Origin of the sequence: Nocardioides alpinus, assembly GCF_900112035.1 — a bacterium.
Taxonomy (GTDB): Bacteria; Actinomycetota; Actinomycetes; order Propionibacteriales; family Nocardioidaceae; genus Nocardioides; species Nocardioides alpinus.
Genome location: NZ_FOKC01000007.1, coordinates 110493 through 196999, shown reverse-complemented (window position 1 = coordinate 196999; position 86507 = coordinate 110493). Strand labels below are relative to the sequence as shown.

Below are 86507 nucleotides of genomic sequence, written 5' to 3'. Positions count from 1 at the left end.
ACCAAGGCCACCCGAGGCACCTCGGTTTCGACACGCTCGCTGCACTCGCTGCTCAACCAGCAGCGTCTGCACTTTGCTGCTCGACCAGCGGCGGTCCGATCGGTCGGTCAGAGGTGCTGGGGCTGCGCGGCCAGCAGGTCGGCGTACCAGTGGAAGGAGTTCTTCCGGGTCCGCTCCAGCGTCTCGTAGTCGACGTGGACCAGGCCGTAGCGCTGGGTGTAGCCCTCGGCCCACTCGAAGTTGTCCATCAGCGACCAGCAATAGTAGCCGCGTACGTCGACGCCGCGGGTGATCGCCTCCGAGACCGCACCGACGTGGGCGCGCAGGTAGTCGATGCGCACCTGGTCGTCGACCACGCCGTGCTCGTCGGGGGCGACGTCGTAGCTGCAGCCGGACTCGGTGATGTAGATCGGCGGCAGGGCCGCGCGGAAGCGGGCACGGAAGGTGACCAGCCACTCGCGCAGCGCGTCCGGCACGACCGGCCAGCCGGACTCGGTGGTGGGATAGCCGACGACCTCGCGGAAGTCGAAGGGGATGTCGGAGTCCTCGTCGGCCGCAGCGACACGCAGGGGGCTGTAGTAGTTGACCCCGTAGAAGTCGAGCGGCTGGCGGATGGTCGCGAGGTCGCCGTCGCGCATGACGTCCTCGAACAGCGGCATCAGGTCGGCGGGATAGCGCCCGAGCAGCATCGGCTCGAGGAACGTGCCGTTCCACAGGGCGTCGAAGATCTTGCTCATCCCGACGTCGGCGTCGTCGTCACTGGCGGGCCAGATCGGCGAGTGGTTGTTGGCGCACCCGATGGAGGTCGCCCCGGCGCGGCGCAGCTCGATCGCGGCGCGGCCGTGGCCCAAGAGCAGGTGGTGGGCCGCAGGCAGGCAGTCGAAGAGCAGCTTCTTGCCGGGGGCGTGCGTGCCCAGGCCATAGCCCAGGATCGAGGCGACATTGGGCTCGTTGACCGGCACCCAGTGCTCGACGCGGTCGGCGAACTTCTCGCCCACGATCTCGGCGTAGTCGGCGAACCGCTCGACGGTGTCGCGGTTGAGCCAACCGCCGTCGTCCTCGAGCGCCTGCGGGAGGTCCCAGTGGTAGAGCGTGACCATCGGCTGCTGGCCGTGGGCGAGCAGGGTGTCGATGAGCCGGTCGTAGAACGCCAGCCCCTTCTCGTTGGCGGGCCCGCGCCCGGTGGGCTGGATCCGCGGCCAGGCGATCGAGAAGCGGTAGCCCCCCGTGCCGAGCTCCTGCATCAGCGCGACGTCCTCCTCCACCCGGTGGTAGTGGTCGCACGCGACCTCACCGGTGCTGCCGTCGACGATCCGGCCGGGCTCGGCACTGAAGGTGTCCCAGATGCTCGGACCCCTGCCGTCCTCGGCCGCCGCGCCCTCGATCTGATAGCTCGCCGTGCTGGTTCCGAAGCGGAAACCGGGCGGAAGCATGGGGAAGTCATGCGGGAAGGACACATCCGCGAAGATATCGCCATGACGAGGGCCCTGTACGCCGGTTCAGACAGGTCGTCGTCGACTGCGGAGGGCCGGGTGACCAGGCACTCCTTCTCCTTCGGGCCGCACTACGACCCGGCCAACCTCGGTTTCGGCCCTCTGGTCTGCCACAACGACGACGAGCTGGCGCAGGGGGCGGGTTATGCCGAGCATCCGCACTCCGAGCTGGAGATCGTCACCTGGGTGCTCGAGGGCGCACTGGTCCACACCGACTCCACCGGCGCCCGCCACGTCGTGGAGGCCGGTCGGGCGCAGGTCCTGTCCGCGGGTTCGGGCATCCGGCACAGCGAGGTCGCCGATCCCGGATCGGGGCGCTGCCGCTTCATCCAGGCGTGGATCACACCCAGCGCGCCCGGCACGCAACCGTCGTACGTCCTGGGCGAGGCGCCACCGGCCGCCGCCGGTCTGGTCGAGGTGGTCGGCGGCTATGGGCTGCCGATCGACGCTGCGGGCACCCGTCTGCTGGTGGCTCGGCTGGCGCCGGGTGAGTCCGTCGCGCTGCCCGAGGATCCCCGACAGCACGTCTTCGCAGCCACGGGGGCTGCATCGCTGGACGGCGTCCCGCTGGCCGCCGGCGACGCCGTACGCCTCACCGACGAGCCGGGGCGGGTGGTGCGCGCGAGCGAGGCGACCGAGCTCCTGGTCTGGACCTTCGCCTGACCCCGCTGCCGTCGGTTGAGCCGGGCGAGGAACGAGCCCGAGTCGAAACCACGGCCGACTGACCCCGCCGTCGGTTGAGCCGGGCGAGGAACGAGCCCGAGTCGAAACCACGGCCGACTGACCCTTGGTTTCGACACGCTCGCTTCGCTCGCTGCTCAACCAGCGGGCCCACGATCGCTGCTCGACCAGCGGCGGCCTACGGGATCAGCACCCCCGGGTTGAGGATCCCCACCGGGTCGAGCTCGGCCTTGACCGCCCGGAGCACCCGCACCCCGACCTCACCGATCTCCTGGGCGAACCACGGCTTGTGGTCCGTGCCGATGGCGTGGTGGTGGGTGATCGTGGCGCCGGCCGCGATGATCGCGTCGCTGGCTGCTGCCTTGGCGGTCTGCCACTGGGCGAGCGGGTCGTCGGCCTGGCTCGCGGCGACGGTGAAGTAGAGCGAGCACCCGGTCTCGTAGACGTGCGAGACGTGGCACAGGACCAGCGACCCCTCGCCGAGCGCGGCCTGCAACGCCTCCTTCACGTCGTCGTGCAGCCGCGCACGGTTGGACCAGAAGGTGGCGGTCTCGAGGGTCTCGACGAGCACGCCGTGGTCCAGCAGGGAGTCGCGGAGATAGGGGGCGTCGAAGCGTCCCTGCACCCACTTCCGGCCGGGCTCCTCGCCGAGGGCCGTGCCGCCGAGGCCGGTCAGCACGGCCGACACCGCCTCACGCCGCGCGTCCACCTGCTCGGCGGTGCCCTCGTAGCCGGTGATCATCAGGCACCCGGGGTCGTCGGTCCCGCCGATCGACGTCGGGTCGGCGAGGTTGATCGCGGTCTCGGTCTCGTCCGAGAGCCGGATGACCGTGGGCAGCAGGCCCGCCTGCGCAAGGGTGCGCATCGCGTCGGAGCCCGCGTCGAACGACGGCCAGCGCCACCCGTCGTACGTCGTGACCGCGGGCGCGCGGCGCACGCGGACCGTCACCGACGTGATCACCCCGAAGGCGCCCTCCGAGCCGAGGAGGAGCTGACGCAGGTCAGGCCCGGCGGCGTTGGCCGGCGACGAGCCGAGGTCGAGCGACCCCGTGGGTGTCGCCGCCGTCAGCCCCACGACCATCGCGTCGAAGCGGCCGTAGCCGGCGCTGGACTGGCCGCTGGAGCGGGTGGCCGCGAAGCCGCCGATCGAGGCGTGATCGAAGGACTGCGGGTAGTGGCCGAGGGTCAGGCCGTGCCCGGCGAGCAGCGCCTCGGCCTCGGGACCGCGCAGGCCGGGTTGGAGGGTCACGGACATCGAGACGTCGTCGACGGCGAGCAGCCGCTTCATCCGGACCAGGTCGAGGCTGACCAGGCCGGCGAAGCCGTCGCGCCGGGCGGCCAGCCCCCCGGTCACACAGGTGCCACCACCGAACGGCACGACCGCGACCCGGTGCTCGGCCGCCCACGCCAGGACGGCGACGACCTCGACGTGACCGTCAGGACGCACGACGGCATCGGGGGCGTCGGAGAGGTCGCCGGACCGTGCGCGGAGGAGGTCGGGGGTGGACTTGCCGCGGGTGCGGAGCGTGCGGGTCTCGTCGTCGACGAGGACGTGCTCGGCGCCGACGAGCGCGCGCAGCCCCTCGAGGAGCGCGTCGTCCAGTGCGACCGCCGGCGGCGTCGCCCCTGTCACCGCCGGTCGGTCCCGGAGGCCGAAGGCGAGCTCGACCAGCCCGCGGGCGGACTCGGGCAGGTCTGAGGCAGCGGCCGGGTCGCCCCAGCGCTGCGGGTGCATCTCGACGGTGGGCGTCTCCAGGGTCATGCGTTACAGTGTGACACATGTCGTCACTTCGTCACATCCCGGAACCTCGGCTCGACGCCTACCTCGACGCCGCTCGGGACTGCATCCTCGACGTCGGCTGGCGGCGCACGACGCTCACCGAGGTCGCGAAGCGCGCCGGAGTCTCACGGATGACGATCTACCGCACCTGGTCCGACATGGGCTCGCTGCTGGGCGACCTGATGACCCGCGAGTGGGTGACCGTCGCGGCAGCGACGCGGGTCGCCGCGCTCGACACCACCACCCCGTCCGGCATCGCGGCCGCGGCCCTCTCCACCGTCCGGGCGCTCCGCGACAACGAGCTCTTCGTCCGCATCGTCGAGCTCGACCCCGACCTGATGCTTCCCTACCTCCTCTCCCGGCGCGGCCGCTCGCAGGAGGCGCTGATCGAGATCCTCGCCGCCGAGATCGAGAGCGGCCAGGCCTCGGGCGCGATCCGCGCCGGCGACGCCGTACTGATGGCGCGCTCGCTCACCCTCGCGGGCCACGGCTTCGTGTTCTCCGCGCTGACGATGGTCGACGGCGAGATCGGCCTGGAGGACCTCGACACGGAGTACGCCCGCCTGGTCATCGGGTCGCTGACGCCGTGAGCCGGCGGATCACCCCCGGCCTGGCGGGGATCCCGACCGAGGTCGACGTGGTGGTCGTCGGGCTCGGCATCACCGGCGCCGGCGTCGCCCTCGACGCCGTCACCCGGGGCCTGAGCGTCCTCGCGGTCGACGCCCACGACCTCGCCTTCGGCACCTCGCGCTGGTCGTCCAAGCTCGTGCACGGCGGCCTGCGCTACCTCGCCCAGGGCCAGCTCGCGATCGCCCACGAGAGCGCCGTCGAGCGCGGCATCCTGATGGAGGTCACCGCCCCGCACCTCACCCGGCCGCTGCCGATGCTGACCCCCGTCAACGACGCCATGTCGCGCGGCCGCACGGCGATGACGTGGGCCGGCCTGCACGCCGGCGACGTGCTGCGCCGCACCGCGCACACCACCACCCGCACCCTCCCCCGACCCCGCCGCCTCAACGCCACCGAGACCCTCAACCTCGCCCCCGCCCTGCGCGCCGACACCCTGCGCGGAGGGCTGCTCGCCTGGGACGGGCAGCTCGAGGACGACGCCCGGCTGGTGGTCACCGTGGCCCGCACCGCGGCGTCGTACGGCGCCGACGTGCGCACCCGCGCCCGGGTCACGGGCGCGACCGGCAACCGCGTGGAGCTGCGCGACGAGCTCAGCGGAGCGACGTACGCCGTCCGCGCCGGCGCCGTCGTCAACGCGACCGGGGTCTGGGCCGGGGACCTCGACGACCAGGTCCGGCTGCGGCCGAGCCGCGGCACGCACCTCGTCCTCCGGGGCGCCGTCCTGCCGCACACGCGGGTCGCGGTGATGGTGCCGATCCCGGGCACCACGGCGCGCTTCGCGATGGTGCTGCCGCAGCCCGACGGCACGATCTACGTCGGCCTCACCGACGAACCCGTCACTGGTCCCGTGCCCGACGTCCCGGTGCCGAGCGAGGTCGAGATCGACTTCCTGCTGGGCGTGGTCGCCTCCGCGTTCACCACCCCGCCGACCCGTGCCGATGTGGTCGGCGCCTTCGCCGGGCTGCGTCCCCTGCTCGAGGTCACCGGCGCAGACGCCACCGCCGACCTCTCGCGCCGGCACGCGATCCTGACCTCGACGACCGGCGTGACGACGGTCGTCGGCGGCAAGCTCACGACCTACCGGCGGATGGCCGAGGACACCCTCGACGTCGTGCTCGCACAGGGTCGGCTCGCGGCGGGTCCGTGCCGTACGGCCTCCCTCCCGCTGCTGGGCGCCGCCTCGGCGGAGGAGCTGCGCCGCTGCGCCGCCCCCGCCCGGCTCGTACGCCGCTTCGGCACCGAGGCCGAGCTGGTGCTCGCCACTGCCCGCGAGGTCACCGGGCTGGCCGACGACGACCTGCTCACCCCCGCCTCGGACGACGTACCGGTCACCCTGGCCGAGCTCGTCTTCGCCCTCACCCACGAGGGCGCGCACGACCTCGACGACCTGCTCGACCGGCGTACGCGGGTCGGGCTGGTGGCCGCCGACCGGGTCGTCGCCGAGCCCCTCGGTCGCCGGGCGCTCGAGCTCGTCGCCACCGGATCACAACCGATCACCCTCGGATAGCGTCTCCCCGTCGGGCGCACGGTGCGCCGACCTGATCGGGGGATCACATGCTTCGTCGTCTCGGAGGCTGCGCGATCGCGCTGGCCCTGCTCCTGCCCACGCAGGCCATGGCCTCGCCGCCGTCCTCACCGGACGCACGCGTCGGCTCGGCCGTCACGAAGTCGCGCACCGTGAAGCTCGGCCACAAGCCCGTGCGCGCCACCACCGCCACCAAGGTCCGGCTCACGTTCAAGGGTCGCAAGGGCCAGCTGGTCCACCTTGCCCGCGTCGACGCCGCCGACGAGTGCGGCGGCCGGACGCTGCGTAGTGGCGGGAAGACCGTCAAGCCGTGGGCGCAGGGATACTGGCGGCTGCCGCGCACCGCGACGTACACCGCGATCAACAAGCCCTGCCGCACCGGGGAGAAGACCTCCGTGAAGCTCCAGGTGCGCAGGGTCGTGCGTGAGGACCGCCTCCTCGAGGACGCCCCGATCGATGTCGGCGCCAACCAGCGGGTGACCCACCTCGTGCCGTTCCGGGTGTTGGACGGCGAGCGGGCCGGACTCAGCGGCACGGACCGGATCGCCCTGATCCGCCCGGACCGCTCAATCACCCGCGACGTCGCGCCCGACCAGACAGGCTTCACCGTGGGCTCCGGCACGGGCGCAGTCGGCCATGACGTGCCGAGCCCGGCCGGGCGCTACTTCCTCGAGGTCGCGCCGCGCGCCCAGGTGTCGCTCTTCGTCACCATGCTGCGCACGGTGAGCGTCGACGGGGCACCGGTCGTCGTCCCCGCCGGGCGCTACGCCCGCCTCGCGTTCACCGGTCAGGCCGGGCAGTGGATCTATCCCGAGCTGACCGTCGCGACCACCGGCGCGTCGGCGACCAGCCACCGGCTCACCAACGTCGTGACCCCGTCCGACGAGTTCCTGCCTGCCGTGAGCGTCCCCTGCCCCGGGGCCACCTGTGCCGCCACCGGCGTCACCCAGCTGCCGGTCAGCGGCACGTACGTCGTGTCGGTGCCGATCAGCCCCGGTGACGATGTCGCCGTCTCGGTGCGGGTCCGCAGCGCTCTGCGCGCCGCGCCCGCCACGGTCGACGGACCGCCCGTGAGCCTCACGGCGACCTCGCCCGGCCAGTGGGTCGTCAGCGACCTCCCCGAGCTGCCGCGCGACGCGTCCGGCGGGTCCGGCGTCACCATGACGGCCAGCAACGCATCGCCCTCCCTGACGGACTGGCGCGTCCGGGCCGTCAGCGGGTACGGCCCCTGCAACCCGGGACTCTTCAACGACTGCTTCGACATCCACGGAGCGCCGAACGCCTTCACGTTGAGCCCCACGACGCTCTCGTCTCCGGTGCCGTGGGACACCTTCGCCCACCAGGCCGTCGCCGTCCTCGCGGTTCCGCCCGGCGTCACCGGGAGCCTCGACCTGGCTCTCACCCGGCCGCCGAGCGGGTCCTGAGCCACCTCGATCGACGCTTCGGGCCACAGGCGATCAAGCACACAGCAAAATTCGCCGGCACTTCCGGTGAACCTCGGACACGCGGTGGGCGAGGTGGGATTCTTCTCCACGGCGCGCCCCTTGCCGACCCCATGCGGCAAGGGGCGCCCAGTCCATTTCATGGGGCTCGCTCCGCTTCGCCCGTGTCCGCGCGCTCGTGACCCGTTCGTTCGTCGTCGCGCGGGCCACCCTCACTCCACGGTGACGGACTTCGCGAGGTTGCGGGGCTTGTCGATGTCGTGACCCAGGTGCTGCGCCGCGTGGTAGGCCAGCAGCTGCAGCGGGATGGTCAGCAGGATCGGGTCCAGCTCGGGCTCGTTGCGCGGCACGTCGATGCGCCGGGCGCCGATCTCCCCGAGATCGACCTCGGCGTGCGTGATCACCACCAGCGGTCCCTGACGGGCGTCGATCTCGTGGAGCGCGCCGATGTTGCGCTCGGTCAGCTCGTCGCGCGGCACGAGGGCCACCGTCGGCACCTCGGGGTCGATCAGCGCGAGCGGGCCGTGCTTGAGCTCGGAGGTCTGGTAGGCCTCGGCGTGGCGATAGCTGATCTCCTTGAACTTCTGCGCGCCCTCGCGGGCGACCGGGAAGCCGCGCACCCGCCCGATGAAGAACAGGCTGCGCGCCTCGGCCAGCGACTTGGCGACGGCGACCAGGTCGTCCTCGCCGGCGAGGATCTCCTCGATCTGGCCGGGCAGCTTCTCGAGCCCGGCGACCAGCCGCTTGCCGTCGGCGATCGAGAGGTCGCGCACCCGGCCGAGCTGGAGCGCAAGCAGCGCGAAGCCTAGGAACATGTTGGTCAGCGCCTTGGTGCTCGCGACCGCCACCTCCGGACCGGCGTGGAGGTAGATGCCGCCGTCGCACTCCCGTGCGATCGCGGACCCGACGACGTTGACAAGACCGACGCAGCGCCCGCCCTTGCGGCGTACCTCCTGGACCGCGAGCAGGGTGTCGATGGTCTCGCCGGACTGGCTCACCGCGACGTAGAGCGTGTCGGGCTCGATCACCGGGTCGCGGTAGCGGAACTCGCTGGCCGCCTCGGCGTCGGCGGGGATCCGGGCGAGCTCCTCGATGAGCGCCGCACCCATCTGGCCGACGTAGTAGGCCGAGCCGCAGCCCAGGATCTTCACCCGGCGCACGGCGCGCAGGTCGCGGGCATCCATGTCGAGGCCACCGAGGTGGGCCGTGCCGAACCGCTCGTCGAGGCGGCCGCGCAGCACGGCCTGGGCGGTCACGGGCTGCTCGAGCATCTCCTTGTGCATGTAGGACTCGTGGTCACCGGCGTCGTACGCCGACGCGTCGATGTCCATCTCGGTCGCGGTCTTGCCGGTCGAGGAGAGGTCGGTGTGGCGCATCGTGGTGAAGCCGGCCGCCGTGACGGTGGCCATCTCGCCGTCGTCGAGCATCGCGACGGTCGTGGTGTGCCGCACGATCGCGGCGAGGTCGGAGGCGACGTACATCTCCTTGTCGCCGACACCGACCACCAGCGGGCTGCCGTTGCGCGCCACGACGATGCGGTCGGGGAAGTCGGCGTGCAGCACGGCCAGCCCGTAGGTGCCGACCACCGCCCGGAGCGCGTCGCGGACCTTGCCTTCGAGGGTGTCGGCGTCGCTGCGCGCGACGAGGTGGGCGAGCACCTCGGTGTCGGTGTCGCTCGCCAGGGTGACCCCGGCGTCGGTGAGCTCGGCGCGCAGCGCGGCCGAGTTGTCGATGATGCCGTTGTGCACCACCGCGACCCGACCGGACTCGTCCGCGTGCGGGTGGGCGTTGGCGTCGGTCGCGGGGCCGTGGGTGGCCCACCGGGTGTGCCCGATGCCGGTGGTGCCGGCGAACCGCTTGGGCAGCACGTCGCTGAGCTCGCGCACGCGGCCCGCCTGCTTGACCACCCGGATCCCGCGGCTGCCGAGGACGGCCACGCCCGCGGAGTCGTAGCCCCGGTGCTCGAGGCGGGTGAGTCCTTCGAGGACGACGGGAGCCGCGTCCTGACGGCCGATGTAGCCGACGATTCCGCACATGTTCTGGGTCCTTGTCTCTTAGGAGTAGACGATCCGGCGCAGCTGTCGCTCGGAGAGCTCCGGCGCGGCGGCGACGCGCTGCGGCAGCTCCCGGGCGATCTGAGCGAAGATCTCGGGGTTCTTGGCCCCGTACGTCTTGAGGTGGGCGTGCCGCTCGCGGACCCAGACCTCCACGGGTTGGGCGTGGAAGGCGATCACGTCCTCGATCACGCGAGCCGCCTCGCCCGGTGTCAGCGACGTGGTGGCGACGACGTGGGAGACGAGATCGGGGTCCGGCACCCGAGAAGCCTGCTCCTTCGGCGCCCTTGTGACAACTTCTTGCCCGAATTCGGGCAGACCGGGCCAACTCGAGGCGCGAGCCGTTCCCCTGAGCTCGTCACTCGAGCCCCAAGTGGAGCACCGTGAGCCCTTTCCCCCGGCCATAGTGCTCACCAATGGGGAAACTTCGCCAGATTTCAGCGAAGTGATGGTGCGCAGGTGGGCCGTGCTACCTTAGGTGAACAGCAAGTGAACGGGAGGTGTCATATGAGCAAGCACACGATGACCGGGGCACCGGTCTGCAGCTGGGTCGCCGTCAAGGACGCGTCGGGTCGCACCCACATGGAGGCCCGCTGGTCGGTCGCCACGGTGGCCCACACCGCCGCCGCCTGACCGCTGCCCCTGGCCTGAGCCACGTCCCCCTCGGGGACGTGGCTCGCCGCATTTCAGGACCGGACGGAAATTGCTGGCACCTCCGGGGAATGAAAGACGTGATCGGTCCGTTATGGTGATTGAAAGTTCTACCAACTACTTCCAGGAGCCAGCATGTCCACCGCCTTCGACGCCCCCACCACCGCCATCGACGACATCACCGGTGACTACACCCTCGACGTGAGCCACAGCCGCCTCGGCTTCGTCGCCCGCCACGCCATGGTGACCAAGGTGCGCGGCCAGTTCGGCGCGTTCACCGGCACCGCCACGATCAACGAGGCCACCCCGGCCGACTCGAAGGTCGACCTGTCGATCGACGTCACCTCCGTCGAGACCGGCAGCGCGGACCGCGACGGCCACCTCAAGTCGGGCGACTTCTTCGACACCGAGACCTACCCCTCCATCACCTTCGTCTCCACCGACGTCAAGCGCGACGGCAGCGACTGGTCCGTCACCGGCGACCTGACGATCAAGGACGTGACCAAGCCCGTCACGATCGAGTTCGAGCAGACCGGCTCCGCCCAGGACCCCTTCGGCAACGTCCGCGTCGGCTTCGAGGGCGAGACCACCATCAACCGCAAGGACTGGGGCCTCACCTGGAACGCCGCGCTCGAGACCGGCGGCGTCCTCGTCTCCGAGAAGATCAAGCTCGAGTTCGACATCTCGGCGATCAAGAGCGCCTGAGCCTCCCGAGTCCTTCCGGACTCACCGTCGAGAGACCCCGTCAGCCCCACGGCCGGCGGGGTTTCTTGCCGACCTGACGCTTGTGCGCACCACCGACCCGCCCAGCTGACGCTTGTACGCACTGCGGACCCGCCCAGCTGACGCTTGTACGCACTGCGGACCCGCCCAGCTGACGCTTGTACGCACGAGGCGCGTACACAAGCGTCAACTCGGCACCGCTCGCGTGTACACAAGCGTCAGGTCGGCACGCCGCCCGCGTACACAAGCGTCAGCTCGGCACCCCGCCCGCGTACACAAGCGTCAGGTCGGCACCCCGCCCGCGTACACAAGCGTCAGGTCAGCGGGGGTTCTTGCCCTTGTAGCCGCCGCCGGACGAGCCGCTCTTGCGGTGGCCGCCGGCGTGCGAGCCGCGCTGGGGACCGTTGTCGGGCTTGAGCGCGATGAGCACGCCGGAGATCCGGGTGGCGGCGAGGCGGTCCAGCGTGCCCGCGGGCAGCGTCGCCGGGAGCTCGACGAGGGAGAAGTCCGGCTTGATCGAGATGTAGCCGAAGTCCTGGCGCGAGAGCCCACCCTCGTTGGCGAGGGCACCGACGATCTGGCGCGGCTCGACCTTGTGCCGCTTGCCGACCTCGAGGCGGTAGGTCGACATGGGCACGCCGCTGCGCGAGTCGCGTGCCGGCTGCCGCTCGGCCTTGCCGCCGTGGGTGGGTCGCTCGTCGAAGCTGCGGGTGGTGCGCTCCGGCTCGGGCTCCAGCAGCAGCGGGTTGTCACCGTGCATGACCGCGGCCAGCGCGGCGGCCACGTCGACCTCGGGCACGTCGTGCTCACTGACGTAGTGCGACACCACGTCGCGGAAGAAGTCGATGCGCTCCGGCTGGGCCAGCGCCTGGGTGATCTGCTCGTCGAAGCGCGACAGACGGGTCGCGTTGACGTCGTCGACCGTCGGCAGCTGCATCTGCGTCAGCGGCTGGCGGGTGGCCTTCTCGATGGCGCGCAGCAGGTGGCGCTCGCGCGGCGTCACGAAGGCGATCGAGTCACCCGAGCGTCCGGCGCGACCGGTGCGACCGATGCGGTGGACGTAGGACTCGGTGTCGGTCGGGATGTCGTAGTTGACGACGTGGCTGATCCGCTCGACGTCGAGGCCGCGCGCGGCGACGTCGGTGGCGACGAGGATGTCGAGCTTGCCGGCCTTGAGCTGGTTGATGGTGCGCTCGCGCTGCACCTGGGCGACGTCACCGTTGATCGCCATCGCGGAGTAGCCGCGGGCGCGGAGCTTCTCGGCCAGAGTCTCGGTCTCGTTCTTGGTGCGGACGAAGACGATCATGCCCTCGAAGTTCTCGACCTCGAGGATGCGCGTGAGGGCGTCCACCTTCTGCGGGTAGGACACGATCAGGTAGCGCTGGGTGATGGAGGAGACCGTCGACGTCTTGTTCTTGACGGTGATCTCGACCGGGTCGTGCAGGTACTTCTTGGAGATGCGGCGGATCTGCGCCGGCATCGTCGCCGAGAACAGCGCGACGTGCTTGCTGTCGGGGGTGTCGGCGAGGATCGTCTCGACGTCCTCCGCGAAGCCCATCTTGAGCATCTCGTCGGCCTCGTCGAGGACGAGGAAGCGCAGCTCCGACAGGTCGAGGGTGCCCTTCTCGAGGTGGTCCATGATCCGGCCGGGGGTGCCGACGACGACGTGGACGCCGCGACGCAGCGCGGAGAGCTGGACGCCGTAGCCCTGGCCGCCGTAGATCGGCAGGACGCGTACGCCCTTGAGGTGGGCGGCGTACTTCTCGAAGGCCTCCGACACCTGGAGGGCGAGCTCACGGGTCGGCGCGAGGACGAGCGCCTGCGGGGTCTTCTGCGACAGGTCGAGCTGCGACAGGATCGGCAGCGCGAAGGCGGCGGTCTTGCCGGTGCCGGTCTGCGCGAGGCCGACCACGTGGCGTCCCTCGAGCAGCGGCGGGATGGTGGCCGCCTGGATCTGCGAGGGGGTCTCGTAGCCGACGTCCGACAGCGCCTTGAGGACCTCGGGCGCGAGGCCGAGGTCGGCGAAGGTCTGCTGGGGGGCTTCGGTCTGGTCGTCACTCACCCGAACAAAGGTAGGGCCTCACGGGGGAATCGGACATTCCCCAGCGGGCAGCGGGGGCGCGGATAAGCGCGCGACAGGCCCACACGTGAGGCAGCACACTTCTTTCATGCCCGAAGAGCCCCGTCCGGACCCGGCGTCCGCCGACAGCCTGCCTCCCCTTCCCGAGGGGCTGACCACCCGCCCCCTGCGGAAGACCGACGCCCGCGCGGTCTTCGAGCTGATGGCCGAGCAGGAGCGCCTCGACATCGGCGTGGTCTCCATCGAGGAGTCCGACATCGTCAGCGACTGGGCGCGCCCCAGCCACGACCTCGCCGCCCGCTCGGTCGGCGTCTTCGACGGCGAGACCCTCGTGGCGTACGCCGAGCTGATGGGCGCCGACCGCGCGGACACCTCCGTCCTGCCGTCGCACCGCGGTCGCGGGATCGGCACCTGGCTGGCGCACTGGCTCCAGGACCTCGGCCGGCGGGTCGGCTCGACGGTCGTCGGGATGCCGGTGCCGCAGGGGTCGCCGGGTGACCGGCTCCTGGAGGAGCTCGGGTTCCACGTGCGGTGGACCAGCTGGGTGCTCAAGCTCCCCGAGGGCGCGAGCATCCCGGACCGCGCGCTGCCGGAGGGGTACGTCGTACGGACGGCGCAGCCCGGCGAGCTGCGGGCTGCGCACGACGTGCTGGAGGACGCCTTTCTCGAGTGGTCGGTGCGCGACCGGGAGGCCTTCGACGACTTCGAGGCCGCCACCACCGGCCGGCCGGGCTTCGAGCCGTGGAACCTCCGGGTCGCCCTCGACGGCGACGGCGCGGTCGTCGGCGTGTCCCTCGTCCTGGTCTCCGACAACGGCACGACCGGGTACGTCGACCGGCTCGCGGTGCGCCGCGACCAGCGCAACCGGGGCCTGGCCCAAGCGCTGCTGGTCGATTCCTTCGCCCAGGCACGCGCCCACGGCACCTCGACCTCGGAGCTCAGCACCGATTCGCGGACCGGGGCTCTCGGTCTCTACGAGCGCGTCGGCATGGTGGCCGATCAAATCTGGGTCAATCGTGGGATCGACCTGCCCCCCACCCGGGAAAACGCAGACTGACTCCGCCCTAGCAAAAGATTCCGTCTAAACCCCACTGGTCTAGACCTGCTGTCCACAGGAGAAACAAGTGCTCCTCATGACGCTCTCCAGCCCTTACGATCGATCGACGTCGTTTCGGGCGGCGCCGCGTGGGGACGTGGGGTCCCTACTTCGGCATTTCTGTGGGGGTTATTCGTGCAAGATCTACATGCATTGGTCGTCGAAGACGATCCGGACATTTCCTCGGCGCTGGTGGAAACACTGGAGGGGGCCGGTTTCCGGGTCACCTCGGCGCGCGACGGACGGGCAGCGGTGGATGTGGCGGCAGCCGATCCACCCGACCTGGTCACGCTCGACCTGACGCTGCCGCACATGGACGGCATCGAGGTGTGCCGCCGCATCCGGGAGACCAGCGACTGCTACATCGTCATCGTGTCCGCACGGTCCGACGAGGTGGACAAGCTGATCGGCCTGGAGGTCGGCGCGGACGACTTCGTCCTCAAGCCGTTCTCACCGCGTGAGCTGCGTGCTCGGGTGGCTGCCCTGTTCCGGCGACCGCGTACGGCCGTGGTGGCCGACGAGGCGCCGTCGCGGGCTCCGCACGTGCCGAGCCCGTCGCAGCCTGCGGACGAGCCCAGCACCATCTCGTGCGGCGCGGGGCTGGTCATCAACTCCGCACGGCGCGAGGTGCAGGTCGACGGCGCGATCGTCGACCTGACCCGCATCGAGTACGACGTGCTCGAGTACCTCGCCACCCACCTCTCGCGGGTCTGCACCCGCGAGGAGATGGTGCTGGCGATCTGGAGCAGCGCGCTCACGCACGACCACCACCTGGTGGACGTGCACGTGGCCAACCTGCGCGGCAAGCTGCGCCGGCACTCCGACGCCACCTGGATCCACACGATCCGCGGCATCGGCTACCGGATGGACCGCGAGGGCCAGCAGCAGGATCGGCGAGCCGGTGGCGGGCCCTACCTCGTGGCGCGCATCGACTCGGAGGACTGGGCCCGAGGCCTGGACTTCTGATCCTGCTCATCCCCATCACGCACGCTTCCTAGCCTCTTCCGCCTACCATCGGGAGGGGCTGGGGAGCTCGCGTCCTGCGTGCGGCTCCGGTCGGCGTCACGACCGCACCAGCCACTTCACTGTCTCGGGAGCTCGCGCATGATCGATCAACGCACGGCTGTGGTGGTCGAGGACGACCACGACGTGGGCGACCTGATCTCCGGGCTCCTCGACAAGGCGGGCTTCGACGTGGCCGTCGCGCGCACCGGTGCCGACGCGCTCACGATCATCCGTGAGCAGCGCCCCGACCTGGTGACGCTCGACCTCACCCTGCCCGACATCGACGGCGTCGAGGTCTGCCGCCAGATCCGTCTGGTGAGCGACTGCTACGTGATCGTGGTCAGCGCCCGCACCGGCGAGGTCGACCGGCTCATCGGTCTCGAGGTCGGCGCGGACGACTACCTCGTCAAGCCGTTCTCGATGCGCGAGCTCCAGGCGCGGGTCGCGGCGCTGTTCCGCCGACCCCGCAACCAAGACTCCGCCCGTGCCGAGGTGGCACGCACCGAGACGGTGCGCGACGAGGCCGTACGCAGCGCGGAGCCGACCGCGGCCGGCGAGGCGACGCGCCCGAGCGTTGACACGGATCCGCTGGGCTGCAGCGACCTGACCCTCAACACCGGTGCCCGGGAGGTCCTGGTCTCCGGCGAGGAGATCGACCTGACCCGCACCGAGTTCGACCTGCTCGCCCACCTCGTCAGCAACCCCGGCGTGGTCGTCCCCCGCGAGGCGCTGCTGCGCGCGGTGTGGGACACCGAGTTCGTCCCGGACAGCACGCACGTGGTCGACGTGCACCTGGCCAACCTGCGCCGCAAGCTGCGTGGCGCCGCGTCGGACAACCAGTGGATCCGCACCATCCGCGGTGTCGGGTTCCGGTTCGACCCCTGCTGCAACTGACCCCGACCGGTCAGCGGGCCGACTCGCGCAGGGTCGCGCCCCGCGCGCCTCGTACGGTCATCATCGCGCTGGCTAGCGCGACCGCACCGAAGACCGCGGCGGCGAGCAGCGCCAGCACCACGAGTCGTACGGGCGAGATCGCGGCCACCAGCGCCGGTGCCGTCGGGTCGTCGGCGTAGCCCAGCGTGATCGTGCGCAGCACCACCCACTGCGCGAGCGAGCCGGCGAGGATGCCGGCCAGCGCCGCGCTGCCCAGCACGACCGCCAGCTCACGCATCACCGCCACCATGACCGACGCCTTGGGCACGCCCACCACGCGCAGCGCCGCCGCGTCCCGGCGCCGGGCCGGGAGCTGCACGGCCGCGCTGACGAAGAGCCCGGCCAGCGCCATCAGCAGCACGAGCACGGCGACCACGCCGTAGAGCCGCAGCGCCAGGGCGTACGCACTCTGGTCGAGCACGGCGCGCTCCTGGGCAAGCGTCGTGCCGACGGTGAGTCCGGCCTCGGACAACGCGTCGGTGACGGACGTGGGCGTGCCCTCGCGGGCCAGCACGTGGACCGTCACCAGGTTGTCGTAGACCGGCCGGTCGGTGAGGAACGAGGAGTAGTCGACGAGCAGGCCGGACGGACCGGTGAAGGGCATGCCCTCGATCTCGCCGACGCGGTCGACCGGGATCAGGCCGTAGCCCTCGTCCAGCTTGGTGAGCGCGCGCTCCTGCACGCCGGGCCCGGCCAGCGCGGGTCGGTCGCGGGTGATGCCACCGGCGGTGAGGCGGGCCATGCCCACGGAGTCGCCGGTCTCGACGGTCATGTCGAGCTGGCCGTCGGTCTCCACCAGGTCGGTGATCGAGGTGCGTACGGCCGGGTCGGGCGTCGGCGCCCAGCCGGCACCCTCGATGGCGTCGACCGGTGCGCCGTCCATCTCGATGCCGACCAGGCGCAGCGTCCCGGACATCCGCGTGTTGGTGCCGGCGCCACCGCCGAGCGTCATCCCCTCCAGGGGGCAGCCCTCGCGGCAGAACGGCACCCGGGCCGACTTCGTCGACTCGCCCGGACCGAAGGGACCGACGTAGGTCTTGAGCGGCAGGCCGTTGCGGCTGCCGAAGCGCACCTCGACGGACAGGTCGCGGTCCATGTCGGCCTGGTTGTCGATGGTGATCGAGATCCGCCGGCCGGTGACAGTGGGGACGACGCCGCCGGGCGCGATGTCGTCGACCACCTGGGTGACGTCACGCCCCGGGCTCCACGTGGGCGGCCACGTCGACACACGAGCGAGGCGGCTGCTGTCGACGACCGAGAAGTTGGCGCCGGGGTTGGTGACGCTGGCGGCGGCCATGATCCATTCGCCCTCGGGGTCCACCCTCCGGGTGAGGTCGACGGCCTCGGCCAGGGTGAGCGAGGTCGACCAGGTGGTGTCGGCGGGCGAGGCCGTCGCGGCCACGCTGGTGCGCCAGGTCGCCGCGGAGTCGTAGACACCGGCACCGAAGACCGCCACCGCGATGGCGGCGGTGATGGGCAGGATGACGAGCGTGCCCTCCTGCCGGCGCGAGATCGCCCGCCACGACACGAAGCCACTGAGGGAGCGACCCCGCGAGCGGCCGGTCCACCACGTCGCCACCACCGCGGTGAGCCTGGTGGCGGCGAGGCCGGCGACGACGGCCAGCAGCACCGGCAGCACGAGGTCGGTGGCGTCCGGCTCGCCGGGACCGCTGGCCGACAGCTTGCTGGCCAGGGTCGCTACGGCGAGCGCGACGAGGGTGAGCTGGGCGATGACCGACCAGCGGCGCGCGGCCACCGGACGTCGTACGCCGCTGAGCTGGGAGGCCAGCGACTCGCGGACCACCAGGCCGACCGCGACGCACGCGACGGCGAACGCCGCGAGGAGCACCAGCGCGCCCGCGATCCAGCTGGCTCCCGGCAGCGGGAGGGGCAGCCCCGGCACCAGCCAGCTCCGCACCAGGACCACCGAGAGCCCGAGGCCGAAGGCGATGCCGAGGGGGGTCGCGATGAGCAGCACGACCAGGGGCTCGGCGAGGCCCAGCCCCCACAACTTGCGGGCCGTGACGCCGCGCAGGGACGCCAGGGCGAGCTCCGGGACGCGGAGCTCGCTGGCGGCGTTGAGCAGGCGCATGAGCAGCGCGAGCGCGACCAGGACCAGCGACAGCACGGCGGGCGCGATCGAGCTGCGCGCCGTGGACTGCTGGAAGCGGACCTCCTCGACCACGTCGGCGAGCGAGTTGGTGTCGTCGGCGACCAGCGTGCCGCCCTCGACCTCGAGCGCGACGTCGGACGGGACCGCCGTGGCCGAGGTCGCGGCCTCGTCGAGCTGGTCGGGGGTGAGGTCGGAGGGGACGTCGAGCTCGGTGTCCACCCGCACGGTCCACCCGCCGGCTGCGGTGACGGTGTCGTCGGTCGTGATCAGGGGGGCCGGGGCGAAGGGCTGGTAGCCGCCGCGGATGCTCTCCTGCTCGTTGGTGCTGGTGAGCCGGCCGGGGATCAGCCAGCCGTCGCCGGGGCCGGGGGTGACGTAGGTGCCGACCACGACGACCTCGCCGAAGCCGGGCCGAGGGAGGCCGAGCTGCTTGACGCCGTTGGTCTCGAAGATCGCGAGGGGCAGCGGTTCGCCGATCTCGGCGCCGGTCTTCTCCAGGTCGGCGGCGAGCATCAGGACCTCGCCCCGCGCCTCCGGGCAGCGGCCCTCGATCTCCAGGTGGTCGCAGGCGTCGGCGCGCGACCAGAAGGTGACCACCCCGCGCAGGGCGCTGAACCGCTCGGACTGGGCGATCGTGACCGGCTCCTGCCACGGTCCCGTGGTGAGGTCCGTCGAGGCGGCCGCGGCGTTGCGCTCGGCCTCCTCGAGCGACGAGCCGCCGTCGGGCGTGAAGACCCGGCTCAGGCCGGTGAGGCCGGTCGGGGTCTCCTGGAGACGCGTCACGACGTAGGAGTTGGTGACCGCCTCCGAGAAGACCGGGCCGAGCACAGCGGACCCGATCGCGAGCGCGGTCAGCAGCACCGAGCCCGCCGACAGCAGGGCCCGGGAGCGCAGCCCGCGGACGATGGCACCGAGGAGCGAGATCATGCTCCTTCCTCCTCTCGCAGCAGGCTCGGCCGGGTGGTGGCGGCGCGTACGGCGCGGGCGCGACCGCCGACCAGCACGACCGCAGCGGCCGACAGCACCGCCGGGATCACCAGCGGCCACGCCTGCGGAGCGGTGTCGAGGGGCAGGCCGGCGACGGGCAGCGTCAGCAGCGGGAGGCCGTCGAGGAGGAGCGTGACCGCCAGCGAGCCGCCGGCGACCACGATGCCGAGCACGAGCACGGTCAGGCTGACGAGCTCGGCGCGCCCGGCCCGGCGGGCGGTGCCGAGGGAGACGCCGAGCACGCGCAGGGACGCCACGTCGCGGCGGTAGTCGCGCAGGTGCCGCGCCACACCCGCACCGAGGGCCAGCAGCGCGACGAGGGCGCAGGCGAGTGCGGTGAGGGCGTACGCCACGGACTGGGCGCCGCCGAAGCGCTCGTCGAGGGAGTCGCGCACCGCGTCGCGGGTGCGCCACGTCCCGTCGGCGGCGGTCGCCACCTCGTCGAGCATGGCCTGCGGGGTGCCGTCGGCGGCGACGACCTGCACCTCGGCGGACGGGACCGTCGGCCCCGACCCGGCGGCGGACGTACGGATGTCGGAGAGCAGGCCGACGCTGCCGAGCAGCGGCAGCGTCCGGGCCACGCCGATGACGTCGGTCGGGAGGTCGTCGCCACCCAGGTCGAGGGCCAGCGGCTCCTCGACGTCGGCGGCGAGCACCGGCACGCGCGTCCCTGCGTCCTCGAGCTCCAGCGCGAGCGCGACGGACGGGAGCAGCGCGACCTGGAGCCCGTCGGGGCGGTTGACCACGAGGGTGGCGGGGGGCTGGTAGTTGCGGAAGAAGTTGCTGTTGAGGGCCGACTCGACCGAGACCGGGTCGGGCACCCACGGCCGCTGCAGGAGGTCGGTCTCGCCGAGCCGGAGGCGGTCGAGCAGCACCTCGAAGACGCTGCCGTCGATGAGCCCCTGGCTGTCGCGGCCCACTGCGAGACCGGTGATCGTGCAGCCCTCCGCGCACGCGCGGACGCGGACGGATCGGGTGACGGGGGTGCCGTCCCGGGGGACGTCCGTACGCACCGTGACAGCGCCGGACGCGTTGCCGGAGGCGACATAGCTGAGGGTCAGCTCGAGGCGGCCTCCGCCGACCGCGACGTCCTCGCCGTCGGGCCCGCGGAACGTACGCGACCGCGGCACCTGCAAGCCGGTCACGGTCATCGTGAGCCGGTCGCCGACGGCCTGGACGGGGACGATGTCGCTGGCCAGCCGGTGCACCGCGTCGGAGGCCGCGCGGGCGGGCGTGCCGTCGTAGAAGTCGCCGACGACGGCGTCCCAGCGGCCGGCGTCGACGTAGGCCCGACGCTCGGGCAGGCGACCCTCGTTGCGGACGATGGCCGAGGCGATGAGGTGGTCCCCCTCCGGGTCGACCTGCTCCGTCAGGTCGACGGCACCCACGGCCCCGAGGCTGGTCGCGTCGATGGTGCGGGCGCCGGGCACCTCCACCCCCGCCTGCTCGCTGGTCCAGCGGTTGACGCTGACCGCACCGCTGAGGGCCAGCGCACCGACGACGGCCGCGGCGACGACGAGGCGGATCGGGGTGACGAGGTCGTCAGCACGGGCCAGCCGGCGGGCGGCGAGGAAGGCACCCATGCCACGCTTCTCGGTGACCGGCGTCAGGCCGCGGGCGGCGATCCGGATGGTCCAGATCGCGAGCTGCCCGAGCGCAAGTCCGACGAGCGCGGGACCGACGAGCACGACGAGGTCCGGCTCACCGGTGGCGGCGCGGCTGCGGTAGGCGGCGACGCCGGCACCGACGAACACCAGCACGCTGAGGAACAGGGCCAGCGTCGTCGCGCGCCGAGGGCGACGTCGGCTGGAGACCTGGACGGCGAGCGGCTCGCGGAGCGCGGCCGCGGCGGACAGCCCGACGATCAGCAGGGCCGCGCCCGCGATGGCGGCCGCCGCGACGAGGGCCGGCCGACCGAGGGCCGGGGCGGTCTCGGCCAACCAGGTCGAGGTGGCGACCAGGGTGCCGATGGCACCGACGACCAGCCCGACCACGGTGCCGACGACGATCGCGAGGAGCGGCTCGACGAGGAGGAAGCGCCACAGGCGCACGCCGTGGATGCCGCGCAGGCGGGCGAGGCCGATCTCCTCGCGTCGAGCCACGGCGAGCTCGGCGCCGATGCTCGGCACCGCCACCGCGCCGATCAGGAGCAGGGGCGCGGTCAGCCAGCGGGAGGTGGCGGCGGCCTCGGCGAACTGCAGCACCGTCACGGCGCCGCCGACCACGACGACCGTCATCAGCACCAGCGTCGTCAGGGCACCCCGACGACTCCAGGCGCCCCGGAGGACACGACTCACCTGATGACCCGGCCCTCGTCGAGGGCGATGTGGAGGTCGCAGGCCTCGACGACGGCGGGGTCGTGCGTGGCCACCACGACGACAGCACCGCGGGCGGCCTCCTCGCGGAGCTCCGCCAGCACGACGCCACGGTTGCCCTCGTCGAGCTCGGAGGTCGGCTCGTCGGCGAGCAGCACGTCGGCGCCGACGACGAAGCCGCGGGCGCACGCGACGCGCTGCATCTGGCCGCCGGAGAGCTCCTCGACCTGGCGCTCGCCCAGGTCGGCGATGCCGAAGCGCGCGAGCGCGGCCTCGGCCGCCTCGTCGGCGTCGGCGGGCGCGGTGCCGCGGGCGCGGAGCGCGATCGAGACGTTCTCGCGGGCCGAGAGGATCGGCACCAGGCCGTAGACCTGGAGCACGAACGCGACCTGCGGGAGCGGGTCACCGCTGCCGGTCCACATCTCCCGGCCGTCGAGCTCGGCGGTGCCGGAGGTGGCCTGCAGGAGGCCGCCGGCGATGGAGAGCAGCGTCGTCTTGCCCGAGCCGCTGGGCCCCGACAGCGCGGTCACCTTGCCGGCCGGGAAGGTGACGCTGACGTCGTCGAGGAGCGTGCGCCCGGCGACGTACGTGATGCCGTCGAGGCGCAGCGCGGTGTCGGTCTGCACGGGACCGGGGCCGAATCCGCTGAGCGTCATGTCGGGTTCCCCTCGCCGCTGGCGCGGGTCACGATGATGCGGCCCTGCTCGTCGTCCTCGAAGCGGACGAGCGTGCCGGGCGGCCACTCGGCGGCGATGTGACCGGGCAGGTGGAGCACGCCGTCCTCGCCGACGACGGCGTACTCGGAGCCGCCGTGGCCCTCGGCGCCGACCCGGCCGCCCTTCATCGTCACCGTGCGCGGGAAGGTCGCGGCCACCTCGGGCTGGTGGGTGACGACCACGATGGTGGTGCCGAAGTCGTCGCCGAGCGAGTGGATCAGGTGCAGCACGTGGTCGCGGTCGGCGTGGCTGAGCTGGCTGGTCGGCTCGTCGGCGAGCAGCAGCCGCGGGGCGGTCGAGACCGCGCAGGCGAGCGCGAGGCGCTGACGCTGTCCGCCGGACATGGTGGAGACCACCTGGTCGGCCTGGTCGACGAGCCCGACCCGGTCGAGCAGCTCGGTGTCGGCGAGCGCGTCCCCGCGCTCGTTGCCCGAGAGCGAGAGCCGGGCGAAGGCGATGTTCTGGCGCGCGGTGGCGTAGGCCAGGAGGTTGCGGGTGGCGCCCTGGAGCATGGTCGAGACCTGGCGCGAGCGGATCCGGGCGAGGTAGCGCTCACCCATCCGGGAGATCTCCTCGTCGCCGAGGAAGATCTTGCCGGCGCTGGGCTTCTGGATGCCGCCGAGCAGCGCGAGGAGCGTGGACTTGCCCGAGCCGCTGGGGCCCAGGAACGCGACCCGCTCGCCCGCGCGGATGGTCAGGTCGACGCCGCGCAGGGCGACGACGTCGTGCCCGCCGAAGGTCTTGTAGAGGTGGACGACCCCCTCGCAGCGGATGCCGAGCCCACCGGTGCGGGTCTCCTCGACCGCGGTCGTGCTCTCCCGCACGTGCCCCCCTTTTGATGAAACAACGGGCTTCAACATACATAAACTGCCGTACCTTGAGCGCATGGTGATTCGCGTAGCGCTCGTCAACGACGACGAGGTGGTCGTCCGGGGTCTCGACGCCATGATGCGCAGCTACAGCAACCGGGTCGAGATCGTCGAGCTGGTGGCCGGCAAGCCGGTCAGCCAGCCGGTCGACGTGGCCCTCTACGACACCTTCGGGATGGGCCAGGGCAACGGTCCCGCCGTGCAGCGGCTGGTCGACAGCCCGCAGGTGCGCAGCGTCGCCGTCTACACGTGGAACTTCCAGCCATGGCTGACCCGCGACACCCTCAACACCGGCGTCCGCGGCTACCTCTCCAAGAGCCTCCCGGCCGCCCGGCTGGTCGACGCGCTCCACGCGATCGCCGCCGGTCAGCTCGTGGTCTCCCCCTCGCGCGGGCGCTCGTCGCTCGTCGGCGGCGACTGGCCCGGCCGCGAGGAGGGCCTCACCGCCCGCGAGGCCGAGGTGCTCTCGCTCATCACGATGGGCCTGAGCAACCAGGAGATCGCCGAGCGCACCCTGCTGTCGCTCAACTCGATCAAGTCCTACATCCGCTCGGCCTACCGCAAGATCGACGTCGACTCCCGCTCCAAGGCGGTCCTCTGGGGCGTCGAGCACGGGATGCGCGCCGACCGGGTGCGGATCAACGGGTCGCCGGCCCGCGAGGGCTGACGCTCGGCCGCTCGTCGGCCGCTGCTGTTGCCGCAACCACCGGGTACCCGCCGGAGGGCGAGGTTCTCGCCGGTTGCAACGGTCGGGAGGCGTACGAAGGGGACTGGAACCCTGCGGTCGTCACGATGAGGGCAGCGCCGCGCCACCGCCGTACGATCCTCCGGTGACCGAGCACCACCCCGCGATCGACCCGGACGACCTGGCGACGACCCTGCGGGTGCTGCAGACCCTCCACCGCGTGCCGGGCGAGCACCCCGACCACATCGCGGTGAAGCGCGCGGCTTCGCACATGTACAAGTCGATCAAGGCCGAGCGCAAGCTCGCCAAGCGGGCCGAGGAGCTGGCCCACGACCGCGCGATCACCGAGCTGACCGCCACCGGGTCGCCGGTCCGGATCGACGACGAGACGTCGGGCATCCCGCTGGTGTCCACCGCACCCGGAGCCTTCGCCGGCGAGCTGATCAACCCCCGCGGCTGCTACATCTGCAAGACCGACTTCACCCTGGTCGACGCGTTCTACCACTGGCTCTGCCCCTCCTGCGCGGCGATGAGTCACGCCAAGCGCGACCAGCGCACCGACCTCACCGGCAAGCGCGCGCTGCTCACCGGCGGCCGCGCGAAGATCGGGATGTACATCGCGCTGCGCCTCCTGCGCGACGGGGCGCACACCACGATCACGACCCGCTTCCCCAAGGACGCCGTCCGCCGGTTCTCCTCGCTGCCCGACGCCCCCGACTGGATCGACCGGCTCAAGATCGTCGGCATCGACCTGCGCGACCCGACCCAGGTCATCTCGCTGGCCGACGACGTCGCGGCGAGCGGTCCGCTCGACATCCTCATCAACAACGCGTGCCAGACCGTACGTCGCACGCCGGGCGCCTACGCGCCGCTGGTCGACGCCGAGCAGCAGCCGCTGCCGTCCGGCACGGTCCTGCCCGAGCTGATCACCTTCGACCGGATCTCCGAGGCCCACCCGGCCGCGATCGCCGGCGCCCTGGGCGACACCGCGGTCGCCCACCACGAGGGCGAGTCGGACGAGCAGGCGCTGGCCGCCCACAACGCCGCCACCCTCACCGCGCTCGCGCTGAAGGCCGGGCACGCCTCGCTCGACGCCCACCTCGCCGGCACCGCGGTCGACGCGGGCGGGCTGCTGCCGGACATGCAGACCAACAACTCCTGGACCCAGACCGTCAGCGAGGTCGACCCCCTCGAGCTCCTCGAGGTGCAGCTCTGCAACTCGATCGCGCCGTTCCTGCTGGTCTCCCGGCTGCGTCCGGCGATGTCGACGGCGGCGGCAGCGGCGGCCTCCGGCCGGGCGTACGTCGTGAACGTCTCGGCGATGGAGGGGCAGTTCTCCCGTCGCTACAAGGGCGCCGGCCACCCACACACCAACATGGCCAAGGCCGCGCTCAACATGATGACGCGCACGTCGTCGGGCGAGATGTTCGAGACGGACAAGATACTGATGACCGCGGTCGACACCGGCTGGATCACCGACGAGCGGCCGCACCAGGAGAAGCTGCGGATCGCCGCCGAGGGCTGGCACGCGCCGCTCGACCTCGTCGACGGCGCCGCGCGGGTCTACGACCCGATCGTGCTGGGCGAGGCCGGGACCGACCTGTTCGGCTGTTTCGTGAAGGACTACCAGCCGTCTCCCTGGTGACGGCCTCCCCCGCTGGTCGATGATTGACTCGAGGCGTGACCCGTCTCGAGACCGCCGAAGAGTTCCACGCCCGCGTCGCCGCCGCGACCGACGACGAGGGCCGGCTGCCCGTCGCGATCGAGCTGATGCCGGGCTGGGACATCTTCCCGTTCGAGCTCGACGACCTGCGGATCAAGCCGCTCGAGCCGATGCTGGACGAGGAGCCGACGCGACGCGGCGAGGATCCCGCCGAGTGCCAGTGCCGCGGACCGCAGACGCCCGAGCAGCAGGCCCAGGTGGTCTGGAGCAACGAGCGCTGGCGGCTCAAGCTGCTCGACATGCGGCTGCCGGTCGCGATGATCCTCCAGCCGCGCGACCACCACGACCTCGCCGACCTGCCCGACGACCTCGCCTCGGAGATGGGCCGGCTGATGGTCGCGATCACCGCCGGGATCGAGGAGCTGCCGAGCGTCGGCCGCTGCCACGTGGGTCGCTACGGCGACGGCAGTGCCCACCTGCACCCCTTCTTCTTCGGCCGCCCGGCGCGGATGCCGCAGCTGCGCGGCTCGACGCTGCTGGACTGGGAGGAGAACCTGCCCGAGGTCCCCGAGGACGTACGCCGTGCCAACGCCGCGCACGTCGCGAGCCGGCTCGTCGAGAAGGTCGGGGGCGACGGCCCGGCCTGGGAGGCGTGATGCCCGACGGGTCGGACGGCTCCGACTGGCTGGCGCTGCTGCGCTCGCACACCGACAGGCTCGCCGCAGTGGTCGCGTCCGCCGACCTCGACGCCCCGGTGACGCACTGCCCGGGCTGGTCCGTACGCGACCTGGTCGTGCACGTCGGGGGCGTGCACCAGTGGGCGGCGCACGCCGTGACGGCCGGCACCCCGGACCTCCGCCCGACCCCACCGGCGCCTGACGAGCACTCCCTCGCTGCCTGGTACGCCCGTCAGGCGGCGCACCTCCTCCACGTGCTCTCCTCCACACCCGCGGCCGCGCCCGCGTGGACGCTCGACGCGACCGACCGCACCGCCGGGTTCTGGCGGCGGCGCCAGGTCCACGAGGTCGCCATGCACACGTGGGACGCCGAGGAGGCCGTCGACCGGCCGACGGCGTACGACCCCGCGCTCGCCTGGGACGGTGTTCTCGAGGTGGCCGAGGTGCTCTACCCCCGGCAGGTGCGGCTCGGCCGCGTCGACCCGCTGCCGGCAGCCGTACGACTGGTCGCGACCGACGTGCCGGGCGACGTCACCGTCGGAGCGGGCCGCGAGCTCGAGGTCCGCGACCGGGCGGAGGTGCTCCTGCGGCTGCTCTGGCACCGCGCGGACACCTCGACGCTCGACCCTCAGGTCGCCGAGGTGCTCTCCGGCGCGCTGGCACCCTGAAGCTGCGGTGTCGCAGTCGTTGCCGACGCCGTCGATGCCGACGCCGGGGTGTACGTCCGGAGGGAGGGACGGCCCTCAGTCGCGCCGCGTCGTCTCGTGCGTCGTGACCACGTCGTTGGCCGCCGCCCACTCGCCGATGTCGCGCCGCTCGATGGCGGCTGCCATCAGGTCGGGGAACAGGTCGGGCGTGCACGCGAACGACGGCACGCCGATCTCGGCGAGCGCAGCAGCGTGGTCGGCGTCGAAGGACGGCTGTCCCGAGTCGCTCAGCGCTAGCAGCGCGATCATGGTGGCGCCTGAGCCCACCACCGACCGCGCCCGGCTGATCATCTCCTCGGCGATGCCGCCCTCGTAGAGGTCGCTGATGAGGACCAGCACGGTGTCGGTGGGCTGCGTGATCTTCCCCTGGCAGTAGGCAAGGGCGCGGTTGATGTCGGTGCCACCGCACAGCTGCACGCCGAAGAGCACGTCGACCGGGTCGTCGATCTCGTCGGTCAGGTCGACGACCTCGGTGTCGAACACGACCATCCGCGTGCTGACCGAGCGGATCGAGGCCAGCACCGCCCCGAAGACCGAGCTGTAGACGATCGACTCGGCCATCGACCCAGACTGGTCGATGCAGAGGATGATCTCGCGCTCGACCTGGGTCGAGCGGCGCGCATAGCCCACGAGCCGTTCGGGCACGACGGTCCGGTGCTCGGGCAGGTAGTGCTTGAGGTTGGCCGCGATGGTCCGCCGCCAGTCGACGTCGCGCATCCGCGGTCGGCGGGTGCGTGCCGAGCGGTCGAGGGCGCCCGACACGGCCTGTACGGTGCGCTGGCGCAGCCGCTCCTCGAGCTCGTCGGTCACCTGACGCACGACGGCGCGCGCCGTCTCGCGTGAGTGCTCCGGGATCACCCGGCCGAGGCCGATCAACGTGCTGACGAGACCGATGTCGGGCTGGACCGACCGCATCATCTCCGGCTCCAGTAGCATCTGGCGCAGCCCGAGCCGCTCCATCGCGTCGCCCTGCATCACCTGCACGACCGACGACGGGAAGTAGGTGCGGATGTCGCCGAGCCAGCGCGAGACCCGCGGCGCGGAGCCGCCGAGCCCGCCGCGGCGCTCGCTGTCGTACAACGCCTCGAGGGCTCCGTCGCGACGCTCGTCGGCGGCACTGAGCGACACCGCCACGCCGCCGGGTCCGCTCAGGCCGTCGGCCTCGTTGCCGCCGAGCACGAGGCGCCAGCGGGTGAGCCGGTCGCGAGGCGCGTCGCCCTCGACGTCAGGCTGCTCCGTCACGGTCCACCACCTTCCACCCGAGGTAGCCGGCCACGGCCCGCAGTGCGGGCATCGCCTGGTCGAGGTCGACCGTCGACCCGCCCTGCGGCCGCTCGTCAGGTCCACCGAGCCGGGACAGCTGCTCGCCGATCGTGCGGCGCTCGGCACGGCTGAACTGGGCGAATGTCCGTCGTACGAGCGGGAGCAGGTCCTCGAACGCTGTCTCGTCGAGTCCGCCGACCCACGCGTCGACGAGGCCGAGGAGGGCGTGGTCGTGGACCAGCAGCACGGCGTCGCCGGCCAGGAAGCCGTCGAGCCACGCCGCAGCCTGGGGTGCTGACGCCACCAGCGAGAGTCGGCGGCCCATCCGGTGGGCCGTGGTGTCGGCGTCCAGGCGACCGGCGTCGAGCAGGATCCGGGTGGCCCGACCGGCCACGGCGCCAGCCACGTGGTCGGGGGCCGAGACGGACTCCAGCGCCTGCGCCCAGGCCTCGTCGAGCTCGCCGTCGGCGAGCAGCGAGAGGCCGCGCTGCGCGCCGGCGACGGCCGTCACCATCTGCTGCGCCGCCTCGTCGTCGAGGCTCGCGCACGCCATCGGCAGCCCGACGCACGCACGGACGACGGTGGCGCCCAGCACGGTGCGTACGCGTCGGGTGTCGACACCGCGCACGTCGCCGTAGCGGCAGGTGCGGGCGAGCGGCTCGACCGTCGAGAGCAGGGCCGGCACGTCGTGCTGCACCGCGGCCCGCGCGTCGAGGGCCTCGAGCACCGCGGCGATGCCGTCGGGCAGGTCGGCGGTGAGGCACGCGCTGACCAGGGCGGCGAGCTCGGCGAGGTCCGCCGAACTCTCCGCACGGTCCGCGGCGCGGGCCGAGGCCGCGGCAGCGATCGTGGTGCCCCAGACGCTCGCCTCGACGAGATCGACCGCCAGCTCGGGGCGCCACTCGACGGTCCAGCTCTCCTTGAAGGTGCCGGTGGTGCGGCCCGTGTCGGAGAGCTCGCCCCACCTGACGCCGAGCAGCTGCAACCGGTGGAGCAGCACCGACCGGGCGAGCTGGCTCTCGCGTCGGAGGTCGAGGTCGACCTCCTGGGCGGACGCCGTCGGCCTGAGGCGCAGCGAGCGCTGCTGGCGGGTCAGGTCCGCGGCCAGCGGCACGACGGGGGCCGAGTCGGGGACGGTGCCGAGGTCGGCGCCCACCACGAGGCGCTCGTGGACCAGGTCGAGCGGGAGCCGTGAGCCTTCGCAGAGCACCGCCTGTGCGGCGTCGTCGAGCTCGCTCAGGCCCACTGACGGTCGCCCCCGCACCGTCGCGAGGGTCTCGGCCAGGCGGGCCGCCTCGACCACGGAGGCGGTCGAGGCGTCGAGCTTCTCCTCGCGCAGGGTCCTCGCCACCCGCACCAGCCAGGTGGTGGCGAGGTCGCGGGGGTCCGCGTCGTCGCGAGCGAGGTGGTCGAAGAGGTGCTGGTACCAGCCGGGGGCGCCCACCCCGGCGCCGTAGCCGGAGGAGTAGCTGAGCCGAGCCGCCGTCCAGGGCGTCCAGGCCGCGGCGACCTTGGTGCGCGGCAGCTTGGTGAGGAGCGCCTGGTCGCGCGAGACCGCAGGGAAGTCGGCGGGCACGAGGGCCGGCGCGTGCCACGCACCGCACACCACGGCGAGCCGGGACTCGGGTGCGGCCTTGATCTCCGCGCGCAGCACCTTGCGCATCCACGCCTCGCGTCGCGCGTTGGCGTGCACGTCGGGGTCGTCGTCGGGGCGGGTGTCGGCCGCGCGGACCGACGCCATCGCGTCCCGGATCGCGTCGAAGCGCTCCGCAGGAGTGTCGTAGCGCTGCTCGACCGCGTCCTCCCACCAGCGCTCGGCGTCGTCGTAGCCGGCGGCTGCCGCCAGGGTCCCGATCGGGTCGAGCCGCTCCGGCGGTGCAGGGGACACGTCGAGCTCCGGCTCGGCGTCGGACGCCACGTCGGGCTCCACGTCGGGCTGCGGGGTCGCAGCAGCCTCGTCGGCCAGCGCGAACGCATGGGTGGCAGGCAGGTCGAGGAAGCGCACCGGTACGCCGCGCGCCAGCGCCCAGCGGGCCGCGACCCACTCCGGCGAGAAGCGGGCGAGGGGGTAGAACGTGGCCTTGCGCGGCTCGTCGACGGCGTACACGAGACCCGCGACCGGGGGCACCATGTCGTCCTCGCCCAAGAGGTCGACGATGGCGTCAAGCTCGGGGCAGCCCTCGATCAGCACCAGGTCGGGCGGGTGCGCCTCGAGCGCCGCCAGCACGGCCCGGGCCGAGCCGGGTCCGTGGTGGCGGATGCCGTAGATGTCGACGGTCATGGGTGTCGGTCAGCCCAGGTCCCGACAGGCGCGGTAGAGGTCGCTCCACTCCTTGCGGTTGCGCACGACCGTCTCGAGGTACTCCTGCCAGACGAGGCGGTCCTGCACCGGGTCCTTGACCACGGCGCCGAGGAGGCTGCCCGCGACGTCGTCCGCGCGGACCGTGCCGTCCCCGAAGTGGGCGGCCAGGGCGAGCCCGTTGGTCATCACGGAGATCGCTTCCGCGGTCGAGAGGGTCGAGCTCGGCGACTTGATGGTGGTGCGCTGGTCCGCGGTGACGCCGCTGCGCAGCTCGCGCATCACGGTGACGACGCGGGTGATCTCCGACAGCGACGCGAGGTCGGCCGGCAGCTCGAGCGAGGCACCCAGGGCGGTCACCCGCGAGCGGACGATCTCGACCTCCTGCTCGAGGGTGTCGGGCAACGGCAGGACGACGGTGTTGAACCGTCGGCGCAGTGCGGAGGAGAGGTCGTTGACACCCTTGTCGCGGTTGTTGGCGGTGGCGATGACGTTGAAGCCCGGACGCGCCTGCACCTCCTCGTCGAGCTCGGGGACGGGCAGGGTCTTCTCCGACAGGATGCTGATGAGGGAGTCCTGGACGTCGGAGGGGATGCGCGTCAGCTCCTCGATCCGGGCGATCGCGCCGGTCTCCATCGCCCGCATCACCGGCCCCGGGACGAGCGCCTCGCGGGAGGGACCCTCGGCGAGCAGCCGGGCGTAGTTCCACCCGTAGCGCAGCGCCTCCTCCTGGGTCCCGGCGGTGCCCTGGACGACGAGGGTGGAGCGGCCGCAGATCGCGGCGGCGAGGTGCTCGGCGAGCCACGACTTCGCCGTGCCGGGGACGCCCAGCAGGAGCAGCGCGCGGTCAGTGGCCAGCGAGGAGATCGCCACCTCGACCAGGCGCCGCTGGCCGAGGTACTTCGGGGTGATCGTCACCCCGTTGGGCAGCTCCCCGCCCAGGACGTACGTCGACACCGCCCACGGCGAGAGATGCCACGAGGGAGGCCGGGGACGGTCGTCCACGGCCACCAGCGCCGCCAGCTCGTCGGCGTAGGCGTCCTCGGCGTGCTCGCGGAGCACACCCTCGGCGGCCTCGGTGGGTGGCGTGCTGGTGGTCATCTGAAGGCCTCCGTGAGGGATGTGCGGAACGCGTGGAGCTGCAGGGTCTCGGTGAGCGCCCGGCGCAGGTGGGTGGCATCGGCCGGCACCTGCTCGAGCAGGGCGGTGACCGCGGGTGCCAGCGAGGGGCTGAGCGCGACCGGCAAGAGCGGTGCTGCCGCCCGGGCGAGGCTGGTCGTCGCTCCCTCGCCACGGAGCCGCCCGAGGACGACGCGGCTGAGCTCGTCGGGCCACGGCCGCGGCACCTCGACGAGCAGGCGACCGAGGTCTCGCCCCGCGGGCGGCCTCGCCACCCAGGAGACGAGCAGGTCGGTCCGCTTCTCCTGCGGCAGGAGCCACACCAGCCGCGGGTCGGGTACGCCGTGCTCGACGCAGGCGAGCGCCCACGCGGCGTCGCGGCGGTCGAGCACCGCCTCGACGAGCGAGGCCAGCACGTCCTTGTCGCGGACCATCTTCAGCGTGGCCGCCACCGACCGGCCGGTGATCTCGGTCCAGGTGGAGAGCGGGGCGCCGCGGACGACCTGCGCCAGCCAGACCGTCGGCGGCGGGCCGCCGCCCTTCGCGGGCGGCGTCATGCCGTCGCGGACCGCTGCGTCGTCGGGTGGGTCGGGGACCTCCACCTCGAGGTGTCGCGAGAGGGTGCCCCTGACCCGCACGAGGCCGCGCAGCCGCGCGGCCATCCGGTCCGCGCGATCGCTCGCGGGGAGCAGGGAGAGGACCCCTGCGGCGGCCTCCCGCACGGTCTTGGCCCGGTCGTCGAGAGCGCGCTCGAGGAGCGGCTCGTCGGCGGCGGAGATCCCGTGGCGCAGGGCCACCACGGCCTCACCGCGCACCTTGGCGGAGACGGTGTCCCACTCGGCCTCGAGCAGCGCGCGCGCCGCGGCGGGAGACGTACGCCGTCCTGCCGCGAACGCGGCGGTCGCCTCGGCCGTCGCCATCGTCGACCACTGCACCGTCCAGTCGTCGCCTCCGCCGCTGCCGACCGGTGCGGTGCGGTCGGCGTCCAGCGTCGCGGACCACGCCGCGTTGAGCCCGACCAGCCAGGCTCCCCTCTCGCCGATCACGCCACCCAGCGCACGCGCGACAGAAGGGCGCGGCGCGGCGAACTCGAGCAGGGCCGGGAGCACGGCGAAGGGCGCCCGCTGCCCGGCCGCCTCGGCCAGGCGCAGCCACTCCACGACCAGCTCGTCCCGCGTCGCCATGGACACCGGCGGCTGGAGGAGGAGCAGGTGCACCAGCTGGGCTGCGGCCTCGCTGCACGCCTCGCGGGTCTCCGGGGGCGCGTCGTGGGTCGGGCCCCCGGCGGCTTGCAGGCCCGCGCCCCCGCGGGTGACCGCGTCGGCCAGCGCAGCGCTCGCCAGCAACCGGTGCTCGGGGGCGTGACCCTCGTCGTCGGTGACGACGCCGAGGGCTGCGGGGATCGGCGGGGGTTCGCGCCGGGCGCTGCCCACGAGGGCGGCCGTCGCCACGTCGCCCAACCACTGCTCGACGCCGCTCACAGGCCCACGACCCGGTCGTCGAGCCACACCGAGAGCGGGCGGAAGGCCCCGGACTCGATCTCGCCGAACACGTCCACCGGTGCACCGCCACCGAGTGCCAGCAGCGTCCAGATCGGCGCTCCGGTCATGATCGGCAGCGACCCGGACGCGTCGCTCACCTGCCAGTGGTCTCCTTCGCCGACGACCCGGACGTCGGCCAGCGGGGCCGGGTGCCGGTCCCGCCAGGGTGCCCCGCCGAGGCTCGCCGCAGCGGCAGCGTGCACCGACGCGAGGGACGTACGACCGGGGAGGCCGGTCACCGACTCGGCACCCGCGGGCGGGTTGCGGAACAGCGCCCGACGCGGTGCGTGGCCGGGATAGCGGGAGAGCTCGACGTCGAGCTGCGCCCCACTGAGCTGGGGGACGGCGAGCGCCTGGCCGTAGCCGGCGAAGTCGAGGACGGCCACCACCTCGCCGTCGGCGTGCGCGAGCCAGGTGCGCTGCTCCTGGAGCCGGCCGTCGTCGGAGCGGTGGGCACCGAGGACGGTCCAGGGCCCGGGACGTACGTCGCCGTCGCGGACCTCCTCGCTGGACTGGGCCCAGCCGACGGCGACCCTGACCTCGGCCATCTCGTCGACGCCGAGCGTCTCGCGTGCCTGCCACGCGCAGGTGATCGTCCACCAGCGACCCACCTCGGCGAGGAGGTGCTCGGTCCAGTCGGTCCGGGCGTGGATCTGCGACCCGGCCTCGCGCACCCGCTCGGCCAGTGCTGGCAGCTGGGCGTCGACGAGGCGGGCGGCGGCGTTGTCCCAGAAGGCGTACGGCTGTGCGCGGGCAGCTGCGAGTCCGCTGCGCACCAGGTCGGCCAGCCACAGCCGGAAGTCCTCGACGCCGGCGTCCATCCGGGCCAGCCGCTGCTCGATCCGCTTGGCGCGGGCAGCGGGGTCCGTCGGCTTCTCAGCTGCCTTGGCGGGCGCAGCCGCCTTGTCGGCGCGCTGCGTGGCCCACTCCTCGGCGAAGGCCGCGACCTGTCCCGACTCGTCCAGCACGCCCTCCGACCACAGCATCAGCAGGGCGATCGCGTGCTTGCAGGGGAACTTCCGGCTCGGGCAGGAGCACCGGTAGGCAGGCCCGGTGAGATCGACGCTGACCTGGTAGGGCGTCTTGCCGCTGCCCTGGCACTGGCCCCAGACGAGTACGTCGTTGCAGCCGGTGTCACGCCACGGTCCCGGCATCGCGAGCTTGCGCCCCGCGGCCAGCGAGGCGGCGTCAGGCGCGGCCTCGGTCACCTGGCTGGGGGTCCATCGGGTCATGGCGCGGCCATCAAACCACCCGCTGCCGACAGTCGAGGGTCATTGACGCCATTCAGCCCGCGCTGACCTAGCCTGCCCGTGTGCCCGTCATCATCCGTCCCGCGACCCAGGCAGACGTCGACTTCCTGACGACGGTCGTCATCGAGGCGACGCTGCACCAGGGGCGGCTGCCGGACGACTTCGACGAGGTCGACTACCGCGCCGGCTTCGGCGCGTGGACCGCCGAGCAGGTGGACGGCGACGGTGCCGGGTCGTCGATCTCGGTGGTCGAGGTCGACGGTCAGGCCGCGGGCCGGCTGCGCGTCGTACGTCGTGGCGGGCTCGTCGAGATCGCCGGGCTCCAACTCCTGCCGGAGCACCAGTCGCAGGGCGTCGGGCGCACGGTCGTCGACGGCGTCGTGGCGGCGGCCCGGACGGACGGTCTGCCGGTCGAGCTCGGCGTGGAGAAGGACAACCCGCGGGCGCGGGCCTTCTGGGAGCGCTGCGGGTTCACCTACGTCGGCGAGGACGAGACGGAGCACCGGCTACGGCTGACGTGAGCGGGCCCCGTGCAGTGCCGACCTAGGCTGGGCGGAGTTGCCCGTGTCTAGGAGGATCCGAATGAAGTGCCCCACTGATTCAGCGACCCTCGTCATGAGCGAGCGTGCCGGCGTGGAGATCGACTACTGCCCCGAGTGCCGCGGCGTGTGGCTCGACCGCGGTGAGCTCGACAAGATCCTCGAGCGTGCCGAGGCAGAGGCGTCGCGCTCGGCCGCGCCCCCTGCCGCACCTGTCCGCGACGCGCGACCGGCGTACGACGACCGGGACCGTGACCGTCGCCATGAAGGCTCCAGCCAGTACCGGGGCAAGAAGAAGGAGCACTGGCTCGGCGAGCTCTTCGGCTGAGCCGCGGATCGGGTTGCGCCTCGCGACGTAGAGTCTCGTCATGGAGCTGATCCTGCTGATGCTGGTCCTGGGCGTGCTGGGAGCCGTCGCGGTGGTGGCGACACGACGCGGCAAGGAGCGGGAGCTGCAACGGCGCGAGGACGAGCTCGCCCCGGTGAAGAAGCTGGCCTTCGAGGACATCACCGCCTTCGGCGTCGACCTGCAGGACCTCGACTACGAGATGAGCGGCCACGACCTCGACGCCGGCGCCAACGCCGACTACCAGCGGGCGCTCGACGCCTACGAGTCCGCCAAGCTCGCCGGCGACTCCATCACCCAGCCGGAGGACATCCGGCACATCACCTCGATCGTCGAGGACGGTCGCTACGCGATCGCCTGCGTACGCGCCCGCGTCGAGGGCAAGCCGCTGCCCACCCGGCGACCGCCGTGCTTCTTCGACCCGCGCCACGGGCCGTCGGTCGCCGACGTCCTCTTCGTCCCGCCGGACGGCGTCGAGCGCGACGTGCCCGCCTGCGCCCTCGACGTCGAGCGCGTCAATGCCGGCGCTGAGCCTGACGTACGCAAGGTGATGGTCGGCGCGCAGCGGGTCCCCTACTGGCAGGGCGGCCGCGCCTACGAGCCCTACGCCGCGGGCTACTTCGGTGCCTTCGGACCCATGACCTGGATGTTCATGGGCGGGATGATGTTCGGCGACCTCGGTGGCGGCTACGACGGCGGTGGCGACGGCGGCGGCGGTGACGACGGCGGGGGTTCCGACGGCGGCGACGGCGGGGGCTACGACGGCGGCGGCGGGGGCTTCGACGGCGGCGGCGGGTTCGACTTCGGCGGCTTCTGAGCCACCGCCCACCGCGTCAGCGGTCGATCGTGGCCATGTTCGCCTCGTCGTGACGATCCCCGGCGGCCGGCTCGAGGGACTCCAGCCGCTGGACCTGGTCGGTGGTGAGCTCGACGTCCGCAGCCGCGGTGTTCTCCTCGACCCGTGCGAGGCGGCGGGTCCCCGGGATCGGCGCGATGTCGTCGCCCCGGGTGAGCAGCCAGGCCAGCGCCGTCTGGGCAGGCGTGGCGCCGATCTCAGCACCGATCGCGGTGACCTCGTCGACGAGGGCGAGGTTGCGCCGGAAGTTGTCGCCGGTGAACCGGGGGTTCGTCCTGCGCCAGTCATCGTCACCGAAGTCGTCGACGCTGCGGATCTGCCCGGTGAGCAGGCCGTGCCCGAGGGGTGAGTAGGGCACGAAGCCGATACCGAGCTCGCGCAGGAGGGGCAGGATCTCGGCCTCCACGTCGCGGGTCCACAGGGAGTACTCGGTCTGGAGCGCGCTGACCGGCTGCACCGCGTGGGCCCGGCGGATCGTGTCCGGCGCTGCCTCGGAGAGCCCGAAGTGGCGCACCTTGCCCTCGGCGATGAGGTCGGCGACGGCGCCCGCGGTCTCCTCGATCGGCGTGCTCGGGTCGACCCGGTGCTGGTAGTAGAGGTCGATGTGGTCGGTGTCGAGGCGCCGCAGCGAGCCCTCCACGGCGGCCCGGATGTTGGACGGGCTGCTGTCCGTGGCGAAGGACTGGGTGTCGCCGTGGTGCTGCACCAGGCCGAACTTGGTGGCGATCACGACCTCGTCGCGGCGTCCCTTCACGGCCCGCCCGACGAGCTCCTCGCTGTGGAACGGGCCGTAGACTTCCGCGGTGTCGATGTGCGTGACACCGAGGTCGAGGGCGCGGTGGATCGTGCGGATCGACTCGGAGTCGTCGAGCGGTCCGCCCGTCGTGTAGGTGCCGGCCATGGTCATGGCGCCGAGGCCGATGCGGGAGACGGCGAGGTCGCCGAGGTGTGCGTTCTTCATCAGACTTCTTTCTCAGGTGCTGGCGGTGGTGGGCGGCGAAGGGCCGCCACGGACCACACAACCAGCGCTCGACGGCGTCCGGGAGTCCCGGCCGTAGGGGTCACCGGCAGTGACTCCCACACCGCTCGCCGGGTTCGTACAGTGGGCGCATGAGTGACCCGGACCAGAGTCCCCGCGATGCTGCTCGGGCCGAGATCCGGGAGTTCCTGAGCACCCGTCGGGCTCGGATCACCCCGCAGCAGGCAGGCCTGCCGTCCTTCGACGGGGACCGCCGCCGCGTGCCGGGGCTGCGGCGGGAGGAGGCGGCCCTCCTGGTCGGGGTGTCACCGCAGTACTACATCCGCCTCGAGCGCGGCGACGCCACCGGCGTCTCGGACGGCGTGATCGAGGGGATTGCGCAGGCGCTGCGGCTCGACGACGCCGAGCGCGCGCACCTGCTCGACCTCTTCCGCACGGCCGGCCCGACCTCGCGAGCGAAGCGACGACGTACGCCGACCAGCGACCGCGTGCGCCCGACGATCCAGCGACTGCTCGACGCGATGCCGACGGTGCCCGCCGTCGTGCTCAGCGCCCGGCTGGACGTGCTCGCCACCAACGAGCTCGGCCGAGCCCTGTTCCACCCGTTCTACGACGCCGACGAGCCGGTCAACAACGCCCGCCTCGTCTTCCTCGACCCGCGAGCCACGACGCTGTTCCGCGAGTGGGACGTCGTGGCCAACGACACCGTCGCGCTCCTGCGCGCCGAGGCCGGCCGCGACCCGTACGACCGCAGGCTCTCCGCGCTCGTCGGTGAGCTGTCCACGCGCAGCGACGACTTCCGGGTCCGCTGGGCCGCCCACGACGTACGCATCCACAGCACAGGGGTCAAGAAGCTGCACCACTCCGTCGTCGGCGACATCGACCTGCCGTTCGAGTCCCTGCCGCTCGAGGTCGGCGGCACCACCAGCCTGGTCACCTACCTCGCCGAGCCCGCAAGCCCGGGCCACGATGCGCTCGTGATGCTCGCGAGCTGGGCTGCGACGGGCGCCGAGGCAGGACGGGCGTGAACGGCTGACGGATCGGACGGCACGCCCGCGCGCCGGTCAGCTCCGCCGAGGCCTGTTCGTACGCGCGGTGGCCGGCGCGCTGCGTGGGTCCTCCGGCCAGGCGTGCTTGGGATAGCGCCCACGCAGGTCAGCCCGCACGGCCGGGTAGCCGTTGTCCCAGAAGGACTCCAGGTCCGCAGTGACAGCGGTCGGGCGTCGCGCCGGGGAGAGCAGGTGCAGCAGGAGCGGGACCCGTCCGTCGGCCAGGACCGGTGCTGAGGTCCAGCCGAAGACCTCCTGCAGCCGCACGGCGAGCACCGGCTGGTCCTGGGAGTAGTCGATCCGCACACTCGACCCACTGGGCACCTCGACGCGCTCGGGCGCCAATTCGTTGAGCCTGCCTGCCTGCTGCCACGGCACCATCGCCCGCAGGGCAGCAGTCACGTCGATGCGACGAAGATCCTTCGCCGAGCGGACCCGCGCCAGCTGCGCCCCGAGCCACGAGTCGAGGTCCCGCGTCAGTGCTGCGTCGCTCACGTCGGGCCACGGGTCACCGAGCGCGCGGTGCAAGAAGTCGAGGCGGGCGCGCAGCGCCGTGGCCGCCTCCGTCCAGGCGAGGAGAGCGATCCCCTCGCTGGCGACCGCCTCCCGGATCGCGTCGCTCACGGCCCGCGCGGGCGGATCGCTGAGCGGGGTCGAGCTGAGCTCGATGGCGCCCAGCAACGTCCGCCGGCGAGCCAGCACCCGCCCACCGGTCCAGGTGACCTCGTCCACCTCGGTCCACAGCGATCCCGCCGCCTCCAGCGCGAGGTCCTCGGTGAGAGGGGCCGCCGCGCGGATCCGCGCCTCGCGCCGCCCGGGCCGTCGCTCCGCGTCACCGACCGCGAGCCACTCCAGTCCGGCCAGCGGACCCGGGTCGCGCAGGTCGAGCGCCGCGCCCGTCCCGGACGCCATCAGATAGCTCGACGTGTGGGCTCGCTTGCGTGCGATCCGGTCGGGGTGCGCCAGGGCCACCACCAGGCCCACCGCCACGTCGTCGGTGAGTGGGCGGGAGTCGCCCCGCTCCCCGGCGGTGTCCTGCTTCGCGACGACCTCCGCCAGCCGGGTGACCTGGCTGCGCCACGATCCCGCCCGCTTGTCAGTGCGCAGGGACCGGAGCGCAGCGACCATGTCCCCGCCGGGAGCGCGTACGTCCTCGCTCAGCATCGCGACCACCTCGGCGGCTCGCTTCGCTCCGACGAGACCAGCCCCGTCGATGAGTGCGCGCGCCAGCCTGGGATCGACCGGCACCCCGGCGATCACCCGGCCCCGCTCGGTGGCTCTCCCGTCCTCGGTCATCGCCCCCAGGCCCACCAGCACCTCCTGGGCCGACGCCAGAGCGTGCGCCGGTGGCTGGTCGAGCAGCGCCAGTTCGTGGACGTCCTGGCTGCCCCAGCACGCCACCTCCAGAGCAAAGGCCGTCAGGTCGGCGGTGGCGATCTCGGGCTCGGGGTGGGCGGCCAGGTGCGCGTGCTCCGTCTCGGACCAGCACCGCAGCACGGCTCCCGGACCCAGCCGTCCGGCTCGTCCCGCCCGCTGCTCGGCCGCTGCCCGGCTCACCGCGACGGTGACCAGGGAGGCCAGTCCGCGACGGTGGTCGGTGCGCGGCTCGCGGGAGAACCCGGCATCCACCACGACGCGTACGCCCGGCACTGTCAGCGAGGACTCGGCGACCGCGGTCGAGACGATCACGCGTCGACGCGGGCCCTCGCTGAGCGCCAGATCCTGAGCGGCGGCCGACAGCCGCCCGTGCAGGGCGTGCACGTCCGCGTCCACGCCGGCCAGGCGGCGTACGGTCGCGTCGACCTCCGCGACACCCGGCACGAAGACCAGGACGTCCCCCTCGTGATCGGCCAGAGCCCGACGTACGGTCGCGGCGACGTGGTCGTGGAACGCCGGGGTGATCCCCCGGTCGTCGGTGCGACGCGCCCCCGCAGGCAGCGGGCACCAGATCGCCTCGACCGGGTGCAGGGCACCCGGGACGCTGATCACCGGAGCGTCACCGTCATCGTCGCTGCCGATCAGGGCGGCGGTCCGTTCGGCCTCGATGGTGGCCGACATCGCCACCAGGGCTAGGTCCTCACGCAGGTTGGCCCGGATGTCGATGAGCAGCGCCAGGGTCAGGTCGGCGTCGAGGTGGCGCTCGTGGACCTCGTCGAGCACGACGGCGCCGACGCCGGCCAGCTCGGGGTCGTGCTGGATCCGCCGGAGCAGCAGGCCGGTCGTGACGATCTCGACCCGCGTACGTCGACTGGTGCGGCGGTCTCCGCGTACGGAGTACCCGACCGTCTCGCCCACCGGTTCGCCGACCAGGTGCGCCAGCCGGAGGGCAGCAGCGCGGGCTGCGATGCGGCTGGGCTGCGTGACGACGACCCGTCCGTCGACGACCCCGGCGACCGCGGGTGGGACCAAGGTCGTCTTGCCGGTGCCCGGCGGGGCCTGGACCACCGCGACCCCGCCAGTACGAAGCGCCTCCACGAGAGCGGGCAGGCCCGCGGTGACCGGGAGGTCGGGCGGCGCAGCGAGCAGGTGGCGCAGCGGGTCGGACACCCGTGCAGTGTGCCCGACGCGGCTGCGCCGATCAGCCCGCGAGCGCGCGCTCGATCTGGCCGATGGCGGCGGTCTCGCCGTGAGACGTGTCGTCAGCAGCGGCTGCGACGTCCTTGGCGGACTGGAGCACCACCTGCTTGTACTCCTCGACGAGCTGAGGGGCTTTCGCCGTCAGGATCCCGACGGCCTGCTGGAGGAGCTCGATGGTGCGCGCCGTGACGTCGTCCTTGCTGCCGGAGGGCATCTCGGGCAGGCCCCCGCCCACGAGCTTCTGCACCTCGGGCGAGGCGGTCTTGACGGCCTTGCTGGCGGCGAAGGACTCCTTGAACGTGTCGAGGAACCCGGGCTCGGCCTGGGCGACGAGTGCTCCGGCGCGCAGGGCTGCGGACCTGACGGTCTTCTTCTCGTCCTCGGTCAACGTGGTTGCGGACTCGTTCGGTGTCTCGGTCATGGCTGCTCCTGCTGGCTGGGGTCGAGGCTGGGTCGTGATGGAGGTACCCCGGGCTCGTCCGTCTTAACCTACGACCCCACTGATCCGCCGATGCTCGACAGCGCGGAGCCGTCGCCCCAGCCTCATCGCGTGCCGCTGGAGAGGCGGCCCCGGGGGATTCGCTCGATTCGTCACGCTGCATGCCTCCGAGAAGGAACAATCCCCCTGTGTCGTCCACCCTCGTGCGACCCGTCCTCGGTGCAACGGCCTTCGCAGCAGCGCTCCTCCTCACGGCCGTCGCCGGCGTCCCCGGCAACGCCACTGCCGTGACCCCGTCCGCCGACCTCGCGCCGGTGACCACGGCGTACTCCACCAGCAGGCCCGCCGCGGCAGGGCGCCTGACCGTGCGGCCCGCGATCTCGCAGCCCGGTCGTCGGCCCGCCGCGGCGAGCAGGAGCACGCAGGTGCTGGCTGAGTTCCCCTCCGCACGGAAGGGCCAGCGGGTTGCGCTGCAGCGCAACACGGTCGGCACCTGGAAGACCATCGCCCGCACCAGGCTGCATCGCACACGCAGCGCCGTCTTCGCGTTGCCCCGGGGCCGGGGCCGCTACCGAGCGGTGACGTTGTCCGGCTCGGGCTCGACCCGGGTCACCACCAACACGGTCAGGGGCCGGAGGTTCACGGTCCTGTTCAAGGACGACTTCTCGGGCGCTCAGGTCGACCACGCCAAGTGGTCGGACCAGGAGACACTGGCGCCGGCGTACATGCGGGCGTGTTCGCAGCTCTCCCCCCTCGCGCGCACCGTCAGCGACGGCGTGCTGCACATGGGGGTGGCCTACGACAGCGCCCGCGCGGGCCAGGCGTGCGAGTGGCAGCTCAACGGCAACTCCGGGTCGCACCCCTACATGCTGAACACCCAGCTCTACACCCGTGGGAAGTTCGACTTCACCTACGGCTACGCCGCCGTCCGGATGAAGATGCACCGCTCCAAGGGCATGCACGCCAGCTTCTGGCTCCAACCCACGAACTGGTACACGCCGGGCGATCCAACCGCCGGCACCGAGATCGACGCGGTTGAGTACTTCGGCGCCTCCAAGGCCGGGTCCACCATCGGATCGTTCGTGCACTACTACGGTGCCGATGGCGAGCACTACAAGCGCGGCGGGTTGTACCCCCGCGCGAACACGTTGATGCCTGCCACGCATGAGTGGTGGAACGCCTTCCACGTGTTCAGCGTCGAGTGGACCCCCACGGCGTACGTCTTCCGTGTCGACGGGCGCGAGTTCCACAGGGAGACGCAGGCGGTGTCGAAGGCACCGGAGTACCTGTTGCTGTCCATGCTGACCTCTGACTACAACCTGGCGAAGCTGACCCCCGAAGGGATCGGTCAGACCGCGGCGGTGGACTGGGTGCGCGTGTGGGCGCGGTGACCGGCGAGGCAATGCCCACCCCGTGAGGGACGGGCATCGAGCGATCACGGCGGATGGACGTAACTCATCCATTTATGACCTTTTGGTGGACCAGCTAGGACGATGGCACGTCATCGTCTGTGTAAGCGGCCCGCATCCGCAGATCGTCACGGGGATCAGCCGGTGCGCAGCAACCGTTCAGGGGTCGTCCCTGTCGGGATGAGATCCAGGCCGCCACGACCACCAAGAGCAGGAACCCGCCAAAGACTAGGTACGCCATCTGCGCCTCCGATGGGGAACGTGGTGGTGGCCTGAGTGCCTGCAGCGGCAACCGCACAGAAGCCGAATCTACCTGTGTGCGCTCGTCTTGGGACGTGCCGGATCGCGGTGGAATGGGCTAGGTCGTGCTGGCACTGGCCCATCAGCAGACCCGTACGGGGCATGCACTGCCGAAGTTGGCGCTGTCAATCGTGTGGTGCACCGCGAAATGAAAGGATGTGGCAACCTCGGATTGAGTGTCATGTCCAGCAAAGACCTCCGACAACGTGCGGAGAACCTAGGCACGAACGGTGATTGCAATCATTAGCTTCTTGGACGACTACGGCGCCCTCGTCGCCGTGAGCGGTGCCCTTGTGGCGGTGCTCATCACAGGCTTGTGGACCTCCGCCCGTGAGCGCCGCCGCCGCAGGCTTGACCGGCGCAACGACGCCTACGTCCGCTACCTCTCCGCGCTGACGGGACGGCTCATAGCGATCGGCGGCGGCAGCTTCTCCGACCGCTCAGTGCGAACTGCGTATGAAAGCGCGGTATCGGAGATTCAGTTCTATGCGCCTAAGCACATTATCAGAAGAGTTCTTCTACTCGACATGAGATTGACAAACTGGGATGGTGTCAATGGAACGGAGTACGCCAACATCGAGCGGTATAGGCGCGATCTGACCAGGCTGACGATTGCTGACGTAAACCGGATCCGATGGATCGAGTGGCTTCGACGTCGGCGTTCAAGCCCAGCAGACTGGGGAGAATATGAAGCGCGCATGATCAAGGATGCTCCGCGCAAATGGGAACGGAAACTAGAGCGAGAACGAGCCGCGCAGCCCTAGCCAGGCCTCCTCGCCCTCGGCAGGCGCCTGGGCACGAGATCACTCGGCCAGGCGCGGTCACCCCCTCGCCCCGGACGCATCAGCGCCCGCCTACTAAGCTGACACGCTGGACCTTCCCGAGGAGTGCATCTTCCCAGGTCAGCGCGATGAGTCGGTGAGTGTGGAGCGAGCGACCGAACTCACGCTAAACATCTGGCGGTCGATCGCGGCGGAATGGGCTAAGTCTGGCTACGTGCAGCAGTGCCGTGTCAGAACCAGCACAGCCGACCGTGCTGAGTGGTGTCCCGCCCGGCATGCCGTCAACCGGCCTCGAGTCGAACCTGGTTGGACCAATCGCGTCCCATGCCAAGGAGTTCTGACAGTCCGCTGATCAAGTCGCCGCTGGACCAGGTGTCGAGTTCGGGGTCGAGGCCAAAGGCTCGCGCGAGTTCCTGGCTCTCTTCGATAAACGGACGCGGTTCGGGGTCTGCGTCGGTTTCGACAATGACGTGCACGCTATTGCGATCGGTCGCCGGCGCGCTGGTGCTGGTCAGTGAACCGTGAGCTCCAAACACCCAGCTCGGCTCGTCGGGAGGCACTCGGACCAGTAGGTACATCGTGCGGTACGGAGAGAAGTCGCTATGCGGACGGACGGCGCCCGTTTCGGCGATCGCGAGCGCATCTGCACTGAGCCTGTCGAGTGCTCCCTGAACAGCTTCGTGAATGGTTTGCACTCGAGCGGGGAGGCGGAGAAGTGGACGTTGCGTGGCGAGTCCTTGCGCCTGGTTGAACTTCTTCAAGTCGTTCGCGGTGCCCTCGATGACCTTCGCCATCAAGTCATCGGTGTCGAGTCCCATTCGATAGTGCATGACTCCAACGCGCTGAGTCCCGTCGAGCCCTGCAGACTCGGCAAGCTCGACGCGGACAAAGGGCGACTGGACACCGAAGAAGGGAGTGGGAACGGCAGCTGATGCCACCTCAATGACTCTGTCCAGCCCTGAAACTTCGGCATACATCAGTTGTCGGTCGCTTCGGCTCAACACGTAGCCTCGCGGCCGCTCCAGCCCCAAGGCCGACCTGGTGGTGTCATCACTTGCGTTGCGAATGGCGGTGTAGAGCAGGCGGCACCTCTCGAGGATGTCCCGGACCGGCTCCGCTGAGTTGCTCGATGCGGGCGTGTTCGCGCGCCGCGAGGTGCTAGTCAGCAGGCCCCACGCGTCCACGAAACGCGAGGACGGCAACGGAGCGTCGCACGGCCAAGGGGCAAGCGCGTCCAGCGTGATCGAGTCCTGATAATCGACGGCATCGCGGATCTGGGTTAACGCGTGGTCGCGATCCGCGGCGTCTTCGAAACCGATTGCGCCGTAGACCGAGACGCCTTGGGCACGAAGCCGAATGGTCAGGCCGTGGAGCGTCCTCACAGTCACCGTGTCTCCAGACCGGTCCATCTGAAGATCGCGAAGCATTTCACCCAACCCGCTCACGCGTGGTTGACCAACCCCGTAGTGCCCTGAATGAAATGGACCGAGTGCGGAACGCAGCACGCTATCGAAAACCGCCGTTGCGAGCCGCGGCACCGGGATCCTGGGCAACTCATCAGCTCCGCGGCCCAAGCAGGCCAGTAACGATGCGGCCGAGGACCAGGCTGGTATGACTACTGCCGCGTGCTCGTTCTCGGCCATGACCAGAAGGCCGCGGTCAACTAGGCCACGGAGCACAGCCACCAGGTCGCCGCGGGCGCCGAGTGTCTCTCGCGCGTGCTCGAGTGCCGACGCGGCGTCGATCGCTTGCTGGTCGCCAGGCATGACCAGCTCCATAACCGACACCAGGATCCGAAGTTCCATGACGTCAGCTTCGAGGACGGCTTGCAGCCCCGGATTCTCAGCGCAGAACACCGGGTCGAGGCAGCTCAGTCGCGCAAGGTCGACCGCGTGCCGCACTGAAACCTGATCCGCACGACTGCGGTCCATGACGTACTCCAGCACACGGTGGGCGGCGCTGCGCCGCTCATCGTCATTGAGCACGGTCTCCCAGATCGCGCGCCGACGAAGGTCGTGAAACCAAGGGAGGCCGTCCACCGTCGTTGCGAGGACACGGGCGTGTTCAAGGTCTCGCCGCACCTGCAGCCAGGCGTCTTGCTCGACCCCCAGCAGCTCGACGATCTCGTCGGTGTTTGGCGGTTCCGACAGCGCGCTGAGCACGACGCACGCCCGTCGCGCGTCCCTGCTGAGACGATGGAACGCAGCCTCAGTCTGCGCTTGAAACGATTCCCCGATCGGCAGCTCGCGCAGTTCGCCACCTTGGCTCACGTGCGCCAGGGCGGCGTCAACGTAAACGGGCATACCGCCGGTCACTCGCATCATCCGCCCGATGTCTATCGGCACGCCCGAGTCGTCGGCCCAAGACGACACAGCGTCTGCGTCGAGCCCGTGCAAGCGCACGTCCGCAGCGCCGACCTCACGGAGCTGGAGCGCCCACGCTGACGCATCCTCACTCGCAAGCGCGAGCGCGACCCGCAGGCGAACCGGCCCCAGCGGCGCACTCGCAATGTCGAGCAGTATGCGGCGGTCGTCCTCACCTAGACGCTCAGCGCCATCGAGGGACAGCACCAACGGCGCACCAACGTAGGCTTGAATCTCGGCAGCCAGCGCCAGAAAGGTGTCCACAACGTCACGGTCAGCCCCGGCGCTGATCCTCGCCGCGAATTCGTCCGTCGAGGTCGTGGCGAGCTCATGGGCGAGATCCTCAAGTGCGCACCCCACGGTGTCCCCGAGTTTGTCCTTGACCCATCCGAACAGCATCGCCGAGGCACCCATGGCCAAGTCGCGGAGCCGCGCTTCGACGACCTTTGTGGACGCCCGCGCGAGCATCCGACTGAGCCGCTCGAGACTTCCCTCCTCGGCGGCGCGAGCCTCCAAGATGGAAGCAAGAGCCTGCATCAAAGCGAGTTGGAGACTCCCGGCGCGGCGCTGCAAAGTGATTACAGAGGAGTGCACCGCAGCTGTCGACTCGTCCGACGCCGCGATTCCCAGTAACGCCGTCTTCCCCGCGCCCGAGTCACCCGAGACGATGGTGAGCGGCGCCGCAGCCGTCTGCATTTGAAGCAACTCGCGGCTTCGTCCGTACAACTGCATTGCGACCCCCCGTAGACCATCTCCAATGATGCCGAAGGGGCCAGCGGATTCGTGGAAGGACTCGCTTGGTCTTGAGACGGCTTCTCATTCCTGGGTGACAACACGGGTGCATTGGGCGGTCGCCGTAGTCCAATAGCTCCGCCGTTGGCCCAACCCTCGGCATGACTCGATGCTTCGAGCAGCGAAGGTGGCGAAGTGACACATCTCGCCTTGGGTGAAGATTGGCTTGCGGTGTTGACTCACGAGGTCTATGCACGCGGTTTGAGCGCGCACCCGGACTTGGCCATGTCGAGTGGTTGCGTTGACGCTGATTCGTCTCCGTGAGCGTGGTTCGCTAGTCCTTGGTCTTGGGGAATCCCTTGGACTTGTTGATGGCCTTCACCGTGGCCTTCAGCTCAGACTCGGTCTTGTCGTAGAGCCCCTTGACGGCTGCCTCCAGAATGGCGGCTCCCGTAAGCACCTGCTCGGCGGACAGATCGTTGTCGTGAGAGCCGCTATTGCCGATCCACTTGACTGCCATCAAGGTCTCGGCCACCGCCGGGTGAGTCTTAGCAAAGATCGCGATGCGAGCATCAAGCGGGACCGTCTTCAGCTTGCCGTGGGCGTTGACTACGAAGCGCTTGACCTTCCTGGCAGTGAGTAGTTCTTCGACCGCTTGGCGAAGCTGGTTGGCAGCGGACGCTGGACTGGCCCAGAGCACAGACGAAGCGAATTGAACACAGTCCTGAACCTTCTGCGGCGTCTTGTCTGGAAGGTTCATCAGCCGGAGGGGCGGATTCAGGTACCGGATGCGATAGACGCTGCCGAACGACCCGCGCTCGGGGTACATGCCGTCGTTGACCCACAGGCCCCAATCGCCGGCCATCGCGACGGCGTCGCGGCACGAGCTGTTGTCGCAGATTAGGTGTCCGTGGAACGTGCCACTCAGTTCCTCGGGGCCCGCCAGGCCTTGCTTGTAGGACTCCTGCTTGGCAGCGGACTCGACGTCTTCGAGTGTTGTGATGCTCTTCTCGACGAAGTCGAGGCCGCCCTCGCCACAGGTCGGGCAAGAGACTTTTGGCCAGTCGTACTCGTCCAACCAACCCACGAGTGCGCTGATGGGCTTGGCCACCAGAGGACCGTACGGCACTCGATGACGTGTCGCCAGAGCCGAGTCTGGGGGACGGTCATGGACAAGCTCAAGCAGGAGCAGCCGGAGATCCTCCACCGGGCGGCCAGGGAAGACGCTCGCCTGGAGCAGGAGGAGGCCGACCCGCTGTCGGCGCAGCGCGACGGTGGTGCGCCACCAATTCGATCGCCAGCCCCGCCGCTCAACGCTACGGTCGTGCGATGGTCGCTACGGATGGGCAGGCACCACTCTTCTCCGCGATGGCGCGGACCGCAAGCCGCAACCGGCGCGTCGGCGAGTCGATGTGGTCGTATCTGGAGAGCTCGGCATTCCCTGGCGACGACCGTGTACGCGACCAGCTGGACCGGATGGTCTCCGCGCTGCCGTTCGAGAACCGAGGCGACGTGGTCTCGAGATTGAAGGACAGCGATGACCGCCGGGTGAAGGACACCGTTTCCGAGCTCGTGGTGCATCAGGGCCTTCTCGAGGTCGGCTGGACGGACATCGAGGTCGAGCCGACCACTCCGGACGGCAAGACGGACTACAGACTCTCGTCTATCGGCCTTCACTTAGAGGTGACACGCATCGGAGAAAGTGGCCCGGAGCACGGCGACCGGCAGCGCAAGTATCAGGTGCTGCAGGAGCTGAACCAACTGGACTGCGGCCGTTTCTCGCTGCTCGCGACCTTGCACAGCGGCGCGAACATGCCCTCGGTCAAGCGGGTGCGGCGCGACGTCGAAGGCTGGCTCGCCAGCCTCGACCCGCTCGTCGAACGCGCCAAGCTCGAGTCGAACCCCAGCACTTACGCCGTGCCAAGCGCCCGCCTCGGCTTCGACGACTGGACGGTCGATCTCGAAGCACACCCGCTGGCGCCGGGGGCGGCGTCCGAGACGATCATCAGCACCATCGTCGAGCGGTTCAGCTCGGGCCCAGTGACGGTGGAGTCGATCCGGAACGCGCTATCGAAGAAGCGGCACCAGCACCGTCGTCTGGGCGAGCCCTTAGTAGTGGTGCTCGACGTGTCTAACGGGATGGCGTCGAGTGCGACCATCGCCGACGCACTGTACGGCGCCCGGCCCTTAATGGGGTGGGACCGGCCAGTGGACGCCAATGCACTCTGGTCCACGCCTGAACGCTCTGGCTGCCAGCCCAGCACCACCCCCCAGTCGCCGCAGATCGTCGGCGTTCTCGTAGTCGATCACATCCACATCACCGGTCTGGAAGCTATCGAGGCCACCTACTGGCTGCCGCCCGGTGTCAGCAGCTCGGTCCTGCAGGGGCCGTGGTCGACTGCGCGCTGGGTCGCTGGTCAGAACTACGGAGCCGATATCGACATCATGGCCGGCGCCTCCCGGTACTTCGTCGCCTTTTCGTAGGCCAGGCCGAGTGCGTTTCCATCCAGTGCACTCCGTGTTCGAACCCGCAGCCTTCTCCCCAAACCGAATGCCCGGGTGACTCTGAGCGGGCGACCTTGGTGCGCAGGATGTGCGCGGCCGGCCAGGCAGGCGGCCCGCAGGCTTGTACGTGGGCGGCGGAAGTCTGACCAGTTTCCAACCCGTGCATACAACGCGGCGGAATGCAGCATCGTGTACTCGCACAACTTTGCGCCTCGATCGTTGCGCATTGCGACCTCGGGTTCGACACTTGCTTGATGGCGAGCAACGGCAAGGGCAAGGGGCATCTGAACGGTCGAGCCGGCAAGCGCGCGGCTCCCCGCGCTGCCGCACCGGTCCCGAAGCCCAAGAAGCCCAAGAAGTAGCTGCAACCTCGCCGCCCGTAGAGGCGCTCCCGGCACGCGGCGAAACGACGCACTCTTCGCAACAGATCCAGACGGCTCGGGAGGCGTCAGGCACACGGCCTGTGACACAGGCCCCTGGGCCTGGTCGGGCGTTGTTTCAGATGTAGAGCGACATGACAGATGCGACCGTGGAGATCACGACCCCGGAGAGTGCCAGGAGTCCGTCGGTCTTGAACACGAGGAGTGCGTCGGTGAGCGCTGCGCGCCGGCTCCAGTACTCGGCGGGGAAGCGCATGTCGTCCCAGGTTGACGGAGGGTCGGTGACGCCGATGGTTGCTAGGAGGTTCGAGGTCTCGGCCCGGTTTGGGTCGACCGGGGCTTTGGGACTGGGGGCGGCTGTTTCATTGTCACCTTTGCCAGCTTCGTATAAGTGAGTGAAGGTCGGGTCTTTGAGTTGGTCGCTGCGGATTTTGACGGCGTCGTAGGCGGCCTTTTGCTTCTTGGCTCGTCGCTAGGCGGCGGTGACGCCGTAGATGGTGGTTGTGGCACCGAGGATGTACAGAGCAGCCACGAGTTCGGTCACGAGGCTTCTGTTTCGTTGGCGAGTCGCAGGACGTGTGCGATGAGGCCTTCAATCGGAGGTGCTTCGGGTCCGGCGCCTCGGTCAAACTTCGAGATAGCTGGGACGACGTGGGGGTAGCGGATGGCTGCAGTCGTGACCACGGCTTCGGTCGGGAACCAGGTCGGGAGGTTGTCGCGGTATTCGAGGACGGCGGAGATGGGACCCGGTTCACCGAAGGATGGTTGGTGCTGAATCCATTCGCCCCCGACGCGGACGATGTCTTCGAGTCGTTCGGGGGAGGCGAGGAGGGCGTCTGTGAGAACCGTTCTGGGTTCGCCCGGGGTTGTCCAGTGCGTCCAGTAGTCGAACGTGGGGCGGCCGTTGATGGTGTTGTCGATCCAGCCTTCTTTGCTGCTCCAGTCATGTCTGCGTAGTTCGGTGAGGAGTGCGTCGCGGGCTTGGTCGGCGAGGTCGGTGCGACCGGTGTCGCTCATTTCGCGCCAGAGCTCGGCGAGTAGCGCGGTGGCGGCTGCGAGTGGGCGACGTGCCGTGTCTTCGGTGATGGCGGCGGCGACCTCGGCGTCGGTTGCGTTCTTGGTGAGGGTGGCTGCAACTCGGGCTGCGGTGTCGAGGCGGTACTCCAGGACGTACCAAACCGGCCATATTAAGACGACGTCGCCAGCGGCGTCTGCGATTTCGGCTCGGAGGGCCGGGTTGTACGGGTTTCCTTCGACGAAGGCGTATGCGCGGGCCCGTTCGAGGGTTTCGAGGTGTCGTGCCTTTGCGTCCTCGAACGCAACGGCAACGGGGTCCGGTTCGGGCTCGGCCGGTGGTCCAGGTGCGGAGGCGGGGATTTCGCCGCGTAGGGCTGCTGCGAGCGCGCTGGCCGATGCGCGGAGTTCAGCGACCGCCTCGTTGAGACGGTCGTTGTCTTCGTACGGCGGTGCCCACGGCCAGTTGGATGCTGCAGCGAGGAGCTCTGCGGCAGACCTGGTGACCCAGCCGCACCATGGTGCGGTTGCGGGGTTGGTGTGGCGGGCGGTCGCGGTCTTCGCCTGGACGTCGTCCGTAAGGGGTTCGAGGACTGCTCGGACGGCGTTGAGCTGGTCTCGGACTGTGTCCGCGTAGCGGTCCCTATCCGCGCGCCCGGGCTCGGCGTACAAGATTTCGCCGGTTGCAGGGTCGCGGCCGGCACCCGAGCCTCGAATGTGGTTCCTGTACGTACGCCAAGCCGCAGCAGCGGCCTCCGGTCCGCTGCGCGTGGACATGGCACGAAGGGCGGCCACCTCTACTGCTTCGACGATCCCGGTGATGACTGGTGCGGCAATCACTGGGGACCCGAAAGACAGTTCGATGACCTCTGCCACCTGGGCTTCGCTCAGGACCCAGCCCTGACGGAACTCCTCGTACTCCCGCACCTGCTCCGCCCGCCAATCCTGGAGCAGCGTGGCCGGGAACCGGCTCTCGTCGGTGTCGATCTCGTATGAGTGAGCAATGCACATCAACAGCAGGTTCTCCGGCGCCCGATTGTCGTCCGACGTCATTCCAGGCAACCACCGTGGACCGCCAGGGCTGCGGGCGTGAATGTGGGAAGTGCGACTGTTCAGGACCCGTTGCGCTGAACCCTCCACCTGCTTGTACAACCACTCGCCGCAACCATCGAACGCGCACGAGAACGCGTGCGCGTACAACTCGCGCACGGTCGAGTCGGTCGGTCTTGGGTGTTCGGTCTCCTCTGCGTCGGGCACGCCCCCATCCTGCCCGTTGCTACCGACGGTTGTCGGGGGCCGGCGGCAAACTGGGCTCATGGACATCCGAGAGCTGCCAGACCTGACACCTGTCCAAGTTGTCGAGCTGGTGGATGCCTTGCTCGCGAACGCCGACACCCTCCTCACCACGGCCTTGACCGTTCTTGAGCAGGGCCAGGTGCCGCTCGCAAGGTCGCTCGTCATCCTCGGGATGGAAGAGTCCGGCAAAGCCATCGCCGTCCACGAGCGCCGAGTCCAGATGGCCAAAGCCCCCAACGGCGAACCGTTCAGGTGCGAAGCACTGGATCGACTGTGGGGCAGTCACCGCCGCAAGCTCGAGAAGGTCCACGACTTCCTCGTCGAAGAGCTCTACTGGTTCGACACCGAACCCTCCGACCCAACGGCGAACGCTGCCTACCTCGGAACCATCCGCACCTGGACCAAGAAGCAAGACCGGTTGAAGATGCGTGGCTTCTACGTCGAACTGTCCAAGACCGGCGAAGTCATGGCTCCAACAGACGTCTCCGATGAAGCGACCCTGTTCGAGGTCATCTCCCACGTGCACCAGATCGGGTGGCAGCTCCGCCTCGGTGAACACATCGAAGGCAAACGCCAAGACGAACAGGAAGCCGGCACGCCGCCGGTCACCGACGAAGACATGGGACTGTTCGACCGAACCCTGGACGTCGCCGACGACCCCGAACTCACCCGCATCATGCGAGAAGTCGAGGAGCAGATGCGCAGGGGAACTCCGGGGGTCCCACTGAACAACGCCGCATACAGGTTCGACCCACCCGGAGCAGACCGGTCACCCTTCAGCAACCTCGGCAAGCCTGGGTACGAAGCTGAGACCCGCGAACTCATCCGCCTCCGCGAAAGCCTCGAGCGTGATCAGGGCCCGAGGTCCGACTAAAGGAATCGTTGGTCCGACAGAGGCTTGTCCAATCCAAGACCCCGCTTCTTCTCGTCCCTGAGGCTGCAAGTCGCTGGACGCACTGTCCGCAATCGAGGCGCATGCAACCGCTTGAGTGAGGCGGTGACCCGGGGGCGGTAGCGGTTCAAACCGACAGCCACGCGTCGATAAGGTCGGGCGGCTGCCATTCTGCGGCCAAGACCTTCGGATGACCCATCACGAAGTACCTGATGCATCCGATCGCAGATCCGAGCCTCCCGAGTAGGTCCCGCTGATGATTCAAGATGAGGGGGTCCCGAAGGTTCTGGTTGGTCTTGTGAGCAGGCTTCTGGCGTTCCAGTCTGACCTCGTGAAGTGGAGCGAGTGCTTGCGGAACGTTCAATTCCAGATGCGCGGTCTGCCGAACCATGAGCTCCTGGAGCCGCATCAAGCTGCCGAGACTGTCTCCGTTGTCGTTCCTCTTTGGCGCGTTCGCGGCAGCCAGACCTGCGCTCGAGATGCCGTCGAGAAGGAGTTTGCAGGTCGTCAGGACAAAGCCTTCCCACTCGCGAGTGCTGGGGCGCAGGAGCCACCCCCAGTTTTGAGGTCGCACAGTGGAGGTGAATAGGTCGGCGCCAAACGCCAGGGTCCAGAGTTCGTTGATCGCATTCATCTCGGTGAGAATGCGAGTGAAGGGTCCGATATGCTCGGGCCAGTGGCCCATCATCCGTCGCCACCAGATGGGGTGAGGTATGACCTCAGGCCCAGGGTTCGTGAGTTCATAGGTTCGGATCCGCTGCTGGTGCAATGGTGGAAGCTCGGCAAGGTCGCACAGCAGAGCCGCCCAGTAGCGCTTGATGGGCTCGGGTCCGAGCGGATCGACTGTTCGGTCGTAGGCGAATCCTGCCTCCTTGAGCAGCGTGAGATTGTCGTAGTCGAGGTCGTCCGTTAACCACGGCGCGTCAGCAAAGCGAAACCCGCTATCGCCGAGAACGAACTCGAAGTCGGGGTCGTTCAGATAGCCCTCGACAGCGGTGAGCTCGAAATAGGCGACGTCCAGCGTGCCCCCTCCTGCCTGAAGCAGGCGCTCGCGGAATGGGCGCTCCGCGTCCGACAGTTCGGGGTGTAGTGCGGCCATAGCCTTTGCGGTGGGATACAGGCAGCCTGAATTCCCCCCGGCCGCAACGTCTGCGAGCTCCTCCACTTGCCTTTCGACATCGCCGCGCAACCAGGGCCGGATGTGGATATTGACGTAGTCCGTGTTTGTGACAAGTTGAACGAGGCCGTCATTGATGAGGCCAACGGCGTTCTCGTGGAGCTTGGTCGATTCGCCAACAACGAGTCCGTTGAAGTCGCCAGAGTCAACGAAGAACTTGGTGACGCGTTTGAGAAGGTCGAGCGGAGTCTCATAGGTGTCATCGTCGACCGGCGTGGGTCTGGCCTGCGCCGGCAGGCGCGCGAAGAACGCGTCGTGGTCGAACTCTGAGGTCTCGTTCGTGCTGGAGTTCATCGGGCCGCCCCCGCAGTAGTCTCGGCTTGCACGCCGGCGCCGATGATTCGAGTAGGTTCGATTTCCACGGCTCTAGTGTGGACAGTGCCACCGACAAGGGGCCGAATCTCGACTGTGGGATCGAATGAGGAGAACCGCTGGGTTGGCGCTCCGCCGCAGGGCCTTCGCCCAGTTGAGCATGAGCCTCGGCGCCCAGTACGCCAGGTCCTGTCCAGACCTCTCGTGCGCTCGCGCGCAGCAGATGCGCCTGATCTGGGGTGGTTCGCAGCGGAGCGAAGGCGCTGCATTCTGGGCGCTGTGCAGCAGCTCGGTGAGACGCGCCCTTGCCGCTGACTACGACGTGCGAAGCAGCCAGCCGACAGCCTCGGCTTCACCAAACCACGAGAGCTGCAGCGCGGTCGCTACCCTCAGACGAACGGCAGCAGAGCCTCCATCGAGTCCGTCGGCGTCTTGAGAGCGATGCCCGTCCCGATCGCCCGCAGCTTCCAGGTCGACCCGTCGCGGAACAGCTTCGCCATCACGAGCCCCGTCTCCCTCACCCCGAGCGTGATGGTGAAGCGGGCCAGCTCGGTGCCGTCGTCGTCGATGAGCCGGCAATAGGCGTTGCGGATGTACTCCAGCGAGTGCCCCTGATAGCTGGTGACCAGGAACAGGATCGACTCGACCTTGGGGTAGACCCGGCTCAGGTCCACGTCGATCACCTCGTCGTCGCCCTCGCCCTTGCCGGTGGTGTTGTCGCCCAGGTGGACCACCGAGCCGTCGCGGGTCGCGAGGTTGTTGAAGAAGGCGAGGTCGAAGAACGCGCCGCCGGCGAACTGCACGGCCGAGGCGTCGAGGTCGATCGGCGGCGCGCCACTGGAGATGAAGCCGGCCGTCGGGTTGTGGTCCCAGCCGACGGCCATCTGCACCTTGGTCGGGGTCCTCCCGTCCTCGGCGGCAAGAGTGAGCTCCTGGCCCTGGGTCAGCTCGATCACGGGTCGCTCCTCCGGTTGGGCGGTGCTCCCGAACGTACAGGGACTGTCAGGACGCCGACGCTCCCGCGATGTTGACCAACCAGCCGATCCCGAAGCGGTCCTTCAGCATCCCGAACTCGTCACCCCACGGCGCGGCCTCGAGCGGCTGGCGTACGTCTCCGCCCTCCGACAGCGCGGCGAACCAGCCGCGCAGCGTCTCGCCGTCCTCCGGTCCGCCCGAGAGGCTGACCGAGACGTTGTCGCCGAAGGTCACCTGCACCATCTCCGGCGGGGCGTCGGCGCCCATCAGCACGATGCCGCCGGGTGCCTCGAGCTGGCCGTGCATCACCTGCGTGGCGAGCGGGCCCTCGGTGCCCATGTCGCCGAAGGTCATGATGGTGAGCTCACCGCCCATGACGGACTGGTAGAACTCCATCGCCTCGCGCGCCTGGGCGTCAGGGAAGTTGAGGTAGGGGTTGAGGTTGATCGACATCGTGATGCTCCTCGCCTGGGTCAGGAGCCCTCACGCTAGCGAGCAGGCGCCGCCGGCGGAACCTTCAGCGACGCACGAAGAGCGCGGGCCACGTCGCGCATGTCGTCCGTGATCTCAGTGGCCTGCGCCATCGCCTCGGCGCTCATGCCGCCGACGCACGCGCGGTCGGTGGCGTCCTCCAGCTCGTTGCGCGCATCCGTGCCCGCGGGCGTGATCGCACCGTCAGCGTCGAGCCAGCCGCGCTCGCGCAGCCGGTCCTGACCCGTGGCCCACTCGTCGTCGCTCCAGCCGCGGAGCGCCTGCTGCTGGGGGAACGTACGACCGGCCGCCACGTTGAGGACGTTGGCGTCGACGCCGTTGAGGCCGTGCGTGAGGAGCACCGCGATGTGGCAGTCGCCGCGGAACTCCCGCAGCACGGCGTTGGCCAGCCAGAACCGCTCGAGGTCGTCCACCGGCTCCTCGAGCGAGGCGTGCGCCGCGGCCAGCGGCTTGCCCGCGAGGTCCAGCCCTTCGATGATCGAGGTGAGGGCGTCCGCCAGCGGCGCGACCTGCTCGCCGGTCACGGCCCGGCCCAGCACGCGGGTCGCGAGCTCGAGCCGCGCGCCGAGCACGGCCTCGGGCGACGCGAAGCCCCACGCGTCGGGCAGCGCGCGGTGGACCAGGTGTGGCGCGAAGCCGTGGAAGGTGGCAACCACGAGCTCCGGGGAGGCGGCTCCCAACGGCGCTGCCCGCGACGCGAAGTAGCCCATCCACGAGCCCTTCAGCCCGACCGACGCGTAGTGCTTCGCTGCCTCGGGCACGAGGTAGACGTAGTTGTTCAGCGTCTCGACGGACCGCCAGAACGGCGTGGGGACGGTCATCGCGGGTCGGAGCCGGTGTGTCCGCGCAGCAGGTCGCCGAAGGGCGTCACGTCCGACTCGACCTGCGTGCCGGGCGTACGACGGGGGCGGGCGGCGAGGTCGGGAGCGAACCCGCCGACCCCGTAGTCGCCCTGGCTGAGCACCAGCGACGCCAGCTCCGACGCCGCGCGGGTGATCCGGTCGGACAGCCCGTGGCTGCCGAAGTCCTCGGTCGCCGCGAACACACCCGTCGGCACGACGACCGCGCGGAGGTAGGCGAACAGCGGCCGCATCGCGTGGTCGAGCACCAGCGAGTGCCGGGCGCTGCCGGCCGTCGCGGCCACCAGCACCGGAGTGCCGGTCAGCGCGTCGGGGTCGAGGGCGTCGAAGAACATCTTGAACAGCCCGCTAAAGCTGGCGTTGAAGACCGGCGTGACCGCGATGAGCCCGTCGGCCGCCGACACCCGCTCGCGCAGCTCGGTGAGCCGCGGCGTCGGGATGCCGCCGGTGGTCATGAAGGTGGCCAGCTCGCCGGCCACCTCCCGGAGCTCGACGTACTCCACCTCGACCGACTCGCCCCGCGCGCCGACCTGCGCCGAGGTGGCCTCGGCGAGCTGGTCGGCGAGCAGGCGGGTCGACGACGGGACGGTCAGCCCCGCGGTGACGACGAGGACGCGATGGGTCATGCCTGGGCCTGGGCGAGCTCTTCGGCGCGGGCGCGGGCGGGCTCGACCAGGTGGTGCGGGGCGTCCGGACCGGCCGCGACGAGCGAGGTGTGGGTGGGCGGGTCGCTGGGCACGTGGGCCGGACGACGGCGCTCGAACTCCTTGCGGAGCACGGGCACGACCTCGGTGCCGAGCATCTCCATCTGCTCCATCACCAGCGACGTCGGCAGGCCGGCGTGGTCGATGAGGAAGAGCTGGCGCTGGTAGTCACCGACGTAGTCGGCGAAGCCCAGCGTGCGCTCGATGACCTGCTCGGGCGTGCCGACGGTCAGCGGCGTCATCTTCGTGAATTCCTCCATCGACGGGCCGTGACCGTAGACCGGGGCGTTGTCGAAGTAGGGGCGGAAGGTGCGCTTGGCCTCGGCCTCGGTCGACGCCATGAACACCTGGCCACCCAGCCCGACGTACGCCTGGTCGGCGGCGCCGTGGCCGTAGTGCTCGAAGCGGCGGCGGTAGAGCTTCACCATCGCCTCGGTGTGCTCCTTGTTCCAGAAGATGTGGTTGTGGAAGAAGCCGTCACCGTAGTACGCCGCCTGCTCGGCGATCTCGCTGCTGCGGATCGATCCGTGCCAGACGAACGGCGGCGTGCCATCGAGCGGCGCGGGCGTCGAGGTGTAGCCCTGCAGGGGCGTACGGAACTCGCCCTGCCAGTTGACGACCGGCTCGCGCCAGAGCTTGCGGAGCAGGTGGTAGTTCTCGACCGCGAGCTTGATGCCGTCGCGGATGTCCTTGCCGAACCACGGGTAGACCGGGCCGGTGTTGCCGCGGCCCATCATCAGGTCGACGCGGCCGCCGGACAGGTGCTGCAGGAAGGCGTAGTCCTCCGCGATCTTCACCGGGTCATTGGTGGTGATCAGCGTGGTGCTCGTCGAGAGGATGAGGTTCTCGGTCTTGGCCGCGATGTAGCCCAGGTGCGTCGTCGGCGACGACACGACGAACGGCGGGTTGTGGTGCTCGCCGGTCGCGAAGACGTCGAGCCCGACCTCCTCGGCCTTGAGCGCCAGCTGCGTCATCGACGCGATGCGCTCGGCCTCGGACGGAGTGCGTCCATCGGTCGGGTCCGTGGTGACGTCGCCGACGCTGAAGATGCCGAACTGCATGAGATCCTCCTAGTTGAAGTTTGTATCATCTCCAACGGTGCTGGTCCCTTCAGTATTCCGTGGAATCGCCGGGCCCCGTTACCGCGTTGGGGGTGGTGCCGGGCGCACGCTCGGAGGACGACCCCGCTCGAGAGGAGCGACGATGACCGACTTCACGCCCTTCGAGGACCTGCTGCGAGGACACGCGGGCCTGCTCGAGGACACCGCCCACGACCGTTGGGTCCGCGCCCAGGCGCTCTTCGAGGAGCGCGCCTACCGCGAGGCCGCGGTGCTGCTGAAGGAGCTGCTGAGCGAGGTCGATGACGTCGGGCACGAGCTGACCGACGTACGCCTGCTGCTGGCGCGCTCGCTCTACCACTCCGCCCAGCTCGACGGCGCGATCCGCGTCGCGACCGAGCTGCTCGAGCACGACCCCAACGAGCCGTACGCCCACCTCCTCGTGGGTCGCGCCCTGCAGCGCAAGGGCCGTCGCGACGAGGCGCAGCCGCACCTGCGGCTGGCCGAGCTACTCGGCGGGTACCAGATCTGACGCCCGCACCCAGCGTCCGGTGGCACCCCGTCGACACCGCCGCGGACGAGGCCCTCACCGCACACGCGGTCGAGCTCCTGCGCGAGCCCGACGGGGCACGGCCGACCGTGACCACCGGTCGGCTGTGCCCCCGGTGCGGCTCCTCCTCCCACGGACGCCCCTGGCTGAGGGTCGACGGGCGCGACCACCACGTCTCGCTGTCGCGATCCGGACCACACCTGGTCACCGTGATCTCCGCGGAGCCGGTGGGCGTGGACGTGGAGTCCGTGGCGGCTGTGGCGAACCGGTGGGATCCCGCGCTGGTGCTCGCGGACGGCGAGCGGGCAGGCACCGACGAGGACCGCGGCCGCACCTGGGCGCGCAAGGAGGCCGTCCTCAAGCGTCGCGGGACCGGCCTCGCGACGCCGATGGTCGACGTGCTGCTCGCTGCCGAGTCGTGGCGCGACCTGCCGGGACCGCCCGGCTACGTCGTCGCCGTCAGTCCGGCAGGGCCGGGAGCGGGAGCTCCCTGAGCCACGCGTCGAACAGGTCGGCGTGGGACTCACCGGTGACGTCCTCCACGACCGCCTCGAAGTCGACCGTGGTCGCGTTGCCGCCACCGAACCGCTCGACCCACTCGTGCAGGACGTCGAAGAACTGGTCGTCCCCGACCGCCGTGCGCAGCGCGTGGAGGGTCAGCGCGCCGCGCTTGTAGACGCGGTCGTCGAACATGAGCGCCGGGCCGGGGTCGGCGAGCAGCAGGTCCTGGTCGAGGTCGGCGAGCTTGGCGTGGTGGTGTGCGGCGCAGTCCGCAGCACTGTCGCCGCCGGACTCCTCGGACCACAGCCACTCGGCGTAGCAGGCGAAGCCCTCGTGCAGCCAGATGTCCTTCCACTCGGTCAGCGTCACCGCGTTGCCGAACCACTGGTGTGCCAGCTCGTGGGCGACCAGCCGCACGGCGTCCCAGTCAGCCGAGGCGAAGTTGCGCCCGAAGGTGGAGAGCGACTGCGACTCCAGCGGGATCTCCAGCGGGTCGTCGGTCACGACCACGGTGTAGGCGTCGAACGGGTAGTCGCCGAAGACCGACTCGAAGTAGGACATCATCGCCGGCTGCTGGCCGAACGAGGCGTCGTACGCCTCTCCCGAGAGGTCGGGCGGCGCGATCACGACGACGCCGTGGTCCAGCTCGCGCACCTCGTAGCGGCCGATCTGCACGGTGGCGAGGTAGGACGCCATCGGCTGGGCCATCTCCCACGTCCACTCCGTGACGGAGCCGCGCCGACGCTGGTCGGTGAGTCGGCCGCACATGGCGACGTAGTAGTCGGTCGGCGCGGCCAGCGTGACGGCGTACGTCGCCTTGTTGCTCGGACGGTCGTTGCAGGGGAACCACGTCGGGGCACCGTGCGGCTGGGCCGCGACGATCACGCCGTCGGTCAGCTCCTCCCACCCCGCGTCGTCGAGGTGGCGCGCCTTGAGGGTGCGCGGTGATCCGCCGTACTTCACGCGGAGCTCGAACTCCTGGCCGTCCTCGAGCCCGGCGGTGATCTTCAGGCGCGAGCCGCGGTGCGAGTAGCGCGCCGGCTTGCCGTCGAGGAGCACGCGCGAGACGCGGAGGTGGGCGAGGTCCAGGGTGACGCTCGTGGCGTCGGCGCGCGCGACGCACGACAGGGCCGCGTCGCCGTCGAGGCGGTTGCCGACGACCTTGTAGGCGAGCCCCAGCGCGTAGTGGGTGACGTCGAAGGAGTCGTCCCCGTGGTCGGGGACGTACGACTCGCTCATGGTGCCTCCCAGGGGCCGATCGGGTTGCCGATCCAGCAGGTGCGTGAGGGGACCCCCTCTCCGCGCATCACGAGAGAAACCGGGCCCACGGTTGCGTGCCGACCAATCGTCGCGGCCGGAAGGATAACGCTGTTGGGCCCCAGGGTCGCACCAGCCTTGAGGGTGACCGTGTCCATGCTGAGCACGCGGTCGTGGAAGAGATGGGTCTGCACGACGCACCCGCGGTTGACCGTGGAGCCGTCGTCCAACGTCACCAGGTCGGTCTCGGGCAGCCAGTAGGAGTCGCACCAGACCCCGCGCCCGATCCGCGCCCCCAGCAGGCGCAGCCACGCGTTGAGCGCGACGGTGCCGCGCGCGGGGGCGGCGAACCACGGCGCCGCCAGCACCTCGGTGAAGGTGTCGGCGAGCTCGTTGCGCCAGACGAACGACGACCACAGCGGGTGGTTGCCGACCCGGTGCCGACCGACAAGGACGAGCTTGGCAACCACCGTCACCAGGGCCGCGAGGATCCCGGCGACGATCAGGACCGGACCGGCCAGGAGCACCGCTGCGAGCGGGCTCGCGGCCAGGAGGGCGAGCAGGGTGAGGGCGACGCCCACGTGGAGGAGGAGGAGCAGGAGCAGCGGGACCACCCGCAGCGTCTCCACCAGCCCGCGCGCGACCTTGAGGCGGGTGGGCGGGGCGTACGTGCGGGTGTCGTCGGAGGCGCCGGCCGTACGCCGCAGGCGGGTCGGCGGGCTGCCGACCCAGCTCGACCCCGCCTTCGCGACCTGCCGCGCAGGCGCCGCGGAGAGGACGGCGACGAGGGACTCCTTCGGCACCTTGCGCCCCGGGGCGGCCATGCCGGAGTTGCCCACGAAGGCCCGCTTGCCGATCTTGACCCGGTCGACGCGGATCCACCCGCCGCCGAGCTCGTAGCAGCCGACGAGGGTGTCGTCGGCGAGGAAGGCGTGCTCGCCGACGGTGGTGAACTTCGGGATCAGCAGGACGGTGGAGGCCTCCACGCCGGGGCCGACCGTGGCACCGAGCATCCGCAGCCAGGTGGGCGTCAGCGCGCTCGCGTAGAGGGGGAACAGCCAGGTGCGCGCCTCGTCCAGGACCCGGAGCGTGCTCCAGATCCGCACGCCGGTGCCGGAGCGGACCCGGTGCACGCCTGCCTCCATGCCCGCGCCGAGCACGCGGATCAGGGCACAGACCATGAGGATCAGCGCGGTGTAGCCGACGAGCCCGGCCAGGGGCAGCCACGGCAACCCCCGGAGTACGACGTCACCCAGCCCGTCGGCCTCGCGCACCGCCGGCAGCAGCACGAGTGCGCCGGTGAGCACGGCGAAGGCGGGCAGGGCGGCGATGAGCACCGCCATCACGCCGTAGAGCCCCAGCCAGACGCTCTCGGTGCTGGCCGTACGTCCGGTCGGAGCCCCCTGCCAGGGGCCTCGCGCCTCCGCGCGGCTCTGCTGCGCGGGCGAGCCCGCCCAGAACTCGCCCGCCGGGACGGTGCCCTCGACGAGGGAACCCGGCGCGACCTCCGCGTCCTTGCCGACGACCGCTCCCGGGCTCAGCGTGCAGCGGGCACCGATCCGCGAGCGGGCGCCGACGGTGATCGGGCCGACGTGGATCACGTCGCCGTCGATCCAGTGCCCGGCGAGGTCGACCTCGGGCTCGATCGCGGCCCCCTTGCCGACGGTCAGCAGGCCGGTGACCGGCGGCAGGGTGTGCAGGTCGGATCCCTGGCCGATGGTGTTGCCGAGGAGGCGCGCGTAGTAGGGGAACCACGGGGCGCCGGCGAGCGACGTGGCCGCGAGCTCGTCCTGGATCTGCTCGGCCAGCCAGATCCGGAGATGGATCTTCCCGCCGCGCGGGTGCTCGCCGGGCGTGAGCGGCCGGAGGACCAGCCGGGCCAGGAGGGCGGCGAGGGTCATCCGCCCGGGCGGCACGAGGAAGAACCACGTGGTCAGCACCAGCACCCAGGCCGGCGCCTGCGGGAGACCGTCGAGGTCGAGGATCGGCCCTGCGACGGCTGACCCGAGGAGCAGCCAGCTCAACCAGCGGAGGCCGGCGAGTGCGCGCAGCGGCACGAGGCAAAGCAGCTGTCCCACCTGGCTCTTCAGGGGCAGCGGTCGCACGTCGCGGTTGGCCACCCCCTGGGTGCCGGCGAGGGCCGGCAGCGCGTCGACGAGGGCGGCGATGGTCGGGTGGGCGTACACGTCGCCGACCACCACCTCGGGGTAGCGCTCGCGGATCCGGCTGACGACCTGCGCCGCGGTGAGCGAGCCGCCGCCGAACGCGAAGAAGTCGTCCTCCGGAGTGGTCACGTCGGCGCCGAGCACGTCCGCCCAGATGTCGGCGACCCAGCGCTGGGTGTCGCTCAGCCCCACCGCAGGGCTCGCCGTCCTGGGCAACGGCCACGGCAGGGCGTCGCGATCGATCTTGCCGCTGGTGCGCGTCGGGAGCGACTCGACCACGGCGAGGCGCGGCACGAGCGCGGCCGGCAGCCGGCCCCGGAGCAGCTCCTGCGCCGTGACGGAGTCGTACGACGCGTCGATGGTGAGGTAGCCGACGAGCAGCGAGTTGCCGCTCTTCGTCGACCGGACCGCAGCCGCCGCCTGCTGTACGCCCGGCAGGCGGAGCAGCTGCTCGTCGATCTCGCCGAGCTCGATGCGCCGGCCCCCGAGCTTGATCTGGTCGTCGGCGCGGCCGGCGAACACCAGGCCGAGCGGGTCGTTGCGCACCACGTCGCCGGAGCGGTAGGCGCGGTCCCACCCGAGGGTCGGCATCGGGGCGTACTTCTCGGCGTCCTTCTCGGGATCGAGGTAGCGCGCGAGGCCGACGCCGCCGATGATCAGCTCCCCGCTCTCGCCCTCGGCCACCGGATGTCCGTGCGCGTCGACGACGGCCAGGTCCCAGCCGTCCAGCGGCAGGCCGATCCGGACCGGGTCCGACCCGTCGAGCAGGGCACTGCAGGCCACGACCGTGGCCTCGGTGGGTCCGTAGGTGTTCCACACCTCGCGGCCCGGGCGCTGCAGCCGCTGCGCCAGCTCGGGCGGGCAGGCCTCGCCGCCCATGACCAGCAGCCGCACCTCGTCGAGGCTCGCCGGAGGCCAGAGCGCCACGAGGGTCGGCACGGTCGAGACGACGGTGATCGAGTTGGCGACCAGCCACGGCCCGACGTCCACCCCGCTGCGTACGAGCGAGCGTGGCGCAGGCACCAGGCAGGCGCCGTGGGCCCAGGCCAGCCACATCTCCTCGCAGCTCGCGTCGAACGCGACCGACAACCCGGCCATGACCCGGTCCCCGGGCCCGATCGGCTCCTCGGCGAGGAACATCCGCGACTCCGCATCGACGAACGCCGCAGCGCTCCGGTGCGTCGCCGCGACACCCTTGGGCCTGCCCGTCGACCCGCTGGTGAAGATGACCCACGCGTCGTCGTCGACGCCGGGGCCAGACGCCGCCGGTTGAGCAGGCGAGGAACGAGCCGTGTCGAAACCCGCGTCGTCGTCGACATCGGGCGCCGCTGGTTGAGCAGGCGAGGAACGAGCCGTGTCGAAACCGAGGCGCCGCTCGATCCGCAGGTCGTTGCCGATGACCGCCACGGCGCCGGACTCCTCGAACACCACCCGCGCGCGCTCGTCGGGGTCGTCGGCGTCGACCGGCACGTAGGCCGCACCCGCGACGAGGATGCCGAGGATCGCGACGTAGAGGTCGGTCGTGCCCGACGGGATCCGGATGCCGACCTTGTCACCGACGCGGACTCCCGCCTCGTGGAGCTCCGCCGCCACCCGGTCCGCGGCCTCCGCCAGCTCGGCGTACGTCAGCAGCGCGACGCCGCTGTCGACCGCGGGGCTCTGCGGGGCGAAGTCGACGACCTCGCGGAAGATGTCGACCAGGGTGCGCGGTGCGGCCGCTCGCTCGCTCGCAAGCAGGGCGGGCAGGAGTGTCGGCACGCGCGCATTGTGGGGCATCCGGGTGTCCAGCAGGTGTCGGCGACGCACGCCGGACGAAGGCTGGGTGAACAGTGGTCGATCGGGCGCCTTCGCGCTTCCCGTGGACCCTGACGACTCCCATCCTGAGGTCGTGACCAGCTACGGCGACCACATCGGACCGCTCGCGATCGCGCACCGCGGGGGCATGTCCCTCGCGCCCGAGAACACCCTCGCCGCCTTCGGCCGCGCCACCGCGCTGGGCCTGACCTACCTCGAGACCGACGTGCAGACCACCCGCGACGGGCACGTCGTCTGCTTCCACGACGCGACGCTGCGGCGGGTCACCGGGGCCGCCGGTCGGGTCAGCGACCTCGACCTCGCCGACCTGCGTCGGCTCCGGGTGGACGGCACCGACCGGATCCCCACGCTCGCCGAGGCGATGGCAACGTTCCCCCAGGCGCGGTTCGCGATCGACCTCAAGGACGAGGCGTCGATCGGCGCCATGGCGCTGCTGCTGCGCGCGAACCCCCGCTGGGCCGAGCGGATCTGCGTGGCCGGCGCCTGGAGCAAGTGGCTGCGGCGGCTGCAGGACGAGGCCCCGGGAGTCACGACGGCCCTCGGCTGGCGGTCGCTGACGACGTTGATCGCGTGCTCGCGCGGTGGCGTACGTCCGGTCGGGCTCGGCGCCGGCCCCGGGCGCGGCGCCTTCGCGCACGTGCCGATGAAGCTCGGACGGATGCCGATCCACTCCGAACGCGTCATCGGTCGCGCCCACGAGATGGGCATCCGTGTGATCGTCTGGACCGTCGACGACCCCGCCACCATGCGGACGCTCCTCGACGCCGGGGTCGACGGGATCATCACCGACCGCCCCGACGTGCTGCGCGACGTGCTGATCAGCCGGGGGCAGTGGTCCCGGCCCGGCGTCGTACGACCGGCCCCTCCCGCCGGGGTAGTCCAGTGAGTTCTGGCTGCCATTCTGGCCAAATCACGACCATCCCTCACTGGACTACCCCGGGCGGGCGGACGACCCCGGCTTGAAACAGATACCCCCTAGGGGTATGGTCGAGGTATGAACGAACAGCACGGACACCTCGAGGGCAACGACGCGGCCGTCCAGGCCCACCTCAAGCGGCTGCGCCGCATCGAGGGGCAGGTGCGCGGGATCCAGCGGATGGTCGAGGACGAGAAGTACTGCATCGACATCCTCACGCAGGTGTCCGCGGCGACCAAGGCGCTCCAGGCGCTGGCGCTCTCGCTGCTCGACGACCACATGGCCCACTGCCTCGTCGACGCCGCCCGCCAGGGCGGGGCCGAGCAGGAGCAGAAGCTCAAGGAAGCCTCCGAGGCGATCGCCCGCCTCGTGAAGTCCTGAAAGGACGCGACATGAACACCGAGACATACACCGTCACCGGCATGACCTGCGGCCACTGCGCCGCTTCGGTCACCGAGGAGATCTCCGAGCTCGCCGGCGTGGACCACGTCGACGTGGTCGTCGAGACCGGAGCCGTCACCGTCACCAGCGCCGCCCCCCTCGACCCCGCTGCCGTCCGGGCCGCCGTCGAGGAAGCCGGCTACGCAATGGCATGAGAGACCTCAGCACGCCGTTGCGCGTCGTCGCCTTCGTCGCCGCCCTGGCCGCCGCCTTCGCGGTGGCGTGGGGCGGGGGCCGGCTCGTCGGACCGGTCGACACCGCTCCCGTGGCCCACGAGGGCGCAGCCGACCACACCGACGAGGCGGCGCACGGCGACGACCACTCGACAGAGGCGATCGCCGACGTCGGTGGACTGACCTCGCGCGCCGACGGCTACACCCTCGCGCTCGCCGACCGCACCCTCGACGCGGGCCGCACCCGGCTCGACTTCCAGGTGCTGACCTCGAGCGGCCGGCCGCTGCTCGACTACACGCGCGAGCACGAGAAGGACCTGCACCTCATCGTCGTACGCCGCGACCTGACCGGCTTCCAGCACGTCCACCCCACCCTCGACGCCGCGACCGGCACCTGGTCGGTGGACGTACGCCTGACGCCGGGTGTGTGGCGCGTCATCGCCGACTTCACGCCCGAGGGCTGGGACGGGATCACGCTGGCGGACGACGTCGCTGTGGGCGGCGGGTTCAGCCCCGAGGAGCTCCCGGCCGACAGCCGCACCGCGACGATCGAGACCGACGAGGGCACCTACACCGTGGTGCTCGAGGGCGACACCGCCCCGGGCGCGAGCACCGTGCTCACCACCCGGGTCGAGCTCGACGGCGAGCCCGTCACCGACCTCGAGCCCTACCTCGGCGCCTTCGGCCACCTGGTCGCGATCCGCTCCGGCGACCTCGGCTACCTCCACGTCCACCCGGAGGAGGGCCGGCCCGGACCCGGGATCGACTTCGCGACCGCCTTCCCCACGCCCGGGACGTACGGGTTGTTCCTGGACTTCCAGCACCGCGGCGTCGTGCGGACGGCCGCGTTCACCGTCGAGTCGGGCGGCGCGCCGGCTGCAGCCGGCGAGGAGGGAGACGGTCATGACCACTGACGTGGAGCTCGCCATCACCGGCATGACCTGCGCGTCGTGCGCCAACCGCATCGAGCGCAAGCTCAACAAGCTCGACGGGGTCACCGCGACGGTCAACTACGCGACCGAGAAGGCCAAGGTCACCTATCCCGGCACCGTCTCGACCGACGAGCTGCTGAAGACCGTCGAGGCCGCGGGCTACGCCGCCGCGCTCCCGACACCGACGTCCGCCGAGACACCCGCGGAGCCGGAGCGGGACCCGCTGCTCCAGCGGCTGCTGGTCAGCACCGCGCTGAGCATCCCCGTGGTCGCGATGGCGATGGTGCCCGCGCTGCAGTTCACCTACTGGCAGTGGGCTTCGCTCGTCCTGGCCGCGCCGGTCGTGGTGTGGGGCGCGCTGCCCTTCCACCGGGCCGCGTGGACCAACCTGCGCCACGGCGCGACCACGATGGACACCCTCGTCTCGGTCGGGGTGCTGGCCGCCTTCGGCTGGTCGCTGTGGGCGCTGTTCCTCGGCACCGCCGGCGAGCCCGGCATGACCCACCCCTTCCGGATCTCGATCGACCGCACCGACGGCGCGGGCAACATCTACCTCGAGGCCGCCGCCGGCGTGACCACGTTCCTGCTCGCCGGACGGTGGCTCGAGCACCGCTCGAAGCGGCAGGCCGGCGCTGCGCTGCGGGCCCTGCTCGAGCTCGGTGCGCGCGAGGTGGCGGTCATCCGCGACGGCCGCGAGGTGAGGATCCCGACCGACCAGCTGGTCGTCGGCGACACCTTCGTCGTACGCCCCGGGGAGAAGATCGCGACCGACGGCGACGTCGTCGAGGGCACATCCGCCGTCGACGCCTCCATGCTCACCGGCGAGTCGGTGCCGGTGGAGGTCCGCCCCGGCGATGCCGTCGTCGGCGCCACGGTCAACGCCGGTGGCCGGCTTCTCGTACGTGCCACCCGCGTCGGCGCCGACACCCAGCTGGCCCAGATGGCGCGGCTCGTCGAGGACGCGCAGAACGGCAAGGCCGAGGTGCAGCGCCTCGCCGACCGGATCTCGGGCGTCTTCGTGCCGATCGTGATCGGGCTCGCCGTCGCGACCCTCGGCTTCTGGCTGGGCGCGGGTGGCGGGCCGACCGCTGCCTTCACCGCCGCCGTGGCCGTCCTCATCATCGCGTGCCCCTGCGCGCTGGGCCTGGCCACGCCGACCGCCCTCATGGTCGGCACCGGCCGCGGCGCCCAGCTCGGCATCCTGATCAAGGGCCCGGAGGTCCTCGAGTCCACCCGCCGCGTCGACACGATCGTGCTCGACAAGACCGGCACCGTGACCACCGGCGAGATGACCGTCCACGCCGTCGTGGCCGCGGACGGCGAGTCGGTCGACGACGTACGACGCCTCGCCGCCGCGCTCGAGTCGGCGTCCGAGCACCCGATCGGCCGGGCCATCGCGGCCTCCGTGGACGAGCTCGCGCCGGTCGAGGACTTCGCCAACCGGGAGGGCCTCGGGGTCCAGGGCATCGTCGAGGGCCACGCGGTGCTCGTGGGTCGACCTCGCCTGCTCGAGGAGTGGTCGCAGCACCTCCCGCCGACGCTCGTCGACGCCGTCGAGCGCGCGCAGGGCGAGGGCTACACCCCCGTCGCGGTCGGGTGGGACGGCCGGGCGCGCGGGGTCATCGTCGTCGGCGACACCATCAAGCCGACGTCTGCGCGCGCCATCGCCGAGCTGCGCGAGCTGGGGCTCACCCCGATCCTGCTGACCGGCGACAACGAGGCCGCGGCCCGCCACGTCGCTGCCCAGGTCGGGATCGAGGCCGTCGTGGCCGACGTGCTCCCGGCCGACAAGGTCGCCGAGGTCCAGCGCCTCCAGGCCGCCGGCAAGGTGGTGGCGATGGTCGGCGACGGGGTCAACGACGCCGCCGCGCTCGCCCAGGCAGACCTCGGCCTGGCGATGGGCACCGGCACCGACGTGGCGATCGAGGCCAGCGACCTGACCCTCGTGCGCGGCGACCTCCTCGTCGCCGTCGACGCGATCCGGCTCTCGCGCCGCACCCTGGGGACGATCAAGGGCAACCTGTTCTGGGCGTTCGCCTACAACGTCGCCGCGCTCCCGCTCGCGGCAGCCGGGTTGCTCAACCCGATGCTCGCGGGCGCCGCGATGGCGTTCTCGAGCGTGTTCGTGGTGACCAACAGCCTGCGGCTCCGGGGCTTCCGGTCGTCGATCTCCTGAGGACCCCGGACCCGGACCGAGCGGTGGTCCAGCCACACTTCCGGTCGCGGGACTGCGGGTGTGCCACCGCTCACAGGGGCGGGCCACCGCGGGGTGTGCCGCCCTCACCGCGGAGTTCCTAGGCTGTGCCCATGGGACTCACCGACATCCTCAAGCCGGGCAGCGCCGAGGCGAAGAAGACCAAGGCCGCGCTCGACGCCGCAGACGACCCGCGGCCCGACCCCAACGCCATCGAGCGGCTGGTCGAGATGCTGGTGGACACCGGCCTCGAGGGACGCGGGCCGCTCAGCTCCGTGCGCGAGGTCGCCGACGAGGCGCTCACCAAGTCGGGCGGCGACGCGGAGAAGGCGGTCGCCGCAGTGGCTCGGTCGGCCACGCTCAAGGGCAGCGTCGGCGGGTTCGTCACCGGCGTCGGCGGCTTCATGCTGATGCCGGTCTCGCTGCCGGTGAACGTGGCCGAGTTCTACCTCCTCGCGGTGCGGATGGTCGGGTCGATCGCGACACTGCGGGGCTACGACATCACCGAGCCGCGCGTGCGCACCGCGGTCCTGCTCACCCTCGTCGGCTCGGACGCCGACGAGGTCCTGAAGAAGACCGGCATGGCGAGCGCGAGCGGCCGCGTCACGGCGTACGCCCTGCGGGGACTGCCGCCGGGCGCCCTGATGGTCGTCAACAAGGCTGTCGGGTTCCGCCTGATGCGCGGCGTGAGCGAGAAGGTCCTCACCGGGTTCGGCCGCGGCATCCCGCTGGCCGGCGGCCTGGTCGGTGGCGGGATCGACGGCTACATGATGAAGAAGATCGCCGACCACGCGATGAAGGAGTTCCCGGCCGTCAGCTGATCAGGTCGAGTGCGCTCGCGGCAGTGGTCGCCGCGGGGCTCCGCACTCAACCCAGCTTCGCGCGGATCGCGTCGGCCTCCTCCCGGACGGTCGCGGCGTCCACAAGGTCGCCGGCCCGGTCGGTGAGCATGCTCTCCCACTGGTCGAGGACCTCCTCGGCGTAGCCGCTGTCGAAGAGATCTGCGGTGAGGTCGGCCTTGGCCTGCTCGACCAGGTCCGCCCACTCCTCGACCGCAGTGAACCGCTCGACGAGGACGTTGGACCCACCCATCCCGCCGCCCATCCCGCCCGGCCCGCCCTCAGGGCGCTCGCCGTCCGGCATCCCGGAAGGCATGTCCGTCGGCATCCCCGAGGGCATCTCGGACGGCAGGTCCGACGGCAGGTCGGACGGCATCCCCGACGGCCGCTCGCGGTCGTCTGCTCCCGGGAAGCCGCCACCCATGCCCTCGCGGCCGCCACCCGGCGACCCCCCCGAAGGCGAGGTTGTGGTCCCAGGCGACGACGGTGAACCCGCCGGACTCCGCGTCGTAGCGCAGGTAGGAGTTGTTGCCGGGACCGTCGATGTCGTCGAAGTTGTCGACGAGCTCCTCGAAGGCGAGGTAGCGCGCGAACGACTGGACGTCGAGGCGATCGGGCAGCTCGGCGGCGAAGTCCTCGTCGCTGCTGTTGTTGAGGAAGTCGAGGAAGTCGACCAGCGGCGTCAGGTCGTCGTCGCCGGTCTCCTGGTCGAAGACGTCGGTGTACGCGTCGGGGTCGTCACCGCGCCAGGACCAGTCGCCGCCCGCCTCGGCCTTGTAGAACAGCCCGGTGGTGCTGAAGTTCTCGGCCTCCCAGGCCTCGTCGAGGTCCTGCACGACGAGCCGCAGCCGGGCATCGGCGCCGTTGACGCTGAACGACGTCGCGATCGCGTGCTCGCTGGCGAGCCCGGCCTCGGCGAGGAGGTCGAGCGCGACCGCCTCGTTGAGCGCGGTCTCCGAGCCGTTGGACCTGACGATGAAGGAGGTCCAGCCGTCGAGCTCCTGGCCGTCGACGAACTTGTCGAGCCGGACCAGCCAGGGCAGGTCGGTCGGATCGGCACCGTCGTCGACCCCACGCAGGGAGGAGTTGCCCTTGAGCCGGAGCCCGACGCGCTCCCAGGTCTGCCCGTCGATCGTGACGGTGGCCTCGATCCACTCCTTCTCGCTCGTCTCCTGGTAGGTGTCGATCATCGCGGCGACGGCAGCGTCGTCGACCTCGATCGAGATCTCGTGCACCACGGTCGCGTCCCAGACACCGGTCCCGTCCGCGACATCCTCGGCGGCCGCGCTGACGCCGGTGGTGGCGACGGCCGTGGTCCCGCCCGAGGTGGTCGAGCAGCCGCCCAGGGTGAGCGCGGCCAGCGTCGCGAGCACGGCGAGCCGCGCCGCGCACGGCTGGGCGGTCATGCGAGCACCCCGGCGTGCAGGGTGAGCTGGTCGGCCAGGTGGCGCGACGTCACGCGGTGCCAGCGGTTGCGCTGGAGCTCGGGGGTCAGCAGCGCCAGCCCCGTGCCGTACTTCGAGATCCGCGTGGGCCGGTGGCCCAGCTCCCACAGCCGCCGGTCGAGCGGGCCGGGGCGAGCGGTCGCGGACTTGGTCTCGACGACCAGCACGTCGCCGACCTCGGCGGTGCCGTGGCCGGAGACCCAGCGGAGGTCGCGGTCGATGGTGGCCCGCCCGGCGCCGTCGTCGAGCAGGAGGGTCGTACGCAGGTAGCTGGTGTGCAGCGTCGCCACCAGGCCGCGGGGGTCGACGTCGTGCACGTGCGCGGCGCCGAGCCGGTCACGCACCCACGCCCCGGACGCATCGGACATCTCGCGGAGGCCGTCGTGCGGCAGTCGTTCCTTGACCGTCCTGCCGCGACTCCCGCGGGTCTTTACCTCCAGCCAGCGCTCGCCGGTGTCGGCGTACGTCCGCGTCCGCACCTTCCACCGGCGCCGGCGCTGGTGGGCCGAGGCGGTCCAGCTGTCGAGGTCGACGGTGTCGAGGTAGGTCGACTCGTAGCGCGAGGCGCGCCGGCCGTCGATCTCGAGCACCCGCAGGCCGGGGATCGCGGTCAGCACGGCGTCCAGCTCGGCGGTCGCGATGACGTACTTCCGGTCGATGCGGGTCAGCAGCGCGGCCTCCTCGTTGAGCTCGGCGAGGGAGACGGCGGGCAGGCGGTCGACGGCGCTCATGGTTGTCATCGCGTCAGCGCAGGGACGGCGGGGCGGCTGGCGGCGGCGTAGTGCACCTCGACGGTGGTGGTGTCGTTGACGAGGTCGACCCGGACCGGTGTCACGCGGGTGACCCGCGCGTCGAGCAGCATCTCCAGGCGCTCCACCAGCGTCGTCTCGTCGGTGATCGCCGAGTCCAGCACGACGACCTGCCGCAGCCCGGTGCCGTGCAGCAGGCGGCTGTCGGCGACGGCGAGCACGCCGACGAGGACGGCCATGAGCGTGACGGACAGCGTGACGTCGGCCGTGCCGAGGCCACCGATCAGGCCGATCGCGAGAGCCGCGAAGTAGTAGGCGATCTCGTGCTGGCCGAGCTCGTCGGATCGCAGCCGGATGATCGACAGGACGCCGAAGAGGCCCAGCCCCAGCCCGACGGTCGCGGCGCTGCTGGACAGCACGATCGTGACGGCGAGGACGCCAACGTTGACCGCGATGAAGGCGGTGACGAGGTCGGCGCGGCGGTGGCGGGGGTAGTAGACGGCCATGGCGAGGACGAGGACCGCGACGACGTCGACGGCAGCCAGGAGGTAGGTGGGGTTCATGGGAGGCCCTTCGGGGATCGGTGTGCCCCGAGGTTGTCGCGTTCACCTGTCGTTCACCTGCCGCCGACCTGTGGCTGCGCTGTGCATCACCGCGAGGGGCGACCTGAGAGGATCGGCGCCGTGGACGGACCCCTGCCCCTCGTGCTCATCTACGGCTCGCTGGCCTTCGCGGCCGTGGTGCTCGGCTACGTCGCCCTCGCCCGTACGCCCGACTGGGGGCTGCTCGGCTTCGCCGGCGTCCTCGAGCTGGGCGCCCTGGTCCTCCTCGTGGTCGCCGGGGTCCAGGTCGGCGACGCGGACCTCAGCGGCGCGGGCACCGTCACCCTCTTCGGCTACCTGCTCGCCGGCCTCGTCCTGCTGCCGATCGGCTTCGCGTGGTCCCTCGCCGAGCGGAGCCGCGGCGCGACCGCTGTGCTGGCCGTGGTGGGCCTGACCGAGGCGTTCGTCGTCCTCCGCGCCCTCCAGGTGTGGCAGCAGTGAGCTCCTCCCTCAGCTCGACACGGAGCGGCCCGGGTCGCGTGCTCGTCGCGATCTACGGCGTCTTCGCCCTCGCCGCCACCGCCCGCTCGCTCGTGCAGCTGGTCACGAAGGCGGACGAGGCGCCCTTGGCGTACGCCCTCTCCGCTCTCGCCGGCGTCGTCTACATCGCCGCGACCCTCGGGCTCGCCGAGATCGGGCCCCAGCCCCGCCGGCTGGCCTGGGTGGCCGTCGGCTTCGAGCTGGTCGGGGTGCTCACCATCGGCACGCTCACCGTCCTCGACCCGGAGCTGTTCCCGGACGCGACCGTCTGGTCGGCGTACGGCGCGGGCTACGGCTGGTTGCCACTGGTGCTGCCGTTCGCGGGGATCGCGTGGCTGATCAGGACGCGGCCGCGGGGTTGAGTGCGCTCGCGGTAGCGGTGGCCACGGGGCTGCGCACTCGACCCGTCAGGGCGTCGTCGGCGGCAGGTGCTTCTTCATCAGCCGCTTGACCCGGCGCTCCTTGCGGTCGGGGATCATCGACCGCATCTCCTCGAGCTTGCCGAAGCAGAGGAGCCGGTCCTCCCCCTCGAGCACCGTCTTGTTGCGCGGGTTGGGGATCACCTGGGTGCCGCGGTGCAGGGTCAGCACCGTGATGTCGCGCTCGTCGAGACCGGACTCGCCGAGCTTCTTGCCGACCATGTCGGAGCCACCGTGGACCACGATCTCGGCGACGCCGTAGCCGGTCGAGACGGTCAGCCGCTGGCGTACGTCGATGTCGGGGAACGCGACCTGGTTGTCGATGTAGTCGATGATCGCGCCGGCGACGTCGAGCTTGGTCGCGGCCTCGATGCCCTCCAGGCCGGGTGAGGAGTTGACCTCCATCACCTGCGGGCCGTTCTTGCCCTCGAGCATGTCGACACCGGCCACCCGCAGGCCCATGATCTGCGCCGAGCGCACCGCGATGCGCTCGAACTCCTCGTCGAGCTCGACCGGCTCGACGCTGCCGCCGCGGTGCACGTTGGAGCGGAACTCGTCGCCCTGCGCGACACGCCGCATCGCCGCCACCACGCGGTCCCCGACGACCAGCGCGCGGATGTCGCGGCCCTTGCTCTCCTTGACGAACCGCTGGATCAGCACGTTCTGGCGGGTGCTCTGCAGCGTCTCGATGATCGCCTCGGCCACCTTCAGCGTCGGCGCCAGGATGACGCCGATGCCCTGCGTCCCCTCGAGCAGCTTGATCACGACCGGCGCACCGCCGACGCTCTCGATCGCCGGGATCACGTCGGCGCGGTCCTGCACGAAGGTCGTCGCCGGCATCGGGATCTTGTGGCGCGAGAGGATCTGCGTCGCGCGCAGCTTGTCGCGGCTGTTGGCGATGCCGTAGGAGGTGTTGGGCGTGTAGACGTCCATCTGCTCGAACTGGCGCACGACGGCGGTGCCGAAGTAGGTGATCGAGTTGCCGATGCGCGGCAGCACGGCGTCGTACGTCGACAGCTGCTTGCCGCGGAACAGCAGGTCGGGCTCCTCGCCGGTGAGGTCGATGCCGAAGCGCAGCGTGTTGAGCACCTTGACGTCGTGACCGCGGTCGACGGCTGCGGTCCGGAGGCGCTGCGTGCTGTAGGAGCGCGGCGCGCGGGAGAGGATGGCAAGCTTCATGGTGGGACATACAAGCACGCCGCCCGGCCGGGCCACCTGACAAGATGGCGCGATGCCCACCCCCGCCGCGCCCGCCCCCGACGCTGCGCACATCGACACCCCGCACACCGTCGTCGGCTGGCGCGAGTGGGTGGCCCTGCCGCAGGCCGGCGTCGACTGGGTGAAGGCCAAGATCGACACCGGCGCCCGGTCGTCCTCGATCCACGCCTTCGACCTCGAGGTCGACGAGCGGGACGGCCAGGAGTGGGTGCGCTTCTCGATCCACCCGTGGCAACGGTCGGACGAGGACCGCGTCGAGCTGAGCCTGCCGGTGCTCGACCGCCGCGAGGTGCGCAGCAGCAACGGCCAGGTGGAGCAGAGGTACGCCGTCGCGCTCGACGTGACGCTGGCCGGGCGCACGATCACCACGGTGATGACGCTCAGCAACCGCGACGAGATGGGCTTCCGGATGCTGATCGGCCGGGAGGCCCTCGAGCGCGGGTTCCTCGTCGACGCAGCGAGGTCGTACGCCGGCGGCCGGCCGCGGCGGGCCGTGCGGCGCAAGAACTGGGGCAAGTAACGCTCGGTGCAACCTGAGCCCTGAGCTCTCGGCCGACCCTCGGCGCGAGCTGCACGGTTCACAGGAACCCCACAAGGTCAGCCCATCTCCCCGACAGGCGCGCCGCACACCATCGACGTCACGAGCCGCTCACTGCGGCGCCCCAGACCGTGACACCGATGAAAGGCCGCTCCCTTGCGACTTCCCACCACCGCCCGGCTCCGCCAGGCCGTCGCCGGCTCCCTGGCCGCCGTGCTCCTCGCGGGCTGCGGCGCCTCCGTGGCCAGCGACACCACGACCACCACGTCGTCCAGCTCGTCGAGCTCGAGCACCACCGTCGTCGCCAGCGACGGCACCACCGTCGACGACGCGCTGGCCGACGACGTCGCGATCGAGACGGGCGACACGGACTACGACGAGGCCGACGCCACCGCGATCACGCTGTCCGGCACCTCGGCCACGTCCGACAGTGACGCCGTCACCGTCGAGGACGGGACGGTCACGATCACCGCAGCCGGGACGTACGTCCTGTCCGGCGAGCTCGACGGCCAGGTCGTGGTCGACAGCACAGGCGACGGCATCGTACGCCTCGTGCTCGACGACGCCACCATCACCTCGTCGACCACCTCCGCGATCAACGTCGTGGACGCCCATTCGGTCGTCGTCGTGCTGGCCGACGGCAGCACCAACGCGCTCACGGACGCAGCGACGTACGACGACACCTCCGAGGAGGCGCCGACCGGCGCGCTCTACTCCACGGCCGACCTCACGATCGGCGGCACCGGCTCCCTGACGGTGACCGGCAGGAGCAACAACGGCATCGTCGGCAAGGACGGCCTGGTCATCACCGGCGGCACCATCGACGTGACCTCGGTCGACGACGGCATCATCGGCAAGGACTACCTCGTCCTCACCGACGGCACCGTCACCGTCGACTCGGTCGGCGACGCCTTCAAGTCCGACAACACCGAGGACGCGGGCTCCGGCTTCGTGCTCATCCGGGGCGGCTCCCTCACCGTCACCACCGAGGACGACGGCATCAAGGGCGTCCAGGTGCTCGTGGCCGGCGGCACCATCGAGGTCGCCGGGTCCAACGAGGCCATGGAGGGCTCGCTGATCATCATCGACGACGGCGACATCGAGCTGCACTCCGCCGACGACGGCGTCAACGTCGCCTCGTCCGACGACAGCGCGGCCACCGACGGCCAGGGCGGCATGGGCGGCGGCGGCATGGAGGCCGACAGCTCGCTCCACCTCTTCATCAACGGCGGCTCGCTCGAGGTGTGGTCGAGCGGCGACGGCCTCGACTCCAACGGCCTCGCCACGATCACCGGCGGCGACATCGTGGTCTACGGACCGACCACCGACGGCAACGGCGCCCTCGACGTCAACGGCACCTTCGAGGTCACCGGCGGCACCCTGCTCGCCACCGGCAGCGCGGGGATGATGGTCGCCCCGGCCACGGACTCCGCACAGGGCTGGATCGCCACCGCCCTCAGCGCGACCGCTGCCGCCGGCTCGGAGGTCGTGATCACCGACGACTCCGGTGCCGAGGTCGCGACGTACACGATCGCCAAGGACCTCGCCTCGGTCGTCTTCTCCTCGGCCGGCCTCGAGCAGGGCGCGACCTACACCGTCACCGTCGACGGCACGGCCACCAGCGTCGTCGCCGGCGAGGCGCCGGCCGGCGGTCGCGGCGGCCCGGTGGGCGGCTGACGCAGGTGCCCCACCCGACCACTCCCCCTCCACCCCGCACTCCCACGAAGGAACCGACATGTCCACCAGCTCCGACCTCCCCTCCGCCCCCGGCACCACCCCGGCGCACGACGCCGCAGCCGATACGACGTACGCCGCTCCCGCCGAGGAGCCCACGTCGAAGCGCGACTGGCGCCGCCTGGGCCGCAGCCGCAAGGTGCTGACCGCCGGCGTGGTCGTCGCCGGGCTCGCCATCGGCGGCGCCGGGTTCGGAGCCGGGTACGCCGTCGGCGACGACAGTGCCGCCACCGACACCACGATGACCCAGACCGACACCGGATGGGGCGACCGCGGCCCGGGTGGTCCGATGGGCGACCGCGACGGCGACCTGGGCGGCCAGATGGGCGTCCCGCCCGGCGGCGGCACGGGCGGCACCACCGGTGAGGCGCCCGACTTCGACGGCGACGGCCTGCCCGACACCGACAGCGGCACCGACTCGGGATCGACCACCGACTCCGGATCGGACACCACGACCCAGCAGAGCTGAGTCCCTCGACCGACCCACCCCGGTCACCTCTTCCCCCGGAGGTGAACGGGGTGGGTCTTGGGCGGGCCGCCCACCATTACCCTGAGCCCGTGACGACCGCCGCCGCTCCCGCCCCGGTCGAGGTTCCCCGTGGCGCGTGAGTCCTTCGCCATCGGGGGCGTACGCATCCGCGCGGGCACGGTCCGCGCGCTCGAGCTGCCGATCACCCGCCTGGTGACCGGGGCCGAGGTCTCGCTGCCGGTGCGCGTGGTGCACGGCCGCGAGGACGGCCCCTGCGTCTGGATCGACGCGGCGATCCACGGCGACGAGGTCGCGGGCGTCGAGATCGTCCGCCAGGTCATGGCCGGGCTGGACCCCAAGAACTTCCGCGGCACGCTCGTCGCGGTGCCGATCGTCAACGTGCTCGGCTTCATGACCGGCGACCGCTACCTCCCCGACCGGCGGGACCTCAACCGCTCCTTCCCGGGCTCCTCGCGCGGCTCGCTCGCCGGCCGGATCGCCTACCTCTTCATGAAGGAGATCGTCGCCGGCTGCGAGGTCGGCATCGACCTCCACACCGGATCCGACCGGCGCAGCAACCTCCCCCAGATCCGCGCCGACCTCGACGACGCCGGCACCCGCGAGCTCGCCCAGGCCTTCGGCGCCCCGGTCATGCTGCACGCCAAGATCCGCGACGGCTCGCTGCGCCACGCGGCCCGCGAGCAGGGCGCCAAGGTGCTGCTCTACGAGGGCGGCGAGAACCTCCGCTTCGACGCCTACGCGGTCGACGCCGGCGTGATCGGCGTACGACGTGTGCTGGCGTCGCTCGGCATGACCGAGGCGGTCGTCGAGCCACCTGTCGAGCCAAGCCTGGAGTGCCGCTCGAGCGGGTGGGTCCGCGCGCGCCGCACCGGGATCCTGCACCTCGACGTCACGCTCGGCCAGAAGGTGAGCGAGGGCGAGCGGCTCGGCACCCTCTTCGACTCCTTCGGCAAGACCCTGCGCGCCGTCTATGCCAGCCGGGACGGCATCGTGATCGGCCGCACCGAGGCGCCACTCGTGAACTCCGGCGACGCGGTCGTGCACATCGCGGACTAACGTGCCCGCCATGTCCTTCGACGTCGCGGCGTTCCGTGCGCACTTCCCCTCGCTCGCCTCGGGCATCGCCCACTTCGACAACCCCGGCGGTACGCAGACCCCGGCCGTCGTCGGTGACGCGATCGCCCGGACCCTCACCGGCCCGCTGTCGCAGCGCGGTGCCAACCTCGTCAGCCAGCGCAACGCCGAGCACGTCGTCGGCGAGTTCCGCTCGGCGGTGGCCGATCTCGTCGGCGGTGTCCCCGGAGGCGTCGTCCACGGCCGCAGCGCGACCCAGCTGACGTACGACTTCTCCCGCACGCTCGCCCGCCGCTGGTCGGCCGGTGACGAGATCGTGCTGTGCCAGCTCGACCACGACTCCAACGTCCGGCCGTGGGTCCAGGCCGCGGAGCGCGCCGGCGTGACGGTCCGGTGGCTCCGGCTCGACCCGGCGACCGGCGAGCTCGACCTGTCCTCGCTCGACGCGATCACCGGGCGCACCCGGCTCGTCGCCCTCACCGCTGCCTCCAACCTGCTCGGCACCCGACCGCCCGTCGCCACCGTCGCTGCGAGCGCCCACGAGGTCGGTGCGCTGGTGTACGTCGACGGGGTGCACCACGCCGCCCACGCGGCACCGGACCTCGCGGCGATGGGCGCCGACCTCATGGTCTGCTCGCCCTACAAGTTCTTCGGGCCCCACTGCGCCGCGCTCGTCGCGGACCCCGCCCTGCTCGAGACGCTGCGCCCCGACAAGCTGCTGCCGTCGACCGACGTCGTGCCCGAGCGCTTCGAGCTCGGCACGCTCCCGTACGAGATGCTCGCCGGCGTGACCGCGGCGATCGACCTGATCGCGTCCGTCGCCCCGTCGGGCGGGTCCCGGCGCGAGCGGCTGGTGGCGGCGTACGCGCTCATCGGCGAGCACGAGCTGCGCCTGCGCGGCCGCATCGAGGAAGGACTCGCCGACCTCGGCGGCCAAGGACGACTCGCCCTCCACTCGCGCGCCGCCGACCGCACGTCGACGCTCTTCCTCACGTTGCGCGACCGGCTGGCGGTGGAGGCGTACGACGCCCTCGCGAAGCGCCACGTCCTCGTCCCGGCCGGCACGTTCTACGCGTACGAGACCTTCCGCGCGCTCGGTCTCCCGGTCGACTCGGGGCTGCGGATCGGGCTTGCGGCCTACACCGACGACGCCGAGGTGGACCGGCTGCTCGAGGGGCTCACGGACTTCGTCGGCTGACGAGATCGTGGAGCTCGCGAGCCGGCACACGGCTCAGGAGCTCCACGATCTCAGCGCCCGGTCGTACGCCGGTAGGTCCGCGTCCGGGCGCCCGGGACGAAGCCGATCCTCCGGTAGAGGCGTGCGGGTCCTGGGTAGTCGTCGTCCCCGCGGGGACAGACCAGTCCCTCGGTCGCGCCGAGGCCGCGGGCGGCGGTGAGGGCGGAGACCGAGGCGGCCGCCGCCAGACCGCGGCCGCCGTGCTCGGCGACGCCGCCCACCGGTTCGACCAGCGCCACGCCGGTCGCCTCGTCCCACCACACGCAGCACGACGCCACCCACTCGCCCGACTCGCTGGTCACCACGTGGTCGAGCTCGGGCCGGTAGGGCGGGGTCGCCATCAGTCGGTGATAGGCCCCGGTCGTCACCTTCGACGTCGCCGACCAGGCGGCGCGGTGCACGGCGGCCCGCTCCTCGTGCTCGCCCGGACGGACGGCGCGGACCGCGTAGCCCTCGGGCAGCCTCACCGGCGGGAGGTCCGCCAGGTCGAGGTGGTGGTGGGTGAACCACGGGGCCTCCACCTCGACGAAGCCGGTCTCCGCCAGCGCGGCCAGGACGACGTCCTCCGACTCGAGGGTGCTGGCGGTGACGTCGCCGTCGACCGTCTCGAGCGCAGCGGCCACCGCGGCGCGTACGGCGTCCGGCTCCACGCCGCAGACCTCCAGCCAGTCCGGCGACTCGAGCCAGGCCCAGGCGTCGTCGAGCACGAACACCGGTCCCAGGTCGAGCGCCTCCGGTTCGCCGTACGCCGCGGACCAGGCCAGCTGCCCGGGGTGGTGGCGCGCGGTGCGCGACCAGAGTCGCGAGGCGAGGTCCTGCATCCGGGGCAGCGCCTGCTCGATGTCGAGCTGCTCGGGGGTCATGGCCGCAATCTGGCAGGGCGGCCGCATTTGCGGCACCCGGATTTAGCTGGGGTCTCCCTCGGCCTGCTCGGCCACCTCCTCCGAGCCGGGACCGGACTCGTGGGCGCTGGAGTCGACGTCGTCGGTGTCGACCGTGTCGCCGACGGTCGCGTTGCCCGCGGGCTCGGCGTCGAGGGCGCGCTGCCGGTCCTCGTCGCTGACCCGCTCGCCCGCGCCGGGGAAGGCGGACTCCTCGGGGTGCTCGGCGTACGCGTCGGGCGCGGTCTGGTCGTCGCTGGTCATGCTCCTGACCGTACGCCGCGCGCGCCGGCGCGGATCCGCCCGCAGGGGTGGCGGCACATCGCGTGCGCGAGGCGCCTCCGGCTGCCATGTGCCGCCACCTTCCGGCCCGCGTCGGGGAGGGTGGCGGCAGATCGCAACCACCGAGGCGCCGGACCCGCGATGTGCCGCCACCCCCCGCGGACGCAGGCCGCTGTCGGACCCCGTGGCCACAATGGGTGGGTGAGTCAGCACTGGGTGCTCCACGTCGACATGGACCAGTTCCTCGTCGCCGTCGAGCTGCTGCGCCATCCCGAGCTGGTCGGCCGGCCGGTCGTGGTCGGCGGCCGCGGCGACCCGACCGAGCGGGCCGTGGTCTCGACCGCGTCGTACGAGGCCCGCGAGCGCGGCGTGCACTCGGGCCTCGCGCTCAAGCTCGCGTGGCGGCGGTGTCCGGATGCGGTCTTCCTGCCGGTCGACTTCCCGGTCTACGAGGCCGCCTCGGCGCGGGTGATGGCGACCCTGCGTGCCACACCCGGCGCGGTGGTGGAGGTGCTCGGCTGGGACGAGGCGTTCGTCGGGATCGAGACCGACGACCCCGTCGTGACGGCCACCGCGATCCGCGCGGCGGTGCTCGACGCGACCGGCCTGCACTGCTCGGTCGGCATCGGCGACACCCTCGTGCGGGCCAAGATCGCGACCGACTTCGGCAAGCCCCAGGGCACCTTCCAGCTGACCCGAGACAACTGGATGGAGGTCATGGGCGAGCGCCCGACGACGGCCCTGTGGGGTGTCGGCGCCAAGATCGGCGCCCGGCTGCAGGCCATCGGGATCCGTACGGTCGCCGACCTCGCCGCGGCCGACGAGGACGCGCTGGTCACCTCCTTCGGCCCGTCCAGCGGCGGCCACCTCGTTCGGCTCGGCCGCGGCGGCGGGCGTACACGGCCCGACGACACCCCGTGGGTGGCGCGCGCCCACGGCCGCGAGACGACCTACCAGTCCGACCTCACCACCGCCGACGAGGTGCGCGCCGCGCTGAGCGAGCTCGCCCAGCGGGTCGTCGACGACTGCCGCAAGGAGGACCGCGCCGTGCAGCGGGTGCACCTCAAGGTGCGGTTCGCGCCGTTCTTCACGTTCACCAAGGTCCGCAAGCTGCCCGAGCCGACGTGGGACGTCGACGTGGTCACGCAGACGGCGTACGCCCTGTTCCTCGCGCTCGACGACCAGCGTCCGGTCCGCCTGCTGGGCGTCCGCGGGGAGATGGTGCCGCCGGACGGCGGCTACTGACGCCGGCACGGGACGTCATACAGAAGGGGCACCCGCTGGCTCCGTCCGTATGACGTCCGGAGGGAGAGAGGTCAGCCCAGCAGGGACAGCCCCGCCGCCAGCGCGAACCCGGCCACGGTCGCCAGCCCGGCGAGGTCCTTCGCCTTGTCCTTGGCCTCGGGGATCATCGAGTCGATCAGCATGGTCAGCAGCGCGCCCGCGGCGAATCCGTCGATGGCCGCGCTCGTGCCGCTCGACACCGCGTCGGCAGCGAGGTAGCCGCCCGTGGTCGCGAGCGCACAGGCCGCGGCGACCGCGGCCCACAGCCCGAGCACCTGCCCCCTGCTGCGCCCCGACGACCGCATGTCGGAGGCGGAGCCGATCGCCTCGGGCAGGTTGGAGGCGAAGATCGCGACGAGCAGCGCCGCGCTGACGCCCTCCCCCTGCGCCAGGGCGATGCCGAGGACGGCCTGCTCCGGGATCCCGTCGAGGAAGGCGCCGAGGGCCAGGGTCGCGCCTCCTCCGGAGGAGCGCGCCTCCACCCAGCGGTTGGCGAGGTAGAAGGTCACGCCACCGACGGCGAGCCCGATCGCGACGGGCCAGGCACCGCCGATGCGCAGCCCCTCCTCGGCCAGCTCGAAGGAGACGCTCGCGATCAGCGCCCCGGCGCCGAAGCCGAGCACCAGCCCGACCACCGTGGCCGACCAGGACCGCACGAGCGCCAGCAGCGCGCCGAGCACCAGCGAGCTGGCGGCCAGCGCACCCCAACCGAGGGACTCGATCACCCGATGATCATGTCAGCGATCACTCGGTCGCGATGGCCGCGAGCACCTTCATCCGCGAGGCACGGATCGCCGGCACGATCGCGGCGAGGACTCCGAAGATCACCGCGACGACGAGGAAGACGAGCAGGCTGCTCACCGGCAGCGACAGCACGGTGAGGTCGTCCTTCAGGGACTGGCGCAGCACGACCCCGATGACGAGCCCGACCACCATCCCGAGCACGGCCCCGAGCAGCGCGATCGCCACCGACTCGAGCGTGATCATCAACCGCAGCTTGCGCCGCGACAGCCCGACCGCGCGCAGCAGCCCGATCTCACGGGTCCGCTCGAGGACGCTGAGGCCGAGGGTGTTGACGATGCCGATGACCGCGATGACGACGGCCAGGGCGAGCAGTCCGTAGATGACGTAGAGCAGCTGGTTGACCTGGCTGCTGATCAGCTCCTTGAACTCCTCCTTGTCCTGGACCGACAGGATCGGGAGGCCCTCGACGATGTCCTCGAGGTCCTGCTTGACCGCGCCCCGGTCGGCGCCGTCCTGCACGGTGATGCTGAGGCTCGAGTCGCTCCGCTTGAGACCCGCGTCGGCGAGCACCGAGAGGGGCATGGTGATGCCCGCGGTGGTGGGGGTGTCCTCGAAGACGCCGACCACCTCCAGCGCGATCGTCTTGCCGCCGGGGAACTCGACGGCGATGCTGTCGCCCGGACCCGCCTCGAGGTCGTCGGCACGGCCCTCGCTGAGCACCGCCTGGTTGCCCGAGATCTCGTCGGTGCCCTCGAGCATCGTGAGGTCGTAGATCTCGAAGTACGCCGGGTCGACGCCCGCCGCGAAGGTCTGGTCGGGCGTGCCACCGACCGTCACGCTCACCGGGGTGCCCTGCTGGCGCGAGACCAGGTCGACTCCGTCGACGGACTCCATCTGGTCGCCGTACTGAGCTGGGAAGCCCTGGAACGTCGGCATCTGCACGAGGAAGTCGCTCCTGAACGCGTCGTCCACCGTGGCGTCGTTCGTCGCGCTCAGCGACGAGGCCAGCACGCCGACGGCCGACACGACGGCGAGGCCGATCATCAGCGCGGATGCGGTGGCGCCCGTACGACGGGGGTTGCGCAGCGCGTTCTCGCCGGCCAGCAGGCCGGGTGTGCCGAAGAGGCGTCCGAAGACCGACCGGCACGCCACGAGCACCGGGTGCCCGAGGACGGGCGCGAGGACCGCGGTGGTGATCACCCAGATGACGGCGCCCGCACCGATCCAGATGGCGTCGGTGCCCGGGGCGCCGACCAACCCGGCGGCCACGAGCGCGGTGCCGACCAGCATGGCGATGGTGCCGAGCACGAGCCGGCGACCCATCGCCTTCTCCTGGACCACGAGGTCGTCGCGCATCGCGGCGACCGGCGGCACCTTGGCGGCCCGGCGGGCCGGGACGAAGGCCGCCACCATCGTCACGACGATCGCCACGACGTAGCCGGAGATGATCGTGAAGGGCGTCAGCGTCAGCACGTCTCCGGCGATGTCCAGCCCGAAGCTGCGGAAGAGGCTGGCCAACGCGCGCGAGAGCCCCAGCCCGAGCAGCAGACCCAGCGTGGCACCGACGATGGCCATCAGGAAGGCCTCGATCAGCACCGACCGGGTGACCTGCTTCTTGCTCGCGCCGAGCGCTCGCAGCAGTGCGGACTCGCGCACCCGCTGCGACACCAGGATCGAGAAGGTGTTGAAGATGATGAAGGCGCCCACCACGATCGCGATGACCGCGAAGGTGGTGAGGAAGATCGAGATGACGTCGAGGAACTGGCCGATCTGCTCCTGGGTCTCCTCGACGACCTTGTCGCCGGTGACGGCGGCGAAGCCGTCCGGGACGACCTCGTCCGCAGCCTTCGCGAGCTCGGTCTGGGAGACGCCGTCGGCACCGGTCAGGGCGACGCTGGTGAAGGCGTCCGCGCCGCCGAGGAAGATCTCCTGCGCCTCCGCGGTGTCGAGCAGGGCCAGCGTCGCGCCGGCCGTACCGCCGCCGTTGAAGTCGGCCGTGCCGACGAGGGTGAACTCCCGGCGCGGCTCGCCGGTCGGCACGATCATGGCCACGGTGTCGCCGAGGTCGTAGCCTCCGCGCTCCGCGGACGAGGTGTCGAGGGTGATCTCGCCGGGCTGCTCGGGCCAGCCGCCGGCGCTGAGCTGGAGGATCTCCTCGCCCTGCATGTTCTCGCCGGGCGCGTAGTTGAAGGCCAGCGTCGGGGCGCCCTGGCCGCCGACGAGCTTGTCGTCGCTGCCGAGCAGGAAGGACCCGATGCCGTCCACCGACCCGGTGGCGTCGGCCACCTCCGGCAGCGCGGACAGCTTCTCGATGTCGGCGGGCGTCACGAGCTGGGTCGTGGCGACCCCGGCGTTGGCCGCGGACACGTCCCCGGCAGGGCGTACGACGGCGTCGGAGGTGGAGCCGTTGACGATGTTCTCGAAGGTCGCGTTGAGGCCGGTGCTGAAGGTCATCACACCGGCCAGGAAGCCGATGCCCAGCACGATCGCGAGCGCGCTCATCATCAGGCGCACCTTGCGGGCGAGCAGGTTGCGCCAGGTCAGGAGGAGCACGTCAGCTCGCCGCCTTCTTGATGGCAGCGTCCTGCAGGGCCGCCATCTTGGCGAGGATGTGGTCGCGGTCGGGCGTACGCAGCTCGTCGACGATGACGCCGTCGGCGAGGAAGAGGACGCGGTCGGTGTAGGACGCCGCGACCGGGTCGTGCGTCACCATCACCACGGTCTGGCCGAACTCGTCGACGCTGCGGCGCAGGAAGCCGAGCACCTCGGCGCTGCTGGTCGAGTCGAGGTTGCCGGTGGGCTCGTCGGCGAAGACGATCGACGGCTGGCTGACCAGCGCCCGGGCGCAGGCGACGCGCTGCTGCTGGCCGCCGGACATCTCGCTCGGGCGGTGGCCGAGGCGAGGGCGCAGGCCGACGGCGTCGACGACCTGGTCGAACCACTCCCGGTCGGGCTTGCGACCGGCGAGGCTCAGCGGCAGCAGGATGTTCTCCTCCGCGCTGAGGGTGGGCACGAGGTTGAAGGACTGGAAGACGAAGCCGACCCGCTCGCGTCGCAGCGTGGTGAGGTCCTTGTCCTTGAGCCTGCCCAGCGACGTGCCGTCGACGACGGCCTCGCCGGACGTCGGTGTGTCGAGGGCCGCGAGGCAGTGCATCAGGGTCGACTTGCCGGAGCCGGAGGGCCCCATGATCGCGGTGAACTCGCCCTTCATCAG

General features: G+C 71.1%; 76 protein-coding genes (1 of these 76 only partly in view). 37 read left to right on the top strand and 39 right to left on the bottom strand.

Going from position 1 to position 86507, the window contains the following annotated elements:
* Positions 1 to 107: 107 nt before the first annotated feature.
* A complete protein-coding gene (locus tag BM127_RS15185) occupies positions 108 to 1433 on the bottom strand; it encodes a GH1 family beta-glucosidase (RefSeq protein WP_091199813.1) in 1326 nt (441 codons plus the stop codon).
* A 99-nt stretch (positions 1434 to 1532) separates the two neighbouring features.
* Here BM127_RS15185 and BM127_RS15180 point away from each other — a divergent pair, with 99 nt between their 5' ends.
* Positions 1533 to 2156, top strand: coding sequence for a pirin family protein (locus BM127_RS15180; protein WP_232786055.1), 624 nt, complete (start codon positions 1533 to 1535; stop codon positions 2154 to 2156).
* Positions 2157 to 2352: 196 nt separating this feature from the next.
* Here the strand turns inward: BM127_RS15180 and BM127_RS15175 are convergent, their stop codons facing one another.
* Complete coding sequence (locus tag BM127_RS15175; RefSeq protein ID WP_231263441.1) at positions 2353 to 3936, bottom strand: FAD-binding oxidoreductase; 1584 nt, start codon at positions 3934 to 3936, stop codon at positions 2353 to 2355.
* Between the two features lie 17 nt (positions 3937 to 3953).
* Here BM127_RS15175 and BM127_RS22600 point away from each other — a divergent pair, with 17 nt between their 5' ends.
* Genes BM127_RS22600 through BM127_RS15165 form a run of 3 tightly spaced genes read left to right on the top strand, consistent with a single transcriptional unit; the run spans position 3954 to position 7533 of the window.
* On the top strand, positions 3954 to 4544 hold the full coding sequence (locus tag BM127_RS22600) for a TetR/AcrR family transcriptional regulator (protein WP_198554279.1): 591 nt from the start codon (positions 3954 to 3956) through the stop codon (positions 4542 to 4544).
* The gene (locus BM127_RS15170; protein ID WP_198554280.1) at positions 4541 to 6091 is read left to right on the top strand and encodes a glycerol-3-phosphate dehydrogenase/oxidase; all 1551 of its coding nucleotides are present in this window, start codon (positions 4541 to 4543) and stop codon (positions 6089 to 6091) included. Before BM127_RS22600 ends, BM127_RS15170 begins: the two co-directional genes overlap by 4 nt.
* 47 nt (positions 6092 to 6138) lie before the next feature.
* On the top strand, positions 6139 to 7533 hold the full coding sequence (locus BM127_RS15165; RefSeq protein WP_091199807.1) for a hypothetical protein: 1395 nt from the start codon (positions 6139 to 6141) through the stop codon (positions 7531 to 7533).
* Positions 7534 to 7763: 230 nt separating this feature from the next.
* On the opposite strand, the gene glmS is transcribed toward BM127_RS15165, so the two are convergent.
* Positions 7764 to 9587, bottom strand: a complete 1824-nt coding sequence (glmS, locus tag BM127_RS15160) for a glutamine--fructose-6-phosphate transaminase (isomerizing) (protein WP_091199806.1) — start codon at positions 9585 to 9587, stop codon at positions 7764 to 7766.
* Between the two features lie 18 nt (positions 9588 to 9605).
* Complete coding sequence (locus BM127_RS15155; RefSeq protein WP_091199804.1) at positions 9606 to 9866, bottom strand: hypothetical protein; 261 nt, start codon at positions 9864 to 9866, stop codon at positions 9606 to 9608.
* Between the two features lie 246 nt (positions 9867 to 10112).
* On the opposite strand from BM127_RS15155, the gene BM127_RS23050 reads away from it, so the two are divergent.
* On the top strand, positions 10113 to 10238 hold the full coding sequence (locus tag BM127_RS23050; protein WP_269213674.1) for a hypothetical protein: 126 nt from the start codon (positions 10113 to 10115) through the stop codon (positions 10236 to 10238).
* A gap of 153 nt (positions 10239 to 10391) precedes the next feature.
* A complete protein-coding gene (locus BM127_RS15150) occupies positions 10392 to 10961 on the top strand; it encodes a YceI family protein (protein ID WP_091199803.1) in 570 nt (189 codons plus the stop codon).
* Between the two features lie 337 nt (positions 10962 to 11298).
* On the opposite strand, the gene BM127_RS15145 is transcribed toward BM127_RS15150, so the two are convergent.
* Positions 11299 to 13041, bottom strand: coding sequence for a DEAD/DEAH box helicase (locus BM127_RS15145; protein ID WP_091199802.1), 1743 nt, complete (start codon positions 13039 to 13041; stop codon positions 11299 to 11301).
* Between the two features lie 106 nt (positions 13042 to 13147).
* On the opposite strand from BM127_RS15145, the gene BM127_RS15140 reads away from it, so the two are divergent.
* From BM127_RS15140 to BM127_RS15130, 3 genes are all read left to right on the top strand, one after another.
* Positions 13148 to 14116: a GNAT family N-acetyltransferase gene (locus BM127_RS15140; RefSeq protein ID WP_091199800.1), complete on the top strand. Its 969-nt coding sequence runs from the start codon at positions 13148 to 13150 to the stop codon at positions 14114 to 14116.
* A gap of 174 nt (positions 14117 to 14290) precedes the next feature.
* Positions 14291 to 15121: a response regulator transcription factor gene (locus BM127_RS15135; RefSeq protein WP_198554281.1), complete on the top strand. Its 831-nt coding sequence runs from the start codon at positions 14291 to 14293 to the stop codon at positions 15119 to 15121.
* A 138-nt stretch (positions 15122 to 15259) separates the two neighbouring features.
* Positions 15260 to 16054: a response regulator transcription factor gene (locus BM127_RS15130; RefSeq protein WP_091199796.1), complete on the top strand. Its 795-nt coding sequence runs from the start codon at positions 15260 to 15262 to the stop codon at positions 16052 to 16054.
* Positions 16055 to 16064: 10 nt separating this feature from the next.
* Here BM127_RS15130 and BM127_RS15125 read toward each other — a convergent pair whose 3' ends face one another.
* From BM127_RS15125 to BM127_RS15110, 4 genes are read right to left on the bottom strand one after another with little or no spacing between them, the layout of a single operon-like run.
* The gene (locus BM127_RS15125) at positions 16065 to 19133 is read right to left on the bottom strand and encodes an FtsX-like permease family protein (RefSeq protein WP_091199794.1); all 3069 of its coding nucleotides are present in this window, start codon (positions 19131 to 19133) and stop codon (positions 16065 to 16067) included.
* Positions 19130 to 21430 carry a hypothetical protein gene (locus BM127_RS22340; protein WP_157829553.1) on the bottom strand — a complete coding sequence of 767 codons (2301 nt, stop codon included), beginning with the start codon at positions 21428 to 21430 and terminating at the stop codon, positions 19130 to 19132. The genes BM127_RS15125 and BM127_RS22340 overlap by 4 nt, the downstream gene beginning before the upstream one ends.
* Before the next feature lie 56 nt (positions 21431 to 21486).
* Positions 21487 to 22164: an ATP-binding cassette domain-containing protein gene (locus BM127_RS15115; protein ID WP_091199789.1), complete on the bottom strand. Its 678-nt coding sequence runs from the start codon at positions 22162 to 22164 to the stop codon at positions 21487 to 21489.
* The gene (locus tag BM127_RS15110) at positions 22161 to 23048 is read right to left on the bottom strand and encodes an ABC transporter ATP-binding protein (RefSeq protein ID WP_231263443.1); all 888 of its coding nucleotides are present in this window, start codon (positions 23046 to 23048) and stop codon (positions 22161 to 22163) included. The genes BM127_RS15115 and BM127_RS15110 overlap by 4 nt, the downstream gene beginning before the upstream one ends.
* A gap of 61 nt (positions 23049 to 23109) precedes the next feature.
* Between BM127_RS15110 and BM127_RS15105 the strand changes: the two genes are divergently transcribed.
* The 4 genes from BM127_RS15105 (at position 23110) to BM127_RS22330 (ending at position 26786) form a co-directional block, all read left to right on the top strand.
* A complete protein-coding gene (locus BM127_RS15105; RefSeq protein ID WP_091199784.1) occupies positions 23110 to 23760 on the top strand; it encodes a response regulator transcription factor in 651 nt (216 codons plus the stop codon).
* Between the two features lie 163 nt (positions 23761 to 23923).
* Entirely contained in the window at positions 23924 to 25423 is a 1500-nt protein-coding gene (locus tag BM127_RS15100) for an SDR family NAD(P)-dependent oxidoreductase (RefSeq protein ID WP_198554282.1), read from the top strand.
* A gap of 35 nt (positions 25424 to 25458) precedes the next feature.
* Positions 25459 to 26097 (top strand): hypothetical protein, encoded by a 639-nt coding sequence (locus BM127_RS22335; protein ID WP_091199782.1) that lies wholly within the window; start codon positions 25459 to 25461, stop codon positions 26095 to 26097.
* Entirely contained in the window at positions 26097 to 26786 is a 690-nt protein-coding gene (locus BM127_RS22330) for a maleylpyruvate isomerase family mycothiol-dependent enzyme (RefSeq protein WP_101228852.1), read from the top strand. The genes BM127_RS22335 and BM127_RS22330 overlap by 1 nt, the downstream gene beginning before the upstream one ends.
* Before the next feature lie 75 nt (positions 26787 to 26861).
* Here BM127_RS22330 and BM127_RS15085 read toward each other — a convergent pair whose 3' ends face one another.
* The 5 genes from BM127_RS15085 to BM127_RS15065 are packed head-to-tail and all read right to left on the bottom strand — an operon-like array spanning position 26862 to position 34279.
* On the bottom strand, positions 26862 to 28067 hold the full coding sequence (locus BM127_RS15085; RefSeq protein ID WP_091199778.1) for a VWA domain-containing protein: 1206 nt from the start codon (positions 28065 to 28067) through the stop codon (positions 26862 to 26864).
* Positions 28051 to 30369: a DUF5682 family protein gene (locus BM127_RS15080; RefSeq protein ID WP_091199775.1), complete on the bottom strand. Its 2319-nt coding sequence runs from the start codon at positions 30367 to 30369 to the stop codon at positions 28051 to 28053. Before BM127_RS15080 ends, BM127_RS15085 begins: the two co-directional genes overlap by 17 nt.
* Before the next feature lie 9 nt (positions 30370 to 30378).
* Positions 30379 to 31488, bottom strand: coding sequence for an ATP-binding protein (locus BM127_RS15075; RefSeq protein ID WP_091199773.1), 1110 nt, complete (start codon positions 31486 to 31488; stop codon positions 30379 to 30381).
* Positions 31485 to 32987: a DUF5691 domain-containing protein gene (locus BM127_RS15070; protein WP_091199771.1), complete on the bottom strand. Its 1503-nt coding sequence runs from the start codon at positions 32985 to 32987 to the stop codon at positions 31485 to 31487. The genes BM127_RS15075 and BM127_RS15070 overlap by 4 nt, the downstream gene beginning before the upstream one ends.
* The gene (locus tag BM127_RS15065; protein ID WP_091199769.1) at positions 32984 to 34279 is read right to left on the bottom strand and encodes an SWIM zinc finger family protein; all 1296 of its coding nucleotides are present in this window, start codon (positions 34277 to 34279) and stop codon (positions 32984 to 32986) included. The genes BM127_RS15070 and BM127_RS15065 overlap by 4 nt, the downstream gene beginning before the upstream one ends.
* 80 nt (positions 34280 to 34359) lie before the next feature.
* Here BM127_RS15065 and BM127_RS15060 point away from each other — a divergent pair, with 80 nt between their 5' ends.
* From BM127_RS15060 to BM127_RS22325, 3 genes are all read left to right on the top strand, one after another.
* On the top strand, positions 34360 to 34818 hold the full coding sequence (locus BM127_RS15060; RefSeq protein ID WP_091199766.1) for a GNAT family N-acetyltransferase: 459 nt from the start codon (positions 34360 to 34362) through the stop codon (positions 34816 to 34818).
* Positions 34819 to 34879: 61 nt separating this feature from the next.
* A complete protein-coding gene (locus tag BM127_RS15055; RefSeq protein WP_091199764.1) occupies positions 34880 to 35164 on the top strand; it encodes a TFIIB-type zinc ribbon-containing protein in 285 nt (94 codons plus the stop codon).
* 40 nt (positions 35165 to 35204) lie between these two features.
* On the top strand, positions 35205 to 35999 hold the full coding sequence (locus BM127_RS22325; protein WP_091199762.1) for a hypothetical protein: 795 nt from the start codon (positions 35205 to 35207) through the stop codon (positions 35997 to 35999).
* A gap of 16 nt (positions 36000 to 36015) precedes the next feature.
* On the opposite strand, the gene BM127_RS15045 is transcribed toward BM127_RS22325, so the two are convergent.
* Positions 36016 to 36999: an aldo/keto reductase gene (locus BM127_RS15045; protein WP_091199760.1), complete on the bottom strand. Its 984-nt coding sequence runs from the start codon at positions 36997 to 36999 to the stop codon at positions 36016 to 36018.
* Between the two features lie 149 nt (positions 37000 to 37148).
* Here BM127_RS15045 and BM127_RS15040 point away from each other — a divergent pair, with 149 nt between their 5' ends.
* Positions 37149 to 38045, top strand: a complete 897-nt coding sequence (locus tag BM127_RS15040) for a helix-turn-helix transcriptional regulator (protein WP_091199759.1) — start codon at positions 37149 to 37151, stop codon at positions 38043 to 38045.
* A gap of 36 nt (positions 38046 to 38081) precedes the next feature.
* Here BM127_RS15040 and hrpB read toward each other — a convergent pair whose 3' ends face one another.
* The gene (gene hrpB, locus BM127_RS15035) at positions 38082 to 40613 is read right to left on the bottom strand and encodes an ATP-dependent helicase HrpB (RefSeq protein ID WP_198554283.1); all 2532 of its coding nucleotides are present in this window, start codon (positions 40611 to 40613) and stop codon (positions 38082 to 38084) included.
* 31 nt (positions 40614 to 40644) lie between these two features.
* Complete coding sequence (locus tag BM127_RS15030) at positions 40645 to 41064, bottom strand: hypothetical protein (protein WP_091199756.1); 420 nt, start codon at positions 41062 to 41064, stop codon at positions 40645 to 40647.
* 206 nt (positions 41065 to 41270) lie between these two features.
* Between BM127_RS15030 and BM127_RS15025 the strand changes: the two genes are divergently transcribed.
* Both BM127_RS15025 and BM127_RS21895 read left to right on the top strand, forming a co-directional pair.
* On the top strand, positions 41271 to 42473 hold the full coding sequence (locus tag BM127_RS15025; RefSeq protein WP_157829554.1) for a glycoside hydrolase family 16 protein: 1203 nt from the start codon (positions 41271 to 41273) through the stop codon (positions 42471 to 42473).
* Positions 42474 to 43021: 548 nt separating this feature from the next.
* The gene (locus BM127_RS21895) at positions 43022 to 43555 is read left to right on the top strand and encodes a hypothetical protein (protein ID WP_139227746.1); all 534 of its coding nucleotides are present in this window, start codon (positions 43022 to 43024) and stop codon (positions 43553 to 43555) included.
* Between the two features lie 299 nt (positions 43556 to 43854).
* On the opposite strand, the gene BM127_RS15020 is transcribed toward BM127_RS21895, so the two are convergent.
* Positions 43855 to 46668 (bottom strand): ATP-binding protein, encoded by a 2814-nt coding sequence (locus tag BM127_RS15020; protein ID WP_091199752.1) that lies wholly within the window; start codon positions 46666 to 46668, stop codon positions 43855 to 43857.
* A gap of 334 nt (positions 46669 to 47002) precedes the next feature.
* Positions 47003 to 47779 carry a DUF4145 domain-containing protein gene (locus BM127_RS15015; RefSeq protein WP_101228854.1) on the bottom strand — a complete coding sequence of 259 codons (777 nt, stop codon included), beginning with the start codon at positions 47777 to 47779 and terminating at the stop codon, positions 47003 to 47005.
* A 218-nt stretch (positions 47780 to 47997) separates the two neighbouring features.
* On the opposite strand from BM127_RS15015, the gene BM127_RS15010 reads away from it, so the two are divergent.
* A complete protein-coding gene (locus BM127_RS15010; RefSeq protein WP_091199749.1) occupies positions 47998 to 49152 on the top strand; it encodes a hypothetical protein in 1155 nt (384 codons plus the stop codon).
* A gap of 519 nt (positions 49153 to 49671) precedes the next feature.
* Here the strand turns inward: BM127_RS15010 and BM127_RS22320 are convergent.
* A complete protein-coding gene (locus BM127_RS22320; RefSeq protein WP_157829555.1) occupies positions 49672 to 49809 on the bottom strand; it encodes a hypothetical protein in 138 nt (45 codons plus the stop codon).
* A 284-nt stretch (positions 49810 to 50093) separates the two neighbouring features.
* Positions 50094 to 51620 (bottom strand): hypothetical protein, encoded by a 1527-nt coding sequence (locus BM127_RS15005; RefSeq protein ID WP_091199747.1) that lies wholly within the window; start codon positions 51618 to 51620, stop codon positions 50094 to 50096.
* Positions 51621 to 51882: 262 nt separating this feature from the next.
* Here BM127_RS15005 and BM127_RS15000 point away from each other — a divergent pair, with 262 nt between their 5' ends.
* Complete coding sequence (locus tag BM127_RS15000; protein WP_091199745.1) at positions 51883 to 52737, top strand: AbiV family abortive infection protein; 855 nt, start codon at positions 51883 to 51885, stop codon at positions 52735 to 52737.
* A gap of 145 nt (positions 52738 to 52882) precedes the next feature.
* On the opposite strand, the gene BM127_RS14995 is transcribed toward BM127_RS15000, so the two are convergent.
* From BM127_RS14995 to BM127_RS14970, 6 genes are all read right to left on the bottom strand, one after another.
* Positions 52883 to 54226: a hypothetical protein gene (locus tag BM127_RS14995; RefSeq protein ID WP_091199743.1), complete on the bottom strand. Its 1344-nt coding sequence runs from the start codon at positions 54224 to 54226 to the stop codon at positions 52883 to 52885.
* Positions 54227 to 54633: 407 nt separating this feature from the next.
* A complete protein-coding gene (locus BM127_RS14990; RefSeq protein ID WP_091199741.1) occupies positions 54634 to 55200 on the bottom strand; it encodes a TerD family protein in 567 nt (188 codons plus the stop codon).
* A gap of 46 nt (positions 55201 to 55246) precedes the next feature.
* Entirely contained in the window at positions 55247 to 55672 is a 426-nt protein-coding gene (locus BM127_RS14985) for a VOC family protein (RefSeq protein ID WP_091199739.1), read from the bottom strand.
* A gap of 35 nt (positions 55673 to 55707) precedes the next feature.
* Positions 55708 to 56532: an SCO6745 family protein gene (locus BM127_RS14980; protein WP_091199738.1), complete on the bottom strand. Its 825-nt coding sequence runs from the start codon at positions 56530 to 56532 to the stop codon at positions 55708 to 55710.
* Complete coding sequence (locus BM127_RS14975) at positions 56529 to 57197, bottom strand: FMN reductase (protein WP_091199736.1); 669 nt, start codon at positions 57195 to 57197, stop codon at positions 56529 to 56531. Before BM127_RS14975 ends, BM127_RS14980 begins: the two co-directional genes overlap by 4 nt.
* Complete coding sequence (locus tag BM127_RS14970; protein WP_091199734.1) at positions 57194 to 58336, bottom strand: LLM class flavin-dependent oxidoreductase; 1143 nt, start codon at positions 58334 to 58336, stop codon at positions 57194 to 57196. Before BM127_RS14970 ends, BM127_RS14975 begins: the two co-directional genes overlap by 4 nt.
* Positions 58337 to 58478: 142 nt before the next feature.
* Between BM127_RS14970 and BM127_RS14965 the strand changes: the two genes are divergently transcribed.
* Both BM127_RS14965 and BM127_RS14960 read left to right on the top strand, forming a co-directional pair.
* The gene (locus tag BM127_RS14965) at positions 58479 to 58865 is read left to right on the top strand and encodes a tetratricopeptide repeat protein (RefSeq protein ID WP_091199732.1); all 387 of its coding nucleotides are present in this window, start codon (positions 58479 to 58481) and stop codon (positions 58863 to 58865) included.
* A 107-nt stretch (positions 58866 to 58972) separates the two neighbouring features.
* Positions 58973 to 59377: a 4'-phosphopantetheinyl transferase family protein gene (locus BM127_RS14960; protein ID WP_091199730.1), complete on the top strand. Its 405-nt coding sequence runs from the start codon at positions 58973 to 58975 to the stop codon at positions 59375 to 59377.
* Here the strand turns inward: BM127_RS14960 and BM127_RS14955 are convergent.
* Together BM127_RS14955 and BM127_RS14950 are read right to left on the bottom strand one after the other, a co-directional pair.
* Entirely contained in the window at positions 59343 to 60623 is a 1281-nt protein-coding gene (locus tag BM127_RS14955; protein WP_091199728.1) for a M1 family metallopeptidase, read from the bottom strand. The two genes, BM127_RS14960 and BM127_RS14955, sit on opposite strands and share 35 nt — an antisense overlap.
* On the bottom strand, positions 60620 to 64564 hold the full coding sequence (locus tag BM127_RS14950) for a Pls/PosA family non-ribosomal peptide synthetase (RefSeq protein ID WP_231263446.1): 3945 nt from the start codon (positions 64562 to 64564) through the stop codon (positions 60620 to 60622). Before BM127_RS14950 ends, BM127_RS14955 begins: the two co-directional genes overlap by 4 nt.
* A 130-nt stretch (positions 64565 to 64694) precedes the next feature.
* Between BM127_RS14950 and BM127_RS14945 the strand changes: the two genes are divergently transcribed.
* From BM127_RS14945 to BM127_RS14920, 6 genes are all read left to right on the top strand, one after another.
* Positions 64695 to 65507: a glycerophosphodiester phosphodiesterase family protein gene (locus BM127_RS14945; RefSeq protein WP_198554285.1), complete on the top strand. Its 813-nt coding sequence runs from the start codon at positions 64695 to 64697 to the stop codon at positions 65505 to 65507.
* A 108-nt stretch (positions 65508 to 65615) separates the two neighbouring features.
* A complete protein-coding gene (locus tag BM127_RS14940) occupies positions 65616 to 65918 on the top strand; it encodes a metal-sensitive transcriptional regulator (RefSeq protein WP_091199724.1) in 303 nt (100 codons plus the stop codon).
* A gap of 11 nt (positions 65919 to 65929) precedes the next feature.
* Positions 65930 to 66133 (top strand): heavy-metal-associated domain-containing protein, encoded by a 204-nt coding sequence (locus tag BM127_RS14935; RefSeq protein ID WP_091199722.1) that lies wholly within the window; start codon positions 65930 to 65932, stop codon positions 66131 to 66133.
* Positions 66130 to 67065 (top strand): hypothetical protein, encoded by a 936-nt coding sequence (locus tag BM127_RS14930; RefSeq protein ID WP_091199721.1) that lies wholly within the window; start codon positions 66130 to 66132, stop codon positions 67063 to 67065. The genes BM127_RS14935 and BM127_RS14930 overlap by 4 nt, the downstream gene beginning before the upstream one ends.
* Positions 67055 to 69259, top strand: coding sequence for a heavy metal translocating P-type ATPase (locus BM127_RS14925; RefSeq protein WP_091199719.1), 2205 nt, complete (start codon positions 67055 to 67057; stop codon positions 69257 to 69259). Before BM127_RS14930 ends, BM127_RS14925 begins: the two co-directional genes overlap by 11 nt.
* Before the next feature lie 131 nt (positions 69260 to 69390).
* Positions 69391 to 70098, top strand: a complete 708-nt coding sequence (locus BM127_RS14920) for an EcsC family protein (protein ID WP_091199717.1) — start codon at positions 69391 to 69393, stop codon at positions 70096 to 70098.
* Positions 70099 to 70144: 46 nt separating this feature from the next.
* Here the strand turns inward: BM127_RS14920 and BM127_RS22595 are convergent, their stop codons facing one another.
* Genes BM127_RS22595 through BM127_RS14905 form a run of 4 tightly spaced genes read right to left on the bottom strand, consistent with a single transcriptional unit; the run spans position 70145 to position 72873 of the window.
* Positions 70145 to 70432 carry a hypothetical protein gene (locus BM127_RS22595; protein ID WP_198554286.1) on the bottom strand — a complete coding sequence of 96 codons (288 nt, stop codon included), beginning with the start codon at positions 70430 to 70432 and terminating at the stop codon, positions 70145 to 70147.
* Positions 70398 to 71522: a CotH kinase family protein gene (locus BM127_RS14915; RefSeq protein WP_198554287.1), complete on the bottom strand. Its 1125-nt coding sequence runs from the start codon at positions 71520 to 71522 to the stop codon at positions 70398 to 70400. The genes BM127_RS22595 and BM127_RS14915 overlap by 35 nt, the downstream gene beginning before the upstream one ends.
* The gene (locus BM127_RS14910; RefSeq protein ID WP_091199715.1) at positions 71519 to 72292 is read right to left on the bottom strand and encodes a polyphosphate polymerase domain-containing protein; all 774 of its coding nucleotides are present in this window, start codon (positions 72290 to 72292) and stop codon (positions 71519 to 71521) included. Before BM127_RS14910 ends, BM127_RS14915 begins: the two co-directional genes overlap by 4 nt.
* Before the next feature lie 5 nt (positions 72293 to 72297).
* Complete coding sequence (locus BM127_RS14905; RefSeq protein WP_091199713.1) at positions 72298 to 72873, bottom strand: DUF4956 domain-containing protein; 576 nt, start codon at positions 72871 to 72873, stop codon at positions 72298 to 72300.
* A gap of 120 nt (positions 72874 to 72993) precedes the next feature.
* Here BM127_RS14905 and BM127_RS14900 point away from each other — a divergent pair, with 120 nt between their 5' ends.
* Positions 72994 to 73353: a hypothetical protein gene (locus BM127_RS14900; RefSeq protein WP_091199712.1), complete on the top strand. Its 360-nt coding sequence runs from the start codon at positions 72994 to 72996 to the stop codon at positions 73351 to 73353.
* A complete protein-coding gene (locus BM127_RS14895; protein ID WP_091199710.1) occupies positions 73350 to 73754 on the top strand; it encodes a hypothetical protein in 405 nt (134 codons plus the stop codon). The genes BM127_RS14900 and BM127_RS14895 overlap by 4 nt, the downstream gene beginning before the upstream one ends.
* Before the next feature lie 45 nt (positions 73755 to 73799).
* Here the strand turns inward: BM127_RS14895 and BM127_RS14890 are convergent, their stop codons facing one another.
* Positions 73800 to 74990: a RimK family alpha-L-glutamate ligase gene (locus BM127_RS14890; RefSeq protein WP_091199708.1), complete on the bottom strand. Its 1191-nt coding sequence runs from the start codon at positions 74988 to 74990 to the stop codon at positions 73800 to 73802.
* A 52-nt stretch (positions 74991 to 75042) separates the two neighbouring features.
* Here BM127_RS14890 and BM127_RS14885 point away from each other — a divergent pair, with 52 nt between their 5' ends.
* From BM127_RS14885 to BM127_RS14865, 5 genes are all read left to right on the top strand, one after another.
* The gene (locus tag BM127_RS14885) at positions 75043 to 75549 is read left to right on the top strand and encodes an ATP-dependent zinc protease family protein (protein ID WP_091199706.1); all 507 of its coding nucleotides are present in this window, start codon (positions 75043 to 75045) and stop codon (positions 75547 to 75549) included.
* 174 nt (positions 75550 to 75723) lie between these two features.
* A complete protein-coding gene (locus BM127_RS14880; RefSeq protein WP_091199704.1) occupies positions 75724 to 77244 on the top strand; it encodes a carbohydrate-binding domain-containing protein in 1521 nt (506 codons plus the stop codon).
* Between the two features lie 58 nt (positions 77245 to 77302).
* Entirely contained in the window at positions 77303 to 77770 is a 468-nt protein-coding gene (locus tag BM127_RS14875; RefSeq protein WP_091199702.1) for a hypothetical protein, read from the top strand.
* 129 nt (positions 77771 to 77899) lie between these two features.
* The gene (locus BM127_RS14870) at positions 77900 to 78847 is read left to right on the top strand and encodes a succinylglutamate desuccinylase/aspartoacylase family protein (protein ID WP_091199701.1); all 948 of its coding nucleotides are present in this window, start codon (positions 77900 to 77902) and stop codon (positions 78845 to 78847) included.
* Positions 78848 to 78857: 10 nt separating this feature from the next.
* Positions 78858 to 80063 (top strand): cysteine desulfurase-like protein, encoded by a 1206-nt coding sequence (locus BM127_RS14865; RefSeq protein ID WP_091199699.1) that lies wholly within the window; start codon positions 78858 to 78860, stop codon positions 80061 to 80063.
* A 50-nt stretch (positions 80064 to 80113) separates the two neighbouring features.
* Here BM127_RS14865 and BM127_RS14860 read toward each other — a convergent pair whose 3' ends face one another.
* Positions 80114 to 80965, bottom strand: a complete 852-nt coding sequence (locus BM127_RS14860; protein ID WP_091199697.1) for a hypothetical protein — start codon at positions 80963 to 80965, stop codon at positions 80114 to 80116.
* A gap of 42 nt (positions 80966 to 81007) precedes the next feature.
* Positions 81008 to 81247: a hypothetical protein gene (locus BM127_RS14855; protein WP_091199695.1), complete on the bottom strand. Its 240-nt coding sequence runs from the start codon at positions 81245 to 81247 to the stop codon at positions 81008 to 81010.
* A gap of 219 nt (positions 81248 to 81466) precedes the next feature.
* On the opposite strand from BM127_RS14855, the gene BM127_RS14850 reads away from it, so the two are divergent.
* Positions 81467 to 82510 carry a DNA polymerase IV gene (locus BM127_RS14850; protein WP_231263447.1) on the top strand — a complete coding sequence of 348 codons (1044 nt, stop codon included), beginning with the start codon at positions 81467 to 81469 and terminating at the stop codon, positions 82508 to 82510.
* A 71-nt stretch (positions 82511 to 82581) separates the two neighbouring features.
* Here BM127_RS14850 and BM127_RS14845 read toward each other — a convergent pair whose 3' ends face one another.
* The 3 genes in view from BM127_RS14845 to BM127_RS14835 are tightly spaced (at most 19 nt apart) and all read right to left on the bottom strand, a layout consistent with a single transcriptional unit that may run on beyond the window.
* Positions 82582 to 83274 (bottom strand): ZIP family metal transporter, encoded by a 693-nt coding sequence (locus tag BM127_RS14845; RefSeq protein ID WP_091199692.1) that lies wholly within the window; start codon positions 83272 to 83274, stop codon positions 82582 to 82584.
* 19 nt (positions 83275 to 83293) lie between these two features.
* Entirely contained in the window at positions 83294 to 85846 is a 2553-nt protein-coding gene (locus BM127_RS14840) for an ABC transporter permease (RefSeq protein ID WP_231263448.1), read from the bottom strand.
* Between the two features lies 1 nt (position 85847).
* Positions 85848 to 86507, bottom strand: the 3' portion of a protein-coding gene (locus BM127_RS14835; RefSeq protein WP_091199689.1) for an ABC transporter ATP-binding protein. The gene runs 120 nt beyond the window's last position; only the last 660 of its 780 coding nucleotides appear in the window; its start codon lies beyond the right edge, outside the window — the gene reads right to left on this strand; the stop codon is at positions 85848 to 85850.

What these genes read in the sequence shown, in the direction of transcription:
- BM127_RS15185 (WP_091199813.1), bottom strand. Translation starts at nt 1,433, where the DNA reads ATGCTTCCGCCCGGTTTCCGCTTCGGAACCAGCACGGCGAGCTATCAG.
- BM127_RS15175 (WP_231263441.1), bottom strand. Translation starts at nt 3,936, where the DNA reads ATGACCCTGGAGACGCCCACCGTCGAGATGCACCCGCAGCGCTGGGGC.
- BM127_RS22600 (WP_198554279.1), top strand. Translation starts at nt 3,954, where the DNA reads ATGTCGTCACTTCGTCACATCCCGGAACCTCGGCTCGACGCCTACCTC.
- BM127_RS15165 (WP_091199807.1), top strand. Translation starts at nt 6,139, where the DNA reads ATGCTTCGTCGTCTCGGAGGCTGCGCGATCGCGCTGGCCCTGCTCCTG.
- glmS (WP_091199806.1), bottom strand. Translation starts at nt 9,587, where the DNA reads ATGTGCGGAATCGTCGGCTACATCGGCCGTCAGGACGCGGCTCCCGTC.
- BM127_RS23050 (WP_269213674.1), top strand. Translation starts at nt 10,113, where the DNA reads ATGAGCAAGCACACGATGACCGGGGCACCGGTCTGCAGCTGGGTCGCC.
- BM127_RS15150 (WP_091199803.1), top strand. Translation starts at nt 10,392, where the DNA reads ATGTCCACCGCCTTCGACGCCCCCACCACCGCCATCGACGACATCACC.
- BM127_RS15140 (WP_091199800.1), top strand. Translation starts at nt 13,148, where the DNA reads ATGCCCGAAGAGCCCCGTCCGGACCCGGCGTCCGCCGACAGCCTGCCT.
- BM127_RS15130 (WP_091199796.1), top strand. Translation starts at nt 15,260, where the DNA reads ATGATCGATCAACGCACGGCTGTGGTGGTCGAGGACGACCACGACGTG.
- BM127_RS15125 (WP_091199794.1), bottom strand. Translation starts at nt 19,133, where the DNA reads ATGATCTCGCTCCTCGGTGCCATCGTCCGCGGGCTGCGCTCCCGGGCC.
- BM127_RS22340 (WP_157829553.1), bottom strand. Translation starts at nt 21,430, where the DNA reads ATGACGGTCGTCGTGGTCGGCGGCGCCGTGACGGTGCTGCAGTTCGCC.
- BM127_RS15115 (WP_091199789.1), bottom strand. Translation starts at nt 22,164, where the DNA reads ATGACGCTCAGCGGATTCGGCCCCGGTCCCGTGCAGACCGACACCGCG.
- BM127_RS15105 (WP_091199784.1), top strand. Translation starts at nt 23,110, where the DNA reads ATGGTGATTCGCGTAGCGCTCGTCAACGACGACGAGGTGGTCGTCCGG.
- BM127_RS22330 (WP_101228852.1), top strand. Translation starts at nt 26,097, where the DNA reads ATGCCCGACGGGTCGGACGGCTCCGACTGGCTGGCGCTGCTGCGCTCG.
- BM127_RS15080 (WP_091199775.1), bottom strand. Translation starts at nt 30,369, where the DNA reads ATGACCGTCGACATCTACGGCATCCGCCACCACGGACCCGGCTCGGCC.
- BM127_RS15075 (WP_091199773.1), bottom strand. Translation starts at nt 31,488, where the DNA reads ATGACCACCAGCACGCCACCCACCGAGGCCGCCGAGGGTGTGCTCCGC.
- BM127_RS15065 (WP_091199769.1), bottom strand. Translation starts at nt 34,279, where the DNA reads ATGACCCGATGGACCCCCAGCCAGGTGACCGAGGCCGCGCCTGACGCC.
- BM127_RS15055 (WP_091199764.1), top strand. Translation starts at nt 34,880, where the DNA reads ATGAAGTGCCCCACTGATTCAGCGACCCTCGTCATGAGCGAGCGTGCC.
- BM127_RS22325 (WP_091199762.1), top strand. Translation starts at nt 35,205, where the DNA reads ATGGAGCTGATCCTGCTGATGCTGGTCCTGGGCGTGCTGGGAGCCGTC.
- BM127_RS15045 (WP_091199760.1), bottom strand. Translation starts at nt 36,999, where the DNA reads ATGAAGAACGCACACCTCGGCGACCTCGCCGTCTCCCGCATCGGCCTC.
- BM127_RS15040 (WP_091199759.1), top strand. Translation starts at nt 37,149, where the DNA reads ATGAGTGACCCGGACCAGAGTCCCCGCGATGCTGCTCGGGCCGAGATC.
- BM127_RS15030 (WP_091199756.1), bottom strand. Translation starts at nt 41,064, where the DNA reads ATGACCGAGACACCGAACGAGTCCGCAACCACGTTGACCGAGGACGAG.
- BM127_RS15020 (WP_091199752.1), bottom strand. Translation starts at nt 46,668, where the DNA reads ATGCAGTTGTACGGACGAAGCCGCGAGTTGCTTCAAATGCAGACGGCT.
- BM127_RS15010 (WP_091199749.1), top strand. Translation starts at nt 47,998, where the DNA reads ATGGTCGCTACGGATGGGCAGGCACCACTCTTCTCCGCGATGGCGCGG.
- BM127_RS22320 (WP_157829555.1), bottom strand. Translation starts at nt 49,809, where the DNA reads ATGCGCTTCCCCGCCGAGTACTGGAGCCGGCGCGCAGCGCTCACCGAC.
- BM127_RS15005 (WP_091199747.1), bottom strand. Translation starts at nt 51,620, where the DNA reads ATGACGTCGGACGACAATCGGGCGCCGGAGAACCTGCTGTTGATGTGC.
- BM127_RS15000 (WP_091199745.1), top strand. Translation starts at nt 51,883, where the DNA reads ATGGACATCCGAGAGCTGCCAGACCTGACACCTGTCCAAGTTGTCGAG.
- BM127_RS14995 (WP_091199743.1), bottom strand. Translation starts at nt 54,226, where the DNA reads ATGAACTCCAGCACGAACGAGACCTCAGAGTTCGACCACGACGCGTTC.
- BM127_RS14985 (WP_091199739.1), bottom strand. Translation starts at nt 55,672, where the DNA reads ATGTCGATCAACCTCAACCCCTACCTCAACTTCCCTGACGCCCAGGCG.
- BM127_RS14980 (WP_091199738.1), bottom strand. Translation starts at nt 56,532, where the DNA reads ATGACCGTCCCCACGCCGTTCTGGCGGTCCGTCGAGACGCTGAACAAC.
- BM127_RS14975 (WP_091199736.1), bottom strand. Translation starts at nt 57,197, where the DNA reads ATGACCCATCGCGTCCTCGTCGTCACCGCGGGGCTGACCGTCCCGTCG.
- BM127_RS14970 (WP_091199734.1), bottom strand. Translation starts at nt 58,336, where the DNA reads ATGCAGTTCGGCATCTTCAGCGTCGGCGACGTCACCACGGACCCGACC.
- BM127_RS14965 (WP_091199732.1), top strand. Translation starts at nt 58,479, where the DNA reads ATGACCGACTTCACGCCCTTCGAGGACCTGCTGCGAGGACACGCGGGC.
- BM127_RS14955 (WP_091199728.1), bottom strand. Translation starts at nt 60,623, where the DNA reads ATGAGCGAGTCGTACGTCCCCGACCACGGGGACGACTCCTTCGACGTC.
- BM127_RS14940 (WP_091199724.1), top strand. Translation starts at nt 65,616, where the DNA reads ATGAACGAACAGCACGGACACCTCGAGGGCAACGACGCGGCCGTCCAG.
- BM127_RS14935 (WP_091199722.1), top strand. Translation starts at nt 65,930, where the DNA reads ATGAACACCGAGACATACACCGTCACCGGCATGACCTGCGGCCACTGC.
- BM127_RS14930 (WP_091199721.1), top strand. Translation starts at nt 66,130, where the DNA reads ATGAGAGACCTCAGCACGCCGTTGCGCGTCGTCGCCTTCGTCGCCGCC.
- BM127_RS14925 (WP_091199719.1), top strand. Translation starts at nt 67,055, where the DNA reads ATGACCACTGACGTGGAGCTCGCCATCACCGGCATGACCTGCGCGTCG.
- BM127_RS14920 (WP_091199717.1), top strand. Translation starts at nt 69,391, where the DNA reads ATGGGACTCACCGACATCCTCAAGCCGGGCAGCGCCGAGGCGAAGAAG.
- BM127_RS22595 (WP_198554286.1), bottom strand. Translation starts at nt 70,432, where the DNA reads ATGCCTTCCGGGATGCCGGACGGCGAGCGCCCTGAGGGCGGGCCGGGC.
- BM127_RS14915 (WP_198554287.1), bottom strand. Translation starts at nt 71,522, where the DNA reads ATGACCGCCCAGCCGTGCGCGGCGCGGCTCGCCGTGCTCGCGACGCTG.
- BM127_RS14910 (WP_091199715.1), bottom strand. Translation starts at nt 72,292, where the DNA reads ATGAGCGCCGTCGACCGCCTGCCCGCCGTCTCCCTCGCCGAGCTCAAC.
- BM127_RS14905 (WP_091199713.1), bottom strand. Translation starts at nt 72,873, where the DNA reads ATGAACCCCACCTACCTCCTGGCTGCCGTCGACGTCGTCGCGGTCCTC.
- BM127_RS14890 (WP_091199708.1), bottom strand. Translation starts at nt 74,990, where the DNA reads ATGAAGCTTGCCATCCTCTCCCGCGCGCCGCGCTCCTACAGCACGCAG.
- BM127_RS14885 (WP_091199706.1), top strand. Translation starts at nt 75,043, where the DNA reads ATGCCCACCCCCGCCGCGCCCGCCCCCGACGCTGCGCACATCGACACC.
- BM127_RS14875 (WP_091199702.1), top strand. Translation starts at nt 77,303, where the DNA reads ATGTCCACCAGCTCCGACCTCCCCTCCGCCCCCGGCACCACCCCGGCG.
- BM127_RS14865 (WP_091199699.1), top strand. Translation starts at nt 78,858, where the DNA reads ATGTCCTTCGACGTCGCGGCGTTCCGTGCGCACTTCCCCTCGCTCGCC.
- BM127_RS14860 (WP_091199697.1), bottom strand. Translation starts at nt 80,965, where the DNA reads ATGACCCCCGAGCAGCTCGACATCGAGCAGGCGCTGCCCCGGATGCAG.
- BM127_RS14855 (WP_091199695.1), bottom strand. Translation starts at nt 81,247, where the DNA reads ATGACCAGCGACGACCAGACCGCGCCCGACGCGTACGCCGAGCACCCC.